We start from the raw sequence: 115343 nt of genomic DNA on the forward strand, positions 1-115343 counted from the left end.
ACCTCTTTTGCTGTTTTAGCTGTTTCGGCATATGCCTTCGCTGATACACCGCAGCCGGTCAGCGTGGTTCCTGTTCCATATGAAAGTCTGCTGTAAATGGTGCTCATTCTGGTCATAGCCTCACCTCCGATTTTTCGGATGGCGCTGTGTGTGTATGAAAAGGGTCAGGCTTCACGGGCTGGATTTATCAACAAAGCACGTAGCGGATGATTCCCGTGAGGCCTGAAATTAAAAAGGCCGCCAATGGGCAGCCCTGTTTTAATGAAAAAAAACCGCTGACATCACGGGAAGCAGCGGCTAATAGGCACGGTCAAAGTTTTACTTATAGCTATTCGTCAAATATTGCATGAATGAAAAAACACATCAAACGCAAAAATTGAACACTTTTGGACAATGAGCTGAACACTCACGCTCCAGAAACGCAAAAGCCCCACGGTGTTATCCGCAGGGCTTGAAACGAAGGCATTAACCCATCGTTGGGACAAAATTAACACAGATTCGGGAAAAGTAAATAGCCCGCGATTGAAACATACGGTGTTTTCGTGAGCATTATCGCGTTATCTGCTTAAGCTGTTTTTCGGCCCAGGCTTCTTCGATATCGAATTTCGTGATCAGCTGGTCGTAGAATGGCTTAACCGATTTTTTCCACGTGTCCAGGCTGAGAGCATCTGTAATCTGACAAATGGCAGCAAAGGCTTCAGTCGATGGAAGTCGTTCATACCCGCGACCGCCGCAGCGCTTACAGTCAGCCAGGACAGGAACGCCCTGCATCTCAGTTAGAGCCTGATTAACTGCCTTTCCGCGTCCATGGCAGTCACTGCACGAAGCACTAACCACGCCAGAACCATTACACTTCTTGCATAGCACTTTGACGGACTCTTTGACCCTCACCATCCCAGACACGGTCATTTTCCCTTCTGGCTTACGGAATTTATTGGTAAACACATCAGCCTCAATGAAGCCCTGACCGTCACAACAATCGCACTGCTTCACGCTGGCAGCGCTGCGGGAATAGTCCTCAAAGGCGAACGTGGCCAACTGGCGCATAACTAGTGGCTTAACTCCGGCTTCCAACTTGCGCAGCGCGGCAACCTTGTCACATTTGGTCATCGCGTACTCAGCCAGTAGTCCGATAGCCCGATCCCGGTCGTTATTGCTGATCCCCATCTTTCCGAGGAAAGCGCTATACCCCATGGCGGCGCGTTCCTGAGTCATGCCCATGGCAGCCATTATGTCGGTACCTGTCAGTGAATCGGAGGCGGTAGCGCGCGGAGAATCGCTAATCAGTGTGGATTTAGCGAAGTGGTATTTCACTGTGTTTTCAAGGTTCATAGCGCTTCTCCAGCATAAGTTTTCACGTAATTCTTCAGTATTCGGTAGTCCGTCAGCACAGAGCCGGGAAGTGATATAAGCGCAATCGTTGCCAACGAACGCGGAGGTGATCGGCAAAATAGGATTCAAATGTCATGCAGCCTCCCTGCTCTTAATTAATCCACGGCGAAGCGCGCTGTAGTGCTTCCTAATGGTTTCGAGTTCTTCGATGGTGTATCGGTGTGGGACGTTGTTGTTTTCGATAGCCTCAACGCGTTCAGGCCCAATTTTTTCGATAAGGCCAAGGCGGTACTGCTGCTGATTACCCGACAACTGCACGTTACAGTGATGACATTGTTTATTGATATTGTCTTCTGTGTAGCGCAGGTGTGATGCCTTACCTCGCGATCGGTAATGACCAGCCTCCCACTGGACGGTGTCGAAAGTCCCGCAGCTGATGCATGGCAGAACGGCGTCACGCTCGCGGATGTAGTCATTGACGACACGCTGCGTTAAATCCTCCCAGTGCTTCAGCGGCTTAACTGCAGCTTTACGCTGGCGCCAGGCTGCACGTTCTTTCTTCTCAGTGGCGCGCTGCTTGGCAGACTCTTTGCGTTGTGCAGCCTCCCGGGCTTTTCTGGTCTGCTCTTTGCCGACGGCGCTGGCGCACTCGTAACCGCAGACGGTCTGCGTATCGCGTGTCGGGTGGAACCACTGGCGGCATTCTTTGTTAGCGCACTTACGGCGCGGTAGCTTAGCCATGCTCACCCCCACGCCTTGTTTTGCCAGACACGGCTTGGGCGCGGGGCTTTCTCGGTTTCCGGTAACTGCACACTGACAGTCCAGGTGATGTTGTCACGATTAAGACTGCGTTCTACCGTGGCGCCGCGGCGTCGGTAACAGGCAATAAGTTCGTCGGCCTGCTCGGTTGTGCATTCGTGATGGTGGAACCAACTTAGTTTCATCGCCATCACCCCGCAAAGCTCATGAGCTGCGCAGCGGCGTTTTCCGCTTCACGCTGGTCCTTGAATGCCCGGGACAATACCCAGCGCCACAGAACATCGAGCGCGGCTTTGTATAGTTGCTGGAACTCGGTTTCGTCCATGTTGGCGAAAGCTATGCTGCGGGGGTGTTTACGAAGAGTTCCGTCAGGTAGTTGAATTGCGTCGTAGTGGCCGGCCTCGACAATTACCCAGGCACGGTACGCGTCAAAGGATTTACACAGGCTGATCCCATTGGTAATTCGGCGACTGGCTACCTGCTCCAGATACTGCTCGGCAGCATCCAGCAGTGCGCCTTCGTTTCCACCAAATGCCGCAAGGAATTTTGCATAGCCATTTACGAGCTTGCGCTCATTGCTGGAGATAGCCCCGCCAGTAGGTTCCCAGTATTCAAACCCGAGATTCAGGAGCGCAAAGAAACGGCGATGGAAAGCGGGATTCCTCACCTGACGAAATTCGGCTACCAGTACGGCGCCGAGTTTGATTTTTGATTGCAGAATATCGCTGGTCTCCGGCGTCGCGGGGATCAGGATTCCTGATGACTGCTTGATGAGTTGTAATTCGTGCGCCATGGTTTCTCTCCGTGGCGCATCAAGTTGTCAGTTGTTCAGGCTGACACTGACATTATGTACAGTTGATAATGGAAAATCAATGCAAGAAAAAAACGCAGTATCAGGCTGGTTCAGCCCCTGTCGAATTGGTTTTATGATGCAATGGACGCTCCAGCCAGACAATCCATGCTACAGCCGCCTCCCATGATATATATCCATTACCGCCATTTTTCGCTCTGCGGAGATCAACTGCATCACCAAACCTTTCAATGATGAATTTTTCAAATTCTATACGTTTTTCTTCGTCGTTCGTTGAATCCATGCATTCCCCAGTTGCGTCCGACTAATCGCTCTTATTGCATAAAAAATAGCATATACAATAGAGAGTGAAAAACCCGCCGTAGCGGGTTGAATTAGCAATGTTTTATTAAGCTGCTATTTGTTTCTGCTGACAGACATGATTACAGTAATCCGCGCATGAAAAACTCATGTAAAATCAAACTGTTTTTGCTGCGGAAATGACCGCGCTCATCAGGCCTTGATATGGGCCAAGATATCCATCAATATAGAAATGACCAGATAACCTATAGGCTCCCCTAAACCAGTAAATCTGACCAAATCCATCTTCATGTGGTGTGATCGTCAGTTGATAACCTGAAGAGTTACTTGTGCTGGGTTTTTCCTCAGGTTGTACATCTTCGAATTTATCAGTCCAAATCACCAACCACTTGGAATCGTCCGACTCTCCCAACTCAAAGTCATCACCATCCAGTTCAATATTCAGATAGATCTTTCTATGTGTATTTTCGCTCAAAAAACGCTCTAATGCTTTCGCTTCTCTTGAATAATGCTTTAAAGTGCAAATGTTTTCTCTTGGCTTTTTATCAGGAAATGAAATTTCCTTTGATGATGTAAAAGCTTTATAGGCGTAGTAGCAACTTGCTATAGAAACCAGAACACCCACAAAACTCAGAAAATTACCCAAGCTAAAATCCCCCATCATGAGCATTAAGATTTATAATCTATTTATATAGCGAATCATTGATATGTTGAGGTTGCACGTCCATCGCCAGATTAAAGAATCTAATCGCACAAGAGTTCCGGCACTCTTTGAAAGTGACGTCTGACGCACTCAGATCGACGTTAACCTTGTCCTGCTCTTCTTTGGATTTTGCTGCGATATTCCAGTCAGACATTAGTCAGCAGTTCTCCCTCTTTTTTTCCTCGTTTCGTAAGGAGATCTGTAACCATCTACAGGGGCCACATCATCAGCCTCAAATCGCTTAGCGTTTGCTATATCGGATTGAAGCCTGTGTTTTTTATATCGCTTCCTCGCCGCTTTGTATTTCTCGGCAGGAGTCATTTCTTCGTGTGACATAAAAAAATTCCTCGAGTTATGGATGGGATTATACGTTAGGCTGCAATTTGTTTCGACTGGCATAGCTCCGGCAGATTAGCCCTCACCAGTGCCTCGGCGAACGGCGGTGGTACGGCGTTACCGCAGCGCGCAACCTGTTTGTCCTTCGCGTATTTTTGTCCCCGATAGTCCTGGTCGATGATGTACCACTCAGGGAATCCCTGAGCGCGGTATAGCTCGTGCGGTTGCAGCATACGCATGCCAATATCAACTATGCGATAAGTTATGCCGTCAACTGTCACCAGCCCGTCGCAATCCTCGCCGCAGTATTTCCGCAGAAACTCAAGCGTCTGCTGCGCGCGATGTTCGTCGTATTCATCGACAGCAAGAGTGGTTTTTACCTCCCCTACGTGCAGCCCGCCCGCCGTCACCGTTGGCATTGGCTCGCTGGTTGGCTGCCCATCGCGGCATGTTCCACGCAGTTTCACCAGATGAGAGGCAACTACTGCATGATGGTCGACGGTGGTCACTGAGTGCGCGGGTTCATCCATACTGACACCCGGCCCCGTATAGTTACCGCCGTAGTGTTTAGCCAGGAACGCGCTCACCGTCGCGAATTTATTCCCACCGGCTGTAACGGTACCCAGCGGGTTATCCAGTCGAAGCACACACGGTTCTTGTCCGGGACGCTCGCCATAACCCATCTGGATCAACGTGGGTGTTACAAGTTGAGATTTACCACCACCACCAGCTGTGATGGTTGCGCTCGGTTCGTCTACCCGGTGTCCGACACTGGCCCCAAACTGGCGGGCTATCACTGGCGCAACCAGACAGGCGCGGGATTGCTTCAGAATGGTGTGAGCAGGTTTATCCAGCGGGCGCGGTTTAGCCTGGTATTCACTACCACCATTACCGGCTAGGAACGGCGTCAGTGCAGCCTCAACAATCCCGAGTGCATGCCCATTCCCGCCCGGGCGTTTTGATGTACCAGCGGTTACCGTCGGGACAGGTTGGGTAACAGGCTGCCCGGTTGCGCCGGTACGGAACTTTGTCAGGTGTGGAACGGCTAACGCGTAACCGTGGGTTTTAGTAATGGTCTGCAAAGGATCGTCCAACGCCTGACCACGGAAACAGTCATAACTCGTTTTGGTGCTGGTGTGATTGCATTTCACGATGAACGGCGATGCACTGTCGATAACAAAGCGCTGTATACCGCGCGCGATGCGCTTCAGGGTATTTTCTGCCAGCGGTTTTTTGCGGTCGAAAATCGACGGTGCCGGAATTGTCCAGTCGATACACTCCGCAGCTGTACGCCATGGTGCCAGCCTTCCAGCCTGAACCGCAGGTGATTTCGGATCCCCATGCGTTGGTTCCGGCCACACTATCGGCTTCCCATCACGGCGCATGACCATGAAGAAACGTTTTCTGATTGTCGGTGCGCCATAGTCGCAGGCGCGCAGTTCGCGATACTCCACGACATAGCCCAGACCTTTAACCAGCCGTGCGGCATCCTCGCTATCAAGCGAAATATTCAGAAACTCACAACATTCAGCCAGCGCCGGATGTGATGCAGAAATACCTGTCGTCAGCATTGCGACAAAGGCGTTAAAGGTCTCACCGATACGCGCCGGGTCAGGACGCTGTTCGACTGGTTCAGGTGGTCCGATAAATTCATCAAGGAAGCGATCCGCGTGACTGATGAATGGCATTTCGCGTAATAATGGCCCCCACGTTTTAAACTCTTCGACGTTCTCCAGTTTCATTACCCGCGGCTCAACATCCAGCCCCCAGCGTAATACTACCCAGGCCAGTCCGCGGATCGCTTTCTCAACAGGTTTAGCGCCTTTAGCTTTAGAAAAGTGGCGACAATCTGGAGAAAACCATGCCAGCGCCACCGGACGTCCTGCGGTAGCTACCTTTGGTCGAACCTCATACACAGACTCGCAGTAGTGCAATGTATCAGGGTGGTTCGTTGTGTGCATCGCCACGGCGTTCTCGTCGTGGTTAATAGCAATATCAACGCTGCGACCGATTGCCAGCTCAATTCCCGTACTCGCCCCGCCGCCGCCGGCAAAGTTATCAACGATGATTTCTCTCACGCGTATTTCTCCATAGCGATGGCCAGTGACCGGGCCGCAGCGATTATTGACGGTACCGGCATTTGTTCCAGCCACATGCGGTTGATGTGATGCTTCAGGCGGCGCTGGTGATGTGCCGGAAGATCCCCGGCACTTTCAATCTGGCTATATACCATTCCTACTTCGGCAGGCCAGACAGTTTCCTCAACATTCACCAGCAGCAGGTTTTCCAGCTCAATTATCCGGTTCGTGGCATATTGCAGTAGCTGATCCATCACTTCGTCTCCCGCCATGCCCGCTTATTACATCTCGGGAAGCGTTCTAGCCTCCATATCCAAATCATCCACAACATCTTATTAAATTCAGGTAGTGCCCGATAATCATCAGCACTCATTTCGAGGGCCTTGAATCGCCACTTTGCCACCTTGACCACCCGCCACAGCATCACCATACAAAACAGAGTGCAAACAACAAGGAAACCGAAAAAAAGATAAGTACTCACCTCACTCCTCCTGCTGCGGTGCTGCTGGCAGTGGCATCCAATGGGTTACCAATATGTGCTCTATACAGCATGCGGCGGCCACATCTACTCTGTCGAAAAACAGCCCTGAATGCTCATCAAAGAACGATACAAAGCAATGCCCCATCCTGTTCCTGGTTAGAACCTCCTGCTCGTCTTCCGGCATCCGCTCGCTGCACTTAATCCAGCCATCCTGAATCACCGGAGAGTTGCCATCGGATAATGGCATATCCGGCCCCTTGCGTATCGCCTTTGACAATTCGATAGGGTCATCGTAAAGCCAGTCGCCAGTTTCCGGATGATTTGCTTTTGCCAGTTGTGCTGCCCATTCCAGCCCGTCTTTGTGCCCTTGCAGGTAGTCCAGCGGTAATTCATCGCAATTACTTGCAGGTTCGGCACCCTGAAGCATGGCGGCGCGGCAAGCGTTCCAGCCCTCCCACATCCTAACGAAATCATGGGCTAACCATGCGGAATATGCCGTTACTGCATATCCGGTACCGCAGCGGGTGACATGCTTCGGCATTTTGAATGTTCGCTCGAATGCATCTCGCGGATCTTCATCCGGCACTACCGGCGCTCTCGGCTTGCCCTGGCTATCTGACGGCGCTAACGGAGCGTTTCTCAGTACAGTGGCCAGCATTTCAATATCTACTGGTGCAGGCTCAGCACCAAATGCCGCAATAGCCCCATCAATCACCTTCACAGCATCAGCCATTGCGTAGCCGATATTACCGCCGTCGCTTTGTGCTGCTGCTTTGCTGAGTATTTCGCGTATCTGGTGCAGGCGATCGAGTGATACAGGACCGTGCGCCGGGTGGTTGTTAGTTGTCATGGGTTAGTCCTCTTCCACTTTTACGCCATCTTTCAGCGTTATTCCGTGCCAATCGTCCGCGAAGCTGGTGAATCCAGTGCAATCAATGCTCGCCATGTATACTGACGCGGTGTGATAGTCTCCGTTCTCATCAATATCTGCTACGTGCTCGCCGTTATAACCATTGAGAGTATCGAGGACGCTGTAGAACTTACCGCCAGCAGCTTTGAAATCTTTCACAGCACGCTCAAGGCGTTTCCAGGCTTTTTCCTGTGCCGGGGTCAGGTCAATCAGTTCCTGCAAAGTAGCCATCTCACTCCCCCTCCCTATCCCAGCGAACGAACGCGACACAGTCAGCGCTGCTATCAACCTCGCCACCTAGACCGCACTTTGCGCACTCAGCCTCATCACCCGGATTTACTGAACCAGCAGTGTTATCCGTCCAAACGCGAACGTGTCCGCAGCCGCAGCCAGGGCATGAATTGCCGAGCCACCCAATCGTTTTTATCTGCATCTCACTCCCCCTTCACGCCAATGCCAGCGGCGTCTATTCCGCAACCTGCACAGCGTTTAACGCCAGACGCATCCCAATAAACACTGCCCTGGTGGTTGCAACGGCGCTCAAGCCTATCTAAGCGCGCACGATAATCAGCATTTAGCCTGTCTGCGGCTTCCACTTCATCCAGCAGCGCCAGCACAGTGGCAGGGTTAGCGGTCTGCGAAAACTCACGGTTAGCTTTCGCATCTGGACCTTCAAAGTGCGCGATGATGAAGTTGCCGTTGGCCTGGTCGTCGGAACTGCAAATAGCCTCCCAACCATCACCTGACTCTTTAATCCATTCGCCTGCGCTGGCTGACCGCGCCTTACTGCGCAGCGCCTGTTTGTTGAGTGCTGTCATTGGGCTGCCCCTTTGCACAGGTCGTGCATTTCCTGAAGTGTCTGCATATCAACAAGGTCACGGTCTGGCATCTGCGTTTCGTTGTACTTGCTGTAAACCAGGCTGGCTTCGCATACCAGCTCCATTGCTTTTGATGACAGCTCCCTGCACTTGCTCTCGGCGTTAGCGAGCTGTACTGCAAGGTCTGTGACTTCAGCTTCAAGGTTTTCAGTGTATTCAATCAGGAGATCGATTCTTTCCGGCGTTACGGTTTTAACGTATTTGCAAATCGATGACGCATAATTATCATCCTGGAGTGTGCCAGCCAGGCCATTACAAAATTTGCGGTTCCCTTTTGTCGCCTTGATATCGGCGATGATTTTTTTAACGTCTGGTTTCATGCTGAGGCTCTCCCGTAAAACGCCAGTACACGCTTCATCGCCGGACTCGTGCGGCAAACTGAAGTAACCATGTTTCTTCTCACTTTCGATTTGATCTGCTTAATGTTCAACTCCCCGCCGGGCTGAAACATGTAGACAGGGCGATGCGGTTCGCCAGTACGGATAACTACCGCTTTGCGTGTCAGGTGAAGCAGCAGGTTATGTGCCTTCTTGCAGTCGCATCCCAGCAGGTTCTGAACCTGACGCGGCGTTACGGTCTGGTTAACCCGAAGGAAATCAACGATTGCCCACAGTGATTTGCTTGCCATAGTGATTTGCCCTCGAAGTTATTTAACGATCCGGAGATGGCTAACGTTCTTGCGATAGCTGCCCCAGTCAAAGTTCACCCACATTCCGCCATCCATCTGGAGACGGTCGATAACCCGCGCGCCCAACGCTCCGAGAAGTTCTTCGTGGTTCAGGTTCGTCAGGATCCCCACCGGACGCATCGACGACAGGCGACGGTCGATAACCTGATTCAGAATGACTTTCTCGCCGTTGCTTCCGCGCTGAATACCGACTTCATCCAGTACCAGCAGATCGACTTTGCAGAGGTCATCCAGAAGTGAAGCCTCTGACTGGCCACCGTCGTAGCACTCGCGAACACGCAGCATCAGGTCAGGGATAGTCACTACCAGTACGCTATGCCCGCCAGAAAGCAGATGATTTCCGATTGCCGCAGCGAGATGGTTTTTCCCGGTACCCGGACCACCGCTAAACACGAAACTTGCGAACCCAGCGCCGAAATTTTGTGCGTAGCTCTTTGCCATCGTGAAGGCTTTGCGCTGACCTTCCCCGGAAACCTGATAATTCGCGAACGTGCAGCTGCGGTGCAGGCTTTGAATTCCTGAGCGGCCGAAGATTTTCTCTGTGCGCGCTTTCTGATTCAGCTTGTCCAACTCTTCGCAATGTTTCAGGCCTTCTTCCCGCTGCCACGCCAGCAGCTCTGCTGCGCTGGTGAACTTCGGCTGAACGCCTGGCGGAATGAGTTTTTTCAGGCGCTCAAGAGCGCTGCCAGAATTAACAATGTTTTTCACCGTTACCCCCTGAACCCGGTCGGGATGGTTTTATCTGGCTCAGAAATTCGGTTGGGATCTCGCTGTCCAGCATGGACGGTCCTTTGGCCGTGACCACGCGATTGCAACAGACTGTTGGCAAAGGTCTGCTCCCAAGCCAACTGGTGTTTAACCTTGCCGTCAGGTATCCAGTAATCACGGAATTGCTGAAGTTCTTCAGCGGTGTAACCCGGCTCAGTGCCGACGTTCTTACCCCAGAGCGCAGCCTGACGCACGAAGTCTGGAGACGGGGTCCATGAGTCAGTGATCGGAAATTTACCCAATGGGCCAAAATCCAGACCGGGCCCAAAATCCTCGTTCTGAGGTTTGGGAGGGATAGCTGGCAGAGGTGGGTGATTTCCAGAAATATCATCCCCAGAATGACTTCCGCCCGCGCGTTCTCTCTCTGGGTTTAGATCTTCTCTTCTCTTCTCTTCTCTGTGGTTACGCGTTACGTTATTAGTAACGTTACTCGTTACGTTACTTTCCTGGAGTTTTTTCCGTTCACGAAACTCCTTCTGGCGCTGCGCATTTGTCTTGGCCGTAGCTGAGCGCATATCACCTGACGTATTGTATTCATTGAAGTTTGGAAGAATGACGCAGTTATTCTCCGCATCATAAATGGCCCAGCCTACGGTTGATAATGCAGCCCCAAAACCGGGTACTCCGACAATATCATCGATATCAGACAGGTCTGCATTTTCAAATACACCGTTACGCGAGTGTTCATTTGCCGCAGACCAAAACGTTACTAGTAACGACACCGTAACGTTACGGGTTACGTTACGCGTTACAACGTCTGATAACGTGGTGTTATGCGAAAGTGTGAACATTTTTCCCACCTCCGGTGAACGCTCCAGTATTCGCGCAATTCCGTTCACCTTCGGGCTGGTGACCAGTGATGTACGCATCTTTATCCAGTCCCCGGCCATTAAGTCCTCCTGAAGAATAATTAAGGGAAGATTTATCCAGTCGCGGTCCGACACGCTGGCAAAACAATTTGTGGTTAGGCATACTTACCCCGCAATGATTTCGCAATGAATTGCACCAGAAAGCCGTTGGTGTTCGCGCACCGCGGCTTTCGCCATTTTTGAACCGGTCATATAGCCCCCAGCATCATCTGCACCATCTCCATCAGTGGACCGGTTAACCCAGGGTCAACGCGATACATCTCCACGATCCCCTCGCTCAACTCTTTCAGCTTTTGATGGCGTGGCGCATCCATTGCGACGGCAATCTTCGCTTCGCTGGTTTCTTTCTCCAGCCGAGCCAGGCGGGCCATAACGTTGTCTTCTGGTAGCAGACGGTTGCGGTATTCAATCGGCAGGACCGCCAGGATTGCCGGAGTCAGCTGGCGAACGTTCTCACGGTACCGTTCGCTGTTGAAATGGTTATCCAGGAAGCGGAAAAGCTTCTGCCGCTTTCGGCAGAGATCGTCAGGGAAAGTGATGTCGTAACCACCCTGCGCCCGGTACTCTTCGACGATCAGAGCAGAAACGACATCCTGACCATCTACACCCGCCCATGAACGAACGGCATTTCGAATATCTTCGTGACACGGCCCCTTATAGGTTTGAGCGCGATTTATCACCGCTTGTTGCGGTACTCCTGTATCCTGGTAAAACGTAAGTGATTGCATAGTGCTTTCCCTTTCGTGGTTAAAGCGCCGGTCAGGCTACTTTTGGTTTGCTGATTTCAAGAATTTGGGTGGTGGTAAAGCGACCACCTGAGGCCTCAGCAATTTTCGATGCATAAGCTGTCTCACCGGTGTAATCAGTACGTGGCAAGCACCCACTATTGATCCACTTGTAAATTGCTCGCGGAGTCCGCTCGCATGCTTTGGCCACCACGGGTACGCGAATCAATTTGATGATTTCGCCAAGGCTTGTTGGTTGCATTTTTTAACCCTCAATATGAACTGTAAGTACATATTATGTCGGAACTGATAGTTCACGCAAGAGATATTATGATTGAACCTATGGTTCAGGAAGAAAAAGCGCGAAAAGACTTTTCCCATAGGCTAGCGCTGGCCTGCGATAAAGCTGGTTTGCCGGTTCATGGTCGTCAGGCTGAGATAGCCAAAAAGATGAAGTTGACACCAAAGGCCGTAAGCAAATGGTTTAACGGGGAATCAATTCCAAGACGCGGGAAGCTGCAAGAGCTTGCTGCGAGTATTGGTACAACTTCAACTTACCTGTTAGGTGACAGCGAGGCTGATGGAATATCTGAGGGACGCTTGCAGAAATCGACAGAAATATTTCGCATAGATGTGCTCAATGTATCTGTCAGTGCAGGCCCGGGCGTGATCAATAGCGAGTTCGTGGAGGTGCTTCGCTCTGTGGAATACTCAGTTGAAGATGCGCGCCAAATGTTCAACGGACGAAAGCAGGAACAAATCCGCATCATCAACGTCCGCGGAGACAGCATGTCTGGCACGATAGAGCCGGGTGATCTGCTTTTTGTCGATATCAGCATCCAACACTTTGATGGTGATGGAATTTACGCTTTCCTGTACGACGAAACAGCTCATGTTAAGCGACTTCAGAAGATGAAAGACAAACTACTGGTAATCTCAGACAACCAGACCTATCGCCCGTGGGAGCCAATTGAGAAGGAAGAGATGAACAAGATTTTCGTCTTCGGAAAGGTGATCGGCAGCATGCCGCAGACCTACAGGAAGCATGGTTAGCAAACTAACAGTGGCCAGATGATACGTTTGGGTGATTATTTTTATTTTTCACAGCAATAGGATGATTTATGACACAGTTTCAACTTGCGTTAATCGCCAGAGAAGTTGATGGAGAAGTCATCCATCTTCGCACCAAAGACGGATACATCAATGCCACATCAATGTGCAAGTCTGCAGGGAAGCTACTTGCCGACTATACACGACTAAAAACAACACAAGATTTTTTTGATGAATTATCACGCGATATGGGGATTCCCATATCGGAGTTAATTCAATCATTTAAAGGCGGAAGAGCAGAGAATCAAGGGACTTGGGTTCATCCAGACATCGCAATTAATTTAGCTCAGTGGCTATCTCCAAAATTTGCAGTGCAAGTATCGAGATGGGTGCGTGAGTGGATGTCAGGCGAAAGAGCGCCTGCCGAACTTCCTATCCACCTTAAGCGATATATGACAAACCGAGGCAGGGTTCCTCATACGCATTTTTCTATGCTTAATGAACTGACGTTTAACTTGGTTGCGCCACTTGAACAAGCCGGATATACGCTGCCTGAAAAAATGGTTCCTGATATTTCAGAAGGTAGGGTTTTCTCGCAATGGCTCCGTGACAACCGGGGTATTGAGCCGAAGACATTCCCAACATATAACCATGAGTACCCAGATGGCCGGACATTCCCGGTACGTCTATACCCAAACGAATATCTTGCAGATTTCAAACAGCACTTCAACGAAGTGTGGCTGCCTCAGTACGCTCCTAAATATTTTGCTGAACGAGACCAAAGGGCATTGACGTTGATTGAGAAAATCATGCTGCCTGACCTTGATTCCTAAATGCCACAGCCCGGCCACCGCGCCGGGTTTTTACTGCCCTTTCCTCACGAACTCCGCCGCATCCCGCAATACACCTTTGTGAATCATATTGCCCACGGTTTTTCGCTTCGCTTCCAGTCGATCGACAATAGCCTCACAGTCAATCACCACACCGTCGATTATCAACTCAACAACCGCCCCACCAATCTCACCAGCTATGAAAGCTGCGCGATCTTCCAGCAATTCATCACGTGACATATCCATACCTAAGCCCATAGCAATACCCTGTTTGGTGTTTTTTTGAGCATAGCAAGACTAGAGAAAAAAATAAATAATCTTAAAGTTCATATTGTTATGCGTTTATGAACTTACCACACCACTTAAATGTACTATTGGTACTTTACTTCAATGAACTTATAGTACATTATCATCCCATCGCGAAACACTAAGCGCATCAAGTTCAAACGTTCCGCCAGCCTGGCGACAAGGGCAAACACAGAAGTGAGCTTCGCGGTGGTGAATTGCCGAGTTAAAACGCTCAACCGTGAAGATCTGCGTCACGGCACCACCAGCGAAGTTCACTCAGAAAAACTGGAGAACATCATGGTTCATCAGCACTACGGTACACAGACGGTAAACCGCGGCGCAGTTCAGCCTGGAATGCTCGTCAAACACAAGGATTCAACCTGGACGGCATCAGCTAATGCTCGTGGTCGTTTGTATCTGCATCGCGGCGTTGAGATGACTTACACCAGGGATTTGCTGGTTGAAGTTTATCTGAACGGTCTGGGGAATGGCCTCAGCCATTAACGGAGAGTGTCATGCAAGACAAGAAATGTGGTTACTGCAGCAAGCCGGTTAAACAGGAAGAAGTAATCAAAAGCACCCTTCTCTATCGCAACGGCTCACAGCTGGCGCGCAAAGAGAAAGAGTACTGTTCCAGACGTTGCGCTTCGCACGACCAGATGGCTCACGAAGGCTAACGTACACCCCGCGCAAGGCGGGATCTACGTCCGGTGGTACCGACCAAAGTTACACCGGAAACAACATCAAAACCAAAGTTAACCCAATGGGCGCTATCAATGGCCCGGGGATTCTAACACCCAAAAATGAGGATCTCACATGGAATTCTTTAATGTGGTTAAAGCCACTCAGAAATCCGGAAAGCAAGATGCAGTGGTCTGGTTCACTGCCAAAACCGAGGCTCGCGCCAATCTGCAGTTGGATGTTGCACTGGAAGATGCTGGTATCGAAACCGGGCGCGGTAAGGATTACGCCAAGCCAATTCGCACTGACTTCCCGGTTGTTGATGACCTGCCAGAAGAAGGTGAAGTTGATTTCACCTGGTGTGATCGTTACGAGCTGGCCGAAGACCAGCGTACCTGGAATGTGAAATTGAAAGCTGATAACGCGGCGCAGGAAGAAAATAGTCAGGCTGATGATAATGTCGTTAATAGTGAAGTCGGTACTGTAGAGCAATCTCAGCTGACAGAGCAACCGAATCTGACCGTTGTTGCCACCCTGCCTTTCCGCCAGCGTGTACTGGCTCAGTTCATCGGTGATGGTGAATATCTCTATCACGTCGACGCCGCGCAGAAAAAAGAAATCGTTGGCCTCGAAATGGACACTGATGACACGTACATCCAGAACCTGCTGCTGGCTGCTGAGAATGTGGAGGCATTCAAAAAAGCCATTGAGCACGATATTCATAAAGTCGTGAATGCGGTTAAGAAAGTCTTCCCTGTCGACGGTAAGAAACCGGAGCTGGCAACAGTTATCCAGTTCCTGATGGTGTGGTTCAAAACTGAATACATCGATCGCGGCCTGCTGGTCAAGGAATGGCAGAAAGGCAATCGTGTAACAACCATTAATCGCACACCTTCAGGTGCGAACGCCGGCGGCGGCATTGTCTCTGACCGAAAATTCCCGCAAACCATTCTCGGTCTGGAGCATGAGATTGCTCTGGCGTTACGTGCCCGTGACCGCGAATTTGATATTTACAACGTCCCTCTGGATATAGAACTACAGGCAAACTCCATCATGAATAAGATGGACGATCCCGAATGGCTGGCGACTCGAGAGAGATTCGTTTCAATTCCTGGTGGCCTGGACTACTCACGTGCCTGCATCATCGCAACAGTAAAAACCACACCAGAGGGGCTTTATGCTGATCCTGTAAAACACCAAGAATATTTGAATAGAGTACTTACGGAAACCGACCACGCCAACCCAGATCCATTGCTCGTTGATATAGCCTGCGGTCGTTCGTCTATGCCTGTACCTATGAAACAGGAAAAAGTAACGGCCGAAGAGGTAAACAAAATTCTTGCAGCTTCCCGCGGAGAATATGTCGAGGGGATTAGTGACCCTACAGACCCGAAATGGATCACAGAAGACCTCGCATTAACCGCCCAACAAATAGATGACCGTTCACCACTTAATGAGGACACCACCAGCGATGTGCAGATGGAAGAAACTGTCAGTGATGAAGAGCAGGCTGGTAATGAAGTGCAGTCAGGCGAAAGCAGTCTGGAAACTGGTGAAGAGTCACATACCGGTCAGCAAGCCGATGTGAAACAAAAACCAGAAAACGCGCATCAGAATGATGAATCTGCGCATCAAAACGCCCAAAAAGTGAATCAAACCGAGCCAGAAGCGCAATCTGACGAACCGGCTGTTGTGTACCCAGCTTACTTCGAGCCAGGCCGCTATGAAGGATTGCCGAACGAGGTTTATCACGCAGCGAACGGTATCAGCTCAACCCAGGTGAAAGATGCGCGTGTGTCGCTGATGTACTTCAATGCACGTCACGTAGAGAAAACCATTATCAAAGAACGCTCTCCTGTTCTGGACATGGGTAACCTAGTGCATGCACTGGCGTTGCAGCCCGAGCTGCTTGATGAAGAATTTAGCGTTGAACCGGTTATTCCAGAAGGCGCATTTACCACCACGGCAACGATCCGCGCGTTTATCGATGAGTACAACGCCAGCCTGCCAGCGCTGCTGAGTGCAGATGATATCAAAGCCTTGCTCGAAGAATACAACGCCACACTGCCTGCACAGATGCCGCTGGGTGGTTCAGCCGAGGAAACTGGCCAGAGCTATATGTCGCTGCCAGAAGAGTACCAGCGTCTCGAAGCGGACAAGAAGCAGACCGCCTCAGCGATGAAAGCCTGCATCAAGGAATACAACGCCACTCTGCCTGCTCAGGTGAAAACCAGCGGTAGTCGTGATGCGTTACTCGAGCAGCTGGCAATCATCAATCCCGACCTGGTGGCCCAGGAAGCGCAGAAGCCGCAACCGCTGAAAGTGTCCGGTACCAAATCAGACCTGATACAGGCCGTGAAGTCTGTTAATCCGGACGCCGTCTTCGCCGACGAATTGCTGGATGCCTGGCGTGAGAATCCGCAAGGAAAAGTGCTGGTCACCCGCCAGCAACTGTGCACCGCACTGGCCATTCAGAAAGCCCTGCTCCAGCACCCAACCGCCGGGATGCTACTCCAGCACCCGAGCCGCGCCGTGGAGGTCAGCTACTTTGGTTTTGACGACGAAACTGGGCTTGAAGTCCGCGTTCGTCCAGACCTTGAGATCGATCTGGACGGAGTGCGCATCGGTGCCGACCTGAAAACCATCAGCATGTGGAACATTAAGCAGGAAGGCCTGCGCGCCAAACTGCACCGCGAAATCATCGACCGTGACTACCACCTGAGCGCGGCTATGTATTGCGAGACCGCAGCACTGGATCAGTTCTTCTGGATTTTCGTCAACAAAGACGAGGGCTACCACTGGGTGGCGGTAATTGAGGCATCGGAAGATTTGCTCGACCTCGGGCTGCTGGAGTATCAGCGCACCATGCGTGCACTCGCAAATGCGTATGACACCGATTGCTGGTCTGCACCGATAACCGAAGACTACACCGACGAACTGAACGACTTCGACCTGCGCCGCCTTGAAGCGCTGCGTACTCAGGCATAAGGGGAAAAGAACATGTCTACTGCAATTACTACCAACGAAAACAAGACGCAAATGATCGATAACATCTCAATTTTGACTAATGGGGAACTTTTCGACCGCCTACGCACCTTGTCGACAGTGATGGCAAATAGTGGCGCTTTTGTACCTGACCACTTCCGCGGAAAACCAGATGCCTGCATGGCTGTGGTCATGCAGGCCGCACGATGGGGTATGGACCCCTTTGCCGTAGCTCAGAAGACCCACATCGTCGGTAATAGCGGAGTATTGGGTTACGAAGCTCAACTGGTTAATGCGGTTGTTACCAACATGTCGCCTACAAAAGATCGCCTTCATTACGATTGGTTTGGTCCATGGGAAAACATCATTGGTCGATTTGTAGAGAGAACCAGTTCTAAAGGCAATAAGTACATTGCGCCCGGTTGGGATTTAAAGGATGAGGCCGGTGTAGGAGTTCGTGTGTGGGCAACTATGAAAGGCGAGGATGAGCCACGCGAACTGGTACTCATGCTTTCTCAGGCTCAGGTTCGTAATTCGACACTATGGGCAAGTGATCCGCGTCAGCAGCTCGCTTATCTCGCGGTAAAGCGCTGGGCTCGCTTGTACTGCCCTGATGTGATTCTCGGTGTTTACAGTGCCGATGAAGTCGAAGAACGAGAAGAAAAAGTTATTAACCCTGGCTCAGCCCAACGAATGAGCGTTGCTGAAATCGCAGGTGACACCGTCACAACTACGCAAAGCGCACACGAATCGTCGGTAAATATCGACGCTCTTGCCGATGATTTCCGCGAGCGCATCGAGGCAGCACAGGATGTTGATAGCGCCAAAGCACTGCGCGCTGATATCGAAAGCGCGAAGGCCTCGCTCGGTTCAGCACTTTTCACTGAGCTGAAGAACAAAGCGGTGAAACGTTATTACCTGGTTGATTCACGCAACAAGGTTGAGGCCGCAATCAACTCCCTGCCGTCTCCGCACGAACCGGATGCAACTGAACGGTTTGGGGAAGTTGAGCGAGTTCTTGCAACGGCGAAACGTCATCTGGGCGACGAGCTGCACGATCAGTTCAGCATCACCCTGGCGGATATGAAACCGGAATATGTTGGCTAACTGGGTTGGGAGGGTTCGCCCTCCCACTGAGGAGATGTAATGCGACTAATTAACCGTGCAAATCAGCAATCCCCGTTAGCGCGTCAGGCATGCGAGATAGCACTGGCCACTCATGCAGAACGTTACGGCGACTATGGCCGCAGCAAGATGAAGGAGACGTACACGGTGAGAGTTGAAGGAGTGAAGGTCTGGGTGGAAGTGGTGAACCGTAAGGCTAGCTACGTGGCCACAGCGATGACAGGTATGCGTCGTTTGCGCGCGCTGCCGGGACAGGTTTCTTGATATTACTTTTGGAAATGGCCCAGTTCGGGCCATTGGAGAAAAATGATGGATGATATTTTGCTGACGTCAGACCTGACCAGTCGATACAAAATCTCACGTAAAACCCTTTGGTCATGGCAAAGCACAGACACAATGCCGCGGGGTTTTGCGAAGCCGTTCCCCGCCCCGGACTTCCCCGGTAACCCTAACCGCTGGAAGTCGGAGTCAGTCAAAGAGTGGGAAGGAGTGAAACAGCCGATTAACTGAACGGCTCACCGATGATGTTTTCGAGATGGCTCTGCCAAACGTGGAGCCAATGTTTTTGATCATCGATGTAGTCATGCAGGTTGTAGTGCGCCATCACGCCAACCATTTGGTGACCAAGTAATTTTTCAATCACATGCGGCGGACAGCCAAGTTCTGAAAGATTTGTTGCGATTGTTCTTCTCATATCATGGAGAGACCAGGGCTCCATGCCGGATTCTGACCAAATATACCTGGCATAGTTCGAAGCAACTGGCGGATGAACCGGGACGTCTTTAATTTCCCCATCCAGTAAGCGCTGTGAAGTGACTAAATGCTTTGTGTTGATCTTCTCAAGATGATTTTTTACCAGTCCCACCGCAGCATCAGAAAGAGCCCTTCTCATGTGCACTCGCGTTTTGTAACTTCCAGCAGGAACTATCCACTCATTTTCATCCAGCTTGAACCATGACCTTTCGCTCAACCGAATCTCTGCCGTCCTACAGCCGGTCAACATAATAAATTTCACAAGAAACACGGACTCTATGGACATGCGGTTTTGCAGCCACCGATAAATAGCCACCAGCTCACGATCATCCAAGCGCCGCGTTCTCTTTTTCGGTTTTTGGCCAACGTCAGTGGGAAGCAATCCCTCGAGCGGATTGGTCGATATTACGCCTCGGTTAATACAGAATCTGAATGAGCGTTTACACAGCGAAAGCATATAATGAGCCATCACCCTGCTTTCAATCTGATCAAAAACATCTATCCAGTGCCTTTTTGTCGAATTGTCGACTTTGACGTTTCGCATCGGCTCGGCGATATGCTTGGCAAATACCAATTGATAATAATCTGTCTTTGTCAGTTGATTAGCGATGCAGTGTTTCTCGATCCAATAATTGAATGCTTCCGATACGACCATGGAACCTTCGCGGGTCAATTTCTCCAGCTTTACTTGCTCCCGGGGATCTAGTCCCTCAGTAAGCCAGGTTCTGAATTGCTGACGCCTTTCCCTTGCCTGAGCAATACTCATTGCTGGATAATCGCCGACATTGAGTTTTACAGCTTTGCCTGCCCATCTGTACCGGTAGAAGAAAGAGACCTTTCCGGCAGGACTGATCCTTGCGTTGAGTCCGTGAGAATCTGAAATAGTTTCGATATCATCGCGTTTCTTGCCAAGGGCCTTCCTGAGCTTTGTGTCAGTGATCATTGAATAGGTACACATTTGGCTTTTGAGTACGCAAAAGTGTACACAAAACTCATTGCTCAAAGATACCCACAATGTAACACTTGTACTCGGAGTGTGATAATTGGAAGGCTGAAAGGCAGGCGGCAGAAGGGTTCAGCGTAACAGAACGTTTTTACGCGGAATTCTTCGAAATAGGCCGAATGACAATACAAAAAAGTATTTTAAAAACAGATCGCAAAGCAGACATTGGGCACCGCCAGCGGTGCCCTTTTGGGATCAGATGCTGTGGATCGCAAACAACAACGAGTTACGCTGGTGGTTGAGAATGCACTTTCTGATAGTGTGGATACGCATATTACGACGCGATTGTCCTTCAAGCCAACGTGCTTTACGGCGGCTAGCCTGACGCAGCATCCGCCAGCGTCCCACTTCCGTTCTACTACGCTTCATGTTTACTACTCTTTCAGTCACTGAGCGACCATTATAACGCCAGACCGAATGCAGACCAGTGGTTTTCCCTTGTTTTTATTTGCCAGATTAATCCTGATGCGTAAACTCTTAACAATACGCTTTCAAAAGGATTTTTAAATTTATGACAACCTTCTACACCGTGGTGAGTTGGCTGGTCATTCTGGGTTACTGGGTACTCATTGCTGGCGTAACATTACGCATTCTAATGAAACGACGCGCAGTGCCCTCCGCAATGGCCTGGCTGTTGATCATCTATATTCTGCCATTGGTAGGGATCATTGCTTATCTGTCCTTTGGTGAACTCCACCTGGGTAAGCGACGTGCCGAACGCGCCCGGGCAATGTGGCCGTCAACGGCCAAATGGCTGAACGACCTCAAGGCCTGCAAGCATATTTTTGCCCAGGAAAACAGCAGCGTCGCCTCTTCGTTATTTAAACTGTGCGAGCGCCGTCAGGGAATAGCCGGGGTTAAGGGAAACCAACTGCAGTTGCTCACCAGTTCAGATGACGTGATGCAGGCGCTGATCCGTGATATTCAACTGGCGCGCCACAACATCGAAATGGTGTTCTACATATGGCAGCCTGGCGGTATGGCCGATCAGGTAGCCGAGTCGTTAATGGCTGCCGCGAGGCGTGGCATTCACTGTCGCCTGATGCTGGACTCCGCTGGCAGCGTGGCGTTCTTTCGCAGCCCTTGGGCGGCGATGATGCGTAACGCAGGTATCGAGGTTGTAGAAGCGCTGAAGGTGAACCTGATGCGTGTATTTTTACGCCGTATGGACCTGCGTCAGCACCGCAAAATGATCATGATAGATAACTACATTGCTTATACCGGCAGCATGAACATGGTCGACCCGCGTTTCTTCAAACAGGATGCGGGTGTCGGGCAATGGGTTGATTTAATGGCGAGAATGGAAGGTCCTGTCGCCACTGCTATGGGCATTGTCTATTCCTGCGACTGGGAAATTGAGACCGGAAAGCGCATTTTGCCTCCGCCACCAGACGTCAATATCATGCCGTTTGAGCAGGCCAGCGGCCACACCATTCACACTATCGCCTCAGGTCCTGGTTTCCCTGAAGATTTGATTCATCAGGCGCTGCTTACCGCTGCTTATTCAGCGCGTGAATATTTAATTATGACCACCCCCTACTTCGTCCCCAGCGACGATCTGTTGCACGCGATCTGCACGGCAGCGCAGCGTGGGGTTGACGTCAGTATCATTCTTCCACGTAAAAATGACTCCCTGCTGGTTGGCTGGGCAAGCCGGGCCTTTTTCACCGAGCTGCTGGCAGCTGGCGTTAAAATTTATCAGTTCGAAGGTGGCTTGCTGCACACCAAGAGCGTACTGGTCGATGGCGAGCTGAGCCTGGTCGGGACGGTTAACCTGGATATGCGCAGCCTGTGGCTCAATTTTGAAATCACGCTGGTCATTGATGATACCGGATTCGGTGGCGATCTCGCGGCAGTGCAGGATGATTATATTTCGCGTTCACGCCTGCTTGATGCCCGTTTGTGGGTAAAACGACCTCTCTGGCAGAGGATAGCAGAGCGACTGTTTTACTTCTTTAGTCCGTTGCTGTAAAACGTGCCCATCAGACAGTAAACAGGTAGTCATTATGGATATGGATTTGAACAATCGCCTGACCGAAGACGAAACGCTTGAGCAGGCTTACGACATTTTTCTCGAACTGGCTGCGGACAATCTGGATCCAGCCGACATCATTCTGTTCAATTTGCAGTTTGAAGAGCGTGGCGGTGCCGAGTTGTTCGATCCGGCAGAAGATTGGCAGGAGCATGTTGATTTTGACCTGAACCCTGACTTCTTTGCCGAGGTGGTGATTGGTCTGGCAGATACAGAAGACGGCGAGATTAACGATATTTTTGCGCGCGTTTTATTATGTCGCGAAAAAGATCATAAGCTCTGCCATATTCTCTGGCGCGAATAATCAAACAAAAAAGCTGCTCTCGCAGCTTTTTTCATTTTTAGCCCGGTAGTTTACTTCCGCAGCGGTTACAAAATTGCGCACTATGTTCGTGCTGCGCCTGCTGGCACTGCGGACATTTTCGTTGGTGCCCGCGCTGCTGGAACGCACTGCTCATGTGCGTGGTAATCAATCCCGTCGGTATTGCAATCACCGAGTAACCAATCAGGATAAGCACAGACGCCACCATGCGCCCCAACGGTGTGTGTGGCGTGATATCGCCATAGCCGACGGTGGTTACAGTAACAATCGCCCAATACACCGACGCATTCAGCGTAGTAAACCCATATTTTGGCCCTTCAATCAGATACATCATCGCGCCAAAAACCACCATCAGGATGGCGATAAAGGAATAGAACAGCATCAGCTGATGTCGGGCGCTTTTTAACGCATTCCAGAACACCCGCAGAGAAGGCATGAAGCGCAGCAGCTTGAGAATACGCAGAACGCGCAGGACACGCATCGCTCGCCAGGCGAAAACATAGCTCAGACTGATTTCCGGCCATAGCCACATCACATACAGCGGCAGAATGGTGGCCAGATCAATTATCCCCCAGAAGCTGAACACATATTTAGCGGGGTTGGCCCAGCAACATAAGCGCAGAAGATATTCGAGGGTGAAGACCAGAGTAATAAAGATCTCCAGCCAAACAAAAACGCGCCATTCCTCAAAGGTTAAATGGTATTGCGTCCCTACTCCGGACTCAATGAAGATAACGATAACGCTGAGCAAGGCAAATAGTGCGCACATACCTTCAAAGCGACGCCCTGAACGGGTATTTAAATCAAACAATTTGCGATAGAGCGCGCGGCGGACAGAAGAGACTAAACCTGGCACAGATACCTCACCAAAAAAAGGGCTGACCTTTGTCAGCCCTCAGGATTATAGCGGGTCTACTTTCAGGCAGGAAACTGCATGTCGGAAACTTCCTTCCAGAACCGGGCGAGTTTTTGCGCATTCCGGTCCAGCAATCGGGCAGCGCGTACGGAACACGCAACCGGAAGGAGGATTAATCGGGGACGGTAACTCGCCTTCCAGCAACTGAATAACCTTATTCCTTTCCTGATCCGGATCGGGGATTGGCACCGCAGACATCAGCGCTTTGGTATAAGGATGCAGCGGATTATGGTACACCTCATCATAGGTCCCTAATTCCACCGCGTGTCCGAGATACATAACCAGCACACGGTCGGAGATATGTTTAACCACAGCGAGGTCGTGAGCAATGAAGATTAACGATAATCCCATTTCGCGCTGAAGCTGTTGCAGCAGATTAACCACCTGGGCCTGGATTGATACATCCAGCGCTGAAACCGGTTCATCGCAGATAATCAACTTCGGTTCGAGGATCAGCGCGCGGGCAATACCAATACGCTGACACTGACCACCGGAAAACTCATGTGGGTAGCGGTTAATTAGGTTGGGCAGTAACCCTACCTTCATCATCATCGCCTTCACACGGTCGCGGACTTCCTGACCAGGAAGATTCGGATGATAAGTTCGCAGCGGTTCGGCAATGATTTCACCAATGGTCATGCGCGGGTTTAACGATGCCAGAGGATCCTGGAAAATCATCTGGATATCGCTGCGTACTTCCCGCCACTCATCGGGTTTCATGCCCAGTAAATCTTTACCCAGCCAGGCGACCTTTCCATCGGTGGCCTTCACCAGGCCGATAATCGCACGGGCAAAGGTCGATTTCCCGCAGCCTGATTCACCGACCACGCCCAGGGTTTCGCCCTCATACAGTCGCAAGGTTACGCCATCAACCGCCTTCAGGGTTTTAGTCGGTTGCCAGAACCACTGTTTGCCATCTTTAATATCGAAATGAACTTTAAGGTCGGCAATCTCAAGGAGCACTTTACGTTGTTCGGTCACCGCATTCATACCAGTTCCTCCACCGGCTTAAAGCAGGCACGCAGGCGGCCTGGACTAAACTCCTCCAGTGGCGGAGCACTGCTACAGATTTCCATCGCATGCGGGCAACGCGGCTGGAATGGACAGCCTTTTGGTAGACGCAGCAGGTTCGGTGGGTTACCCGGTATAGTGAGCATCTCTTCCCCTTCTGCATCCAGACGAGGTACGGCATTTAGCAAACCAATCGAATACGGATGAACGGGCTTATAAAAGACATCCCGCGCACTGCCGTATTCCATAGTACGTCCGGCGTACATCACCAGGACTTTATCGCAAATACCGGCAACAACCCCCAGATCGTGGGTGATCATGATAATCGCGGTGTTGAATTCGCTTTTCAGTTCATTCAGAAGCGTCATAATTTGCGCCTGTACCGTTACATCAAGCGCAGTGGTCGGTTCATCGGCTATCAGTAATTTGGGCCTGCACAACAGTGCCATGGCGATCATTACGCGCTGACGCATACCACCGGAGAATTCATGCGGATACATTTTCATACGCTTACGCGCTTCCGGCATCTTCACCGCATCCAGCATTCTGACTGACTCTTCAAAAGCTTCCGCTTTGCTCATGCCTTTATGCAGCATCAGAACTTCCATCAACTGCTCCCCGACCCGCATGTATGGATTGAGGGACGTCATCGGGTCCTGGAAAATCATCGAGATTTGCTCGGCGCGCAGTTTGTTCAGTTCACGTTCCGGTAAATTCAGAATTTCACGCCCGTTGAACGTTGCGGAGCCCCCGATACGACCATTTGCCGCCAACAGGCCCATCAGGGCAAAGGCCGTTTGCGATTTACCCGAACCGGATTCACCGACAATACCCAGCGTTTCTCCAGCTCGCAGAGAAAAGTTTAAATCGTTGACCGCAGTTACATCGCCGTCGGGGGTCGCAAACGTCACACGCAAATCTTTTACGTTTAGCAGTGCGTTAGCCTGTTGTTGCGCGAGCGGCGCGGTTGAGGTTTCAATTACGCTCATGGCTGCACTCCTTAACGGTCTTTCGGGTCGAGGGCATCACGCAGGCCATCGCCAATAAAGTTAAAACAGAACAAAGTGACCACCAGGAAACCAGCCGGGAACAGCAGCAGCCATGGTGAGACTTCCATAGAGTTGGCACCATCACTGAGCAACGCGCCCCAGCTACTTAACGGCTCCTGCGTACCTAATCCCAAAAAACTCAGGAAGGATTCAAATAGGATCATGCTCGGCACCAGCAATGAAGCGTAAACCACCACCACACCCAGCACGTTCGGCACAATATGGCGGATAACGATACGCACGGTAGACACCCCACCCACTTGTGCCGCTTCAATAAACTCTTTGCGCTTGAGACTTAGCGTTTGCCCACGCACGATACGCGCCATATCCAGCCAGGAGACCATCCCGATAGCGACAAAAATCAGCAGAATATTTTGCCCAAAGAAGGTGACCAGCAGGATCACGAAGAACATGAACGGGAAGGAGTTGAGGATTTCCAGCAGACGCATCATCACCGAGTCGATTTTTCCGCCGAGGTAGCCCGACAGAGAACCGTACAGCGTACCAACAACCACCGCGACTAACGCCGCCGCAATGCCGACCATCAGCGAAATGCGTCCGCCAATTGCCACGCGCACCAACAGGTCGCGTCCCGACGAGTCAGTACCGAAATAGTGGCCTGATTCCGTATCCGGCGCACTGGACATCATGCCCCAGTCGGTATCGAAGTAGGTAAACTGCGACAACATCGGTGCCAGCGTTACGAACAGCGCAATAATTACCAGCACCACCAGGCTTGCTACCGCCGCGCGGTTATGCATAAAGCGTCGACGCGCGTCCTGCCACAGGCTACGGCCTTCGACCTCCAGCTTTTCACTGAAATTCTCCAGCGCCTCGCTGTTTTTCTTACTTAACATCATAGCGAGCTCCAGTATCAGTAACGAATTTTCGGGTCGATAACGGCATACAGCACATCGACAATCGCGTTAAACACGATGGTCAGCGTACCCACCAGTATGGTCAGACTAAGAACCAGCGAATAGTCGCGGTTTAACGCCCCATTGACGAACAACTGGCCAATACCCGGCAAACCATAAATGGTTTCAATAACCATCGAACCGGTGATAATGCCGACAAATGCCGGTCCCATATAGGACAGCACTGGCAACAGCGCTGGTTTTAACGCATGACGGAAAATAATCCGCCGCATCGGCAGCCCTTTAGCGCGCGCGGTACGAATAAAGTTAGAGTGCAGTACTTCAATCATCGAACCGCGAGTAATACGGGCGATACTGGCGATGTAGGCCAGTGACAAGGCCACCATCGGCAGGATCATAAATTTCAGCGCCCCGCCGTTCCAGCCCCCGCCGGGTAGCCATTTCAAGGTTATGGCAAATATCATGACCAATAAGGGAGCGACCACGAAACTGGGGATAACCACCCCGGTCATAGCCACCCCCATCACCGTATAGTCCCAACGTGTATTTTGCTTCAGCGCGGCTATCACTCCGGCGCTAACACCGACGAGCACCGCCAGAATAAAGGCTGCCGCACCCAGCTTCGCAGAAACCGGAAAGCTCGAGGCAACGAGGTCGTTAACCGTGTAGTCTTTATATTTAAAGGATGGTCCAAAATCACCGTGCGCCAGCTGTTTCAGATAGCTGAAGTACTGCGTCGAGATGGGATCGTTAAGATGATATTTCGCTTCGATATTCGCCAGCACCTCTGGCGGTAACGCGCGTTCTCCGGTGAATGGGCTTCCGGGCGCAAGGCGCATCATAAAGAATGAAATCGTAATAAGAATAAACAGCGTCGGAATCGCTTCCAGACAGCGACGTAATATGAATTTTAACATTGCCCGTACCTTCTGGCGTGTGCCTTTATACCCGTCATACTTCAAGCTGCAGGTGCGTTGGCTTTACTCGCTCACGCCAGTCACTTACTTAAGTAAGCTCCTGGCGATTCGCTGCGTTGCCGCCTTCCTGCAACGTGAATTATTTAGGGTATACCTCTCTTTGTCTAAAGAGGTATTTATAGTTCGAAGAAAAAGACACTGTGGGGCAACTTTGATCGCCCCACGTCTTGCCATTAATGCTTGATAATATACAAGTCTTTAACGTGGATATTATCCATCGGGTCTTTACCGGAGTATCCGCCAACCCATGGTTTCACCAGGCGGGCATTAACATAGTAATAAACCGGTACAATCGCAGAATCTTTATCCAACTGCTGTTCCGCTTTCGAATACAGTTCGCTGCGCTGCGCTTCATCCGTCACTTTCAGCGTATCCGCAATCAGCTTATCAAATGCCGGGCTCTTATAGTGGACGGTATTATTGGAGCTGTCGGACAGCACCATATTCAGGAAGGACGTCGGTTCGTTATAGTCCGCACACCAGCCCGCACGTGAAACATCATAGTTGCCCTGATGGCGCGTATCGAGGAACGTTTTCCATTCCTGGTTTTCCAGCTTCACATTAGCACCCAGATTTTTCTTCCAGATAGATGCCGCGGCAATAGCCAGCTTCTTATGCAGGTCTGAGGTGTTATACAGCAGATCAAAGGTCAGCGGTTTCTCAGCGGTATATCCGGCCTCAGCCAGCAGTTTCTTCGCTTCTTCATTACGTTTTTCCTGAGACCACTTGAACCACTCTGGCTCAACCAGTTTCGCACCATCGGTGTATGGAGGAGTAAAGCTATATGCTGGCAGGTCACCCTGGTTTTTCACTTTATTGACGATAATGTCACGATCCAACGCCAGCTTCAGGGCGGTACGAACACGAACATCGTTGAACGGTGCTTTCTGGTTGTTGATTTCGTAATAATAGGTGCACAGATAGGGGTCAACGTGGACTTCGTTCGGGATCTCTTTTTTCAGTTTCTGGAATAACTCAATCGGCATGTTGTTATAGGTCATGTCGATTTCACCGCTGCGATAGCGGTTAACGTCAGTCACTTCAGAAGAAATAGGCAGGTAGGTTACCTGGTTAATAACCGTTTTGGCGTTGTCCCAATAGTTGGTATTACGCTCAAGCACAATGCGCTCGTTGACAACCCAGTCTTTCAGTTTATACGCACCGTTAGTAACGATGTTAGCGGGCTGGGTCCACTTCTCGCCGAATTTTTCAACAGCAGCTCTAGGAACCGGTGAAACGGAGGAGTGCACAAGCAGTTTGTAGAAATAAGGAACTGGTTCGCTGAGGGTAACTTCAAAAGTATGATCGTCGAGAGCTTTCACACCGAGATCGGTGATCGGCTTTTTACCGGCGATAATATCATCAATATTGACAATATGACCGTACTGCAAATAACTGGCATACGGTGATGCAGTATTTGGATTAGCCAAACGTTGCCAGCTATACACGAAATCTTGCGCGGTAACAGGCGTGCCGTCAGACCACTTTGCATCTTTACGCAGATGGAATGTCCAGACTTTAAAATCTTTATTTTCCCATTTTTCAGCCACGCCAGGCGATGGTTTGCCATCGACATCACTGATTAATAAACCTTCAAACAGGTCACGGTTAATGTTGGATTCAGGTACACCTTCGATTTTGTGGGGATCGAGTGACTGCACTTCCGAACCGTTATTGCGCACCAGAGTCTGCTTTTCAGCAAGCTGCACACCCGCTGGCACGACTGCCGCCGTGGCAACATTTCCAGCGACTAGCGCAGTTAAGATCCCCGCAGCTACTAAACTTTTTTTAGTGATGTTAGTCATTGTGTTGTACTCCCTCATTATTATGGCTGGTTTTTTAACCAGACTGTTAATCCTGTCAGGATCCCTGTACGGCACCGGAGATTTTCTGCCGTCAGGTGGTTTATTGTTTTACTGCTTGCTATCACCGACTTTATTTATTCTGGCGATTCGTATGACCGCCTTGCGTCGATTCTCTACGTGCCTCCCCTGCCGGAAACACGCTATTACCCTGTTGAGAGAAACTAACTGCAAATGATTCTCATCAACGTGAATTCTTCTGCATAATATCTGGCCGGAAAGTATCAAATGCGTTTCTTAACCGCCAATACATTTTACAAATTTGTTAACCAATTCTCTTTTATTGGAAATAAATCTCACTTAAAAAGTCTTACGAATGAAGATTCGTTATGGGAAATTCAAAAAAATCAATACATTATGTCGACTATGGTGTTAACCATCCTGTACGAAGTCAACGCCATGTCAAAATGCACATAAATTTAACAATTGGTTATTAATTAGCACATTCATCTGAAATAAAGGCTGAAATAACTAATAACATTTCGATAATCCTTCAGCAAGCCCCAGAGTATGATGTTAATAAAATAACAGCAGTATCGGTCTTCACCGGGCGCACTGAGACGTGTTATATCTTTAGAATCAATGACTAACAGAAGAGTTAATCATCAGCATTTTTTATTATTGCTCTGCTGATTTTCAACTTTAGTGAGAAGTTTTACTGATAATGAAATGAAACGGAGCCGGACACGACTCCGTTTGCACAGAAGAGAGGTTTCAGGCCAGCAAACCAGGGAAAATGGATTTGATGCCTGTAACGATAAATTCGATACCCAAAGCCATTAACAGCAGCCCCATAATACGCGTAATGACGTTGATACCGGTTTGGCCCAACAGGCGCACTAACCATGGTGCCATGCGGAACAGCCCCCAGCAGCACAGGGCAAACAACGCAATCGCTACAAAAAAGCCAAACAGGTTAATCGCGCTATGATATCGCGTACCCCAAACAATAGTTGAGCTTATCGCCCCCGGCCCCGCCATCAACGGCAATGCCAACGGCACAACGCCGATACTTTCACGAATTGCGGTTTCTGATTTTTCCTGTTTGTTTTGTTTATCTTCCCCTAGTTTTCCGCTAATCATTGACATCGCGATAGTCACAACCAGAATGCCGCCAGCGATCCTGAACGAGTCAATTGAGATGCCAAAGAGTTGCAGAATACCATCACCAAGAAACAGCGAAGTCCACAGGATGATTGCGACAGAAAGGTTTGCCGTGAGGTTGGTTTTGTTTCGTGCTGCGGCAGTTTGATAGCTGGTCATACTGATAAAGACGGGGATGATCCCTACCGGGTTGACCAACGCAAATAACCCAATGAAAAATTTAAAATAGACAGGAAAATCAAATAGCGTTTGGATCACGGTTAGCTCCGAAGCGTTAGCCGGATAAAATGAGTCATAAAAATTGATAAAATCCGCGCTGAAGATACGCCTTTTGTCAGCATACTTCACCTTCTATCTGCGTATATCAATGTAAATACGCTACCAATACTCAGTGTTATTAATATGTATTAAATATGCTAATGTTATTAGCATTCATCACGCCAATTTATTAACACTTAACGAGAAACGCTAAAAGGGCCTGCTGAAAGGTGTCAGCTTTGCGAATTTTTGATCCAGATCACGCAATTACTACTCAGAAGTGAGTAATCTTGCTTACGCCACCTGGAGGTAACGCGTTAGAGTTAACAGGCGCTAGCGTATAAGCTCTTTTAGTAAATCAAAGTAAAGTGGACGTTAATTAACCGTTTGATTTTCAAACCATTACACAAATTTTCGTCGGTCTGTCTATACTCTCGTATCGAGCAGATGATTTACTAAAAAAGTTTAACATTATCAGGAGAGCATCATGGCTGTTACTAATGTCGCTGAACTTAACGCACTTGTAGAGCGCGTAAAAAAAGCCCAGCGTGAATATGCCAGTTTCACTCAAGAACAGGTTGACAAAATCTTCCGTGCCGCCGCTCTGGCTGCCGCAGACGCTCGAATTCCTCTCGCGAAAATGGCCGTTGCCGAATCCGGCATGGGTATTGTCGAAGATAAAGTGATTAAAAACCACTTCGCTTCTGAATACATTTACAACGCTTACAAAGATGAAAAAACCTGTGGTGTGCTGTCTGAAGACGACACTTTTGGTACCATTACTATTGCTGAACCGATTGGTATCATCTGCGGTATCGTTCCAACCACTAACCCTACCTCTACTGCGATCTTCAAATCACTGATCAGCCTGAAGACCCGTAACGCCATCATCTTCTCTCCGCATCCGCGCGCAAAAGATGCAACTAACAAAGCAGCTGACATCGTTCTGCAAGCCGCTATCGCTGCTGGCGCACCGAAAGATCTGATCGGCTGGATCGATCAACCTTCCGTTGAACTGTCTAACGCGCTGATGCACCACCCGGACATCAACCTGATCCTTGCGACCGGTGGTCCAGGCATGGTTAAAGCGGCATACAGCTCCGGTAAACCGGCTATCGGCGTAGGCGCAGGTAACACCCCTGTTGTTATCGACGAAACCGCTGATATCAAACGTGCTGTTGCATCTGTTCTGATGTCTAAAACCTTCGATAACGGCGTAATCTGTGCTTCTGAGCAGTCTGTCGTCGTGGTTGACTCCGTATATGATGCAGTACGTGAGCGTTTTGCGACTCACGGCGGCTACATGCTGCAGGGCAAAGAGCTGAAAGCAGTCCAGGACGTTATCCTTAAAAATGGCGCGCTGAACGCAGCTATCGTTGGTCAGCCGGCATACAAGATTGCTGAACTGGCAGGCTTCTCCGTACCAGAAACCACTAAGATTCTGATCGGTGAAGTGAAGGTTGTTGACGAAAGCGAACCGTTTGCTCACGAGAAACTGTCTCCGACGCTGGCAATGTACCGTGCGAAGGACTTCGAAGACGCAGTCATCAAAGCTGAAAAACTGGTTGCGATGGGTGGTATCGGTCATACCTCTTGCCTGTACACTGACCAGGACAACCAGCCAGAGCGTGTTGCTTACTTCGGTCAGATGATGAAAACCGCACGTATTCTGATCAACACCCCGGCTTCTCAGGGTGGTATCGGTGACCTGTACAACTTCAAACTCGCACCTTCCCTGACTCTGGGTTGTGGTTCCTGGGGTGGTAACTCCATCTCTGAAAACGTTGGTCCTAAGCACCTGATCAACAAGAAAACCGTTGCTAAGCGAGCTGAAAACATGTTGTGGCACAAACTTCCGAAATCTATCTACTTCCGTCGTGGCTCTCTGCCAATCGCACTGGATGAAGTGATTACCGATGGTCACAAACGTGCGCTGATCGTGACCGACCGCTTCCTGTTCAACAACGGTTATGCAGACCAGATCACCTCCGTTCTGAAAGCTGCTGGCGTTGAAACCGAAGTGTTCTTTGAAGTTGAAGCTGACCCGACTCTGACCGTTGTTCGCAAAGGTGCTGAGCTGGCTAACTCCTTCAAACCAGACGTAATCATCGCACTGGGTGGTGGTTCCCCGATGGACGCCGCGAAAATCATGTGGGTTATGTACGAGCACCCGGAAACTCACTTCGAAGAACTGGCACTGCGCTTTATGGACATCCGTAAACGTATCTACAAGTTCCCGAAAATGGGCGTAAAAGCGAAGATGATTGCAGTTACCACCACTTCCGGTACCGGTTCTGAAGTGACTCCGTTTGCGGTCGTTACCGACGATGCAACTGGGCAGAAATACCCGCTGGCAGACTACGCGCTGACTCCGGATATGGCGATTGTTGACGCCAACCTGGTTATGGATATGCCGAAGTCACTGTGTGCGTTCGGTGGTCTGGATGCCGTCACTCACGCTCTGGAAGCTTACGTTTCAGTACTGGCTTCTGAGTTCTCTGATGGTCAGGCTCTGCAAGCGCTGAAATTGCTGAAAGAAAACCTGCCAGCGTCTTACCATGAAGGTTCTAAGAACCCGGTAGCGCGTGAGCGTGTACACAGTGCAGCAACTATCGCCGGTATCGCGTTTGCTAACGCCTTCCTGGGTGTATGTCACTCAATGGCGCACAAACTGGGTTCTCAGTTCCACATTCCTCACGGTCTGGCGAACGCCCTGCTGATCAGCAACGTTATTCGTTATAACGCGAACGACAACCCGACTAAGCAGACTGCATTCAGCCAGTACGACCGTCCGCAGGCACGCCGTCGCTACGCTGAAATCGCAGACCATCTGGGTCTGAGCGCACCGGGCGACCGTACTGCCGCGAAAATCCAGAAACTGCTGGGCTGGCTGGAAGAAATCAAAGCTGAATTGGGTATTCCTAAGTCTATCCGTGAAGCTGGCGTTCAGGAAGCTGACTTCCTGGCACACGTGGACAAACTGTCTGAAGATGCGTTTGACGACCAGTGTACTGGTGCTAACCCACGTTACCCGCTGATTTCTGAACTGAAACAGATCCTGCTGGATACCTACTACGGTCGTGAGTATAGCGAAGGTCAGACCGCCGCTAAGACTGAAGCAGTAGCTGCACCGAAAGCAGAAAAGAAAGCGAAGAAATCCGCTTAATTTGCTCAGATAAGTTTTAGTTTCATCATAAACGGTCCCAATTGAATTGGGGCCGTTTTTTTTCGTCTTGTGTTATGAAAATCGGGGAATACACAATTTAACCATGTGAATAGAATGGCAGTGTAAGAGATGTATTCAGGAAGATGTGAGACTAGCCGTCAGAAGAGAGTCTGACAGGGTAGAGAACATTGACGAAGGTTCCGGCCTACCCTGTGTTTATAAGCGCTCAGAAGCGTACAGGGTTAATCGTGGCTGTGTCGTTCTTGTATCGCCGTCAGAGAGCCCTCAGACTGCGCTTGTTTGTAGTGTTTACGACATACCGACACATAGCGTTCATTCCCGCCGATAACCACCTGCTCGCCCTCGTTATAAGGTCTTCCAGCCTGATCAAGGCGTAATACCATGCTGGCCTTACGGCCACAGAAACAAATGGTCTTTAATTCAACCAGTTTATCTGACCACGCAAGCAGGTATTCGCTGCCACCAAATAACTCACCACGAAAATCAGTGCGTAAGCCGTAACACAAAACAGGAATATCCAGTTGATCGACAACTTCAGATAATTCATAAACCTGTTGTCGGGTCAGAAACTGAGACTCATCGACCAGTACACAGTGAATTCTTTGCTGCGCATTCTCGGCGCGAATCTCTTCGAACAATGATGAATTTTGGTTAAACAATTTTGCAGGTGACGACAGACCTATACGTGAACTTACTTTTCCAGCACCAAAACGGTCATCAATTTCCGCTGTATATACAACGGCACGCATCCCACGTTCCTGATAATTGTACGAAGATTGCAACAATGCAGTCGACTTACCTGCGTTCATTGCAGAATAGTAAAAATATAGTTGTGCCATTGACCGAAGGCCCTCACCCGGGGAAATAAATATGGGCTGGATTGTAACATATTTCACGAACATGTCGGTGTAGCGTTGGCCGCCAAGGCGTATAAATGAGCGGGCAAGCTCGCACAGTGCCACCTGAATTTAAGTAACGGGTAGTGAGAGAGCATACAACCATCGACCAAACAGCCTGAGCTCGGACGCGTATATACACACTCTTTCACAAATAGTGCTCATGAAATTTATCAATGTCACTTATCATCATACGGCAATAAAGAACCCCTTCCCATATTGTTATTGAATCTACCTACTGTCGCCATGTATTAGCGAATTCACGTAAGCAAAACTAATACAAAAGGTTGAAATCACTGCAAAGAGATACTATTTGTACACCATAAAATGTGACCTGAATCTTGAATTTTTACTCTCAGCCGCTGAGAAGCCCCCTCGCCAATAAGCCTTTTTTATGCCCAACATCATGGGGAATTTAAGACAGGAGAATTAATTCTGATACTAAATAAAGCGCAATTTTGAATTCCTTACATTCCTGGCTATTGCACAACTGAATTTATCGCTCTATTATTAGCTCAACAAACCACCCCAATATAAGTTTGAGATTACTACAATGAGCGAAGCACTTAAAATTCTGAACAACATCCGTACTCTTCGTGCGCAGGCAAGAGAATGCACTCTGGAAACGCTTGAAGAAATGCTGGAAAAATTAGAAGTTGTAGTTAGCGAGCGTCGCGAAGAAGAAAGCGCTGCTGCTGCTGAAGTTGAAGAACGTACTCGTAAACTGCAACAATATCGTGAAATGCTGATCGCTGACGGCATTGATCCGAACGAATTGCTGAATAGCATGGCTGCTGTTAAATCTGGCACCAAAGCTAAGCGCGCTGCACGTCCGGCTAAATATAGCTATGTTGACGAAAACGGTGAAACTAAAACCTGGACTGGCCAGGGTCGTACACCGGCAGTGATCAAAAAAGCTATGGAAGAACAAGGTAAACAACTGGACGATTTCCTGATCAAGGAATAATTCAGAAATAGTTTGTTTAAAATCCCGCCACTGGCGGGATTTTTTTTACCGGTACTTCGCTCAAACCTACCCGGATTAGGTATAAAAAAACGGCGCTGTTAATACAGCGCCGTTCTGACCAGATAATACCAGAAGGTTACTTCTTAATACCCATCTCGTCTTCCAGCCAGGCTTTAAATTCGGCGCCGAGTGTATTATGGCGAATACCATATTCAACGAACGCCTGCATATAGCCCAGTTTATTACCACAGTCGTGGCTTTTGCCCTTCATGTGATAAGCTTCAACCGTCTCTTTTTCAATCAGCATATCGATAGCATCTGTCAGCTGAATTTCATCACCCGCTCCCGGAGGGGTTTTAGCCAGCAGAGGCCAGATATCGGCACTAAGAACGTAACGACCCACAACGGCCAGATTAGAAGGCGCAACATCAGCTTTTGGTTTTTCAACCACGCCAACCATCGGGACGCTTTCGCCCGGGGATAATTCAACGCCTTTACAATCCACAACGCCATAAGCCGTAACATCTTCTACCGGTTCAACCATAATCTGGCTGCTACCTGTTTCATCAAAACGATGAATCATTTCGGCAAGGTTGTCGCGGGATAAATCAGATTCGTATTCGTCAAGAATTACGTCCGGCAGGATTACAGCTACCGGTTCATCGCCAACCACAGGGTGCGCGCACAATACCGCGTGACCCAGACCTTTAGCCAGCCCCTGACGCACCTGCATAATAGTCACATGTGGCGGACAAATAGATTGCACTTCTTCCAGCAGCTGACGTTTTACACGTTTTTCCAGCATCGCTTCAAGTTCAAAACTGGTGTCGAAGTGGTTTTCAATGGAATTTTTAGACGAGTGAGTTACAAGTACAATTTCAGTGATGCCCGCAGCAATACATTCGTTTACGACGTACTGAATTAATGGCTTATCAACCAACGGTAGCATCTCTTTCGGGATTGCTTTCGTAGCCGGTAACATCCTGGTTCCTAATCCCGCAACCGGGATAACGGCTTTTTTGACTTTTGAATTAAGGGCAGCCATTTAAAACTCTCCTGGACTGTTCATGTATTGAACGTGTTCATCATTCTGTATCGCATCCGAGTATATCAGTACAGCGACAAGCTTCTGGTCTGAAAAGGACGCGCGTCGGTATAATTAAGATAAATACGAATAAATCTGGCGCTGATAGTAGCACTCACAACATGGGGAGGGTGAACCAATTTCATTTGCACGCCTCTCAATTGTTCATTCCGCAGACAACATCAAGCGCAGGCGACCTCCCGCCCCCCAAATCTGGCATTGCCATGACTCACAATGTTGGCTCAGCTGATTAAGATACGTATTACCTAAGGTACCCAGCGGAACGCCATTGCTGATTTGCACTTGGTGGGAACCGGTATTTAATGTCGCATTCAGCCCTGCTGATACCAGAATTAGATTTTTTAATCCGCTGTGGTAATACCCTACCAGCAAGGGAAACTGCCCTGGTAAATTGGCTTGCCGCAACAAATGATTTACCTGTTTCAATAACGTACCTAGCTCTGGCAACCGTTGATTTTGTTGTGTCAGTTGCTCCTGCAGTAAACCATTAAATAGCGCTCGCAGTAATAATGCAGCCAGCACGCCATTATCCCCTGCCCGCGTCACATCAAGGCAATAGAATGCAAGGTCATGATCCGACAGCGGCGCAATATCCAACACCAGCCCCGGTTGGTCGGCTGCCACCAATTGTCGATAGTTAATGCGACAGTGCGAGAGCACTTGCGACACTGGAGGCTGTAATTCTTTTAGCAACTTCGCAGCAGCAGTAGGATCGTCCACCATCGCATCCCAGTCGCGAAACAGCCGTTCTTCTTCTTCCACGCGTGAATTAAACATGTTGGGATAAAGACAGGCAAAGACGGTTTCTCGCAAGCGATTAAGGTCTTTCACCGGCTTCAACAGGACATCATCCACACCGAGTCGTAGCGCTTTGGCTATGTCGGACATGTTTTCCGTCGCAGAAATCACCAGTATCGGGGTCTGATCGCCACGATTGCGTAAATACTCAACCAGTTTGAGACCGTTCATTCTTGGCATAGCCAGGTCGCAGATCATCAGGTCGGGTTTAAAATGCCCAAGCAAGTCCAATGCTTCAAGTCCGTCACCAGCTACCGCCGTTGTCGCTCCCAAAGAGGAAAACCATGAGTCCATGAGTGAGCGAAATACCGGCTCATCCTCAACGATAAGAATCTGTTTTCCGACCAATGGCTGCGTCATATTCTCCCCCCTGACTGGCTTTAATAAATAGTGGCATGCTATTGCCACTCACGCCTGTCAGAATTAGCTTAAGTGTTGATAAAAAATGCGTTAGACGTTGGTTTTCACCAGGGGTAGAAGCTCATCCATTTTCTTCTCGACCGCTAACTGCCCGGCAGCAATTGCCGCACTGGCGCGGTGAAAATCCAGCGTGGATATTTGTGGACAAAACGGCTGAATCAGAATGTCTGGAGGGTCACCGGCCATGCGGTTACGTTTCAGTCGGTTTTCCAGAACCTGAATAGACGTCGTCATAATCTCCATCGCCGTGGGCGCAGTTACTGCACGCCTGGCCGTAATGTTGCTCAAGCGTTCTTTCAGACGGGCATGCCATGAGAGTTCGTCACCATCATCACCCGATTCGGCATCGCTATTGACGTTGAAGGAGAGTAAATCTTGTTGCATGAGATGCGCATCGTGTTGCAGGTCGACCGCAATAACAATATCGGCCCCCAACGCGCGAGTCAGGGAGACAGGGACAGGATTCACCACCGCACCATCGACCAGCCAGTAACCATTGTGCGCCACAGGTGACATCAGGCCAGGAATACTGCAGGAGGCCCGGACAGCCAGATGTAAATCACCTTCGGTGAACCAAAGTTCCCGACCCGTACTCAGATTGGTGGCCACTGTTGCGAAACGGCGAGTACATTGCTCAATTGCTTCTACCGGCATCACATTACGGTACTGATTGAATACCCGTTCACCGCGCAGTAAACCTCCCCTGCGCCACGAGAGATCCATCAACCGCAAAACATCCCAATAGCTGAAAGAACAGACCCACTTTTCGAGAGCAGGCAGCTTATTGCAGGCGTAGGCAGCGCCAACCAACGAACCGATGGAGCACCCTGCCACGATATCAACATCAATACCCATATGCTTAAGGGCTTTAATAACGCCAATATGCGACCAACCTCGCGCCGCGCCGGAACCTAGCGCCAGCCCAATTTTTATTTTTCTCATTATACGTACAAACTTCCCCTGGCTTGCAGACGTAGCAACATCGCTACCGCTCAGTTAACATAGTGCCACTCTGGCGTTTTTACGCCGTTTTTATATTCCAGGGAGTACTTTGTGTCTCAGCTTTGTCCCTGTGGTAGCGCTGTCGAGTATAGCCTATGTTGCTACCGTTATGTGTCCGGCGCGCAAGTAGCACCTACGCCGTCACACCTCATGCGTTCTCGTTACTGTGCTTTTGTGATGAAAGACGCAGATTACCTTATCAGGACCTGGCATCCGAATTGTCATGCGGCCGAGTTTCGCGACGACATTATCGCAGGATTTACTCATACCGAATGGCTTGGACTGACCGTTTTTGAACAAGAGACGGCAGACACAGAAAATATCGGCTATGTCAGTTTTGTCGCACGGTTTTCTGAACAAGGTAAAACAGGTGCAATTATCGAGCGCTCTCGTTTTTTAAAAGAAAACGGTCAGTGGTACTATATAGATGGTACACGCCCTCAAATTGGACGAAACGATACCTGCCCTTGTGGCTCAGGTAAAAAATTTAAAAAGTGCTGCGGCTAATCAACGCCCGACAGTATCAATTTTGCAAACATTCTCAACAGGATCACCGCTGCAAATGCATTCATTACAACGAAAAGTGCTGCGTACTATTTGCCCGGACCAAAAAGGTCTGATCGCGCGCATTACGAATATCTGTTACAAGCATGAACTGAACATCGTGCAGAACAATGAGTTTGTGGACCACCGTACCGGACGCTTTTTTATGCGCACCGAACTGGAGGGAATTTTTAACGACGTCACGCTGCTTGCCGATCTGGACAGCGCCTTACCTGAAGGCTCGATTCGTGAATTAACCCCAGCAGGCCGCCGCCGCATCGTCATTTTGGTCACCAAGGAAGCGCATTGCCTGGGCGATTTATTAATGAAGGCCAATTATGGCGGGCTGGATGTTGAAATCGCCGCGGTGATCGGCAATCACGAGACCTTGCGTCCTCTGGTTGAACGGTTTGATATTCCGTTTGAGCTGGTGAGCCATGAAGGTTTAACACGTGACGAACATGATCAGAAAATGGCTGATGCTATCGACGCCCACCAGCCGGACTATGTCGTGCTGGCCAAATACATGCGCGTTCTGACCCCGACATTTGTTTCACGCTTTCCGAATAAAATTATCAATATTCACCATTCATTCCTGCCAGCATTCATTGGTGCTCGTCCGTACCATCAAGCTTATGAGCGTGGCGTGAAGATCATCGGCGCGACGGCCCACTACGTGAATGATAACCTCGATGAAGGCCCAATCATTATGCAGGACGTGATCCATGTTGATCACACCTACACTGCCGAAGATATGATGCGCGCGGGTCGCGACGTTGAAAAAAATGTATTAAGCCGTGCGCTGTATCAGGTTCTGGCTCAACGCGTCTTTGTTTACGGTAACCGAACGATTATTCTGTAATCGATTGATAAGTTAATTGGTTACCTTTACATCTTTACGTGTAAAAATCAGGCAACCAGTTCTTTTTTATCAACGGAATGCTTTACAGGGGCGCATCATTTGATATGATGCGCCCCGCTTCCAACGGAAGCAGGCCAGTAATTAGCATTACCCCGTGGTGGGGTTCCCGAGCGGCCAAAGGGAGCAGACTGTAAATCTGCCGTCATCGACTTCGAAGGTTCGAATCCTTCCCCCACCACCATCTTCTAGCACTGCCTACAATTTGAATTACCCCTGGTGGGGTTCCCGAGCGGCCAAAGGGAGCAGACTGTAAATCTGCCGTCATCGACTTCGAAGGTTCGAATCCTTCCCCCACCACCATCACTTCATAAAGTACCAACAGCAAATCAATCTCTAATGCCCCATATTCTGCCCATGCGGGAAGGATGAGAAGCTTCGACTAAGGTTCGATTCGAGCGAAGCGAGAAAGCGTTGCCGCAGGCAACGACCCGAAGGGCGAAGCGCACTGCGCTGAGTAATCCTTCCCCCACCACCATCACTTCATAAAGCAACACACTCAATTCCTCTGCAATGCCCTTTATTTGCCTGATGCGCTATGCTTATCAGGCCTACAAACTCGATACGTGCCCCCAATTTGTCTGCTGCGCTGCGCTTATCAGGCCTACAAACTCGATACGTGCCCGCTATTTGTCTGCTGCGCTACGCTTATCAGGCCTACAGCACTCGCTGATACCTTCGTAGGTCGGATAAGGCGCTTGCGCCGCCATCCGGCAAACAGGCATAAAAAAACCCCGCCGAAGCAGGGTTTTGTCATTCTCAAATATACGATTAGTGACGCGCGCGAACAATCTGGTATTTGCGTGTCAGATATTCGACCGGGACGCTCCAGATGTGTACCAGACGCGAGAATGGGAACAACAGGAACAGCGTCATACCCAGCACCAGGTGCATACGGAAAATGAACGCAACACCATCCAGATATTGAGACGCTCCGCCCTGGAAGGTCACCACTGTCTGCGCCCAGTTCACCAGCTTCATCATCTCACTACCGTCCATATGCTGGGCGGAGAACGGAATGGTCAGCAGGCCCAGCGCACACTGGATCACCAGCAGTGAGAGGATCAGAATATCCGCTCCGGTAGTGGTGGCCCGCACGCGTGGGCTGAACAGACGACGTTTCAGCAGCAGTACGCCACCAATCAGACACATCAGGCCACTGGCACCGCCCGCAAACATTGCCATCTTTTGTTTCACTTCAAGCGGTAGCCAGGCTTCATACATCCAGTGCGGCGTCAACATGCCAAGGAAGTGCCCTGCAAAGATACCCAGGATCCCGATGTGAAACAGGTTTGACGCCAGATTCATCCCTTTGCGATCCAGCATCTGACTGGAAGCCGCACGCCATGTATATTGCCCATAGTCATAACGCAGCCAGCTGCCGATCAGAAAGACAGAACCCGCGATGTACGGATAGATGTCAAAGAAGAACGTATTCAGGAAGTGCATTATTGCTGTCCTCCGGTGGTGATATTCAGATACTGCGGCGCAACGGCCCCGGCAAAACGACGCTGGTGAGCGGAGATTTCCGACTCGCCACACCCCTGATCGGCGAAGAATTTCACCTGCTCTTCTTCCCAGACCGCATCCAGCGCTTGTGGAGTATCGTCACGGGCTTCATCCGCAATTTTTTCAGCCACTTTATCGCTGTCGATAACGGTATTCGCCAGTTTTAACAGCAGATCGAACAGCACCGCATAACGGCTTTCACGCTGTTGCAAACGAGCGCTGAGCAGCGCCAGAATCGGCGCAATATCCTGTAAGCCACCTAGCGCTTCGCTTTTCGGCAGTTGCGCAAGGTATTCCAGATACAGCGGCAGATGATCGGGAAGTTCGCGGCTGTCGAGCTGCAAACCGTGCTGCTCATACTGTGCCATCAGGTCAACCATAGCCTGACCGCGATCGCGGGATTCACCGTGAACATGTTCAAACAGCAGCAGCGATGTCGCGCGGCCACGGTCAAACAGTTCGCTGTAGGCGGCCTGCACATCCAGCATGTCCTGCGCGGTTAGATCGCGCAGGAAAACGCCCAGAGCCTGGGCATCCTCTTTATCCAGGTTCTCAGATGACGCGAGTGCATCGAAAAGTTCCTGCTGATGCTGCCACAAGGCAGCATCCGGGTACTCGAGCAGACGCGAAACAATGACGAGTTCAATCATTGGTGCGGCTCCGTTTTGCTGGTCACATCGACAGCGTCGATGCGGCGGCTGTTGAACAGATTGAATTTAGTATCAGAACCGTGGCAACCGTCGCCGAAGGTAAAGCCACAACCGCTTTTCTCCGGGAACGCGTCACGCGCCAGTTCACGATGGCTGCTCGGTACCACGAAACGATCTTCGTAGTTCGCGATTGCCAGGTAACGATACATTTCCTGTGCCTGTGCTTCGCTTAAGCCCACCTCTTCCAGTGCACGGGTATCAACTTTGCCGTCAACAGTTTCCGCACGTTTGTAGTGACGCATTGCCAGCATACGTTTCAGCGCCAACAGTACTGGTTGGGTGTCACCTGCGGTCAGCAGGTTCGCCAGGTACTGAACTGGAATACGCAGGCTGTCAACATCCGGCAGAATACCGTTGCTGCCCAGCTCGCCCGCATCAGCAGCTGACTGAATCGGTGACAATGGCGGCACGTACCAGACCATCGGCAGTGTGCGGTATTCCGGATGCAGCGGCAGCGCCAGCTTCCAGTCCATCGCCATTTTGTAAACCGGAGACTGCTGTGCGGCATCAATGACGCTCAGCGGAATACCATCTTTCAGCGCCTGTTCAATAACAGCCGGATCGTTCGGATCGAGGAACACGTCCAGTTGACGCTGGTACAGATCTTTCTCGTGCTCGGTGCTTGCTGCACTTTCGATCGCATCTGCGTCATACAGCAGTACGCCGAGGTAACGGATACGACCTACACAGGTTTCGGAGCAAACGGTCGGCTGACCGGCTTCGATACGCGGGTAGCAGAAGATGCACTTCTCAGATTTCCCGCTCTTCCAGTTGAAGTAGATCTTCTTGTACGGGCAGCCGGTGATACACATACGCCAGCCGCGGCACTTGTCCTGGTCGATCAGCACGATGCCATCTTCTTCACGCTTGTAGATAGCGCCGCTCGGACAGGTCGCCACACACGCCGGATTAAGGCAGTGCTCACACAGACGCGGCAGGTACATCATGAAGGTGTTTTCGAACTGACCGTACATCGCCTTCTGCATGTTTTCGAAGTTCTGGTCTTTGGCGCGTTTTTCAAACTCACCGCCCAGAATTTCTTCCCAGTTCGGACCGCTGGTGATTTTATCCATTCGCTGACCGGTGATCAGCGAGCGTGGACGAGCAATTGGCTGTGCTTTGCTGTCTGCCGGGGCGTTATGCAACGTCTGGTAGTCAAAATCAAACGGCTCGTAGTAATCATCCATGCCCGGCAGATGCGGGTTAGCAAAGATTTTACCCAACAACAGCGCTTTGTTACCCATGCGCGGCTGCAGTTTGCCGTTGATTTTACGGATCCAACCGCCCTTCCATTTTTCCTGGTTTTCCCAGTCGTTCGGGAAGCCAACGCCAGGCTTACTTTCGACGTTGTTGAACCAGGCGTACTCCATACCTTCACGGCTGGTCCAGACGTTTTTACAGGTCACTGAACAGGTGTGGCAGCCGATGCACTTATCGAGATTCAGCACCATGCCGACTTGTGAACGAATTTTCATTTTACGCTCTCCTGTACCTGGTCATTGCCTTCGCCATCCAACCAGTTAATGTTCTTCATCTTACGTACAACTACGAACTCATCACGGTTTGAACCGACGGTACCGTAGTAGTTAAAGCCGTAGGCCAGCTGCGCATAGCCGCCGATCATATGGGTCGGTTTCGGCGTAATACGGGTCACCGAGTTGTGGATCCCACCACGCTGCTGGGTGATTTCTGAACCCGGCAGGTTAACGATACGTTCCTGCGCGTGGTACATCATGGTCATCCCGGCCGGTACACGCTGGCTGACAACTGCACGTGCCGTCAGCGCACCGTTGCTGTTGAAGACTTCGATCCAGTCGTTATCTTCGATTCCCAGATCCTTCGCATCGACTTCGCTCATCCACACAATCGGGCCACCGCGTGACAGCGTCAGCATCAGCAAGTTGTCGCTGTAAGTGGAGTGGATACCCCATTTCTGGTGCGGCGTCAGGAAGTTGAGCGCTTTTTCCGGGTTACCGTTAGATTTCTCGCCGATCACCGCTTTCACCGAACGGGTGTCGATTGGCGGACGGTAAACCAGCAGGCTTTCACCAAAGTCACGCATCCACTGATGATCCTGATACAACTGCTGGCGACCAGACAGCGTACGCCATGGGATCAGCTCGTGAACGTTGGTATAGCCGGCGTTATAAGACACGTGTTCATCTTCCAGTCCTGACCAGGTCGGGCTGGAGATAATTTTGCGCGGCTGCGCCTGAATATCGCGGAAGCGAATTTTTTCGTCTTCTTTATTCAGCGCCAGATGCGTATGGTCACGACCGGTAAATTCACTCAGCGCAGCCCAGGCTTTAACGGCTACCTGACCGTTAGTTTCCGGCGCCAGCGTCAGGATCATCTCGGCTGCATCAATTGCGGTATCCAGCATCGGCTGGCCTTTTGCCGGACCTTCAGCCTTGGTGTAATTGAGCTTACGCAGCAGATCCATTTCGCTCTGGGTATTCCAGGCAATCCCTTTACCGCCGTTACCGATTTTTTCCATCAGCGGGCCGATGGAGGTGAAACGCTCGTAGGTTGCTGGATAATCACGCTCAACGGTCATGATGTGCGGTGCGGTAACACCAGGAATCAGGTCACATTCACCTTTTTTCCAGTCCTTCACGTCCAGCGGTTGTGCCAGTTCTGCGGCAGAGTCGTGCTGAATTGGCAGCGTAACGACGTCGGTTTCTTTACCGAGATGACCCACGCAAACTTCAGAGAATTTCTTGGCGATGGCTTTGTAGATTTCCCAGTCGCTCTTTGATTCCCAGGCCGGGTCAACGGCCGCAGACAGAGGATGAATAAACGGATGCATGTCCGAGGTATTCATATCGTCTTTTTCATACCAGGTTGCGGTCGGCAGCACGATGTCGGAATACAGACAGGTGCTCGACAGACGGAAGTCCAGCGTGACAACCAGATCCAGTTTGCCGTCCAGGCCGTTATCCTGCCATTCCACTTCTTCAGGCTTCACGCCGCTCTGCTGGCCGAGATCTTTGCCCTGAATACCATGTTCAGTACCCAGCAGATACTTGAGCATGTACTCGTGGCCTTTACCGGAAGAACCGAGCAGGTTAGAACGCCAGATAAACAGGTTGCGCGGATGGTTTTTACCGTTTTCCGGCTGCTCTGCCGCAAAGCGAATTGAACCTTCTTTCAGGGATTTAACGGTGTAATCCACCGGCGTCATGCCTGCTTTCTGCGCTTCTTCGGCGATACGCAGCGGGTTAGTCCCTAACTGCGGCGCAGATGGCAACCAGCCCATACGTTCAGCGCGAACGTTAAAGTCAATCAAATGACCGCTGTAGCGGGATTTGTCTGCCATCGGGGACAGCAGTTCCTGCGCAGTAACCGTCTCATAGCGCCATTGGCTGGAGTGGTTATAGAAGTAGGAGGTGCTGTTCATATGACGAGGCGGACGCTGCCAGTCAAGAGCAAACGCCAGCGGCTGCCAGCCGGTTTGCGGACGCAGTTTTTCCTGGCCGACATAGTGGGCCCAACCGCCGCCGCTCTGACCGATACAACCGCAGAACACCAGCATATTGATCAGGCCACGATAGTTCATATCGAGGTGGTACCAGTGGTTCAGGCCCGCACCGACGATGATCATCGAACGACCGTGTGTTTTATCGGCGTTATCCGCAAATTCACGGGCAATGCGCACGATCTGAGAGCGAGATACGCCAGTGATTTTTTCTGCCCATGCCGGCGTGTACGCTTTCACGTCATCGTAGCTGGTCGCGCAGTTTTCGTCGTTCAGACCACGTTCCAGGCCATAGTTAGCCATGGTCAGGTCGTAAACGGTGGTCACCAGCGCGGTAGAGCCATCGGCCAACTGCAGGCGTTTAACCGGCAGTTTGTGCAACAGAATATTTTCCAGCTCTACTTTACTGAAGTGCTCGGTGCCTTCGCCGCCAAAGTACGGGAAGCCCACTTCAGCGATATCGTCCTGGCTACCCAGCAGGCTGAGCTGCAGTTCGGTTTCATCACCGGACGTACCATCGCGTTGCTCAAGGTTCCATTTGCCCTTTTCGCCCCAACGGAAACCAATTGAACCGTTTGGCGCAACCATTTCGCCGTTGCTGTTGATAGCGACGGTTTTCCATTCTGGGTTATTTTCCTGGCCCAGAGAGTCAACCAGATCCGCCGCACGCAGCATACGACCAGCAGCATAGTAGCCGTCACGCTCTTCGAGCATCACCAGCATTGGCATGTCGGTATAACGACGAACATAGTCGGTGAAGTACTGGCTCGGGTTATCGAGGTGGAACTCGCGCAGCATGACATGGCCCATCGCCATTGCCATCGCCGCATCGGTTCCCTGCTTCGGTGCTAGCCACAGGTCGCAAAGTTTGGCAATTTCTGCGTAGTCCGGAGTAATCGCTACCGTTTTGGTGCCTTTATAGCGAACTTCAGTAAAGAAGTGTGCATCCGGAGTACGGGTCTGCGGTACGTTAGAGCCCCATGCAAGAATGTAGCTGGAGTTATACCAGTCGGCAGATTCCGGTACGTCGGTTTGCTCGCCCCAGGTTTGCGGGGAAGCCGGCGGCAGGTCACAGTACCAGTCGTAGAAGCTCAGGCAGGTACCGCCAATCAGCGACATATAGCGTGCGCCGGAAGCATAAGAAACCATCGACATCGCTGGGATCGGAGAGAAGCCTGCAACTCGGTCAGGGCCATAGGTTTTGATGGTGTAAACGTTAGATGCAGCAATCAGTTCATTCACTTCCTGCCAGGAAGAACGAACAAACCCACCACGACCGCGCGCTTGTTTGAAGCTTTTTGCTTTGTCGGCGTCTTCGATGATGGATGCCCATGCGTCTACCGGATCGCTGTGCAGTCTTTTTGCTTCACGCCACATCTTCATCAGACGTTTGCGCATCAGCGGGTATTTCAAACGGTTAGCGCTGTAGAGATACCAGGAATAGCTTGCACCACGTGGGCAGCCGCGAGGCTCGTGGTTAGGCATATCTGGACGCGTGCGTGGGTAGTCAGTTTGCTGGGTCTCCCAGGTCACCAGACCATTTTTCACATAGATTTTCCAGCTGCATGAGCCCGTGCAGTTTACCCCGTGGGTTGAACGCACGATTTTGTCATGCTGCCAACGCTGGCGGTATCCGTCCTCCCAGTCCCTGTTGGTATTGAGAAGCTGGCCATGCCCATCGGCAAAGGTTTCGCCCTTCTGTTTGAAGTAGCGAAACCGGTCCAGGAATTTACTCATCGGTTTTCTCCTGTAGGAGCCTGACGGCTCTCTGATAAATCGACATTGCTTGATTGAGAGCGAAGGTAACGCTCTGAAAGGGCGTGAGAATTGATAACGATCAAGGCATGCAGGGATGAAAAATGAAGGTTGGTTTTTACATACCCCCAAAGTGGGATATTGTTTTTTAACGTAATATTTTGAATTTAAAGGATTTTAAATAATTCACTTATCATACAAATGTTAAATTCTTTATAAGTGGGTATTAAGGGGTATCCCCCCTGCTTAGCATATTGCGAGTACCGTTCTCACAGGCTGTTGCCATTTCACAATACACAAGTATGTTGTAACTAATTACAGATAAAAAAAAGCGCGGTCTAACACCGCGCAATGGATAATCAACCTACACGTCATCATTCAAACGGCTTCTGCGTTGGCTGAGCTTGTTCTCCCCAGTCACATACTTCAGTAAGCTCCTGGGGAATCCTCACTTGCCGCCTTGATGCAGTTCGAATGATTTTGTGTATACAGCTTTTTTACTTTTTAGAATGACGTCCGTACACCGCCCAAGTGATGACCACACAAGCGACATAGAAGATCAGAAATACTTTCATCGCATCGACCGGCGAACCGGTTAACGCCAGAGACGTACCAAATGCTTTCGGGATAAAGAAGCCGCCAATCGCACCAATGGCTGAGATAAAGCCCAACGCTGCCGCAGTGTCTGTTGCTGCTTCGCGCATTGCTTTCTCTTCTGAACCGCCTTCAGCTTTCACTCTGTCCATCGTCAGCTTGCGGAAGATAACGGAGATCATCTGGAAGGTTGAACCACTCCCCAGACCAGCCGTCAGGAACAATGCCAGGAACACCGCAAAGAAGGCGATAAAGTTGCCGCCAACGCCGTTTGATGGCAGCGTCAGGAACAGTAAGGCACTGAAAATTGCCATCAGCACGAAGTTCACCAGCGTTACACGGGTTCCGCCCAGACGGTCAGAGATTGCGCCGCCCGCTGAACGAGCCAGCGCGCCAATCAACGGTCCAAAGAAGGCGTAATGCAGGATCTGTACCTCAGGAAACTGCGTTTTTGACAACATGGCAAAACCGGCAGAGAAACCGATGAATGAACCGAAGGTTGCCAGATACAGCAGGCTCATAATCCACAGATGCCCACGTTTCAGCACCGGCAATTGCTCTTTCAGCGACGCTTTTGAGGTTGCCAGTTCATTCATACCAAACCATGCAGCCAGCGTTAACACCGCAAGGAACGGTACCCAAATCCATGCGGCGTTTGCCAGATACAGCTGCGTACCATCCGGTTGTTCAACCCCGTGGCTACCAAATGCGGCAAAGATTGACAGTGAAACCACCAGCGGCGCAACCAACTGCATCACGCTGACGCCCATGTTGCCCAAGCCACCGTTCAGACCCAGCGCACCACCCTGTTTCTGTTTTGGAAAGAAGAAACTGATGTTTGCCATGCTGGACGCAAAGTTCGCACCGGCGAAACCGCACAACAGAGAGATAATAATAAAGGTACTAAACGGCGTGGAAGTATCCTGCACCGCAAAACCTAACCATACGCAAGGAATGATCAGGATACCGGTGCTAAACGCTGTCCAGCGACGTCCACCAAACAGGGGAACCATAAAGGAGTACGGAACACGCAGCAGCGCGCCGGACACAGAAGGTAATGCCGTCAGCATGAACAGCTGTTCAGTGGTGAAATCAAATCCGACTTTCGGTAAGTTCACCGCCACGGCGCTAAATAACATCCACACGCAAAACGCCAGCAGCAAGCAAGGGACGGAGATCCACAGGTTACGGCTGGCGATTCGTTGACCACGCTGCTGCCAGAAGGCGGGATCTTCCGGCCGCCATTCGGTAATTACAGCTCCAGATGCCCTTTCCGGGGCAGATGAGTGACTCATAGACACCTCTGATACTTGTTTCGATGCCTGCAACATTAGGGTTTACAGCTGGAGGTAAGTTGATATAAATCAAAGGAAAAGGTGTCATTATTCATGCCTAAAATTTATCATTACCCTAAATGAGTACATAACTTCGGTAAAAAAGATGTGGTTTTTCACGCTTCTGTCGCCCCCTACTCCCCCTCGCCCAGGATCTCTCCCTCCACTGGCAATTAAGAGGTAGCCCGTTTGAGGTATGGGTATACTCCAGTGTATCGCCGAGAATAACGCCACTGCCTGCAGCAGAATCGTCATTCAATAAGGTTTTCTGTTCGACGAAAACCCGAAGGAACAAGTCACCATGTTTAAACGTTGTCTCTCCCCGCTTACGCTGGTCAACCAGGTGGCGCTGATTGTTTTATTGTCCACAGCCATCGGCGTGGCGGGTATGGCTATCTCCGGCTGGCTGGTTCAGGGCGTTCAGGGTAGCGCCCATGCAATCAACAAAGCGGGATCGCTGCGCATGCAGAGTTATCGCCTGCTGGCAGCCGTACCGCTGGACGCTAGCGATCAACCGCTTCTGGATGAAATGGAGAAAACGGCGTTTAGCCCGGAGTTGACGCGTGCCGCAAAGCGAGACGGACAACAGGCGCAGTTAAAAGCACTACAGGATTACTGGCACACTGAACTGGCGCCGGGGCTTGCGCATGCGCAAACGCCTGATGCGGTAGCGCAGGATGTGACGCGCTTTGTAGGCGGTCTGGATAAGCTGGTTACCGCCTTTGACCATACCACTGAATTACGCATTGAACGCGTCGTCCTGCTGCATCGCCTGATGGCCATATTTATGGCATTGCTGTTGGTTTTCACCATTATCTGGCTGCGCGTGCGCCTGTTAGAGCCGTGGAAACAGCTGCTGGCGATGGCGCGAGCCGTCAGCCAACGTGATTTTACCCAACGCGCGCGTATCAGCGGGCGTAATGAGATGGCCGCTCTGGGCTCGGCACTGAATAATATGTCGGAAGAACTGGCCGAAAGTTACGCCGTGCTGGAACAGCGGGTACAGGAGAAAACGGCGGGTCTGGAGCACAAAAATCAGATCCTTTCTTTTCTGTGGCAAGCCAACCGCCGCCTGCACTCTCAGGTGCCGTTGTGCGAACGCCTCTCTCCGGTACTGAATGGTCTGCAAAATTTGACCTTGCTGCATGATATTGAACTCCGGGTTTACGACCTGGAAGATGAAGACAATCATCAGGAATTTACCTGTCAGTCCAATGCCAGCTGTGATGAGAAAGGTTGCCATCTTTGTCCTCGCGGAACGCTGCCCGCGATTGACGGCGGAATCACATTGAAATGGCGGCTGACCGACGCGCATACCCAGTATGGTATTCTGCTCGCCACCTTGCCGAACGGACGCCATCTCAGCCACGATCAGCAGCAACTGGTTGATACCCTGATTGAGCAACTGACCGCAACGCTCGCGCTCGACAGACATCAGGAGCGTCAGCAGCAGTTGATCGTGATGGAAGAGCGTGCCACCATTGCACGCGAACTTCATGATTCTATTGCACAATCGCTCTCTTGTATGAAGATGCAGGTTAGCTGTTTGCAGATGCAGGGCGATGCGCTTTCAGATAACTGTCGCGAGTTGCTCAGCCAGATTCGTAACGAGCTGAATGCTTCGTGGGCACAACTGCGTGAGCTGTTAACCACCTTCCGTTTACAGCTCACAGAACCTGGATTACGGCCGGCGCTGGAAGCCAGCTGTCAGGAGTACAGCGCCCGTTTTGGATTTACGGTTAAGCTGGATTATCAGCTACCGCCACGCCTGGTCCCTTCGCATCAGGCGATTCACCTGCTACAAATTGCGCGCGAAGCCCTGAGTAATGCACTTAAACACTCTCAGGCCAATGAAGTGGTCGTGACGGTGGTGCAAAATGGCAAGCAGGTCAAACTAACAGTGCAAGATAACGGCTGCGGCGTACCGGAAAACGCCGAACGCAGTAACCACTACGGCATGATTATAATGCGCGACCGTGCGCAGAGCTTGCGCGGCGATTGCCGCGTACGCCGTCGCGAGACGGGCGGTACTGAAGTTGCTGTCACTTTTATTCCCGAAACAAACTTCACAGAAGTCCAAGGAGATACCCATGAGTAATCTGGAACCGGCAACCATCCTGTTGATCGACGATCATCCGATGCTGCGAACCGGTGTAAAACAGCTTGTCAGCATGGCGCCCGATATTACCGTTGTCGGCGAAGCCAGCAATGGTGAGCAGGGTATCGAGCTGGCTGAATCCCTTGATCCCGATCTGATCCTGCTTGATCTCAACATGCCCGGCATGAACGGCCTGGAAACTCTCGATAAGCTGCGTGAAAAGTCACTGTCGGGCCGTATCGTTGTGTTTAGCGTATCCAATCATGAAGAAGACGTAGTTACTGCACTGAAACGCGGCGCTGACGGTTATCTGCTGAAAGATATGGAGCCTGAAGATTTACTCAAAGCCTTACAGCAGTCAGCGGCCGGTGAAATGGTGCTGAGTGAAGCCTTAACACCGGTTCTGGCCGCCAGCCTGCGTGCTAATCGTGCAACGTCGGACCGTGATGTCACCCAACTGACACCGCGTGAGCGCGACATTCTCAAGCTCATTGCCCAGGGGCTGCCGAACAAGATGATCGCCCGTCGTCTGGACATCACTGAAAGTACGGTAAAAGTCCATGTGAAGCATATGTTGAAGAAAATGAAGCTCAAATCACGCGTCGAAGCCGCGGTATGGGTACATCAGGAACGCATTTTCTGATAACGCGTTGATGCTTCATTGCTAACGAGGATCATTTTCCGAAACGGTAATAAACGGTTCGGTCAGTGATAGCGTGATCTCATTGGAAGAGACACGCTGACCCTGCTCATCTTCTACCACCACAGACAACCGCCAGCGGTTTGTCGCGCCTTCGCTGCTGTCCCACTTCGGCATAATAATCGTCCAACCTTGCACGCTTCGGTTATCGCTACCCGCCGTTAAACTCAACGCCTGGGTATCACCCTGCCAGGTTAAATGGCGGATCCCATGCAAACTACGCACCTGCAGCTTCAGCGCCACCGACTCACCAGACTTGAGATCCCAGGGCGGCGTGGCCAAAAATACCGACAATGTTTTACGCTGACGATATTCCAGCGTCGGCAGATTGTTACGCTGCGGATCGTCATAACGACTGCCGCGCAGCGATCGGCTGTTTGCCACCTCGCTGACCATCAGTTGTTTTTTTAGCGGTACGCCAAATCGGTAATTCAGCGTTAAGCCGAGGTTATTCTGGCTGATTCCGCTTTCGCCCTGCTTATGTTGTGCCGTCACGGTAATCAACGGCACCGGCGTATAGCTCAATCCCAGATTCACCGCCACAGGATTGTGGTACCCGGTTCCGGAATGAAACAGATCCACCCGGTCGCCAAAATACTGTTCCACGCTGACGCTGGTATTGAGGTGTTGATAGAACGGCATGCGCATTTGCGCAGTCAGGTCGTAGCCGCGGGCCATCCGTTGTTCCTGGGTTGCGGAACGCTCCTGCCAGGAGGACAACGGTTGGTAATAGTTAGCGGATAAGCGCAAGTATTCGCCCCACGCCTCAGCGCCAAGGCCTCCCCGGGGCAGATTTTCATCCAACAGGTTGTCATAAAAGGTGTTGTAACCCAGAAACCAGCCGTCGCGTACCCAGCGCTGCCCAATCCCCGCATTGCTGACTAAACCTTCGTCCTGTTGCGTCAGCCCCAACTGGCTCCAGGTAAGATAACGTGGATTGTCCTGCCATGGGATAAACCAGCTTCCCCGACTTCCGGTAAAGCTGCCTTCGTTATCCACCTGCAATCCAACGCTGGCGTTTCCCCAGGGAGAGAGCCAGGATTCCAGTTGCTGATTAACCTGTTCGCTGACCGTGTCACGCACCTGACCAAATGCGAACTGCTTCGCCTGTTCACCCGTATCAAGCCCGTTATCGGTCATGCTGGCTTCACCAAACGCTTTGACCATTTCAGCAAAGTGCTTTTCGCCTGCCCGCGACTCCGGCGCCAGACCGAGATCGGGTAAACCATCACTATTGTTATCGAAAGGGTTTTCGGCCTGGTAAATAAAAGATGTCCGTGCGCTGGCAATACCGCCTGCCAATGGCAAGAGTAGGAGAAGAGAAAATCTGCAGCAAACAAAACGGCTCAAATCGTTACTGGCTTTTATATCATTGAATTTGGGGACCACAGCGTAAATCCTACCTGTCCGACGTCCCCTTTGCAGCTTTTTCTCAAATTTTCAGGAATATCCTTAATCATTGAGTGTAATTTTTTGTGCCAGTAATGTCTTCAGTTCCGGAATACACGAGCCGCAATTACTCCCGCAACGTAACGCTTTTCCCAATGCCTGAACCGTATCACAACCGTTAGCGATAGCCTGGGTAATGGCCTTTTCTCCTACGCTGTAACAACTACAAATAGTCGCGCCCTTATCAGCCGTAATACCACCGGGTTTCCCGCCCAACAGGGCATGACGAGTCTGAGCGTTTTCCGGCGTTTGCATGAATGCGCAGAGGATCGCCGCATCATCAATCTGCGGCAGCGTTGCCGCTGACCAGAGCCCAAGCATCAGCTTTCCTTCATGCCAGGCCAACAGATTCAGTCCCTGCTCCCATTTCGCCTGCTGAAGTTGCCAGCCTTGCGTCACACAATATTGTTGCAGCCACGCAGAAATATCGCTGTCGCCCGCCAGCGTATAACGCACGGCATTGTCAGCACTTTTGCGCCACCAGTGAACGAACCCCGGTAACGTCAGCGCGGAGCGACAAAACAGCTCTCCCTGCCACCGGGGCTGCCATGCCATAATGCGCACCGCTGTCTGTTTGCTTTCCGGCTGTCCAGAGTCAGGGTCACAAATCGGCGCCACCAATGCATTTACCCGTCCTTGACGGGCAAAATGATTATTCCAATGCATTGAAGTGAAGACGTTCCCTGGCCGCTGCCCACGGTGAATGGTCACCCTACCAACCATTACGCCGCGCGGGGAGTTAACCCGGCATAGCGCACCTTCATTCAGCTTTAAGCGATAGGCATCCTCTGGTGCAATTTCTACCAGCGGTTCATTGATGTGCTGCATCAGGCGTGAAATCGTCCCCGTCCGCGTCATAGTGTGCCACTGATCGCGAATGCGACCACTATTTAGCACCAATGGATAGAGGGCATCACAGGCAGTTTTCATCCCCTGTGGCGTAACAGATACCAGGCGTAAACGTTGGTTACCACGCCACCCCTGCCAAAAATTTAGCGTTGATGAGCCGGTACTCACTGGCCAGCGAACCGGCGTCATCTCATCCCACTGTTGATGCGTCAGCTCCGCTAACGCGCCGATATCAAATGCACGTTCCCCCCTGTTTTCATAACCGGAAAGCGCCGCATGTTCACAAAATACCTCCCATGCGCTTTGCCAGCCAAACGCATGGGCAAAACCCAACTGTTTCGCTATTTGCGCGACGATCCACCAATCCGCCCTCGTCTCACCCGGCGCTGGTAAAAATGCGCGCTGGCGCGAGATCCGTCGTTCTGAGTTCGTCACCGTACCGTTTTTTTCGCCCCAGGCCTGAGCCGGAAACCGAATATGCGCGTAGCGGCTGGTGTCTGTGTCTGCCACGACTTCAGAGACAATCACCAGTGGACAGGCTGCCAACGCCTGGCACACGGCATGGCTGTCCGGTAATGACACCGCCGGGTTTGTCCCCATGATCCATACCGCTTTAACGTCGCCTTTACCGATCGCTTCAAACAAATCTACGGCCATCAAACCAGGCGTCTGCGCCAACCTTTCAGTGCCCCAGAAGCGGGACAGGCGGGCAAGATCCTGGGGTTCAAAATTCATATGCGCCGCCAGCTGCGTCGCCAACCCGCCAACTTCCCGGCCGCCCATCGCATTGGGTTGCCCGGTCAGCGAAAATGGGCCGCACCCCTGTCGACCAAACTTACCGCTGGCCAAATGCACGTTAATAATCGCATTACACTTATCGCTACCGCTGGCAGACTGGTTAATGCCCATGGTGTATAGCGTGATGGCTGTTGGCGCGCGCATAAACCAGTCATAGAAGGTGACAATATCGGCAACATCCAGCCCGCAAAACTGCGCCACACGCGCGAGGCTCCAGTCGCGCGCAATAGCAAACGTTTCTGCAGCGTCATCAAATTCACTTTGCGCATTACCCTCAGCCACAATCCTGTTCAGTAAGCCAACAAACAGCCCAGCATCGCTACCGGGCAGCAGGGAAAGATGCAGATCGGCGATATCACAGGTTGCGGTGCAGCGAGGATCGATAACCACGACTTTCATCGACGGATTAGCATTACGCGCCTGCACCAGACGCTGATACAGCACCGGATGCGTCCATGCTGCATTCGATCCCACCAATACCACCAAATCACTGCATTCGATGTCCTCATAACTGCAGGGCACGACATCCGCTCCTAGCGCCCGCTTGTATCCGGTCACCGCAGACGACATACAAAGCCGCGAATTGGTATCAATATTGGCCGCGCCAATGAAGCCTTTCATCAGCTTATTCGCCGCATAGTAATCCTCCGTCAGCAGTTGCCCGGAGGCATAAAAGGCTACGGCATGCGGGCCATGCTGAGCGATGATAGCGCGCAGACGTTCACCGGCGGTGTCCAGCACCTGCGACCAACTCGCCGTTTCGCCATCCACCATCGGTTGCAACAACCTGCCGCTAAGTCCTGTGGTTTCAGCCAGCGCCGCGCCTTTGACGCATAAGCGGCCAAAGTTTGCCGGATGTTCGGGGTCACCTCTGACGGTGACGCCATTATTGTCTACCTGCGCAATCACGCCGCAGCCAACGCCACAGTACGGGCACGTTGTACGAGTCTCACTCATGATGCCTCCGCCCGCAGGATCAGCGCCTGAGTTCCCACCCACACTTTGCCCGCCTCCACTTTCACCGGCCAGGCGCGTACCGCCTGTTCTCCGCTGTCATACTGGCGGCCATCGCGCAGACGAATACGTTGTTTATACAGCGGCGAGATAACAATCGGCTCACCCTGCACATCCCCCAGAATACCGCGCGATAACACCTGCGCAGCGCTACCGGGTTCAAGGTTATCAAGGGCATAAATCGTCTGCCCAAAGCGGAATAATGCAATTTGCACATCTCCCAGACGTGCGCCAATACCCGCCTGCTCAGGGATTGCATCAAGGGTGCATATCTCCTGCCAGGGTTTTGTCGGTAATGACTCACGGCCCCTGGATGCAGGTTTAGCCAACTGCGGTTGCCCGCGTAAAGGCGCGCGGGCAACCGTCTCATCCGCCTCATCACTATTGATATATGAACGAAACAGCGCCAGACGCTGCGGGCTACTGAGCGTGGTTTGCCATTCGCACTGGTAGCTTTCCACAACCCGCGCCATCTCTTGTTCCAGTTCACTGGCAATCCCTAAACTGTCGTCGAGGATCACTTCACGCAAATACGCAATGCCCCCTTCCAGGTTATCCATCCAGGTGCTGGTACGTTGCAGACGATCCGCGGTGCGAATGTAGAACATCAGGAAACGGTCGATAGTGCGCATCAGCGCGGTATCATCTAAATCACTGGCAAACAAATCGGCATGGCGTGGTTTCATTCCTCCATTGCCGCACAGATAGAGATTCCAGCCTTTATCCGTCGCAATGACGCCCACATCCTTGCTCTGTGCCTCGGCGCACTCCCGGGTACAACCGGACACCGCCATTTTAATTTTGTGTGGTGCACGCAACCCTTTGTAGCGATTTTCAAGCATCACCGCCATTGCCGTTGAATCCTGTACGCCGTAGCGACACCAGGTCGAGCCAACGCAAGACTTCACCGTTCGCAACGACTTCCCGTACGCATGCCCTGTTTCAAACCCCGCAGCCACCAGTTCGCGCCAGATATCAGGTAACTGTTCCAGACGCGCGCCGAAAAGATCCACCCGTTGCCCGCCGGTGATTTTGCTGTACAGCTGGTAACGTTTCGCAATCTGTCCTATGGCGATCAGGCCGTCCGGTGTAACCTCTCCCGCAGGCATACGCGGGACCACAGAATAGGAACCGTCTTTTTGAATATTGGCAAAATAGCGATCGTTCGTGTCCTGCAGCGGTAAGTGCGCAGGTTTAAGCAGATACTCATTCCAGCAGGACGCCAGCACTGACCCCACCAGAGGTTTACAGATTTCGCAGCCGTGACCATGGCCGTAACGGCTAATCAACTGTTCGAAAGTATGGATATGGTTCACCCGTACAAGGTGATAAATCTCCTGGCGCGACCAGGGAAAATGTTCACAGATATCCTTTTTGACCTCAACGCCCTGGGCCGCAAGTTGGTGCTCCATCACTTGTTGCACCAGCGCGCTGCATCCGCCACAACCGGTCGCTGCTTTAGTGCACTGTTTGATGGCGCCAATGTCCGTCGCACCAGCACTTACCGCCCTGCATATATCGGCCTTACTGACGTTATGACAAGAGCAGATTTGCGCTGTATCGGGCAATGCCGCAACCCCAAGCGCTTTTGGCGCACCGCCCGCCAGCGCGGGCAGGATCAGCGATTCCGGCTGACCAGGAAGCGGCATCCCATTCAACATCATTTGCAATAGCGTGGCGTAATCGCCAGCATCGCCAACCAGCACTCCGCCCAACAGCGTTTTGCCCTCTGCGCTGACGACGATCTTTTTGTAGATCTGCTCAGGACCATGCGTCCATTGATAGCTTTTCGCGCCCGGCGTACGGGCATGCGCATCGCCAAAAGAAGCAACATCAACGCCCAGCAGCTTGAGCTTGGTGCTCATATCCGCCCCGCTAAAGCTGACATCTTCTCCGGCCAGCTGTGCGGCGACTACCCGCGCCATTTGATATCCCGGCGCGACAAGGCCAAAGACTCGCCCTTCCCACAGCGCACATTCGCCGATTGCAAAAATGGCGTCATCTGACGTGCGACAGTGGCTATCGATACAAATCCCACCGCGTTCGCCAATATCTAAACCGCTGCGACGCGCCAGCGCATCCTGCGGACGAATACCCGCAGAAAAAACCACCATTTCGGTTTCCAGCTTTTCGCCGTCGGCAAAGTGCAGTACCAGTCCGTCAGTGGTACTTTCAATTTCCGTGGTTGATTTTGCGGTGTGGACGCCAACGCCAAGCGCCTCTATCTTTTCTCGTAACATCGCGGCACCGGCGTTATCCAGCTGCACCGCCATCAGATTAGCGGCAAACTCAACAACATGCGTTTCCAGACCAAGCTGACGCAGCGCGTTCGCAGCCTCCAGACCAAGCAGGCCACCGCCGATCACCACCCCGCGGCGCGCACTTTTCGCTTTCGCTGCAATGGCATCTAAATCGTCCAACGTACGATAAACAAAGCAGGCGGGTGAGTCCCCACCTTTCACAGGGGGGACAAATGGATACGATCCGGTGGCAAGTACCAGCGAATCCCAGTGGGTTTCATGTCCGTCGGCGTTGCGGATGACGTGCATCTCACGATCGATCTCGGTCACGCATTGCCCCAAACGTAGCTCTATGCCATTACGGGCAAAGAAATCATCAGCGACAAGCGAAAGTGATTGCGCGCTGCGCCCGGCGAAATACTCTGACAGATGCACCCGGTCATAGGCGGCATAACGTTCTTCGCCAAACACCACAATGTGATAATGCAAATGCAGATTACGGCTAACGCATTGCTCAAGAAAATGGTGGCCAACCATACCGTGTCCCACAACAGCCAGTGTCGGTTTTGTCATCGTCATCTGTCCTGCAGCCGATGGCTGCGTATCAAAGCGGTCGAAGAGCCAGTCGGAGTGTGCTGTCGCCCCCTGGGCCAGCAAATCGGTTAATGGCGCTGCGCTATGGCAATCGCCCATCAGCAGCACACCATGGAGTTTTCCATCACGCGTCAGCAAGCGGCGATAGTGCCCGCTGAGCGGATCGTATGTGCTCAGGGTGGCATCCGTCGCCGTCGTGTCCGTTACGCCTGCACTAAACAGATCAATTCCCGTCACCTTGAGGCGCGTTCCACTCGCCTGCCAACCAAATCCGGCACCGATAAAACCCGCTAGTCGCGCAGCCAACACCTCAGCCTGTTTCAGGCACGGCGCAACCAGTCCCCACGTCTGGCCGTTAATCTCGCAGCATTCCCCGACGGCGCTAATGCCGGGCATTGAGGTGCGAAGCTGTTCATCCACCACAATCCCCTGCTGACAAACAGCACCGCACTCCTGCGCCAGGGAGATATTGGGTTTAACCCCCGTGGCAATCACCACGCCATCCGCCGCAATACGCTGGCCATCCAGCAACGTTACGCAGTCGGCTTCGATACTGACGAGCCCAGAACTAAGCTCGCAGCGAATACCACGTCCTGTTAGTTGCGCCTGCAGCAGATCGCTGGCCTGTTGATCAAGCTGTTGTTCCATCAACCTTCCCGCGCGATGAATCAACGTGACATCGTCACCGTGAAGACGTAAGGCTGCCGCGGCCTCCACGCCGAGAACGCCACCACCCAGCACCACCTTTGGCCCAGACTGCTGGAGAATCGCCTCGACATCCTGCATCGTGCGAAAAGCATGAACATGCGGTTGTTGGACGCCTGGAATGGGCGGAATAAACGGATACGATCCGGTGGAAAATACCAGCTCATCCCAGAACAAAAGCCGTTTTGTGGTGGTCAGGCTGCGGCTGGTGGCATCAACGGCCAACACAGCTTCATCGCTCAGAACCGTCACGCCGTGATCGAGATACCACTGCGCCGGATGAAGCAAAGTTTGCGCAAAGGGCTTTTCTCCCCCCAGCACCGGTGAAAGTTGGATCCGGTTGTAGGCAAGCTGCGGCTCTTCACCAATAACGGTGACGGAAATGCCGCCGTTTTTGTACATAACAAGCGCCTCAATCAGACGAGTTGCCGCCATGCCATGACCCACAATGACCAGTCGCGTCATCTTCCCCTCCTTACGCCGCCTTCGGCTGTTTCTCATATAGAAAATGGAGAATGCGTTGTCGCAGGTGGTGGTATCGGCTGTCATCGGCAAGCTGGACCCGATTGCGTGGGCGCGGTAAATCAACCGTCAAGATCTCGCCCACCGTCGCCGCTGGCCCGTTGGTCATCATCAGAACCCGGTCGGAAAGTAGCACCGCTTCATCAACGTCGTGAGTGATCAGCACAATGGTGGTATTCAGCGACTGCTGGATGTGCATCACCGTATCCTGCAAATGTGCCCTGGTAAGCGCATCCAGTGCGCCAAACGGTTCATCCATAAGCAGGACTTTGGGTTTCATCGCCAGTGCCCGGGCAATACCCACGCGTTGCTTCATCCCACCAGAGACTTCACCGGGGTGTTTGTGCATCGCGTGCCCCATCTGGACGCGGTGCAGGTTGTGTTCGATCCACTCACGTCGCTCGGCTTTACTCATGGTGTGGCGAAATACCTGATCGACGGCCAGGGCTACGTTGTCGAAACAGGTCAGCCACGGCAGCAGCGAATGATTTTGGAAAACGACCGCCCGCTCAGGCCCCGGCCCGGCGATTTCGCGGTTATCGCAAATCAGGCCACCTTCAGTTGGTAACGTAATGCCGGCAATCAGATTCAAAAGCGTCGACTTTCCGCAACCGGAGTGACCAATCAAACTCACTGTCTCCCCTTCATGGATATCAAAAGAGACATTGTGTAGCGCGAGGAACTCACCGCTGGCGGTCGAAAAACGTTGGCTGACCGCCTGGACCTGAATAATGGGTTTCATGTTGTCTCCTTATTTTTCCTGCCAGCTATAACGACGTGCCACCAGCATTAGCCCCTGCTCAAGCAGCAGACCGACAACGCCGATGATGACGATAGCGATGAGAATGTTTTCGACGTTAAGGTTGTTCCACTCATTCCAGATCCAAAAACCAATCCCTAACCCGCCGGTGAGCATTTCTGCTGCCACAATCACCAACCAGGCGATGCCAATCGACAGGCGTACGCCAGTGAGGATCGCCGGAAGCACGGCGGGGAAAAGTATCCGCCGCATCACCGTCCACTCAGAGAGTTGCAATACGCGAGCTACGTTGAGGTAATCGTCAGGGATTCTCCGCACCCCTTCGGCGGTGTTGATCACCATCGGCCATATAGAGCAGATAAAGATGGTCCAGCTCGATGCGGGTTCCGCTTTTTGAAACAACAGCAGTCCAATCGGCAGCCAGGCCAGCGGACTGACCGGGCGCAACAGCGCAATCAGCGGCGAAAACATGTGCGAAAAGAAGGTGAAACGCCCAATCAGAAAGCCCAGCGGAATCCCCACCAGCGCCGCTAATCCGAAACCGATCGCGACCCGTTGCAACGACGCCAGCACGTTCCAGCCGATACCCATATCATTCGGCCCGCCGTTATAGAACGGATCGGCAAACAACGTCAGGGCTGAATCCAGGGTGCTCAGCGGCGTCGGAAATCCTTTGCTGTTGATGGCGGCAAGTTGCCAGCACACCACCAGCAAGGCAATCCCCAGCAGAGCGGGTACGGCTCGCCTGAGCCATGCGTTTAACCATAATGACCACGGCATTTTGCGCTTTCTGACCTTCATCGTTGATAGCGTTATGACTTCACCAACTGCCGGCTCAGGGGATTTAAGCTGCGTATTTTGTTTCATCTCAGGCTCCTGTACGGTGGAGGGTAAAACTGTTGGCATAGGCTTCTGGATTGCGGCCATCCCATACGGAACCGTCCATCAGCGTACTGGTTCGTAGCAATTTCGCAGGAGGTGTTATCCCACCAACCGCCGCTGCCGCATCGCGCCAGATGTCGGTCCGGTTGATGCGCGCGGCAATGGCTGCATAATCCGGTTGCTGCTTCAACAATCCCCAACGGCAGAACTGGGTCAGAAACCACATGCCATCGGAATGCCAGGGGAAACTCACCTCGCCGTCGCGAAAAAAGCGGATGGCATGCGGATCCTGCCAGCGACGACCGGCACCGTTGTCGTACTCGCCCAGCATTCTCGCCGTCAGATAGCTTTCTTTGGTATTGAGCCAGGCCCGGCGCGCCAGAATTTGTGCTGTTTCGCGTTTATTGGCTTCACTGGCGTCTATCCAGCGCGATGCCTCAAGCAGCGCGCTAACCAGTGCCCGGGCAGTATGTGGATATTTTTCTACCCACTCCCGGCGCGTACCGAGTACTTTTTCCGGATGGTCGGGCCAGATATCCTGGGACGTCGCCGCGGTAAAACCAATGCGGTCGTTGATCGCCCGCGCATTCCACGGCTCGCCGACGCAGAAGCCACTCATATTGCCAATGCGCATGTTCATCACCATTTGCGGAGGCGGTACCACAACGGTGCGAACATCGGTGAAAGGATTGATGTCAGCGCTGGCCAGCCAGTAATAGAGCCACATGGCATGTGTGCCTGTGGGAAAGGTGTGCGCGAAGGTATAGGTTCCGGGCGCCTGCGAGACGATCCGTTTCTTCAGCGCAGACGCATCGGTAATGCCCTGCTCCAGCAGCGTTGCGGAGAGCGTGATCGCTTGACCGTTCTGATTGAGCGTCATCAGATTGGCCATGGGCTGCGCTTTACTGGCAATACCCAGTTCCAGGCCATACAACAGGCCGTACAGAACATGAGCCGCATCCAGCTCTCCAGAGACCAGTTTGTCACGCACTGCAGCCCAACTGGCCTCTTTGGTCGGCACCAGCGTAATGCCGTATTTTTTATCAAAACCTTTCAACGTGGCGATAACCAGCGGCGCGCTGTCGGTTAGCGGAATAAAACCGACCCGAACGGTAGTCATCTCCGGCGCATCAGACCCTGCCGCCCAGACCGAAGACATCAGTCCTGGAATCAGCGAGCTGGCCCCCATCACGGCACTTGCCTGTAAAAACCGCCGCCGCGTTAACGAAACTGTTCTGTCACCCATACATGCTCCCCATAAAAAAAGGCGTCCAACAATGCCTAAGCATTGCGGGACGCCTTTATCCTCAAAACAGTCAGACCGCCGTTGGCCTGCTGCTAAATTGTCTGTATGAGTGAATGCAATTCAGATGCCAGAATTACACTGGCGGTATTAGCGGGTTCGACGCGTACCAGACGCCGCGGTGCACCCAAATATGGCAGACACTGCCCGCCTGTTGTGCAGTCGCTATCCCTGCATCAGGGATTTAACGGTAAGCAATGCCCGGGCGATATCGACCATCCGTTGGTTTTTATCCATCGCCATTTTTCGCAATAGCTGCCACGCCTGTTCTTCGCTGACCTGCTGGTGATTCATCAGGATGCTTTTTGCTTTATCAATCACCTTGCGCTCCTCTAAGGCGTCCTGCAATGAGGCAAGTTGGGCGCTCATTTGCTCCAGCTGGCGAGCCTGCTGGCGAACAACCCGCAATAATTGTTTATCCCGGCGCAGCGAGAGGGGTTCGTCAGCACGGTCGTCAAGCCAGTTGTCGAGCGGCAAAGCGTAGGTTTCTTCCGCCAGCCGACGCGCCACGACATTCAGCAATTCGGTAATCAACATCTCTTCGAGATGGCGTAATTGTTCAAGCCGCTGCGTTTGCAGGGTAAACCAGCGTAGCGCGCGTTCACCGTTATCGAGTTGGGGTTGTCGCGTACAGGCCTGGCGTCGCAGTTGTTCGATGGCGCCCGATGCCTCGCATTGCTGACGAAAATGCTGCACCAGTACAGGCGAAGCCAGGGAGATAAAGGTATCAAAGCACGGCTGCTGCCCGTCTATTCTGTCCACCAGTTCCTGGCGCATTTGAGGGTTAAATTCGCCCTGGGTAAAGCCAATGGCCCCTAACGCCCGCTCTTGTCCTACCAGCTCTTTACCCTGCATAAAACTGTACAGCGCCACCAGCCCACCTGCGACATGGGGATAATCAATGCTGTCGTTAAGCTGCGGCACAATACCCAGCAGATGGCGTAACGTCCGGCTGTACTGCTCCATCGCCTGCTGTGCATCGATAGTCTGCCCGCTGACAGACTCACGCAGCGTCGTTAGCTGATCGAGGCACCAGACGGTGCCAGCAATACGGTGGCACAACGCGCTGCCCGCCACCGGCATAATGTGCTGGAAAAGGATATGCAGTTGCCGACACTCTTCATCCACCAGCGCCCGACTGGCACGGACCTCCCGATCATAAAGCGTACCTTGAGAACACAACCAGATATTGGATGCACCGCGTTCGCACTGTAGCATATGCACCAGATGGCTAATGCGCATCACCAACTTACCGGACTGTGCCAGTTGGCGAAGCTGGGTGTTCTCAAGCTGGCGGGCATGGCGAAACCATTGCGTCGCGCCGAAATTTTGTGCATTTGTCATCATCTCTGCCCTCACCGATAACGGGTTATCCCTGAGGACAAGCAATATCCATGCCCCCCTGACAACAGGAGTAAAAATGCAAAAGATAGTGATCGTCGCGAACGGTGCGGCCTATGGAAGCGAATCGTTATTTAACAGCCTGCGTCTGGCCATCGCCCTGCGCGAACAGGAAGCGGATCTCGACCTGCGTCTGTTTTTAATGTCGGACGCGGTAACCGCGGGATTACGAGGTCAGAAACCTGCAGAAGGATACAATATTCAGCAAATGCTGGAGATCCTGACGGCGCAAAATGTGCCGGTCAAACTGTGCAAAACCTGCACCGATGGCCGTGGGATCACGACGCTGCCGTTAATTGACGGAGTAGCCGTCGGCACGCTGGTAGAACTGGCTCAATGGACGCTGGCTGCAGATAAAGTGCTGACCTTCTGATACACCGCTTCAGGCAAGCTCACTGAAAGTGTCGATAATTTCCGGATTTAATCGTAGATGGGCGCGGTTTCGTTGAACGTTAGCACGCCCTTTCAACCCTTTTGAGGGATTTTGTCACTTTTGTTTAATCGTTATGCCATTTTTTGATCAAAATCAGCATCCTGTTGCTCCCCCTTTGGTGTTATGCAATGAGTGAAATGTGAACAACATCACGCAGCACTTTCGACAGAAAGTACGTTGTTTTCAAGAACGGGGTGAAAAATGGCATTAGTGAAGGCGAGTTTAAAGTTATTTGGTGGCGATACGGTGGTTGTGCGCTGTTCCGAGCGCTGTCACATCCATCTGATGAGCGAGAAAAATCACGTCAAAGACACGCAGTCCGACATTTTAAGCGTGCAGGATCGTGATAACGCATGGTTAACCGTACCGTATACCGGCGTATGGAATGTGCTGATCGACAGCCATAGCCAGTCGCTCGAGCATTCAATAAGTTATATTGCAGCCTAAGCGTTAATTGCCCGAAAAGCGCCTGGCTTTCGGGCATTCAGTTCCTGGCTGGATTCAGGCAAACCCTGGACGCATAACACCTTCCGGCAGATTCTCTCCCAACAATCGTTTGACCGTGATCACCAGATCGTTAAGACAATCATCCTGCATCCCCAACTTGACCAGCTCTTGTTCCAGTGAGAACAGATACTGGGCGTTGGTGCCTAAAGGTCCGCTCGCCGTGGCGATAAGCGGCGCAATCACCTGCGCGCGCGTGTCTGACTCAAACAGCGGATGACGCGGATCCATAATAAAGACCAGTGCGTTCACCGTCCTACCGTCATCAAGCGCCAACTGACACCAGGTCGGCAGATAACAGCCGGTGATCATTTCTCGCTTCCACAGCAGTGAAAGCTCTTGTTCCAGGGACGCGTCCGGCAAACGGTAGGCCACACCGGTGGTGCGTCCGCCTTCTTTCAGGGCCAGCATACGTCCTGGCTGACACGCCGTTCCTCGCCCCGCCGTCAGACGCAGGCAAAAGGCACGGTGCCAGCCGACTAACGTCCCGGTACAAGACTCTTCAAATTCTAAGGCCGGGTTCCACATCAATGATCCATAACCGAAGATCCACACCGGTCCATCATCTGGTCGGCAAGCGAGCGTGGCAGCCAGTGAGGCTGCACGTTGTTCCGCTGACCAGAGTAGTGATTCTTCAATAGCACCAAATGCCGTCTTACAGTCGGCATTCAATAAAAAATCACGCGTTAACACCTTACACCTCCGCCACTGCTGCTTCCCTGCGACAACTTTTTTGACGCCTTCCGGGCTTTTTTACTGCTCATTTTGAAACCAATAGCTGGACAATAGGCAATTCACCGCTCGCTTGCAAGGGAACAAAGTGTCAACGGCACTTTATATCCTCTCGTGGTGGTACGTCCTGCACTATCATTTGTATCAGTACGATCATCAATTTTTGTGGATGCTAAAATCTAATGTATTGTTATTTAAATATTCTCTAAACAAGATATGCAATTTCATTCGCTCGGATGCAAAAAATGGTCCATGCCGTAAAATTACGTAAAATCAGATCGGAAATACCGAAAGTTCTGTTATTTTTTACATTCTTTAATACTTTTATAATTATAAATACCTGCAGAGATGGAGAATTAGTTCAATGACACACGTACATGAGGCGGTAAAAACCCGCCACAAGGAGACCTCTCTCGTCTTCCCGATTTTGGCGCTGGTAGTACTGTTCTTCTGGGGGAGCAGTCAGTCACTACCAGTGGTCATCGGTATTAATGCGCTGGCCCTTATTGGTATATTAAGCAGCGCATTCAGCGTTGTCCGTCATGCGGATGTATTAGCACATCGACTTGGCGAACCCTACGGGTCGCTGATCCTCAGCCTGTCCGTTGTTATTCTTGAAGTCAGCTTAATCTCCGCATTAATGGCGACCGGCGATGCAGCGCCTACGCTCATGCGCGATACGCTATATTCAATCATTATGATCGTAACCGGCGGCCTGGTCGGTTTTTCATTACTGTTAGGTGGCCGTAAATTTGCCACTCAGTATATGAATCTGTTTGGTATTAAGCAGTATTTAATCGCCCTGTTTCCGCTGGCCATTATTGTACTGGTGTTCCCGATGGCTTTACCGGGTGCAAATTTCACTACCGCGCAGGCGCTATTAGTGGCATTAATTTCTGCGGCGATGTACGGCGTATTTTTGCTGATACAAACTAAAACGCATCAGAGCCTGTTCATTTATGAGCATGAAGACGAGGGTGACGACGACGATCCGCATCACGGTAAACCGTCAGCCCACAGCAATATGTGGCATGCCGCCTGGCTTATCATTCATCTGATCGCTGTTATTGCCGTGACCAAAATGAACGCCAGCCCGCTGGAGACATTGCTGACTGAACTGAATGCCCCAGTGGCATTTACCGGTTTCCTGGTCGCATTGCTGATCCTCTCCCCTGAAGGTCTGGGTGCGCTGAAAGCGGTTCTGAGCAACCAGGTACAGCGGGCGATGAATTTGTTCTTCGGTTCAGTATTAGCCACCATTTCACTGACCGTTCCGGTAGTGACCCTGATCGCATGGGCAACCGGGAATGATTTGGTCTTTGCGCTGGGCGCGCCAGAGATGATTGTGATGGTTTCATCACTGGTACTGTGCCACATCTCTTTCTCCACCGGACGCACCAACGTGCTTAACGGTGCGGCGCATCTGGCGCTGTTTATCGCCTATCTGATGACGATATTTGCCTGATTAGTTTTTCTGGTAGAACCCACGGCCCTTCGCAGGGCCGTTTTCTTTTACCGCTCACTGCTCCGGATAAACCTGTTGGCCATCGACAAACATTAATAACGACTCCGTTTGGTGCAATTTATCTGCCGGAATAGCCATAATATCCTGATTAAGCACCGCAAAATCGGCGAGCTTACCTACCCGCAAACTACCCTCTGCTGTTCTGCAAAAGCTATCCAGGCGGCATTTAGAGTATACATTTTTAACGCATCTTCTCGGCTTAACTGGCGCGCATTATGGCGTACCGTGCCGTCGAGCGCTTTAGCTGTTACATGATATTCAATGGCATGCCATACTCCTGCAACGCCAATCCGCGTCGCATCAGTACCACCTACAACGATAACCTCCTGCTCTGATGCGGGTTGAAATGAGGCCCCGCCTGATTAAGTTCCCATTTTCCCCATCATATTTATCTACCTTATCATGTGATGATCATCTGGAAAGCTGATGCCGCACCGCTACGCTGGCGATTCGCGCGCTGGCTAGCAGACGTTCGAACGAATGCCCGCAACGCGCTTTTCCCGACAGGCCAAGCATTGTGGTACTGACGTAATCAGTCAGGCTGTCAGCCTCTTTAGGATGCCGCTGTGCGATAAAGTCGTGAATTTTATATTCGGCAGCCGAGTAGAAATTCCACGCGACCTTCCTCGCCTGCGGATCGTTACTGTGCGTGCCCTCCAGGACCAAACATCCCGGCGCATGCGGATCTGCGGCATAACGTCGCGCCGCCTCTTCAAGCAGATCGGTAAGACATTCAGAAACCGGTTTGTCGGGACGCAGAATGTCATCAAAAGGGATTGCCTCAGTTTGTACGTAGCGGTCAAGAACACGTTTATAAAGACCGATTTTGTTCCCAAAAGCAGCATAGAAACTGGGGGGCTTGATCGACAACGCCGCGGTGACATCCGCCACGCTAACTGCGTCATAGCCATGTGCGTGAAACAAGGGTTGTACTTTGGCAACGGCCATTTCTGGATCAAAATTACGTGGGCGTCCAGGTGCACGAGTGCATTTTGTAGTGCTCATTACAAATCCATTGACAGAAAACTGTGCACCTATTATATATCGATCACTACATAATTGTTCAAGGAGTACCTCATGTCTTCTTTTAACGGCAAGTCAGTTCTGGTTCTTGGCGGCAGTCGTGGGATTGGCGCGGCTATCGTGCGCCGTTTTGCCGCGGATGGCGCATCGGTTACCTTTACCTATTCAGGCTCCCCTGACGCTGCCAAAGCGCTTGCTGATGAGACGGGTACCCAGACAGCGCAAACCGATAGCGCCGATCGTAACGCCGTCATCAACCGGGTACGCGAAAGCGGCCCGCTGGACGTGCTGGTAGTTAATGCAGGCATTATTCTGTTTGGTGATGCGCTGGAGCAGGATCCGGATGACGTTGAGCGCCTGTTCCGAATTAACATTCACTCCCCATACTATGCGGCCGTGGAAGCGGCACGACAGATGCCTGACGGCGGACGCATTATCATTATTGGTTCTGTGAATGGCGACCGTATGCCTCTTGCTGGCCTGGCCTCTTATGCAGTGAGCAAATCAGCGCTGCAAGGGCTGGCCCGGGGGCTGGCACGTGATTTTGGCCCGCGCAGTATTACGGTAAACGTGGTTCAACCGGGTCCTATTGATACCGATGCCAACCCGGAAGATGGCCCACTGAAAGAGGTGATGCACAGTTTTATGGCGCTAAAACGACATGGCCGTCCAGAGGAAGTTGCGGGAATGGTTGCCTGGCTTGCAGGCCCTGAGGCTGGGTTTGTGACGGGGGCAATGCATACAATTGACGGTGCGTTTGGCGCCTGACGGCCACCCTTAACACTTTTCTTAAACAGCAGTCCGAAGAGATATCTCTCCGGACTGCAATACTTTCTTAGTTCTCGGTATCCAGCTCGTCGAAGCTTTTTACCAGGTCATCAATCGCTTTAATCTGGGTCAGGAACTGTTCCAGTTTCGCCAGCGGCAGCGCGGATGGACCATCGCATTTCGCATTGGCTGGATCCGGATGCGCTTCAATAAACAGACCGGCCAGACCTACCGCCATACCTGCGCGCGCCAGTTCGGTAACCTGCGCACGACGACCGCCGCTTGCTGCGCCAAACGGGTCACGGCATTGCAGCGCATGGGTAACATCAAAAATCACCGGCGAGTTGCCAGAAACTTTCTTCATCACGCTGAAGCCCAGCATATCCACAACCAGGTTGTCATAACCAAAGTTCGCGCCACGGTCGCACAGAATTACTTTGTCGTTGCCGCCTTCATGGAATTTATCCACGATATTGCCCATCTGGCCCGGGCTTACGAACTGCGGTTTTTTCACGTTGATAACGGCACCGGTTTTCGCCATCGCTTCCACCAGATCGGTCTGACGAGCGAGGAAGGCCGGCAGCTGAATCACATCCACCACGTCAGCAACAGGCTGAGCCTGGCAGGCTTCGTGAACGTCGGTGATCACTTTTACGCCAAAAGTCTGCTTCAGTTCCTGGAAGATTTTCATCCCTTCTTCAAGGCCCGGTCCACGGTAAGAGTGGATGGAAGAACGGTTGGCTTTATCAAAGGAGGCTTTGAACACGTAAGGGATACCCAGCTTTTGAGTAACGGTTACGTAGTGCTCACAAATGCGCATCGCCAGATCGCGGGATTCCAGCACGTTCATTCCGCCAAACAGCACGAACGGCAGGTCATTTGCCACGTTGATGTCGCCAATGCTAACCACTTTTTGTTTCATAGGATCGCCTTAAACGGTAGGTAAAGTGTCATTAATCAATGCAATACAATTTGCTTGTGCGAAATAGTATTAATCTGCGCACGAATCATTTCGCTGATCGGGTCTTCCGGACACTGTTCAACGAAATAACTTAAATCGGTCAGCGCAACATGTTCACACTCCAGTTGCGCGTAAATTAATCCACGATCGCGTATTTCATACGGATCTTCAGGATTAAACTGTAATAGTGCTTCGCTGGCACGCAGCGCCAGCTCCATTTGTCGCTCTTCCATCAGCGATGATTTCAGCGTATCGAGCAGCTTTCGAATTACTTCTGCATTATCCGCCTCATCCAGGTCTTCGTTAAACAGCTCCGCGACCGGGCTGATATTCCCCTTCAGCCACACTTCCAGCGTGTGCTCATTTAACGTTTCGCCATTGAACGGATTGATTAGCCACATTTCGCCATCGAGCGATTCAATACGCAGGATGAGTTGTGTCGGGAAAATCACCGGCACCAGCGGCAGTTCCAGTCGGTTGGCAATCCACAATAAGATCGCGCCCAGGGATACGGCACTGCCCTGACGATTTTTCAGTACCTGATCAAGCCATAGTGCATCAGAAAGACGATAGACGCCGTGGGTATCCGTAAACCCCCATTCGCCGTAAAAAAGTGCCAGCAGTTTTTCCAGTTGCTCATCCTGAGACAGGAGCTGGCTAATTTCTTCTTGCGCCAGACTGACCAGACGTTCCAGTTCGTCATAGACAGTTTGTGTTGGAAAATCCAGACGGATAGACTCCGACGCCAGGATCATCCCATCACACAATGGCGCTTTATTAAATTCGAAATCAGCTAACGACCTCATGCTTACCCCAGTAACGGTATTTTTGTGGTGGCGAGTTTAATGATGATGTACAGCACCACCAGCGCCAGCGGAAAAGCGATTAATCGCGCCTGCTGACTGCGCGCCCGACGATAATCGAGCGCAATAAAACCCAAAACGATGTAAATGATAACCCCAAACAGCTTTTCAGTCAGCCATGTCCCGTGCTCAGTGAATGGCAGGACGTGCGCTTTAACCATTAACGCTACGCCGCTGAGTAATAAAACGGTATCGACAACCGGCGGCACGATGCGCGTCCAGCGCGCGCAGGCAAGGCGCGAGTCGGTGTAACGCCACCAAAATCGCAGCGTCAGCAAACCAACCGAAAGCGCAATGCTGATGAGATGGACGTTGAGTAACACACCGAAGGTACTCATGATGGGATGCGTCCAAGCGTAATTCGCTCGTTGCCGCCATAGTCACGACAGGTTTCAACCGCCAGGTAACCTGCACGAGTAAAAGCGTCACGGACGGCCTCGCCCTGTTGCCAACCATGTTCCAACAACAGATAGCCGCCGGGCGTTAATACGCGCTGAGACTGGTCAATGATATGCACGATATCCGCCAGCCCCTGATCGCTCGCCACCAGTGCCGACAGCGGTTCAAAGCGAACGTCGCCTTGTGCCAGGTGCGGATCCTGCTCGTCGATATACGGCGGATTGCTGACAATCATGTCAAACTGCTGTCCCTGCAATGCGCTGAACCAGTTGCTTTGCAGCACGCAAACATTGTCGATGCCCAGTTGCTGCTTGTTGCGAATAGCCAGTGCCACGGCATCAGGCATGCGGTCTACAGCAGTCACTGCACAATCCGGACGCTCGGTTGCCAGCGCCAGCGCAATGGCACCCGTGCCGGTTCCTAAATCAAGAATACGACACGCTGAGGCCGGCAGGCGAGCCAGCGCCTGCTCCACCAGACACTCGGTATCCGGACGCGGAATAAGCGTGGCTGGAGACACAAATAGCGGCAGCGACCAGAACTCACGCACGCCGGTTAAGTGCGCCACCGGCTCTCCCCGCTGACGCCGCTCCAGTAACGTATCAAGCTGTTGACGCTGCGCCTCGGTTAACTCCGTTTCGCCGAAAGCCAGAATAAAGGTGCGCCCTTTGCCAGTAACAAACTCGAGTAAAATCTCGGCGTCACGGCGCGGGCTTTCGCTTGCCTGTAATTGGCTAATTGCTTCACGCAGCCAGTGCTGATAATCCATTAATCCTGCTCGGACAACGCCGCCAGTTGGTCGGCCTGGTATTCCTGGACAATCGGCTCAATGAGCATATCCAGTTTGCCTTCCATCGCTTCATCCAGACGGTAGAGCGTCAGGTTAATGCGGTGATCGGTCACACGACCCTGCGGGAAGTTATAGGTACGGTTACGATCGCTGCGATCGCCACTGCCCAACAGGTTACGACGTTCAGAGGCTTCCGCCTGTTGACGTCTTGCCACTTCGGCGGCACGAATTCGCGCCCCCAGCACCGACATCGCTTTGGCTTTGTTTTTATGCTGTGAACGTTCGTCCTGGCATTCCACTACGATACCGGTCGGTAAGTGGGTAATACGGATTGCGGAGTCGGTGGTGTTAACGTGCTGACCGCCCGCGCCTGATGAACGGAAGGTGTCAATACGCAGATCGGCCGGGTTGATGTCCGGCAGTTCGGCATCCGGCAGTTCCGGCATAACCGCGACCGTACAGGCAGAGGTATGAATACGCCCCTGCGATTCCGTCGCAGGTACGCGCTGCACGCGATGGCCGCCAGACTCAAACTTCAGTCGCCCGTAAACGCCTTCGCCGCTAATCTTGGCAATGACTTCTTTAAACCCGCCATGCTCGCCTTCGCTGGCGCTCATGATCTCAACCCGCCAGCGACGCGATTCAGCGTAGCGGCTGTACATGCGGAACAGATCGCCGGCAAACAGCGCCGCTTCATCACCACCGGTTCCCGCGCGCACTTCGAGGAAGGCGTTACGTTCGTCATCGGGATCTTTAGGTAATAGCAGGACCTGCAGATGCTGTTCCAGCTGCTCACATTTCTCTTTTGCTTCGCGCAGTTCATCCTGCGCCATTTCACGCATTTCAGGATCGTCGAGCATCATCTGAGCCGTCTCGATATCTTCCTGAACCTGTTGCCAGTCCGTAAAACAGCGAGATACATCGCTTAATTGCGCATATTCGCGCGACAGCGCACGAAAGCGATCCTGGTCTGCGATAGTACCCGCATCACCGAGCAGCGCCTGAACTTCTTCATGGCGTTCATGCAGGGCTTCCAGTTTGGCAACGATAGAAGGCTTCATAGGCGTAAATGCACCCTGTAAAAAATAAGATTGGTGTGCTGCTACTCCAGCCCGAGGCTGTCGCGCAGAATATTCAGGCGTTCACTATCCCCGTCACGGGCGGCCTGTTGAAGTGATTTGGTTGGTGCATGAATCAGGCGATTGGTCAGTTTCCAGGCCAGATCCTGCATAATGGCTTGCGCATCACCGCCCTGTTGAAGAGCAGCCAACGCTTTGGCGGTCAGTTCATCACGGATCTGTTCTGACTGACTGCGATACTCGCGGATAGTGTCGCTTGCGCCCTGGGCGCGTAGCCAGGCCATAAACTCGCTGGCTTCCTGCTCCACTATCGTTTCGGCTTCCACCGCCGCCGCTTTGCGCTGGGCCAGGTTATGCGAAATAATGCTTTGCAGGTCATCAACGCTGTACAGATAGGCGTTAGACAATTTACCCACTTCCGGCTCGACATCGCGCGGTACGGCGATATCCACCAGCAACATAGGCTGATTGCGGCGGTTTTTAAGCGCACGTTCCACCATTCCTTTGCCGATAATCGGCAGCGGACTGGCGGTAGAACTGATAATGATATCGGCATCCTGTAAACGCGCGTCTATATCACTCAGTGAAATCACCTCGGCGCCGACTTCATCCGCCAACACCTGCGCACGCTCGCGAGTGCGGTTGGCGATGATCATCTTCTTGACTTTGTGCTCGCGCAGATGTCGCGCTACCAGCTCAATGGTTTCGCCCGCACCGACTAACAGCACGGTTACCGTGGAGAGCGATTCAAATATCTGCCGCGCCAGGGTACAGGCGGCAAACGCCACCGACACGGCGCTGGCGCCGATGTCAGTTTCTGTACGTACACGTTTTGCGACAGAGAATGATTTCTGGAACATGCGTTCCAGCGCACTGGCGTTCAGGTGACCTTTTTGCGAATCCGCAAACGCTTTTTTCACCTGCCCCAGAATTTGCGGTTCACCGAGCACCAGTGAATCCAGACCGCTGGCAACACGCATCAAATGACTGACTGCGTCGTTGTCCTGGTGCCAGTACAAGCTGTTGCGCAGATCTTCTTCATTGAGGTTATGGTATTCACACAGCCAGCGAACCAGCGCTTCTTGCAGGTTATCCTGCTCTTCAACGCTGAGATACAGCTCCGTGCGGTTACACGTCGACAGCACTACCCCGCCCTGCACCATTGGCTGCGCGAGCAGGCTGTCCAGCGCCTGATCGAGCGTATCCGGCGAAAACGTTACGCGTTCTCGCAGCGATACAGGTGCCGTTTTATGGTTAATACCAAGCGCTAAAAGGGTCATGTGTGCGGGAATAGTACCAGCGTTGATAAGGTTAGACTGGGTGCATCATACAGGATGCGTGCGGTCAATAAAAGAGACTGACCCCTTTTGGAGTAATAGCTTAGTGCACAAATTTAAGCGATTTAAGATAACTTGAACGTAGACGATGTCTGATGGCGGCGCTAGCATTAAGAGTTATAACTGCAACGTATCTCAAGGATTTGTCATCATTATGACCCTGCCTGATTTTCGCCTGATTCGCCTGCTGCCGCTGGCGGCCCTGGTTCTTACTGCCTGTACGCTCAACGCGCCTAAAGGTCCCGGTAAAAGCCCCGATTCTCCGCAGTGGCGCCAGCACCAACAGGAAGTTCGCGCCCTGAACCAGTATCAGACGCGTGGTGCGTTTGCCTATATTTCCGATCAACAGAAAGTGTATGCCCGCTTTTTCTGGCAGCAAACCGGTCAGGATCGCTATCGTCTCCTGCTGACCAACCCACTGGGCAGCACGGAACTGGAACTTAATGCGCAGCCTGGCAACGTCGAACTGGTCGATAACAAAGGCAAGCATTACACCGCCGACGACGCTGAAGAGATGATTGGCAAACTGACCGGCATGCCTATCCCATTAAACAGCTTGCGCCAATGGATCCTTGGTCTGCCAGGTGACGCCACCGATTATAAGCTCGACGACCAATATCGTCTGAGTGAAGTGAACTACAGCAAAGACGGTAAAAACTGGAAAGTGGTCTATAGCGCCTACGACAGCAAAACCCAGCCTGCGATGCCAGCAAACATGGAGCTGTCCGACGGTTCCCAGCGTATTAAGCTGAAAATGGATAACTGGATTGTGAAATGATGACCCATTGGCCCTCTCCGGCAAAACTGAATTTGTTTTTATACATCACCGGACAGCGTGCGGACGGTTACCACACGCTGCAGACCTTATTTCAGTTTCTTGATTATGGCGACACGATAGATATTACACCGCGTAGCGACGGCGAAATTCACCTGTTAACCCCAGTGGAAGGCGTTGCGCATGAAGACAATCTGATCGTCCGTGCGGCACGTTCGCTGATGAAAGCGGCATCTGAAAGCAATCGCCTTCCCAAAGGGAGTGGTGCGGACATCAGTATCGACAAACGCCTGCCGATGGGCGGCGGTCTTGGCGGAGGTTCGTCTAATGCGGCAACCGTTCTGGTGGCGCTGAATCATCTCTGGCAGTGCGGACTTTCGGTTGATGAACTGGCGGCACTCGGCTTAACGCTGGGGGCGGATGTTCCCGTATTCGTGCGCGGCCATGCGGCCTTTGCCGAAGGTGTTGGCGAAATTCTGACGCCGGTCGAGCCTGAGGAAAAGTGGTATCTGGTTGCACATCCGGGAGTCAGTATTCCGACACCGGTGATTTTTAACGATCCCGACCTCCCCCGCAACACGCCAAAAAGGTCAATAAAAACGTTACTAAAATGTGAATTCGGCAATGATTGCGAGGTTATCGCAAGAAAACGTTTTCGCGAGGTTGATGCGGCGCTTTCCTGGCTGTTAGAATACGCGCCGTCGCGCCTGACTGGTACAGGGGCTTGTGTCTTTGCTGAATTTGACACTGAGTCTCGTGCTCGCCAGGTGCTTGAGCAAGCCCCGGAATGGCTCAAAGGCTTTGTGGCGAAAGGCGTCAACCTCTCCCCATTGCACAGAGCGTTACTCTAAATCCTTCGGGTTTCAGGAAAATGGCGAAACGACGAATCGCCAGGTGCATACAACTTCAGTATGTAACTGGTGTGAGGAATTGATGCCAGCGCAAATGAAACGCGAAAGATAAAGAGTAAGCCGGGCAAGCTGAGTTGCGGTGACAACGTCACCCTGTTCCAGACGTTGCATCGCGCTCTTTAATACACCGCATGGAGAGGATACTGCCTGGCCCGCACAGTTTTCGGCAGATTCTTTCCACCAATGGACGCATGCCTGAGGTTCTTCTCGTGCCTGATATGAAGCTTTTTGCTGGTAACGCCACCCCGGAACTAGCACAACGTATTGCCAACCGCCTGTACACTTCACTCGGCGACGCCGCTGTAGGTCGCTTTAGCGACGGCGAAGTCAGCGTACAAATTAATGAAAATGTACGCGGTGGTGATATTTTCATCATCCAGTCCACTTGTGCCCCTACTAACGACAACCTGATGGAATTGGTCGTTATGGTTGATGCGCTGCGCCGTGCTTCCGCAGGCCGTATCACCGCCGTTATTCCTTACTTCGGCTATGCACGTCAGGATCGTCGCGTACGTTCCGCTCGTGTACCGATTACCGCTAAAGTCGTCGCTGATTTCCTGTCCAGCGTTGGCGTTGACCGCGTCCTCACCGTTGACCTGCATGCTGAACAGATCCAGGGCTTCTTTGACGTACCGGTTGATAACGTATTCGGTAGCCCGATCCTGTTAGAAGACATGCTGCAGCTGAACCTGGATAACCCGATTGTGGTTTCTCCGGATATCGGTGGCGTCGTGCGTGCCCGCGCTATCGCTAAACTGCTGAACGATACCGACATGGCTATCATCGACAAACGTCGCCCGCGTGCGAACGTTTCTCAGGTGATGCACATTATTGGTGACGTTGCAGGTCGTGACTGTGTTCTGGTTGATGACATGATCGATACCGGCGGTACGCTGTGCAAAGCAGCAGAAGCACTGAAAGAACGTGGTGCTAAACGCGTATTTGCTTACGCTACTCACCCGATCTTCTCAGGTAATGCGGCAAACAACCTGCGCAACTCAGTGATTGATGAAGTCGTTGTCTGTGACACTATTCCACTGACTGACGAAATCAAAGCACTGCCAAACGTGCGTACATTGACCCTGTCGGGTATGCTGGCCGAAGCGATTCGTCGTATCAGCAACGAAGAATCCATCTCTGCTATGTTCGAGCATTAATCGAGCCCGGCTCAAAAACCCGCTGCGGCGGGTTTTTTTATCTGCAATACTTATTTGTATGACTTATGCCTCCTTCACCTGCCATTTAGTTGACAGATGATGCGCTCATGGATGAAACATTATTGTGAACAGATTATTTTCCTCACATGTGATGCCTTTCCGCGCCCTCATCGACGCTTGTTGGAAAGAAAAATATACTGCCTCTCGCTTTACCCGTGACCTGATCGCCGGGATAACCGTTGGGATCATTGCCATTCCACTGGCGATGGCCCTGGCAATAGGCAGTGGCGTTGCGCCACAGTACGGCCTGTATACCTCAGCCGTCGCTGGGATTGTTATCGCCCTTACCGGCGGTTCACGCTTTAGCGTATCTGGCCCGACCGCCGCCTTCGTGGTCATTCTGTATCCGGTGTCGCAACAGTTTGGGCTGGCAGGCCTGCTGGTTGCCACGCTGATGTCCGGGATATTCCTGATCCTTTTCGGCCTCGCTCGTTTTGGCCGCCTGATCGAATATATCCCCGTGTCGGTAACGTTAGGTTTTACATCGGGTATTGGTATCACCATCGGTACCATGCAGATTAAAGATTTTCTTGGCCTGCAGATGGCCCATGTCCCGGAGCACTATCTGCAGAAGGTTGGCGCGCTGTTTATGGCCTTGCCAACCATTAACTTCGGTGATGCCGCCATTGGCGTAGTGACGCTAGGGATCTTGATTTTCTGGCCGCGCCTGGGGATCCGACTGCCGGGCCACCTTCCCGCGCTGCTGGCTGGCTGTGCGGTAATGGGTATCGTGAACCTGACCGGCGGCCATGTCGCCACCATTGGTTCGCAGTTCCACTACATTCTGGCTGACGGCTCACAGGGTAACGGTATCCCACAACTGCTGCCGCAGTTGGTCCTGCCGTGGAATATGCCGGAATCAAACTTTACCCTGAGCTGGAGCTCGTTACAGGCGCTGTTACCGGCAGCCTTCTCGATGGCGATGCTGGGGGCAATTGAATCTCTGCTGTGCGCCGTCGTACTCGATGGGATGACCGGCACCAAGCATAAAGCTAACAGCGAGTTGATTGGCCAGGGGCTGGGTAACATCGTGGCACCGTTCTTTGGCGGCATCACCGCCACAGCAGCAATTGCCCGCTCTGCGGCAAACGTCCGCGCTGGGGCGACCTCGCCAATCTCTGCGGTTATCCACGCGATTCTGGTGATCCTCGCCCTGCTGGTACTTGCACCGCTGCTTTCCTGGTTACCGCTTTCCGCCATGGCCGCCCTACTGCTGATGGTGGCATGGAACATGAGTGAAGCGCATAAAGTCGTGGATTTGCTGCGCCATGCACCGAAAGACGACATCATTGTCATGCTGATGTGTATGTCGCTGACGGTACTGTTCGACATGGTTATTGCCATCAGCGTCGGTATCGTTCTCGCCTCTCTGCTGTTTATGCGTCGTATTGCGCGCATGACGCGTCTGGCGCCGGTCAACGTAGACGTACCGGACGATGTGCTGGTGCTGCGCGTTATTGGTCCGCTGTTCTTTGCCGCGGCGGAAGGATTATTTACCGATCTCGAGTCGCGTATTGAAGGTAAACGCATCGTAGTCTTGAAGTGGGACGCGGTCCCGGTACTGGATGCCGGTGGTCTGGACGCTTTCCAGCGCTTTGTAAAACGTCTGCCGGAAGGTTGTGAATTACGCATCAGTAATCTGGAATTCCAGCCGCTACGTACCATGGCGCGCGCGGGTATTCAGCCGATTGCCGGGCGTCTGACGTTCTTCCCGAATAAAGATGCTGCGCTAGCAGATATCCGCTAACGTGTAGCCCGGCCAGGCGAAACGCCGCCGGATTACAAATGACAGACAAAAAAATGGCTCCCGTACGTGGGAGCCATTTTTTATAATAAGCTTATTGCTTACGCGTTCAGCAGTTGCTCAGCCGTTGCCTTCACGCTCGCCAGCAGAACTTTAACGTCCTCCAGGCACACGGTAGGGTTCAGCAGCGTCAGCTTCAGGCATGTGACACCATCGGCTTCGGTCACGCCGACGTTGGCGCTACCAGAAGCCAGCAGAACGTCGCCAATACGCTGGTTCAGCAGCGCGACAAATGCCACGTCGTCACTTTGCGGGCGGAAGCGGAACAGCACGCTTGCCAGCTGTGGTTCCATCACCAGTTCAAGATGCGGCTGGGTTTTGACAAACTCAGCAACATCACGCGCCAGCGTCACACCGTTATCAATGATCTCGGCATACTGCTTTTTGCCCAGCGCTTCGAGGCCCATCCACAGCTTCAGCGCATCGAAACGACGCGTGGTCTGCAGCGACTTCGATACCAGGTTTGGTACGCCAGCCTCTTCATCGAAATCAGAGTTCAGATACGCCGCCTGGTAACGCATCAGCTCGTAGTGGCGCGCATCTTTTAACAGGAACGCACCGCAGCTGATGGTCTGGAAGAACTGCTTGTGGAAATCCAGCGTCACGGAATCGGCCAGCTCAAGGCCGTTCAGGAAGTCACGGTACTTCTCAGAAAGCAGTAACGCCCCGCCCCATGCTGCATCCACGTGCATCCAGATCTGATGTTCTGCCGCCAGCGCTGCAATATCCGCTAACGGATCGATTGCGCCCGCATCGGTAGTACCGGCAGTGGCGACAATTGCCATCACCTGCTCGCCGTTGGCTTTCGCCTGGGCCAGCTTGTCTTTCAGGTCAGCCAGATCCATGCGTGAAAACGCATCGGTCTTCACCTGGGTGACGGAACGGTAGCCCAGCCCCATCAGCGCCATGTTCTTCTGCACAGAGAAGTGCGCGCTTTCAGAGCAGAACACTTTGATTTTACTCAGATCACCGGTCAGACCATCCTGCTGAATGGAGTGCCCCTGGCGAGCGAAGAAAGCATCACGCGCCAGCATCAGGCCCATCAGGTTACTCTGTGTACCGCCGCTGGTGAATACGCCCGCATCGCCTGCCGGGTATCCAACCTGCTCACGCAACCACTCGATTAGCTTGATCTCTATGATGGTGGCCGACGGGCTCTGGTCCCAGGAGTCCATACTCTGGTTGGTGGCGTTGATCAGCACTTCCGCCGCCTGGCTTATTACCAGGCTCGGGCAGTGCAGATGCGCCACGCACTGCGCATGGTGAACCAACAAGCTGTCTTTGAGAAAGTATTCAACCGCACGCTCAATAGCGGCCTGGTTGCCCAGGCCCTGAGACGTAAAATTCAGGTTGATACGTTCACGCAGTTGCTCAACGGTTTTACCCTTATACATCTCAGGCTGCTTCAACCATTCAACGACCGCTTGCGTACTCTGCTCGATAGCGTCCTGATAAGCTGCAATGCTTTGCGCCGAGCCGGACAGAATCGGGTTTACGTCTGACATTCGATCCAACTCCGTTTAAACCGGCTTCACGCCAGCGCCCAGCAGGGCGTTTTCGAATTTATCGAGGAAGATTTCCAGCTCAGCGTTGGTGATCAGCAGTGACGGCAACAGGCGCAGCACGCAACCATTGCGGCCACCACGCTCCAGAATCAGCCCATTTTCGAAGCATTTTTTCTGCAGCAACGCGGACAGCTCGCCATCGGCCGGGTAGCAGCCCATGTGATCCTGCGCTTCGTTCGGCTTCACGATTTCCAGGCCGATCATCAGACCCAGACCGCGCACCTGGCCGATAACCGGGTAGCGTTTCTGCAGGTCAGCCAGTTTGCCTTTCAGCCACTCGCCCTGGGCAGCAACTTTATCGGCAATCTTGTCGTCTTTGAGGATCTTCAGCGTTGTCAGACCGGTCGCCATCGCCAACTGGTTGCCGCGGAAAGTACCAGTGTGGTGGCCCGGAGCCCACGCATCGAACTGCTTTTTAATGCCCAGCACCGCCAGTGGCAGACCGCCGCCAACCGCTTTGGACATCACGATGATATCTGGCTCAATACCGGCGTGTTCGAAGGCGAACAGTTTACCGGTACGTGCAAAGCCCGCCTGAACTTCATCGATGATCAGCAGAATGCCGTGCTCCTGCGTCACTTTACGAATGCGCTGCAGCCACTCGACCGGAGCCGGGTTCACGCCACCTTCACCCTGCACCGCTTCGAGGATCACGGCAGCCGGTTTACGCACGCCGCTTTCAACGTCGTTGATCAGGTTTTCGAAGTAGTAGGTTAATGCTTTGACGCCAGCGTCGCCGCCGATACCCAGCGGGCAACGGTACTGATGCGGATACGGCATAAACTGCACTTCCGCCATCATGTTGCTGACCGCTTCTTTCGGCGACAGGTTGCCGGTCACGGACAGCGCGCCGTGGGTCATCCCGTGGTAGCCGCCGGAGAAACTGATGATGCTGGAACGGCCGGTGACTTTCTTCGCCAGCTTCAGCGCCGCTTCAACAGCATCTGCGCCGGAGGGACCGGTAAACTGCAGGCAATATTCTTTGCCCTGACCCGGTAATAAAGAAAGTAAATATGATGAGAATTCATCTTTTAACGGCGTGGTAAGGTCAAGCGTATGTAACGGTAAGCCGCTTGTGATGACACTTTGAATGCTCTGCAGCACTTCAGGATGGTTATGACCAAGCGCCAGGGTTCCGGCACCTGCCAGGCAATCAAGATATTGATTATTTTCTACATCAGTAATCCAGACGCCCTGCGCTTTAGCGATCGCTAATGGCAGTTTACGTGGATAGCTGCGGACATTAGATTCAAACTCAGCCTGTCTTGCTAAAAAGGTATCATTGCTCTGTGGTAATGAATTAGCACTTAAAGTATCAATACGGACTTTATCCGTCATCATATCACTCCTACAACCAGGTGTAGATTAACACCTGATTGAATAAATGGTTATAAGGATTACCTGTAAAAAAGCGCGGCTAATATATGTTGTTTTAGCTTAGGACTCAATCATTTATTTTTCGGCATTAAAAATAACAACTTTCCCCTTAAAATTCAAAGCGTAACAACCATTTGCCATTACTAAATCCTAAAGAAATATATCTATTTAATTAACAATGTTGTAGCTAATTGCAACGCAGACAATCTAATAAAAACCATGAGATTTTCGTGTTTTTATTATTTTTTTACACGTTTTTACCATTAATGATGCTCGCGATATCTTGTGATGACATGATTTTTCACTTATTTGTCGATAAATCGAATAAAAAAGTCGATCCCTAAATATAAATCACTTAGTATGGCGCGCTTATTTACAGGCTATGTAGATAAAATTAATGCGCAGCACCCGATAACGCGTACAGGCGACACGCGTTATCGACAACAGGTATTCCCTGGGTTGTCAGCAGAAATGTTCGCGGGCGGACATTTCGTAAGGCGAACTTCGTTCCCTTATGCCGAGAATGAAAATTTTCTAGCCATACTTTTATGGCGCCCTGATATGAGATTGTTATGACTCGCATTTATCCACCATCCGTCGTTGCCAAATTTGGCGGCACCAGCGTCGCTGATTTTGATGCGATGAATCGAAGCGCCAGCATTGTCCTTGCTGATCAAGATGTCCATTTAGTCGTTTTGTCTGCTTCAGCAGGCGTGACAAACTTACTGGTTGAGCTTTCTGAAGGTCTGGAAACACATCAACAATTAGATAAGATTGAGACTTTACGCGCCATTCAATACAACATTATTTCCCGCCTGAAGCAGCCGTCCGTTATCAGCACGGAAATCGATAATCTTCTCAACAACATACGTCGTCTTGCACAAACGGCGATGGTTTCGCCGTCTGATGCGTTAAGCGATGAATTAGTCAGCCATGGCGAGCTGATGTCCTCGCTACTTTTTACTGAAGTCTTACGTGAACGGCATGCCGAGGCTGGGTGGTTTGACGCCCGTAGTGTGATGCGTACTAACTCGAACTTCGGCTGTGCCGAACCCGAGCTTGGCACACTGCACCACCAGGTGGAGACTCACCTGCGTCCTCGTCTTGAGCAAGCGATTATGGTGACTCAGGGATTTATCGGGCGTGATGCCGCAGGACACACCACAACGCTTGGACGCGGCGGTAGTGATTACACGGCAACACTTCTCGGTGAGGCACTTCACGCCGCACGCGTTGACATCTGGACCGACGTCGCAGGGATCTACACCACCGACCCACGCATTGCGCCGCGGGCCAAACGAATCGACCATATCTCATTTTCCGAGGCCAGCGATATGGCCGCCTACGGTGCGAAGGTCCTCCACCCGGCGACACTGCTCCCGGCAATGCGTAAAAGCATTCCGGTCTTTGTTGGCTCAAGTAAGGATACTGCAGCCGGAGGTACGCTGGTGCACAACACCACCGATAATCCACCTCGCTATCGTGCGCTCGCAGTTCGTCGGAAACAGACGCTGTTGCGGTTACACAGTCTGGAGAAGCAACCTTCCTGTTCTTTCCTGGCGCAGTCCTTCGCCATTTTAGCTCGCCATGCGGTCGCGGTGGATTTGGTTACAACCTCAGAGAATAGTATTGCGCTGGCGCTGGACGCCACTCATGCAACCTCAGGTGAAGACCATGTGCTGACCACCGCATTGTTTACCGCCTTGTCCTCCCACTGTCGTGTGGAAGTGGAAACCGGACTGGCGTTGGTCACTTTGGTGGGGAATCAACTCACACAGGCTGCGGGAGTTTGCAAAGACGTTTTTGCCTGGCTTGAAGAGCATACGGTACGAATGATTTGCCATGGGGCGTCAAACGACAACCTGAGCATCCTGTTACCGGCTGACAATGCAGACAGCGCGATCAAAGCGTTACATTATCGGTTATTCGAATAACGTTTCTTTGTAGTATGCCACCAAAGGTAGAAGTCGTTTAATCCAGTACTGACGAAAAAGCAGAGCCCTGGTTTTTAAACCAGGACTTTGTGTTCAAACAACCGCACTCCGAGTTGGGAGAGCTATTTAGTTATGCCGATGATTGGTATCACCGCGACGGCAGCGTTTGTCATAGTGGCGCACCCACCAGTAACGATCGCTGATTTGTTCGTGCCCCCCCACTCTGGCACCCGCCAACCAAAGGACACCACCAACAAAAATACTGAGCACGGCACCATGTGCGAAAAACTGTGGCAGATTAAATTGCGGCAGTTGGTTTAAAATAGAGTAACCAACACCACCCACCATCACCACCAACCCTAAAGCCATGAGCACGTTACCGAGTAACGAAGCGTTTTTGCGTTTCATGTGTCACCTCCGGAACTTTGGGTTGTTACAGGGAATACCCCTAATCCTTATGTGTAAAGTATAGACAACACTGCCGTTCGCAAGTGCGGGAGCGATCACAATTACAAACACTCATGCAACAAAACTTTACAAATAAGCTACTGAACATACTCATTTTCTAATAGTCCATTTGTGCAATTATTCAGCTTTTGGCGATAAGCACGCAGTTTTTTGTCAACAGCAGCGTCAGACAGTAAACTACACGTCGTTTATCGAAACACTCAGGACAAAACACGTGGCGATTAAATTGATTGTCGGCCTGGCAAACCCCGGCGCAGAGTATGCGGCAACGCGACACAATGCAGGCGCATGGTATGTCGATCTGCTGGCAGAAAGATTACGCGCTCCCCTGCGCGATGAGCCGAAATTCTTCGGCTACACCTCCAGAGTTACGCTTGAAGGTGAAGACGTCCGTCTGCTGGTGCCAACCACATTTATGAATCTGAGCGGCAAGGCTGTCGGTGCGATGGCCAGTTTTTATCGTATTAACCCCGATGAAATTTTGGTCGCACACGATGAGTTAGACCTGCCCCCTGGCGTGGCCAAATTTAAGCTTGGCGGCGGTCATGGCGGACATAATGGCCTGAAAGACATCATTAGTAAGTTAGGTAATAACCCCAACTTTCATCGTTTACGCGTTGGAATTGGCCATCCGGGCGATAAAAACAAAGTTGTCGGATTTGTTTTAGGCAAACCGCCTGTTTCAGAACAGAAGTTAATTGATGAAGCAATTGACGAAGCGGCACGTTGTACCGAGATTTTGTTCAAAGACGGCCTGACCAAAGCGACGAGCCGGTTACACACCTTTAAAGCGCAATAAGCAGCGATGTGCGGCATTTTTCTCGCGTGCTGTGTATAATAGGCAAAGTTATTTACATTTCTACAATCTGTTTTCCATAACAGGTTGAATATCAAAAGATTAAGGTGATTTAAACATGGGATTCAAATGCGGTATCGTCGGTTTGCCAAACGTAGGCAAATCCACCCTGTTCAACGCGCTCACAAAAGCGGGTATTGAAGCGGCAAACTTCCCGTTCTGTACTATCGAGCCGAACACCGGTGTTGTCCCGATGCCCGATCCGCGTCTGGATCAGCTGGCCGAAATCGTCAAACCGCAGCGTATCCTGCCAACAACGATGGAATTCGTCGACATCGCCGGTCTGGTAAAAGGCGCGTCCAAAGGTGAAGGTCTGGGTAACCAATTCCTGACCAACATCCGTGAAACCGAAGCTATCGGCCACGTGGTGCGTTGCTTTGAAAACGACAACATCATCCACGTTAATAACAAAGTGGATCCGGCTGACGACATTGAAGTTATCAATACCGAGCTGGCGTTGTCCGACCTCGATACCTGTGAGCGCGCTATCCATCGCGTGCAGAAGAAGGCCAAAGGCGGCGACAAAGACGCTAAAGCAGAGCTGGCTGCGCTGGAAAAATGCCTGCCACAGCTGGAAAACGCTGGCATGCTGCGCGCGCTGAAAACGCTGACTGACGAAGACAAAGCGGCCATCAAATACCTGAGCTTCCTGACGCTGAAGCCAACAATGTACATCGCCAACGTCAACGAAGACGGTTTTGAAAACAACCCATACCTAGATAAAGTGCGCGAAATCGCGGCTGCCGAAGGTTCTGTTGTGGTTGCCGTTTGCGCTGCCGTTGAAGCTGACATCGCTGAACTCGATGATGCTGACCGTGAAGAATTCATGGCTGAAATGGGTCTGGAAGAGCCGGGCCTGAACCGCGTTATCCGTGCTGGCTACGAATTGCTGAACCTGCAGACCTACTTCACTGCTGGCGTGAAAGAAGTCCGTGCCTGGACCATTCCTGTCGGTGCCACGGCTCCACAGGCGGCCGGTAAAATCCATACCGACTTCGAGAAAGGTTTTATCCGCGCACAAACCATCGCGTTTGAAGATTTCATCACCTATAAAGGTGAGCAAGGTGCGAAAGAAGCTGGGAAAATGCGTGCCGAAGGTAAGGACTATATCGTCAAAGATGGCGATATCATGAACTTCCTGTTCAACGTCTAAATAAGTTTTGTTGTCTCATGAGGTTTGACTGAATCTCATGACAACGGTAAAACTCTATAAAATCCACGCAATTGCGTGGATTTTTCATTTCATAGCATCTCAGAGGCTCCCGCTGCTGCGCATCTGAAAGTTGGCACCAAACACGATGACCAAAAAGGCTGAGCTATTTTGGCAAAACAGCAGTAGCCACGTGAGCGTACTCATATTGAGGCGCGCGGAAGCCAGGGGCTGTCTACCCGCACTGTATCCCGGTGATCGAGCCCCTGGATAAGATGCAGCGCGCTAAGACGACCGATTTCATAGTGCGGCAGCTGTACCGTTGATAGCGGCGGCAAAAATAGCTCGCCGGTGCCCACCATATTGTCATAGCCCAGCACAGCGACGTCCTGCGGAATGCGCAGCCCTCGCCCCAGCAAGAGCTGGTAGATAACAAAAGCCACGCGGTCGTTACCGCACACCACCGCATCGAACATCGGGCACGCGCCTCTCAGGTAATGCCCGGCAATCTCCGCCGCATCAATATGGTGGCGCTCGCCCGGCGGAAGATAGTGGTGGAACATTGCATCAGGGTCGACACCCGCTTCACGACAAGCCCTCTCCATTCCCGCCCGACGGCGATCGGTCGCCACAATTCCTTTCGGCAGGTGGATGCACAGCAGTCGGCGATAGCCTGCGGCCAACAGCGCTTTCACGCCAAGATATTGCCCTTGTTCATCATCGGGAATATAGGTGGGGAAAGGGCCGCTTGTGCTTTCGCAGTTCGCCAGCACGCAGCGATACTTATGCAGCTTTTCCGGTACCGGTACCTGGCGCAGTCCCATCGCGGTGTAGATAATACCGTCCGGGCGATGTGCCAACAGCAGATCAACCATTTTCTCTGGCTTGTCATTGCTGAACATATTCACCACAAAGCTATTCCAACCGTGCGCCCGCGCGGTCTCTTCGATAGAGAGCGTTATCTCCACGGAAAATGGCGTAGTCATGGTGTCCAGCGCCAGCACCCCAATCGTGTTAGCAGTGGTTTTCGCGCCACGAATTTTTTTAGCGGAGAGATCGGAGACATACCCCAGCGCATCTACCGCTTCCATCACCTTTTTATAGGTTTCAGGCCGTAGTCGTTCGGGCTCGTTAATCGCCCGCGATACGGTCATTAACGAGACGTTAGCCCGCTGCGCCACATCCTTTAAAGATGCCATACCCTCTCCTTCGCCGATGTTCATTTTGCCGGGGTCTGAAAATGCGATCTCGATAACACCCGCAAAATGTTAACGTTAACTTTTGTGATTAACATCGATATTACCATCAAATCTGCGAGAAAACCGAGAATGTTAACGTTATCTTTTGATCAATTCACTTACAGGGACAAGCAAATGACGTCACTACTTTCCAAAGCCAACGAAGCCTTAAGCCAGCAGAAAGACCTTGTAAACCCGCGCTGGTATCCACGCTATCACCTGGCGCCACCGGCGGGTTGGATGAATGATCCCAACGGTCTGTCCTGGTTCGATGGTTACTACCATGCGTTCTATCAGCACTATCCGTGGCAGCCGGTCTGGGGACCAATGCACTGGGGCCATGCGCGCAGCCGCGATATGGTGAACTGGGAGCACTTGCCCATCGCACTGGCACCAGAAGGGCCGGAAGATAAAGACGGCTGTTTTTCCGGTTCAGCGGTGGTTGAAGGCAATAAGCTGGCCCTGATCTACACCGGACACAAGTTTGACGGCGAGGCGAATGAGGAAAACCTGTATCAGGTACAGTGCCTGGCCACCAGCACCGACGGGATTCACTTTGAACGCCAGGGCATGATTCTGGATACCCCGCGAGGCGTACACCATTTTCGCGATCCGAAAGTCTGGCAAGAGGGAGACAGCTGGTACATGGTGGTGGGCGCCCGGGTCGATGACGTGGGCGAAGTGCAGCTCTATCGCTCGCAGGATCTACAGCACTGGCAGTTTGCCAGCACGCTCGGCAGGGCCGATGACGGCATGGGCTACATGTGGGAGTGCCCGGACCTCTTCCCACTCAACGATAAGCTCGTCTTCATGTTCTCGCCGCAGGGCATCGCCGCAGACGGATACGATTGCCGTAACCTGTTCCAGAGCGGTTATATGGTCGGCGAATGGCAGGATAATCTCCATTTTCACGTCACCCACGCCTTCCAGGAGATGGATCACGGGCATGATTTTTACGCCCCCCAGTCATTTACCACCCCGGATGGGCGCCGCATCGTGATTGGCTGGCTGTCGATGTGGGAATCGCCAATGCCAGAACAAGCCGACGGCTGGGCGGGCATGCTTACCCTCCCCCGCGAGGTGACGCTCGATACCGATCAGCGGCTGCGTATGAACCCAATTAAAGAACTGGAATCATTGCGCGGTCCGCTCCATGTCTGGCCAGTTAGCGAACTGCACAATCGCACCCTGATGGTAGAGGAGCAGGCGCACGCTATTGAAGTCGAACTGAGCCTCGATATCGCCCGCAGCAGTGCTGAAGAATATGGTATCGCGCTGGGTGACGGGATGCGCATCTACGTCGATAGCCAGGCACAGCGTCTGGTGCTGGATCGTCGCTACCCGCAGCATGGTCTCTCTGGTTATCGCAGCGTGCCGCTGCCAGTTGGTGACCGGCTGGATCTGCGCTTATTTATCGACAGCTCCTCGGTAGAGGTATTTGTCAATCACGGTGAATATACCCTTAGCAGTCGTATTTATCCTGAACCGGACGATCGCCAGCTGACCTTATTCAGCCAGAACGGACACGCCATTTTTAATCAAGGGCAGGCCTGGCCGCTCAGCGCCAAATAAACACCCGTCTTACTGCTTTGGGGAAAAATAATGACTATCTGGACGCTCGGAGACGCCGTGGTGGATTTATTGCCGCGCGACAATATGCAGTTTGAAGCCTGTGCGGGAGGCGCTCCCTTCAATGTGGCAATCGGCGTCGCTCGCCTTGGCCGCGCCAGCGGTTTTATTGGCCGTGTGGGCAATGACACTTTTGGTCGCTTTCTGCATCAGACGCTGGAAACAGCGCAGGTGGATACAGGAAGTCTGGAGTTTGATGCACATCAGCACACCAGTACCGTACTGGTTTCACTGGCTCCCAACGGCGAGCGACAGTTTGAGTTTTTGGTCAATCCGTCTGCCGATCAATTTCTCAGCCCGGCGAGTCTGCCCGACTTTGGTGCCGATATTCTGCACTTCTGCTCGCTGGCGCTGGTTGCCCCTGACTGCCGCGCCACCCTCGCCCAGGCAATGGCCGCATTGCGACAGACCGGCGGTACTCTGAGCTTTGACATCAATCTGCGTCCGCAGATGTGGAGCAACGAGATGCAGATGTTTGACCTTGTCAACGAGTTTGCCCGGCAGAGCGACATTCTGAAGATGTCAGAAGAAGAGCTGCTGTGGCTAACACAGACCAACTGTCTCAGTAGCGCCCGCGAACGTCTGGTTGATTTTCCTGCACGCCTGAAAATCGTCACCCGCGGTGCCGACGGCGCTATCGCTTTCTGGCAAAACAGCAGGCTAACTTTAAGCGGCTATAACGTCGAAAGTATCGATACCACTGGCGCCGGTGATGCCTTTATGGCCGGGTTGCTGGCGGCACTCGCCGAGGAAGGCTGGCCCACATCGACGTCAACGCTACTTCCACTTATCGAGCAGGCCAGCGCTTGTGGTGCTCTGGCGACCACCCGGCGTGGCGCGCTAAGCGCGTTTCCCGACAGCCAACACCTGAGCAGCTTTATTCAGTCACAACCATCGCTACGGAGAACGATTACCCCGTAATAAAGCGAACTCGTTACGTCGTATCAGAAAGACCTTACAATGACCTGATCTGGATTGGAAAAATCATGAAGATAAATATGCCGTTCAGTAATGACAAATATCGGTACTCATCCGGGTACCTGCTTTTTTTCTTTGCCGCCTGGTCGTTGTGGTGGTCTTTTTATGCGATATGGCTAAAAAATAAACTTGGCCTGTCCGGAACGGAGCTGGGAATGCTGTATGCCGTAAACCAGTTCTTTAGCATGCTGTTTATGCTGGTCTACGGTTTTCTGCAGGATAAGCTCGGCACCCGCAAACACCTTATCTGGTTGATGGGGATAGTCATCACGCTCAGCGGCCCGTTCCTGATTTATGTTTACGAACCGCTGCTGACCTCCAACTTCAAGCTTGGTATGGCGCTGGGAGCCATTTTCTTTGGCCTTGGCTACCTCGCGGGTTGTGGTCTGGTAGAAAGCTTCGTCGAAAAAGTGAGCCGCAAATTCAACTTTGAATTCGGTACCGCCCGCTTGTGGGGATCGCTTGGCTACGCCGCAGGGACATTTGTTGGTGGTATCTTCTTCAGCATCAACCCACACATTAACTTCTGGTGCGTATCGGTAATGGGGGTATTATTCCTGTTGATTAACGTGTTGTTCAAAACCAACTCATCCGCCCCATCTTCTGTAAAAACGCGCTCTCCTGAACCCGACGCGCTGACCCGAAATGATTTTCTCACTATCTTTAAAGATACGCAGTTCTGGTTTTTCGTCATCTTTGTCGTCGGTACCTGGTCGTTCTATAGCATCTACGATCAGCAGATGTTCCCGGTGTTTTACGCCAGCTTATTTGACGATCCTGAACTGGCACCACGCGTATACGGCTACCTCAACTCGGTACAGGTCTTTATGGAAGCCGTCGGTATGGCGCTGGTTCCATTCCTGATTAACCGCATCGGGCCTAAATCCGCATTGCTGCTGGGCGGCACAATCATGACCTGTCGAATCCTGGGTTCAGCACTGTTCACCGATATCTATATTATCTCCTTGATTAAAATGCTCCATGCGCTGGAAGTCCCACTGTTTGTTATTTCAGTGTTTAAATTCAGCGTAGCGAATTTTGATAAACGCCTGTCGTCAACGATATACCTTATTGGCTTCAATATCGCCAGTTCCATCGGCATCATCGTGCTGTCACTGCCTGTCGGTAAGTTGTTTGATAAAGTGGGGTATCAGGAAATCTTCCTGATTATGGCCAGCATTGTGGTAATAACGCTAATATTTGGCTACTTCTCGTTGAGCAAAAAGCATCATCAGCAGAAGATGGGAAATGAACTGGTGACAGAGTAGCGAAGTTTAAAATATACCGGACAGGGCCATTGGCCCTGTCGTATCCCCCAACAGTAAGTACGAACTGTCGATTTACTCAGGCATGTTCCAGCCAGTTACGGAATATTTTCGCTCGCAGTATTCCCTGAAAATCAATCAGCCCAGAACAACCAAGCTTCTTGATCAGATTCTGCCTGGCCTGGTAAATCGTTTTTAAATGTAGATTTAACAAGGCGGATATCTCAACAATAGTTCGCCCCTCCCCTAACTGCGTTAAAATATATTTATCTCGCGCAGTTAGAGAAATATTTAGTTCCGACTGATTGTCGTGTATACCGCCAGAACGAGTAATATCAATAATAAATTGTTTGAATGTGGCAACGCTAACATCTATTGGCAGTCTGTAAAGTGATAAATCATTGAGATATCTGTACAGATGACCATCAATCAGCAGTACCAGACGATGCGTACTCAGATCGTAATTTTGTCTTTTTACCGCGTTAAAGTGATTCGCGGTAAAGAACACCAGTCGCGCCTTATCATCTTCAAAAACGATATCTGCAAGAATATTCTTTAACCCTTGCCTGATAAAAATATCATCAATCCATAACTCTGCGTTTCCAGTGTATTCCTGAACGATGTTCATCATTATGGCCTCAATGAAAAATCACAATTGTTCTAGAGAAGGTGCTATGTATAGTCTTAATCAAAAAATGCTCAGCATGAGTGCTTTCAGCATATAACAAAGGTGCTGTACATATTATATTAATATGAAGACTTTTTAGACATCGTCAGCTGTGTAGCGTAACACTATTTCCAGGGTCTTTCTGATAATATCGGCCTGAACAACGTCAACTGTTGACTCCAGAGAACCAATCAGGCTTAAAATGATGTTTTTATTATTAACATTATCACCTGCAAGAATTACATTTGTTACCGCCTGCCCCAATACCGCAGACTCATCTGCTAATAGCTCACCTGCATTATGGAAGTAACTTGATAAAGCTTTATCCGTCATTACACTGTGGACATTAATTTCATGAAGCATGGTAACCTCGCTTGTATAGTCTGGAAGATTATCTTTAATGTAATTTAGGGTTTTTGCTGGCACTGAAAGCACTCTCATCTCTGGTTTTATCCGGTTTTCTACTTATCTTCCCCGGATTAATGTTTGTAAAATCATTGATAACGCTGTCAATTAATTGCTTGCGTGTGCTATCTATTTCACTGGCCTGCATAAGTCGCAATTGCTTAATCACTGCAGCTAACGAAACGTCTGTATGCATTCGCAAAATTTCTAGCACAGCCAAACCTGTAATTTCATGTTTCAGGCGTTCACTATCAGTTTTCTTCATAACTCCTTCACTACTTACCCCTATAAGTAAGGGGTTTGTTTTATTCAAAAAGCAGGCCAATTAACGCATTGTAATGTTTCTGTTCTTTCTCCCCGGATGCTTTTTCAAGACGACACAGAAGCTTGGTGCAAAGTGATTTGCGGTTCAGATTTCGTCCATCCTTGAGTATCTCAGTGACGATTTCTCCCAATGTTTCCTGTTGAGTTGGCAGATGCGCCTTCGCAAAGTAACGAGAAATCGCGCTTGCAGTATCAGTGCGAACGGTATGCTGCTGCATGTCATGCTCCTGTAACATAATGCTGGTGAATATTAAGTTTTATAACAGTAGCAAAGTTGTACCAAAAATGTGTACAAAACGAACCATCAATTTTTATCAAAAAGTGCTAAATCAATACAATCAACAGCTTGCATCAATATACAACCACATAAAATCAAATTCATTTGTACAATTCACTTCTTTTAACAAATGAATTCGATCTGTTTAAGGACCTTTGTTTGTAAAAATAAAGTTAGAATAATGTATTAGAATCAGGACATAAGCTGGTTTGTTTGATACTGTACATACCTCTTCCCTTCCCTTGATCCCGGACTGCCCATGCTCACGACCATTATTTACCGTAGCCATCTACGTGATGACGCCCCCCTCAGAGCGCTTGAGGATATGGTGACAGCCGCAAATCTAAAAAACCGGCGATCCGATGTTACGGGGATTTTACTCTTTAATGGCCGCCACTTTTTCCAACTGCTTGAAGGTCCTGAGGAGCAGGTAAAAGAGATTTATCGTTGTATATGTAACGATCCACGGCACCACAATATCGTTGAGCTGATGTGTGATTACGCGCCTGCGAGAAGATTCGGAAAGGTGGGGATGGAGTTATTTGATTTACAAAAACATGAACGCAATGACGTCCTGCAAGCGGTACTTAACAAGGGAACATCAAAATTTCAGCTCACCTATGATGACCGGGCATTACAGTTTTTCCGCACATTTGTCCTTGCGACGGAAAAATCGAGTTATTTTGAAATACCTGCTCCTGATTACTGGAGTTTTATTGCCGACAACTCTTGTACTCTCCTGGATGAAAGCACACTCCCGTCCAATATCGATTTCAGCTTTGCTTTTCAACCCATTATCGATCCTATGTCGCAGCGCGTCATTGCTCTGGAAGCACTTATTCGTGGTAGAGACGGTGAAACGCCCGCAACTTATTTTGGCAACTTAAATCCTGAAGAACTGTATACCGCGGATCTGCAAAGCAAAAAGACTGCTTTTGCAATGGCAAGCGCGCTGGGACTTAACGACAAAATGCTGTCAGTCAATCTGCTCCCCATGACCCTGGTAAACAAACCCGATGCAGTCAGCTTTCTGATAAACGAAATCGCGGCGCACGGACTGGTGCCTGAACAAATCATTGTAGAGTTTACCGAAAGCGAAGTTATATCGCGCTTTGATACGTTCGCGCAGGCCGTAAAGTCACTCAAGGCTGCGGGGATCTGTGTGGCGATAGATCATTTTGGGGCAGGTTTTGCCGGGCTTCAGCTTCTGTCTCGTTTTCAACCCGACCGAATTAAGATAAGCCGCGAGCTGATCACGGATGTGCATAAAAGTGGACCAAGACAGGCCATCATTCAGGCAATTATCAAATGCTGCACTTCACTGGAAATCATGATTTCCGCTGTCGGCGTTGAAAAACCTGAAGAGTGGATGTGGCTTGAGTCCGCAGGTATTGAAATCTTCCAGGGTAACCTTTTTGCACAAGCCTGCCTGAATGGTATTCCGTCTGTTGCATGGCCAGAGAAAAATGATTTCTCAGCGTCAAAATAACTAACGCATTGTTATAAATAAAAAATCACCACAACCGCCCTCATGCTGAACATAAAAATTCAGCATTTGCTCCCTGCGTGATAGTAAAGTAAATCTTATTTTTGCTAGAATCCTCTGTATGTTTTGTACAATTTGATGCATGTTGTACAAAATAACAGGAACCGCATATCGGTGACGGAGAATCAGGAGTGTCCGGGGGAACTATGGCTTATTACAGCATTGGGGATGTCGCAGAACGTTGCGGGATAAATCCTGTCACCCTTCGGGCATGGCAACGACGTTACGGTTTACTCAAACCTCAACGCAGTGAAGGTGGCCACCGACTCTTTGATGAAGAAGATATTCAGCGTATTGAAGAAATAAAACGTTGGATTAGCAATGGCATACCTGTTGGGAAAGTTAAGGCATTGCTGGAAACCAGTACCCGTCAAGCTGACGACGACTGGAATCAATTACAAGAAGAGATGATGAGCATTCTTCGCATGGCGCATCCACCGAAGCTGCGAGCCAAAATTACCGCACTCGGTCGTGTTCACCCTGTAGATGCGCTGATCGATCACGTTTATCTCCCCGTACGTCAACGGCTGATACTTGACCATAATACATCCCGCATAATGAACAGCATGCTTGATGGCGCATTGATTGAATATGTTGCCACACTGCTGTCTGAAACGCGGCGCAAGTCAGGAAAGGATGCCCTCCTGATGGCCTGGGATGTTGAAGACAGAACCCGCCTGTGGCTCGAAGCCTGGCGCTTATCGCAATCTGGTTGGCACATTGCCGTTCTGGCTGAACCCATTGAATCGCCAAGACCCGAACTTTTCCCTGGGCAAACCCTTTTTGTCTGGACCGGTATTACGCCAACCCGCAGACAAAATGAACTGCTCCAACACTGGAATGAGCAAGGTTATAAGGTCATTTTCCACAGCCCATAACCTACACGTAATACGTGTAAGATAAATAATACAACTCTCATTTTGTGGGTGGTTATTTTGAGTACCATCCAAGGAATATGTTGCCCTCTATCCTCCTGACTTAACCTCGGCCATAGCATAAAAACAAAACAATATACTAACCCATTGGTATTATTTTTTTGCAGACGACATCACCTTTTTCCTAAGTAAAATTCATTAGATCAACTGGCGTACGTCTAATACTTATTCTAGGGTTAAATTATGTCTTCTTGTGCCACATTATTGTTTTTCTAAAGTAATAAATGTGGTTATTTGAAAAAGGTAAAGGATATGGCTCTAGTCTTAGACAAACGCTTAATTCTTTGTTGCTGCGCCTTTTCCATTATTTCTGTGGCAAATGCAGCAACCGTTAACGGAACATTTCAGGTGCTGATGACGATTCAAAAGGCCTGTACCGTAACTGCCGGTTCGGCTTCAAATATTACACTTGGTCCGGTGAATACCACGGCGACAAATACCAGTGCAAGCAACACTATTTCAATTAATTGCTCAAAAACCACACCCTATTTTATCGGTCTGGCACCGTCGGCTGCCAATGGAGGGACGACAACGGGTTCGGGCGCCATGTCCTCCGTAGCTAACGCTGCCACCAATACCGATAAAGTGCCCTATCAGCTAAATCGTACGTCAGCAACAGGTCCGGTGTGGGGGAATACCGCCACCGACACCGCACCAGGAAATGGGGTAGCGGCGACGGGTACAGGTCTGGCGCAAACGTATACTGTTTATGCCACCGCACCGAGCGCCAACTTCACTCCTGACGACTATGCCGATACGGTAACAGTTAACGTTAACTACTAACTTCTGGAAGCCATATGAGAGTAAAACTGCCTGTAAAGCAGTGTGCCTGCGCATGCCTGCTAGGGATGGTTGCGAGCGTCAATCTAGCCACCGCCAGCGGACTGCAAATAGCCCCGGTCACGTTAACGTTGCAAGCGACGCAAAATGCCGATGGTATCTGGCTGAGTAACGCGGGTGAAAATGTGCTCAATGCCCAGGTTCGGGTTTTTCGCTGGAGTCAAAGCGCTTATGACGACAAACTTTCCCCCTCTCAGGGGCTGGTGATTAGCCCGCCGATGTTGGCATTAGCCCCAGGAGAACGTCAGTTGATTCGAGTTATTCGCACAAGCCCTCCCTCGGCACATGCCGAAGACGCTTATCGTTTATCGATAGATGAGTTACCGCCTGCAAAAGTCGAAAAAAACAAGCTTCAGTTTGTGCTGCATTATTCTGTTCCTGTTTTCATTCAACCAACATCAGCGGCACAAACGCAGGCAAAACTACAATGGAAATTACAACAACTGGATGGCAAAAAATTTATTGAAGTCAGTAATCAGGGAAATGGGCATGCACAGTTATCTGCTGCAACATTTATAAGCCCTGATGGTACTAAAAAAGTCATTACACCCGGACTATTAGGCTACGTTTTACCCGGGGCAACAATGCGCTGGATAGTCTCCCCGTCAGCCAGGAATAATCATTATGGCGGGAAAGTTGAAGTCACAATCAATGGCCAAAAAACAGTACAAGATCTGTAACAGATCCTGGCTTCTGGTGAAATATTGCTTTCTCAATGGAGTATTAATATCGGGAATGGTTTGCGCACAAACGCTGAATAATAACCAGAATGAAAGTGGTGTTATTAATAGCGCCTCGCAGATTACGGGTGTCGATTTGTATCTCGACGTCACCTTAAATGGAAATCCCGTTGGGCTGGTACATTTTGGCTACGAAAATGGAAAGCTTTATGCAGGAGCAGATACTCTGCGTAAAATGGGCTTTCGCTTTGCTCCAGACGCCACTAACGCCGTCGGCCTGAACGATATCCCCCAGCTAACCATTGACTACAACGTTCAGTTGCAAACGCTCTCGCTTACTGCGCCACTCAGTTCACTCGATCTTGCGACCACGCAGCTTAACTCGCCCACCGAAACCGTGCCAACGGCAACAACATCACGCGGGGCGCTGCTCAATTATGATATCTATACGCAACAGGGGGATGAAAGCGCAATCAATACCTTCAGCGAAATTCGCGCCTTCAATGCGGCCGGCGTGCTCAGCACCACCCAGTTGACGCAGTTCTCTACCGAGGAATATGCCGATAACAGCGTTGAGCGCCTTGATACCAGCTGGCGTACGTCATTTCCTGATTCGATGTTGGCGTTAACCGTTGGCGATACCCTGACAAATTCACTCATCTGGTCCCGACCGACGCGAATCGGCGGCATTCAGATAGGCACCGATTTTGGGTTGCAGCCCTATATGCCAACCACCCCGCTTCCAGCATATCTGGGATCCGCGACGTTACCGTCAAACGTTGAGCTGTACGTCGACGGCGTCAGGTACTACAACGGAGAAGTCCCCGCAGGTAGCTTTCAGATCAACACAATGCCTAACATCAGCGGCGCGGGAACGGGTCAGGTGATGATGACAGATGCGTTGGGCAGAACGAGCGTACAAAATTTCTCGTTCTACAACGATCAGCAACTCCTGCGGGAAGGATTAACCGCCTGGTCGGCAGAATTAGGCACGGTACGCGAAAATTATGGTTACTCCTCTTTTGATTATGCCAGCGCACCAGTATTGAGCGCTACGTGGCGTCGCGGGTTTAGCAATACGTTCACTGCCGGGACTCATGCGGAAACCAGCGATGGACTGATTAACGCGGGCTTCAGTAACGACTGGATCCCGGGAACCCGCAGCGGCACGTTTTCGACCTCACTTGCCGCAAGTACCGACTCAGGAAAGAACGGTTATTTGTACAGTTTTGGTTACCGTTGGTCCGGTGAACGGTTTAATTTCAGTACCAGTACCACGGCAACTTCCGGCGATTATCGCGATGTCGCCACCCATTACGGCGAGCCGCCCCCCACGCTTAACAGCAACACTGTTATTGGCTATTCGCTGGAAGCAGCCGGTAATGTCAGCCTGAGCTATTTGCAGTTTCGTTATCCACACGAAAATGCGGTGCGCTACGCCAACGCCAGCTGGTTTAAGTCTGTTACAGACAACATCTCACTGAATGCCGGATTCAATCAGAACATTGACGATAACCGCGATCGCAGTCTCTATTTGATGGTGACGATCACGACCGACAACAATCTGAGCGCCAGCAGCACCCTACAACGTACCAACGACGAAACCGGCTACCAGCTCAATGCCAGCCTGACGCCCCCTGCCGACGGCGGCTGGGGCTGGAATCTGGCCGCCAGTCAGCAGGCTTCCCGGCAAAGTGGCCAGGGAGAAGTGGGATATCTGGGACGTTATGGTAAAGCGTACGCGGGATTCAGCCGTTTACCGGATAACCATTACGGTTATGCCGGCGCAACCGGATCGCTGGTGACCATGGGAGGCGGCCTGTTTGCAGCAAGAGAAATCAATAATGGTTTTGCCGTGGTTTCAACTGACGGCGTGCCTGATGTTCCGGTCAAATTGCAAAATAACCTGATTGGTCGCAGCGATGACCAGGGACTACTGTTGGTCACGCCGCTCAACAGTTATCAAAAAAACCTGATCAGTATTGACCCGATGGATCTCCCCACCAATGTGCGGATCGCACGCGTTGAGACGAATGCCACGCCAGCCGATCGTTCCGGTACTTTGGTTAGCTTTGGCATCACCCCCGTCCGCGCTGCGCAGATTATCCTCGTCGATAATCAGGGTAAGCCAATTCCTGAAGGCAGCATGGCTTACGCCATCAACGGAAAAGGACAATCGTCTGTCGTTGGCTTTGATGGAATGACATGGTTCGACACCCTGGAGCAGCACAACACGCTGCGCGTTGAGACGGACACCGGTAGTTGTCGCGTGCAATTTGACTATCCCGCGTCAGCAAAGGGGATTACGCAAATAGGCCCACTGGTTTGTCGCCCACACTAACAGGAGTGCGCTCATGAGGTTAAGACATTTGCTACTCATCGCTGCCGTACTTTTTTGTCCGGCAATTAGCCATGCGGTAACCTGTTCGGTGAGCAATGTGCAACCCATAAATTTAGGTTCGGTCAATCCACTGTCTGCGACAGGCGCAACGTCATCAATGACGTTCAGTTACACTTGCACCAAAGAGCTTGGTGACGTGCTGGCAGGGATCAATCTCTGTTTTAATATTGGCGCCTCGGCCGTCAGTGGCCAGGTGACACCGCGAAATATGTCGTTAATCGGCACGCCTGCCAGAACGCTGGCATACCAGCTTTACCAGGATAGCGGGCGCACCAAAGTCTGGGGCAGCCAGTATCAGTCGGGAACCACTTTTCCCATGGTACAGCTTAACCTGCTGAATCTGACGCCAGTGACAGGTTCACTCACGGTATCGGCGCAGATCGTCACGCCACAAATCGCCGCCGTCCCCGGAAACTATCAGGATAGCTATACGGCGGCGACAGCCCTTGTCACCCTTAATCCTGGATTGCTTTTCCCGCCGACCACCTGTGGTGATACCGTTGCCGCCAGGTTTCCTTTCACCGTCACAGCTGCTGTCAGCAAACAGTGTAATATCACCTCCGCGACTAACATCAGCTTTGCTCCCACCAGCGGAACGGGTCGTAATCTCACGGCGTCAAATAACGTAGGCGTAGCCTGCTCTAATAACACGCCTTACACCATCGGACTTCAACCCTCCAACGGCAATACGGCAGGCAGCGGCGTGATGGCAGGCACGGGGTCAAATACGGATAAAGTTCCCTACCAGCTTAGTTCGACGCCAGGTCCTTCCGGTACGATCTGGGGCAATACTGCGCTTAATACCGTTGCGGGCAGCGGCACGGGGACAACGACTACCTACCCGGTTTACGCCACCGTTCCCAGCGCGAACTACACGCCAGACAACTATGCCGATACTGTCACCATCGCCGTGACCTACTGACGCCCAGCTTAACAGCAATAAAGCAAACACATTTTATTATCATATTATTTACTTTTAGAGGTGCGTCATAAATCTGACAAATTGCGATTTTTACAAGTTATGCATATTAAACTACATAAACCGCAAAAAAAACCGCAATGACAGCCAAAATAAAGAATAACTATTCACCACCAAGCCAAAACCCACACTAATCATACCGATAATCCGTGTTAGCCAGGCAGGCCGTTCTATGAAAAAAATGTTAAATTTAGGTTTATATGGTGAGATTCACTGTATACCACGGCCAAATTAAGAACATATTACTTTTATAACTAAGGTTTATCATGGATAAGTTATCTTACGCTTCAGATAGCAGCACATCTGCCTGGAATACCTACCTGCAACAAATCGAGCGTGTGGCCCCTTACCTGGGCGAACTTTCCCATTGGGTGGACACCCTGCGCCACCCAAAACGCGCGCTGATTGTCGATATCCCGGTGCAGATGGATGACGGCACTATCCGTCATTTTGAAGGGTATCGCGTGCAACATAACCTTTCCCGCGGTCCGGGCAAAGGCGGTGTGCGTTATCATCCTGATGTTGATCTTAATGAAGTGATGGCCCTGTCTGCATGGATGACCATCAAATGCGCAGCGTTGAATCTGCCGTACGGCGGAGCCAAAGGCGGTGTGCGCGTCGATCCGTTCTCACTTTCTGAAGGTGAACTGGAGCGTTTAACCCGCCGTTATACCAGCGAAATCGGCATTATCATTGGGCCGCAGAAAGACATTCCTGCGCCGGATGTAGGTACGAACGGAAAAGTCATGGCCTGGATGATGGATACCTACTCCATGAACCACGGCACCACCGTGACCAGTGTGGTCACCGGTAAACCTATTCACCTCGGCGGCTCGTTAGGCCGTGATAAAGCCACCGGTCGCGGCGTTTTCGTCAGCGGTCTGGAAGTCGCGCGTCGTGCGAACATTGAAGTTGAAGGCGCTCGCGTAGCGGTACAAGGTTTCGGTAACGTCGGCAGCGAAGCCGCCCGCCTGTTCGCCGCAGCGGGTGCGCGTGTCGTCGCTATTCAGGATCACACCGCAACGCTGTTTAACTCCACGGGTATCGACATGACCGCGCTGTCTGCCTGGCAGTTAGAGCACAAACAGATTGCCGGTTTCCCAGGCGCTGAAACCATCGCCAGCGAAGCCTTCTGGAGCGTGGAGATGGATATCCTGATCCCTGCCGCGCTGGAAGGACAGATTACCCGTCAGCGTGCAGAAATACTGACCTGCAAACTGGTACTTGAGGGCGCTAACGGCCCGACTTTCCCGGATGCCGATGATATGCTGGCAAGCCGCGGTATCATCGTGGTACCTGACGTCGTATGTAACGCAGGCGGCGTAACCGTCAGCTACTTCGAATGGGTCCAGGACATGGCAAGCTTCTTCTGGAGTGAAGAAGAGATCAACAATCGCATGGACAAAATCATGACTGATGCGATGGTGCACGTATGGGAAAAAGCAGCTGAGAAATCCTGCTCCCTGCGTACCGCAGCCTACATTGTTGCCTGCGAACGCATTCTGCTGGCACGTAAAGATCGCGGAATTTATCCGGGCTAATACGACGTCAGATACGCCAACGTTTTTGACCGACGATAAACGCCAGTCGTGAGTTACGCCAATAATGCTGCATTATTTGTGGCATTATTGGCGTGTAGTAGCCTGATTCATCTGCCCCGCTTTCTGCATTTTACTTACCCAATATCTGCGCATTTTGTTAGCCAATAAACATTAAATTCCATCGCTGCAACCATAATTTGCGTTAAGAACCCATAGCAACGCATTATTGGTTGCAATGTCTACTACCAATATTACGCCCCCATATATATTGACGAACTGATTAAAAATCCCGAATAATTGTCGAATTATGGCATTCTGGCTGCAGGGAAAGTTGCCTGACACAGTGCGATTAGATCGGGCCGGGAAAACTCAGCGAATAACCACGTGAGAATATAATGGTCGATCATTCATCTGCTTCTGAGCACAACGATTTTACTCGTTGCCTGTCTCTTTTCGACAGCGCATTTCCACAAATCTTATCCCTGCTGGGTATGCCAGCCCCCACGCAACTTTCGCCTGATACGTTTTATTATTCACTTGATAAAGCCCGAGAGAGATTGGGCAACTGGAGCAGTGTAGCGGCCCGGTTTAACTATAATGAGCAGGAAATGGCGAGCTTTCTTGCGGCATTACGCACCTTGAACAAATGGCTCGGCAGAAATACAGATGGCCAGCCTGCCGACAGAAATCTGACCATTGCCGCGTTGCGTTTTTTGTGGCAGCTCGAATATTTGCGAGAAAAACAGCCTCAATTAACTTATTCAACGACGCTGCATAACGAAGGCGAAGAAAAGCAGTTACGTAGTTTGCAGCAGGTACGAGCATTAGAGCTGACCATTCGTAGTTTAATTAATGAAGCGTACAATAACCAACAAGCCCTACTTGAGCACCTAAACAAACTATTTGGTCAGGAACGTGTAAAAAAATGGCTCAACGTTGCCGATCGTGATGACGTATTGAGCGGTACCCTTTTCAGTGAACTCGCCTCACTATTTATTGATAAAGACGAATATCCCATCCACTACTCTCCACTTTATCAATATACCCCTTTGCTCAGCTTTGTTAACGATAAACGTAGAACACTGAATACCTTTCTTGACGATATTCGCGTAATTCGCAACCGTCTGGCGCATCATAAGCGGGTAACCTCCGTCCAAACAACATTGGTGAATTACTATTACCAAGAAATTACTGAGCCGGTACAGGAGGCCTTCGACGAAGGCCGGGTAAAAGTTAACCCTGATCGCTTTTTTGATGACAGCAATGCTGAGGTTGCTCACTATTTCGAACAGACAGCCAAAAAAATTGAAGATCTCGGCGGTGACGTTCAGGAAATAAAGGATGATCTGGTGGCTCAGGCTCAGGATATTGGAAAAATCAAAATTGATACGCGCATCATTCGCAATCGAGTAGCCTGGGTGCTGGGCGGTATCGTCGTCATTATTGTTGGCTCAGTACTGACTTTCGGAACCTCAACCAAGACGCTGGTGAATACGGAGTCCATCCGTAGCGATCTCGGGGAAGTGGGTAAAACGGTTGCTGGGGCGAAAAAAGAAACCAGTAACGATCCGCGTAAAGAACTGGCGAATATCGGCATTGCCTGGGATGAAAAAAATCTTCGCGCCGCTATCGATCGCGGTGATACCCAGGTTGTCAATCTGTTTCTTGCCGGAGGCATGCGCTGGAAACTGTATTATGCCGAAGCCGCATTACTGGAAGATCGCCAGGAAACGTTGAATGCCCTATTACAATCAGCATCGTTGATGGATGAAAAAAACGGCTGCCTCAGAATGGCCGGTAAATTACGTCAGCAAGCGGACCACAATGGCACGCTGACCCCCATACAGATTCGTTATTTACAAACATTCTGTTCTTCTGCCAAGGATGTTCAGGGTATTAAAGCGGAACTCGACAGAGCGCTTAATTTTGAGAAAGCCCAGAAGAAAGCTTACGATGAAGAAATGGCCAAAAATGAACCTGCAGGTCGCTGTGAGCGCCGTCTGATGGCCGATAATGCGCGTGAGTTACTGGCTGACGCGGCGCAATTTTCACTGCAAAGACCGACCACTTATTCACTCCATGATGTGTTATTGAAAGAACTGAATACGCGTCTGATGTTCGGCACACTCAACGAGGCAGAGTTAAAAAGCCTGGTTAAGAACTACTGCGTAAAACAAGAAAACCATGAACCCAATATTGCGATTGGCGATAACTGGAGTCGCTCACAACGGGTCATTTATAACGTAGTCAAATAATGAGCGATCCAACAACACATTCATCGAAAGAGAATTATATGTTCGCATTCAATAATGCATGGCCGCTGTTTACTTTCGAGTTCAATCCGTCGCAGCGTGATGCACCGGCAGGCAGCCTACTGATCGGATTGGGCGACGGCAATGATACGGAAAGCCATAAGGGTGTCGCGCTCAATAACAAAGGATACCGTGCAGGTCACTACAATTCGGTGAGTGAACTGGTGGCAAATGCCGACGATCGTCAATGGTCTATATGGCGCAGTAAACTCTCAAGTGTCCAGGGAATACAACGAATCGTTATCGAAGATTTCTCTCTGGATACCTGTTTTACGCTGTTGCTGTTTTTGAACCATCTCGATGCCGCTGGTTCGCTGTCGCTATCAACACATCCGTGGCTGGAATACGTCACCGCATGGGAAAGCGGTATTTATCTGGACGGTGATGATACAACTCGTTCTGCCGCTTGCTTGTTATCCGCACTCGCGCATAGCAGCCTGTGCGAGCAATCCATGGATGATACTGTCGTTGTTCGCCACAACATGCTGGCCTGCCTTCGCCTGTTGAGCGATATGATGATAGCCAACCCAGACCCCACCGCAGGCATTATGCCCATGCACACGCAATGTTATGCAAGTGCGGTCGCAAGTCTGGCGTATGAGCAACAGATTTACCAACACGTGATCAAGCGTTCGGTTACCTGCCAACTCCTGCTGGATCTCGGCACAGGCCGGCGGCAAACGGTGGTTGATGCATTGTTTATTACCGAAACGCTCCCTTCTGGGATGTTGAAAATTCTCGCGCGCTGCGATAAAGAACGCAGTTGGACGCACAATGGATTTGGGTTGCTGGCCATTTATCGACCGCGAGAAGTGGGTACGGGAAATGATATCGTTATTTCGCTCAACCCGATTCAGGGGACACGCCTTGATGCCCTGTGGTCCGCTCTGGAACAACGTGAAGATGTGGCCTGGCAAGGACTACGCCCGCACGATACTCCGCGTTTTCTCGAAAGCTATCGCCTGGCCGGAAGCGATAAATTGATCCCAGGCGCACCGAACCAACCCTGGTACGACGATCAAGGCAGAATGACGCTAATTGCGGCACCGAAGCAGCTTGCGCCCGGAGAGCCCGGCTCGAAACTGACCTGGCAAAAAGACGTTTTGCCCGCAATCTGGGAAAATTATTTTACCCGTTATCTTGATAACGCCATTGTGCCAATAGCTTTACCCGAACTTGATTGCCGCACAAAAGGTAAATGCATTCGTGTCTATCAGCATCGCATCCCGGAGGGTGGTGATATTACGATCGTCCCGCTGATGCGAATGATCGATACCCCCACCTTTCATGCCTGGCTGGCAGCACAGAGCGATAGCACGCGCGTCGTTAGGAGTCCTGCGGATCTCCCCCCCACCAGCGAGTACCACTGCCAATGGTACAGCAATATTCTGGTTGTCGCTCACCGTCATGGCGTCACAATCTTCTGCCGCGAAGAAGAGGATAAACATCTGGCGATACTGATTAAAGCGGCCATTTCTGTAGCGGATGTAAGCCATGAGTATGAAAATTTTCTGGCGAACTCTGCCCAACAGATTGAACAGTGGTTCAAGGATCTGCTCGAGTCGCAGCAAAAACACAACCGAAAGGGAAAAATTCGTCGTCTATCTGACTGGTCCGAAATGATGCTGGAAACCAAAGCCCAGGCGCTAAAAGCCATGAATAAAGGTGCTTTAGTCGGCAACGATGCCCTACATAACCAGTTGAGTGAAGATCTCTCTCGGCAGTGGGGATTGTCTGAGCAACGTCAGGAGCTCATGACGCAGATAGAGCAATTGGATCAGCTCATGCGCCAGGCTATTAGTCAGCGTCAGGAAAAACGCCAACGTATTTACGGCGCACTGTTTTCTGCTTTAGCACTCGGCGCGGCGGCTAACCATATTTGGGAACCGATTAAAGAGATAAAAACAACAAACCTTTATGAATGGCAACTCATGCTATTCAAAGAGCAGCCAGCCCCAGCAATGGACAAGTTACAGGCGATTGCTGCAGATGCCGCGCGATATGAAGTCTATACCCTGGCTATTCTGCTAATTTTTGGTTTTATTGGTTTTATCTTGTTCTGGTTTTTCGATTTTAATGGCAAAGAAGAGTAAGGAATAACGTTTTACTCATGATGCCGTCAGCATAAACTTTGCCGCATCTCTCACTTCCGCTGTTTTATGCACCACCACGTTTCAATATGGAACATTAAAAGATGCTAATGTTCCGTATTGAAACGCCCTTCACAGCAATTTTCTTTTGCGTACCCGTGTGCAAAATTACCTTATCGGCAGCGAGCGGTCGCCGTGACGTTGAACCAACCGATACCCTACATCAGATGCCTGCCCGAATTTGGCAGCCATCCAGGACTGTCTGCGGAGCATAAATAATGAAAAAATTGATCAACCGTGTTGAAGACGTACTGAATGAACAACTCGCCGGACTGGCGAAAGCGTATCCTTCCCTGGCATTGCATCAGGATCCGGTATATGTCACCCGCGCAGATGCGCCGGTGATGGGCAAAGTGGCACTGCTTTCCGGTGGCGGCAGCGGACACGAACCTATGCACTGCGGCTACATTGGTCAGGGCATGCTCTCTGGCGCCTGCCCGGGTGAGATTTTTACCTCACCCACGCCGGATAAAATGTTCGAATGCGCCATGCAAATTGACGGTGGCGAAGGCGTGCTGCTGATAATCAAAAATTACACCGGCGACATTCTTAATTTCGAAACCGCTACCGAGCTGCTGCACGAAAGCGGTGTCAAAGTCACCACCATGGTGGTGGATGACGACGTGGCGGTGAAAGACAGTTTGTATACCGCCGGTCGACGTGGCGTGGCGAATACCGTATTGATCGAAAAACTGGTCGGCGCGGCCGCCGAACGTGGTGATTCGCTGGAAGCCTGTGCGGCGTTGGGCCGTAAGCTGAATAACCAGGGCCACTCCATTGGCATAGCCATTGGTGCCTGTACCGTTCCAGCCGCCGGACAACCGTCTTTCACGCTGCAGGATAACGAAATGGAATTTGGCGTAGGTATCCACGGGGAACCGGGCATAGACCGTCGCCCCTTCACCTCTCTCGATCAGACCGTTGATGAAATGTTCGATACCCTGCTGGAAAACGGTAACTACAGCCGTACACTCCGCCACTGGGACAACGTCCAGGGCGCGTGGCAGGAAGGTAAAGAAAGCAAGCGGGCGTTACAGAGTGGCGATCGCGTTATTGCGCTGGTCAATAATCTCGGCGCGACGCCGTTGTCTGAACTCTTCGGCGTATATAACCGCCTCGAAAGCCGTTGTCAGGATGCAGGCATTGTCATTGAGCGCAACCTGATCGGCTCTTACTGTACCTCTCTGGATATGACCGGTTTCTCGATCACCCTGTTACAGGTAGATGACGAAACGCTGAGCTTATGGGATGCACCGGTTCACACCCCTGCTCTCAACTGGGGTAAATAAGGAGATTTATGATGTCCCTCAACAGAACGCAAATTGTTAACTGGCTCTATCGTTGCGGCGAGATCTTCACCACAGAAAGTGATTTTCTCACCGGACTTGACCGGGAGATCGGCGATGCCGACCACGGTCTGAACATGCATCGTGGTTTCAGCAAAGTCGTTGAAAAGCTGCCGTCCATCGCAGACAAAGACATCGGCTTTATTTTGAAAAACACCGGTATGGTGCTGCTCTCAAGCGTCGGCGGGGCCAGTGGACCGCTGTTTGGCACCTTTTTTATTCGCGCCGCTCAGGTGACTCAGGCTCATCAAAGCCTGACGCTTGAAGAGCTGTATCAAATGATGCGTGATGGCGCAGAAGGTGTGATTAGCCGCGGTAAGGCTGAACCTGGCGACAAAACCATGTGCGACGTCTGGCTGCCAGTAGTCGAGTCCTTACGCCAGTCCTGCGAGCAGAAACTGAGTGTACAGGCAGCGCTGGAAGCGGCAAGCCAGCAAGCGGAAGCCGCAGCACAAAGCACCATCACCATGCAGGCTCGCAAAGGCCGTGCCAGCTATCTTGGTGAGCGCAGTATTGGGCATCAGGATCCCGGCGCAACGTCGGTGATGTTTATGATGCAAATGCTGGCTCAGGCGTCCAGAGAGTAAGGATAAAGCGATGGTAAACCTGGTTATTGTTTCTCACAGCGCCCAACTGGGCGAAGGCGTCGGTACGCTGGCCCGGCAGATGTTAATGGGCGGTGATTGCAAAATCGCCATTGCCGCAGGCATTGATGATCCTGAGAATCCGATTGGCACCGATCCGATCAAGGTGATGGAAGCCATCGAGTCCGTGGCCGATACGGACCACGTGCTGGTGATGATGGATATCGGTAGTGCATTACTGAGTGCGGAAACCGCGCTGGAACTGCTCGACCCTGGCATTGCCGCCAAAGTGCGTTTGTGCGCAGCGCCACTGGTTGAAGGCACACTGGCCGCGACGGTTAGCGCCGCCGCGGGTGCTGATATCGATCGGGTCATCCGTGATGCCATGAACGCCCTCGACGCCAAATGTGAGCAACTGGGTTTACCTTCGCCATCCGCAGCGAAACCCGCATCTGCTGTACAGTCTCCCGATGCAGATGCCCGTTCTGTTGCCATTGTGGTGAAAAACCCTAACGGCATCCACGTTCGCCCGGCTTCGCGGCTGGTTTCCGCGTTGTCTGGTTTTAACGCCGACATGTGGCTGGAGAAAAACGGCAAGTGTGTGGTTCCTGATAGCCTGAATCAGATAGCTCTGCTGCAGGTTCGCTGTAATGACACGCTGCGCCTGATTGCCAAAGGCGAACAGGCAGGGGATGCGCTAGCCGCATTTAAACAGCTGGCAGCAGAGAATTTTGGTGAATCGCTCGAGTCCGCTAATGCTGATAACAAGGCAGCTCAGGCTCCCTCAAAAGTCACGGGGACGGCATTCTGTTACACGCCGTTCTCACCCGAGGTAAACCCGCAGTTAGCCGCATCACTCCAGGCTGAGCAGCAGCGATTACAGACCGCCATCCAAAGTACGCTGAACGATCTGAGCGAACTCACCGCACTTGCTGAAGAACGATATTCCGCAGATATCGCTGCCATCTTCTCCGGTCACCACACGCTGTTGGACGATCCTGAACTTTTTGAAATGGCCTGCGATGTAATGCGCGAAAAGCAGTGCAGCGCCGCCTGGGCCTGGCATCAGGTGCTGAGCGATCTCAGCCAGCAGTATTTACAGCTCGATGATCCTTATCTGCAGGCGCGATACATTGATATTGAAGATTTGCTGTCTCGTTCACTGCAGCATTTGACGGGAGAGAGCGCACAAATTCCCGCATTTTTGCGCCCCACTATCCTGGTCGCTGATGTCATTTATCCGTCTACGGTACTGCAACTCGATCCGAAGACCATCAAAGGTATCTGCCTGCGGGACGGCAGCGAAGCCTCGCATCCGGCGATTATCGCTCGTGAAATGGGTCTGTGCTGGATGTGTCAGCAAGGCGCGGCTCTCGATAGCATCAAGATGGGCGATACTCTGACCATTGACTGTGTCACACAGCGGATAACCCGCGCAAACTGATTCCGAAGCACACCCTTTCCAACAAAGGGTGTGCTTCTTCTCTATTCACGTCGGGAAATGTCTGTTTATTCGCAAAATGGGGAGCCGATCACGCGCAACGGTCATTCCTGAACTAAGGTTTTCTCATGGTAAGTGCCGCTACTTCGGCACGCCGCTAAGGAGATTAACCGATGATAACGCCAGCAACTCGCCATCCTGGCCTGCTCTCTGTTGCAATAAAACTGACGCTCGCAAGCACCTTTTTTGCCCTTTCCTCTTTTACCGTCAACGCCGAGGACGCACCAGCCGCTACGCCTGCGCCGCCTGATATTCTGCTTGGTCCCCTGTTTAACGATGTACAAACAGCAAAACTGTTTCCTGACCAGAAAACCTTTGCCGACGCGGTGCCAAACAGCGATCCATTAATGATCCTTGCCGATTACCGGATGCAGAAAAACCAGTCCGGATTCGACTTACGCCATTTTGTGCAAGTGAATTTCACCTTGCCGAAAGACGGCGAGAAATACGTGCCCCCGGCCGGGCAATCACTGCGCGAACATATTGACGGACTGTGGCCAGTACTCACTCGTTCGACCACCACCGCAGAAAAATGGGATTCGCTGCTGCCGCTCCCGGAGCCGTATGTGGTACCTGGCGGGCGTTTTCGCGAAATATATTATTGGGACAGCTATTTCACCATGCTGGGGCTTGCCGAGAGCAATCACTGGGATAAGGTCTCGGACATGGTGGCAAACTTCGCCTACGAGATTGATTCCTGGGGACACATTCCTAACGGCAACCGCACCTACTACCTGAGCCGTTCGCAACCGCCGTTCTTTGCCTTTATGGTTGAACTGCTGGCGCAACACGACGGAAATGACGCGCTGAAAAAATACCTCCCGCAGATGCAAAAAGAGTACAGCTACTGGATGGAGGGCATCGAAACACTCCAGCCCGGTCAGCAAAATAAGCGCGTGGTTAAACTGGATGACGGCACCATTTTGAACCGCTACTGGGATGAGCGCGATTCGCCTCGGCCAGAGTCGTGGGTAGAGGATATTGCCACCGCTAAAAGCAACCCAAACCGCCCGGCCACAGAAATCTACCGCGACCTGCGTTCAGCTGCCGCGTCCGGTTGGGATTTTAGTTCCCGCTGGATGGACAATCCTAATCAGCTGGGCACTCTGCGCACCACCAGCATCGTTCCGGTCGATCTCAATGCGTTGATGTACAAAATGGAAAAAATGATCGCCCTCGCCAGTAAAGCCGCCGGTGATGATGCCAAAGCGGCGCAGTACGATGGCTTCGCTAATGCCCGACAAAAAGGGATCGAAAAATATCTGTGGAACGACAAAGAAGGCTGGTATGCCGACTACGATCTGAAAAGCCACAAAGTACGCAACCAGCTCACGGCCGCCGCTCTGTTCCCGCTGTATGTCAATGCGGCGGCAAAAGATCGCGCCAGTAAAGTCGCCACGGCCACCCAGGCACATCTGCTGCAACCGGGCGGCCTTGCTACCACATCAGTGAAAAGCGGCCAGCAGTGGGATGCCCCCAACGGCTGGGCTCCGCTCCAGTGGGTCGCCGCATCCGGGTTACAGAATTACGGTCAGGATAACGTCGCCATGGACGTAACCTGGCGATTCCTCACCAATGTTCAACACACCTACGATCGCGAGAAAAAGCTGGTTGAGAAGTATGACGTGAGCACCACTGGAACCGGCGGTGGCGGCGGTGAGTATCCGTTGCAGGATGGTTTCGGCTGGACCAACGGCGTAACGCTGAAAATGCTCGACCTGATTTGTGCCAAAGAAAAACCCTGTGACAACGTCCCCGCATCACGACCGACCCCGGCAAGTACAACGCCAGTCGAGCCTAAAAAACAGACTCAACCGACGCCTTAACGTCATTACATGAGTCGTTTTACACCCTGAATCCGCGCTTCGTCGCGGATTTTTCTGTCATATTTTTCGCCATTTAAGCTGTCTCTATCCCCTCTAGCCCTTATGGGGTATCCGGTGTTTTCATCCGTGAGAATTTGATTCTGAACATGTTTTTATTCGCTGTATATGTAAATATATAGCGATTTTGTAACCTTCAGGATACCGATAATGCCACTGACAAGACGGATGTTTGCCCAACTCGTGGCATCTGCACTGCTGCTACGCCATCTTCCCGCGTTTGCTCAAACGCCGCTGACCGTGGCCATTGGAGACTCTCCGAAGCCAGAGAAAACCCAACGCGTGGTCAGTGCTGGCGCGCCCGCTGACATGCTGCTGCTGGCCGTCGCACCGGAAAAAGTGGTGGGTTTTTCCTCCTTTGATTTCTCTCGCCAGACCGCCATTCCGTTTCACGACGATATTCGGACCTTGCCGAAACTCGGCAGGCTGGCGGGCCGCTCCAGCACGCTCTCGCTTGAAGCACTCCTGACGCTTAAACCCGACCTGGTTATTGACTGTGGTAATGCCGATGAAACCTGGCTTTCTCAGGCCAGACAAGTGAGCGCACAAACACACATTCCCTGGCTGCTGATTAACGGCGAACTGCGCCATACCCCAGAACAGTTGCGCGCAGCCGGTGAAGCATTGGGCGTCGTCTCGCGTACCGCAATGCAGGCCGCACTGGCCCGTCGATTTATCGATGATGCAATAGCTTTCTCGCATACCCCCGCGGCGAATCTGCGTTTTTATGCCGCGCGCGGTGCCAGAGGACTGGAGACAGGTTTACAAGGTTCTCTGCATACCGAAGCGGCAGAACTGCTGGGGTTGCACAATGTGGCGCACATCCCCGGACGACAGGGGCTCACACAGGTCTCAATGGAAAATCTGCTCAGCTGGCAGCCGGATATTATCCTGGTACAGGATGCGGTGACAGCGCAGTTCCTACGAGAAGATCCGGTCTGGCAAGGAGTCAAAGCGGTTGCTGACCGGCGCATTCTGTTTCTCAGCGGTCTGCCGTTTGGCTGGCTGGATGCACCTCCCGGCATCAACCGTTTACTGGGGTTACGCCGCCTGCACGCCTGGCTTGATCCTCAGGTTAACGCGAGCTTTAAAGCTGATATGCAGCGCTACAGTGAGTTGTTCTGGCACACCACGCTAAGCGACGCACAGTATCAAAGGTTGGTGGCAGTCTGATGAAAACATCAACCCTCGGTTTTCTGATGATTGCTGCGGTGGTGCTTTGCGCGAGCGTCGCCGCGGTATCAGGCGCGTATCACCTGGATGCACAGCAGGTTCTGAATCTCGTGGCCGGTACAGATGGCGTTCCAATGCAGGACAAAATCGTCTTCTGGCAAATCCGCCTGCCGCGCATACTGGCTGCATTGCTGCTCGGCGCGGCGCTGGCGGGCGCAGGAACCACCTATCAGGGTATGTTCCGCAACCCGCTGGTCTCACCGGATATTCTCGGCGTGGCGGCGGGTGCGGGTTTAGGTGCCTGTTTAGCAATCCTGTTAGGTTTACCGATCCTGTTCATTCAGCTGTATGCGTTCATGGGCGGTTTATTCGTGGTCGCCGGTGTCTGGTTAATTACCCGGCGAGTCAAGCGACACGACCCGGTGTTAACACTGGTGCTGGTCGGGATTGCGCTGGGTACGGTATGCGGTGCGGGAATTTCACTCATCAAAACGCTGGCCGACCCGTATACCCAACTCCCCTCTATCACTTTCTGGCTGCTTGGCGGTTTATCGACGATCACGCTGCACGACCTGTGGTTCTCGGCACCGCTGATCTTCGCAGGACTCGTCCCGCTATTGCTGCTGCGCTGGCGCATGAACCTGCTCACCCTGTCGGATGATGAAGCACGATCGCTTGGGATCAACGTCTCGCGATTGCGGCTGGGACTGATCGTCTGCGCTACGTTAATCACCGCCTGTACCGTTGCCATCGCGGGCATTATCGGCTGGATTGGGCTGGTTGTACCGCACATCGGCAGACTCCTCAGTGGCAATAACCACCAGCAGTTGCTGCCGGTTTCCATGGGGGTCGGTGCCATTTTGCTACTGCTCACCGATACTCTTGCCCGCACGCTGAGCAGCACAGAAATCCCGCTGGGGATCC

106 protein-coding genes, 2 tRNA genes, 1 other RNA gene and 2 pseudogenes (2 of these 111 running past the window's edge) are annotated in these 115343 nt (G+C 51.5%); 48 read left to right on the top strand and 63 right to left on the bottom strand.

Features of this window, described 5'->3' with window-relative positions; translation table 11 throughout:
- The 20 genes and pseudogenes from OGY06_RS12265 to OGY06_RS12360 form a co-directional block, all read right to left on the bottom strand.
- A protein-coding gene (locus OGY06_RS12265) for a phage holin (RefSeq protein ID WP_016150024.1) crosses the window boundary here: on the bottom strand, window positions 1–116 show its 5' end (the start). 163 nt of this gene lie to the left of the window's left edge; only the first 116 of its 279 coding nucleotides appear in the window; its start codon is at window positions 114–116; the stop codon falls past the left edge of the window.
- A gap of 433 nt (window positions 117–549) precedes the next feature.
- Window positions 550–1332 carry an antitermination protein gene (locus OGY06_RS12270; protein WP_164562708.1) on the bottom strand — a complete coding sequence of 261 codons (783 nt, stop codon included), beginning with the start codon at window positions 1330–1332 and terminating at the stop codon, window positions 550–552.
- Window positions 1329–1468: pseudogene (locus OGY06_RS12275) on the bottom strand (YlcG family protein). The gene OGY06_RS12270 and the pseudogene OGY06_RS12275 overlap by 4 nt, the downstream one beginning before the upstream one ends.
- On the bottom strand, window positions 1465–2073 hold the full coding sequence (locus OGY06_RS12280) for a recombination protein NinG (RefSeq protein ID WP_164562707.1): 609 nt from the start codon (window positions 2071–2073) through the stop codon (window positions 1465–1467). The pseudogene OGY06_RS12275 and the gene OGY06_RS12280 overlap by 4 nt, the downstream one beginning before the upstream one ends.
- A 2-nt stretch (window positions 2074–2075) precedes the next feature.
- On the bottom strand, window positions 2076–2282 hold the full coding sequence (locus tag OGY06_RS12285; protein WP_164562706.1) for a hypothetical protein: 207 nt from the start codon (window positions 2280–2282) through the stop codon (window positions 2076–2078).
- Window positions 2282–2884 (bottom strand): DUF1367 family protein, encoded by a 603-nt coding sequence (locus OGY06_RS12290; protein ID WP_164562705.1) that lies wholly within the window; start codon window positions 2882–2884, stop codon window positions 2282–2284. Before OGY06_RS12290 ends, OGY06_RS12285 begins: the two co-directional genes overlap by 1 nt.
- A gap of 100 nt (window positions 2885–2984) precedes the next feature.
- The gene (locus OGY06_RS12295) at window positions 2985–3185 is read right to left on the bottom strand and encodes a hypothetical protein (protein WP_057064565.1); all 201 of its coding nucleotides are present in this window, start codon (window positions 3183–3185) and stop codon (window positions 2985–2987) included.
- A gap of 174 nt (window positions 3186–3359) precedes the next feature.
- Entirely contained in the window at window positions 3360–3848 is a 489-nt protein-coding gene (locus OGY06_RS12300; RefSeq protein WP_164562704.1) for a hypothetical protein, read from the bottom strand.
- A 37-nt stretch (window positions 3849–3885) separates the two neighbouring features.
- Window positions 3886–4059: a DNA polymerase III subunit theta gene (locus OGY06_RS23300; RefSeq protein ID WP_164562703.1), complete on the bottom strand. Its 174-nt coding sequence runs from the start codon at window positions 4057–4059 to the stop codon at window positions 3886–3888.
- Window positions 4060–4276: 217 nt separating this feature from the next.
- Window positions 4277–6319 carry a DNA cytosine methyltransferase gene (locus OGY06_RS12310; RefSeq protein WP_286605401.1) on the bottom strand — a complete coding sequence of 681 codons (2043 nt, stop codon included), beginning with the start codon at window positions 6317–6319 and terminating at the stop codon, window positions 4277–4279.
- Window positions 6316–6573 (bottom strand): hypothetical protein, encoded by a 258-nt coding sequence (locus OGY06_RS12315; RefSeq protein ID WP_016156704.1) that lies wholly within the window; start codon window positions 6571–6573, stop codon window positions 6316–6318. The genes OGY06_RS12310 and OGY06_RS12315 overlap by 4 nt, the downstream gene beginning before the upstream one ends.
- Before the next feature lie 228 nt (window positions 6574–6801).
- Complete coding sequence (locus OGY06_RS12320; RefSeq protein WP_191228637.1) at window positions 6802–7650, bottom strand: DUF551 domain-containing protein; 849 nt, start codon at window positions 7648–7650, stop codon at window positions 6802–6804.
- Between the two features lie 3 nt (window positions 7651–7653).
- A complete protein-coding gene (locus OGY06_RS12325) occupies window positions 7654–7941 on the bottom strand; it encodes a hypothetical protein (protein WP_164562702.1) in 288 nt (95 codons plus the stop codon).
- 203 nt (window positions 7942–8144) lie between these two features.
- The gene (locus OGY06_RS12330) at window positions 8145–8528 is read right to left on the bottom strand and encodes an ead/Ea22-like family protein (protein ID WP_164562701.1); all 384 of its coding nucleotides are present in this window, start codon (window positions 8526–8528) and stop codon (window positions 8145–8147) included.
- Window positions 8525–8908 (bottom strand): hypothetical protein, encoded by a 384-nt coding sequence (locus OGY06_RS12335; protein WP_232079145.1) that lies wholly within the window; start codon window positions 8906–8908, stop codon window positions 8525–8527. The genes OGY06_RS12330 and OGY06_RS12335 overlap by 4 nt, the downstream gene beginning before the upstream one ends.
- Window positions 8905–9216, bottom strand: coding sequence for a hypothetical protein (locus OGY06_RS12340; protein ID WP_164562700.1), 312 nt, complete (start codon window positions 9214–9216; stop codon window positions 8905–8907). The genes OGY06_RS12335 and OGY06_RS12340 overlap by 4 nt, the downstream gene beginning before the upstream one ends.
- Window positions 9217–9234: 18 nt before the next feature.
- Entirely contained in the window at window positions 9235–9984 is a 750-nt protein-coding gene (locus OGY06_RS12345; protein WP_054528491.1) for an ATP-binding protein, read from the bottom strand.
- Window positions 9985–9986: 2 nt separating this feature from the next.
- Window positions 9987–10934, bottom strand: coding sequence for a DnaT-like ssDNA-binding domain-containing protein (locus OGY06_RS12350; RefSeq protein WP_008322485.1), 948 nt, complete (start codon window positions 10932–10934; stop codon window positions 9987–9989).
- 167 nt (window positions 10935–11101) lie between these two features.
- A complete protein-coding gene (locus OGY06_RS12355; RefSeq protein WP_060643426.1) occupies window positions 11102–11641 on the bottom strand; it encodes a toxin YdaT domain-containing protein in 540 nt (179 codons plus the stop codon).
- A gap of 31 nt (window positions 11642–11672) precedes the next feature.
- Entirely contained in the window at window positions 11673–11900 is a 228-nt protein-coding gene (locus OGY06_RS12360) for a hypothetical protein (RefSeq protein WP_019076923.1), read from the bottom strand.
- A gap of 68 nt (window positions 11901–11968) precedes the next feature.
- On the opposite strand from OGY06_RS12360, the gene OGY06_RS12365 reads away from it, so the two are divergent.
- Together OGY06_RS12365 and OGY06_RS12370 are read left to right on the top strand one after the other, a co-directional pair.
- A complete protein-coding gene (locus tag OGY06_RS12365) occupies window positions 11969–12691 on the top strand; it encodes an XRE family transcriptional regulator (RefSeq protein ID WP_019076924.1) in 723 nt (240 codons plus the stop codon).
- Between the two features lie 68 nt (window positions 12692–12759).
- A complete protein-coding gene (locus OGY06_RS12370) occupies window positions 12760–13521 on the top strand; it encodes a KilA-N domain-containing protein (protein ID WP_065554613.1) in 762 nt (253 codons plus the stop codon).
- Window positions 13522–13551: 30 nt separating this feature from the next.
- Here the strand turns inward: OGY06_RS12370 and OGY06_RS12375 are convergent, their stop codons facing one another.
- The gene (locus tag OGY06_RS12375) at window positions 13552–13758 is read right to left on the bottom strand and encodes a hypothetical protein (RefSeq protein WP_029139561.1); all 207 of its coding nucleotides are present in this window, start codon (window positions 13756–13758) and stop codon (window positions 13552–13554) included.
- 345 nt (window positions 13759–14103) lie between these two features.
- On the opposite strand from OGY06_RS12375, the gene OGY06_RS12380 reads away from it, so the two are divergent.
- The 6 genes from OGY06_RS12380 (at window position 14104) to OGY06_RS12405 (ending at window position 19107) form a co-directional block, all read left to right on the top strand.
- Window positions 14104–14310, top strand: a complete 207-nt coding sequence (locus OGY06_RS12380; RefSeq protein WP_016156718.1) for a hypothetical protein — start codon at window positions 14104–14106, stop codon at window positions 14308–14310.
- A gap of 11 nt (window positions 14311–14321) precedes the next feature.
- Window positions 14322–14483, top strand: coding sequence for a YdaE family protein (locus OGY06_RS12385; protein ID WP_164562699.1), 162 nt, complete (start codon window positions 14322–14324; stop codon window positions 14481–14483).
- Window positions 14484–14622: 139 nt separating this feature from the next.
- Window positions 14623–17475 carry a RecE family exodeoxyribonuclease gene (locus OGY06_RS12390; protein WP_286605414.1) on the top strand — a complete coding sequence of 951 codons (2853 nt, stop codon included), beginning with the start codon at window positions 14623–14625 and terminating at the stop codon, window positions 17473–17475.
- Between the two features lie 12 nt (window positions 17476–17487).
- The gene (locus OGY06_RS12395; RefSeq protein ID WP_164562697.1) at window positions 17488–18579 is read left to right on the top strand and encodes a RecT family recombinase; all 1092 of its coding nucleotides are present in this window, start codon (window positions 17488–17490) and stop codon (window positions 18577–18579) included.
- Window positions 18580–18618: 39 nt separating this feature from the next.
- Entirely contained in the window at window positions 18619–18861 is a 243-nt protein-coding gene (locus OGY06_RS12400; protein ID WP_164562696.1) for a DUF4060 family protein, read from the top strand.
- A 42-nt stretch (window positions 18862–18903) separates the two neighbouring features.
- On the top strand, window positions 18904–19107 hold the full coding sequence (locus OGY06_RS12405) for a hypothetical protein (RefSeq protein ID WP_032160588.1): 204 nt from the start codon (window positions 18904–18906) through the stop codon (window positions 19105–19107).
- Here the strand turns inward: OGY06_RS12405 and OGY06_RS12410 are convergent.
- Both OGY06_RS12410 and OGY06_RS12415 read right to left on the bottom strand, forming a co-directional pair.
- Window positions 19100–20293, bottom strand: a complete 1194-nt coding sequence (locus tag OGY06_RS12410; RefSeq protein WP_164562695.1) for a tyrosine-type recombinase/integrase — start codon at window positions 20291–20293, stop codon at window positions 19100–19102. The two genes, OGY06_RS12405 and OGY06_RS12410, sit on opposite strands and share 8 nt — an antisense overlap.
- A 255-nt stretch (window positions 20294–20548) precedes the next feature.
- Complete coding sequence (locus OGY06_RS12415; RefSeq protein ID WP_003020684.1) at window positions 20549–20722, bottom strand: YciY family protein; 174 nt, start codon at window positions 20720–20722, stop codon at window positions 20549–20551.
- Between the two features lie 142 nt (window positions 20723–20864).
- Between OGY06_RS12415 and cls the strand changes: the two genes are divergently transcribed.
- Together cls and OGY06_RS12425 are read left to right on the top strand one after the other, a co-directional pair.
- Window positions 20865–22325 carry a cardiolipin synthase gene (cls, locus tag OGY06_RS12420; RefSeq protein WP_003833359.1) on the top strand — a complete coding sequence of 487 codons (1461 nt, stop codon included), beginning with the start codon at window positions 20865–20867 and terminating at the stop codon, window positions 22323–22325.
- Between the two features lie 34 nt (window positions 22326–22359).
- Window positions 22360–22689, top strand: coding sequence for an HI1450 family dsDNA-mimic protein (locus tag OGY06_RS12425; RefSeq protein ID WP_003020691.1), 330 nt, complete (start codon window positions 22360–22362; stop codon window positions 22687–22689).
- 37 nt (window positions 22690–22726) lie between these two features.
- Here OGY06_RS12425 and OGY06_RS12430 read toward each other — a convergent pair whose 3' ends face one another.
- The 7 genes from OGY06_RS12430 to ychE all read right to left on the bottom strand — a co-directional run bounded on the left by OGY06_RS12430 (window position 22727) and on the right by ychE (window position 30762).
- Window positions 22727–23563: an ion transporter gene (locus tag OGY06_RS12430; RefSeq protein WP_003833361.1), complete on the bottom strand. Its 837-nt coding sequence runs from the start codon at window positions 23561–23563 to the stop codon at window positions 22727–22729.
- Window positions 23564–23608: 45 nt separating this feature from the next.
- Window positions 23609–24613, bottom strand: coding sequence for a murein tripeptide/oligopeptide ABC transporter ATP-binding protein OppF (gene oppF, locus OGY06_RS12435; RefSeq protein WP_003833363.1), 1005 nt, complete (start codon window positions 24611–24613; stop codon window positions 23609–23611).
- A complete protein-coding gene (oppD, locus tag OGY06_RS12440; protein ID WP_003833364.1) occupies window positions 24610–25623 on the bottom strand; it encodes a murein tripeptide/oligopeptide ABC transporter ATP-binding protein OppD in 1014 nt (337 codons plus the stop codon). The genes oppF and oppD overlap by 4 nt, the downstream gene beginning before the upstream one ends.
- A gap of 11 nt (window positions 25624–25634) precedes the next feature.
- The gene (gene oppC / locus OGY06_RS12445) at window positions 25635–26543 is read right to left on the bottom strand and encodes an oligopeptide ABC transporter permease OppC (protein WP_003020701.1); all 909 of its coding nucleotides are present in this window, start codon (window positions 26541–26543) and stop codon (window positions 25635–25637) included.
- 14 nt (window positions 26544–26557) lie between these two features.
- Window positions 26558–27478 (bottom strand): oligopeptide ABC transporter permease OppB, encoded by a 921-nt coding sequence (gene oppB, locus OGY06_RS12450; RefSeq protein ID WP_003020708.1) that lies wholly within the window; start codon window positions 27476–27478, stop codon window positions 26558–26560.
- Window positions 27479–27711: 233 nt separating this feature from the next.
- On the bottom strand, window positions 27712–29343 hold the full coding sequence (gene oppA / locus OGY06_RS12455; protein WP_003020712.1) for an oligopeptide ABC transporter substrate-binding protein OppA: 1632 nt from the start codon (window positions 29341–29343) through the stop codon (window positions 27712–27714).
- A 771-nt stretch (window positions 29344–30114) separates the two neighbouring features.
- Window positions 30115–30762, bottom strand: coding sequence for an NAAT family transporter YchE (gene ychE / locus OGY06_RS12460; RefSeq protein ID WP_003020714.1), 648 nt, complete (start codon window positions 30760–30762; stop codon window positions 30115–30117).
- Window positions 30763–31249: 487 nt separating this feature from the next.
- On the opposite strand from ychE, the gene adhE reads away from it, so the two are divergent.
- Window positions 31250–33928 carry a bifunctional acetaldehyde-CoA/alcohol dehydrogenase gene (adhE, locus tag OGY06_RS12465; RefSeq protein WP_003833375.1) on the top strand — a complete coding sequence of 893 codons (2679 nt, stop codon included), beginning with the start codon at window positions 31250–31252 and terminating at the stop codon, window positions 33926–33928.
- 242 nt (window positions 33929–34170) lie between these two features.
- Here the strand turns inward: adhE and tdk are convergent, their stop codons facing one another.
- Window positions 34171–34788, bottom strand: a complete 618-nt coding sequence (tdk, locus tag OGY06_RS12470) for a thymidine kinase (RefSeq protein WP_008784954.1) — start codon at window positions 34786–34788, stop codon at window positions 34171–34173.
- A 610-nt stretch (window positions 34789–35398) separates the two neighbouring features.
- Here tdk and hns point away from each other — a divergent pair.
- Window positions 35399–35812, top strand: coding sequence for a histone-like nucleoid-structuring protein H-NS (gene hns / locus OGY06_RS12475; RefSeq protein WP_003020723.1), 414 nt, complete (start codon window positions 35399–35401; stop codon window positions 35810–35812).
- A 136-nt stretch (window positions 35813–35948) separates the two neighbouring features.
- Here the strand turns inward: hns and galU are convergent, their stop codons facing one another.
- From galU to rssA, 3 genes are all read right to left on the bottom strand, one after another.
- The gene (galU, locus tag OGY06_RS12480; protein WP_003020727.1) at window positions 35949–36857 is read right to left on the bottom strand and encodes a UTP--glucose-1-phosphate uridylyltransferase GalU; all 909 of its coding nucleotides are present in this window, start codon (window positions 36855–36857) and stop codon (window positions 35949–35951) included.
- 204 nt (window positions 36858–37061) lie between these two features.
- A complete protein-coding gene (gene rssB, locus OGY06_RS12485) occupies window positions 37062–38075 on the bottom strand; it encodes a two-component system response regulator RssB (RefSeq protein WP_164562694.1) in 1014 nt (337 codons plus the stop codon).
- Window positions 38076–38165: 90 nt separating this feature from the next.
- Window positions 38166–39077 carry a patatin-like phospholipase RssA gene (gene rssA, locus OGY06_RS12490; protein ID WP_003833384.1) on the bottom strand — a complete coding sequence of 304 codons (912 nt, stop codon included), beginning with the start codon at window positions 39075–39077 and terminating at the stop codon, window positions 38166–38168.
- Window positions 39078–39188: 111 nt separating this feature from the next.
- On the opposite strand from rssA, the gene OGY06_RS12495 reads away from it, so the two are divergent.
- From OGY06_RS12495 to OGY06_RS12515, 5 genes are all read left to right on the top strand, one after another.
- The gene (locus OGY06_RS12495; protein ID WP_003833385.1) at window positions 39189–39644 is read left to right on the top strand and encodes a YchJ family protein; all 456 of its coding nucleotides are present in this window, start codon (window positions 39189–39191) and stop codon (window positions 39642–39644) included.
- A gap of 55 nt (window positions 39645–39699) precedes the next feature.
- Entirely contained in the window at window positions 39700–40542 is an 843-nt protein-coding gene (gene purU, locus OGY06_RS12500) for a formyltetrahydrofolate deformylase (protein ID WP_003020737.1), read from the top strand.
- Window positions 40543–40698: 156 nt separating this feature from the next.
- Window positions 40699–40783 (top strand) — tRNA-Tyr (locus OGY06_RS12505).
- Between the two features lie 34 nt (window positions 40784–40817).
- Window positions 40818–40902, top strand: a tRNA-Tyr gene (locus OGY06_RS12510).
- A gap of 44 nt (window positions 40903–40946) precedes the next feature.
- A non-coding RNA gene (locus OGY06_RS12515) (RtT sRNA) lies at window positions 40947–41077 on the top strand.
- Window positions 41078–41370: 293 nt separating this feature from the next.
- Here the strand turns inward: OGY06_RS12515 and narI are convergent.
- From narI to OGY06_RS12540, 5 genes are all read right to left on the bottom strand, one after another.
- Complete coding sequence (gene narI, locus OGY06_RS12520) at window positions 41371–42048, bottom strand: respiratory nitrate reductase subunit gamma (RefSeq protein ID WP_003833386.1); 678 nt, start codon at window positions 42046–42048, stop codon at window positions 41371–41373.
- Window positions 42048–42758, bottom strand: coding sequence for a nitrate reductase molybdenum cofactor assembly chaperone (gene narJ / locus OGY06_RS12525; RefSeq protein WP_063940832.1), 711 nt, complete (start codon window positions 42756–42758; stop codon window positions 42048–42050). Before narJ ends, narI begins: the two co-directional genes overlap by 1 nt.
- On the bottom strand, window positions 42755–44293 hold the full coding sequence (narH, locus tag OGY06_RS12530; RefSeq protein ID WP_003833388.1) for a nitrate reductase subunit beta: 1539 nt from the start codon (window positions 44291–44293) through the stop codon (window positions 42755–42757). Before narH ends, narJ begins: the two co-directional genes overlap by 4 nt.
- Window positions 44290–48033, bottom strand: a complete 3744-nt coding sequence (locus OGY06_RS12535) for a nitrate reductase subunit alpha (protein WP_063940833.1) — start codon at window positions 48031–48033, stop codon at window positions 44290–44292. The genes narH and OGY06_RS12535 overlap by 4 nt, the downstream gene beginning before the upstream one ends.
- Window positions 48034–48548: 515 nt before the next feature.
- Window positions 48549–49940, bottom strand: coding sequence for a NarK family nitrate/nitrite MFS transporter (locus tag OGY06_RS12540; RefSeq protein WP_003833390.1), 1392 nt, complete (start codon window positions 49938–49940; stop codon window positions 48549–48551).
- 340 nt (window positions 49941–50280) lie between these two features.
- On the opposite strand from OGY06_RS12540, the gene narX reads away from it, so the two are divergent.
- Both narX and narL read left to right on the top strand, forming a co-directional pair.
- On the top strand, window positions 50281–52077 hold the full coding sequence (gene narX, locus OGY06_RS12545) for a nitrate/nitrite two-component system sensor histidine kinase NarX (RefSeq protein ID WP_286605421.1): 1797 nt from the start codon (window positions 50281–50283) through the stop codon (window positions 52075–52077).
- Window positions 52070–52720 carry a two-component system response regulator NarL gene (narL, locus tag OGY06_RS12550; protein WP_003833392.1) on the top strand — a complete coding sequence of 217 codons (651 nt, stop codon included), beginning with the start codon at window positions 52070–52072 and terminating at the stop codon, window positions 52718–52720. The genes narX and narL overlap by 8 nt, the downstream gene beginning before the upstream one ends.
- 21 nt (window positions 52721–52741) lie before the next feature.
- Here narL and OGY06_RS12555 read toward each other — a convergent pair whose 3' ends face one another.
- From OGY06_RS12555 to nasR, 7 genes are all read right to left on the bottom strand, one after another.
- Window positions 52742–54127, bottom strand: coding sequence for a YchO/YchP family invasin (locus OGY06_RS12555; RefSeq protein WP_050542097.1), 1386 nt, complete (start codon window positions 54125–54127; stop codon window positions 52742–52744).
- 102 nt (window positions 54128–54229) lie between these two features.
- Window positions 54230–56830, bottom strand: a complete 2601-nt coding sequence (locus OGY06_RS12560) for a nitrate reductase (RefSeq protein WP_126957241.1) — start codon at window positions 56828–56830, stop codon at window positions 54230–54232.
- Window positions 56827–60891, bottom strand: a complete 4065-nt coding sequence (gene nirB / locus OGY06_RS12565; protein WP_286605422.1) for a nitrite reductase large subunit NirB — start codon at window positions 60889–60891, stop codon at window positions 56827–56829. Before nirB ends, OGY06_RS12560 begins: the two co-directional genes overlap by 4 nt.
- Before the next feature lie 10 nt (window positions 60892–60901).
- Window positions 60902–61690 (bottom strand): ABC transporter ATP-binding protein, encoded by a 789-nt coding sequence (locus OGY06_RS12570; RefSeq protein ID WP_003833396.1) that lies wholly within the window; start codon window positions 61688–61690, stop codon window positions 60902–60904.
- A gap of 9 nt (window positions 61691–61699) precedes the next feature.
- Window positions 61700–62575 carry a nitrate ABC transporter permease gene (ntrB, locus tag OGY06_RS12575; protein WP_003833397.1) on the bottom strand — a complete coding sequence of 292 codons (876 nt, stop codon included), beginning with the start codon at window positions 62573–62575 and terminating at the stop codon, window positions 61700–61702.
- A 1-nt stretch (window position 62576) separates the two neighbouring features.
- Window positions 62577–63836: a CmpA/NrtA family ABC transporter substrate-binding protein gene (locus OGY06_RS12580; protein WP_126957245.1), complete on the bottom strand. Its 1260-nt coding sequence runs from the start codon at window positions 63834–63836 to the stop codon at window positions 62577–62579.
- 222 nt (window positions 63837–64058) lie between these two features.
- Complete coding sequence (gene nasR / locus OGY06_RS12585; RefSeq protein ID WP_063940838.1) at window positions 64059–65240, bottom strand: nitrate regulatory protein NasR; 1182 nt, start codon at window positions 65238–65240, stop codon at window positions 64059–64061.
- 73 nt (window positions 65241–65313) lie between these two features.
- Here nasR and OGY06_RS12590 point away from each other — a divergent pair, with 73 nt between their 5' ends.
- Together OGY06_RS12590 and OGY06_RS12595 are read left to right on the top strand one after the other, a co-directional pair.
- Complete coding sequence (locus OGY06_RS12590; protein ID WP_003833402.1) at window positions 65314–65667, top strand: DsrE/DsrF/TusD sulfur relay family protein; 354 nt, start codon at window positions 65314–65316, stop codon at window positions 65665–65667.
- A gap of 261 nt (window positions 65668–65928) precedes the next feature.
- Window positions 65929–66174, top strand: coding sequence for a DUF1883 domain-containing protein (locus OGY06_RS12595; RefSeq protein ID WP_003833405.1), 246 nt, complete (start codon window positions 65929–65931; stop codon window positions 66172–66174).
- Between the two features lie 54 nt (window positions 66175–66228).
- Here the strand turns inward: OGY06_RS12595 and OGY06_RS12600 are convergent, their stop codons facing one another.
- Window positions 66229–66924, bottom strand: coding sequence for a gamma-glutamylcyclotransferase (locus OGY06_RS12600; protein WP_003833406.1), 696 nt, complete (start codon window positions 66922–66924; stop codon window positions 66229–66231).
- A 403-nt stretch (window positions 66925–67327) separates the two neighbouring features.
- Between OGY06_RS12600 and chaA the strand changes: the two genes are divergently transcribed.
- Window positions 67328–68428 (top strand): sodium-potassium/proton antiporter ChaA, encoded by a 1101-nt coding sequence (gene chaA, locus OGY06_RS12605; RefSeq protein WP_003833407.1) that lies wholly within the window; start codon window positions 67328–67330, stop codon window positions 68426–68428.
- A 54-nt stretch (window positions 68429–68482) separates the two neighbouring features.
- Here the strand turns inward: chaA and OGY06_RS12610 are convergent.
- Window positions 68483–68808 (bottom strand): annotated as a pseudogene (locus OGY06_RS12610) (amidohydrolase family protein).
- A 91-nt stretch (window positions 68809–68899) separates the two neighbouring features.
- Entirely contained in the window at window positions 68900–69493 is a 594-nt protein-coding gene (locus tag OGY06_RS12615; protein WP_126957251.1) for a TetR/AcrR family transcriptional regulator, read from the bottom strand.
- Window positions 69494–69565: 72 nt separating this feature from the next.
- Between OGY06_RS12615 and bdcA the strand changes: the two genes are divergently transcribed.
- Window positions 69566–70279, top strand: coding sequence for an SDR family oxidoreductase (bdcA, locus tag OGY06_RS12620; protein ID WP_003833410.1), 714 nt, complete (start codon window positions 69566–69568; stop codon window positions 70277–70279).
- 67 nt (window positions 70280–70346) lie between these two features.
- Here bdcA and kdsA read toward each other — a convergent pair whose 3' ends face one another.
- From kdsA to hemA, 6 genes are read right to left on the bottom strand one after another with little or no spacing between them, the layout of a single operon-like run.
- The gene (gene kdsA, locus OGY06_RS12625; protein WP_284962338.1) at window positions 70347–71201 is read right to left on the bottom strand and encodes a 3-deoxy-8-phosphooctulonate synthase; all 855 of its coding nucleotides are present in this window, start codon (window positions 71199–71201) and stop codon (window positions 70347–70349) included.
- Window positions 71202–71236: 35 nt separating this feature from the next.
- Entirely contained in the window at window positions 71237–72046 is an 810-nt protein-coding gene (sirB1, locus tag OGY06_RS12630; RefSeq protein WP_003020775.1) for an invasion regulator SirB1, read from the bottom strand.
- Between the two features lie 2 nt (window positions 72047–72048).
- The gene (gene sirB2, locus OGY06_RS12635; RefSeq protein WP_003833414.1) at window positions 72049–72441 is read right to left on the bottom strand and encodes an invasion regulator SirB2; all 393 of its coding nucleotides are present in this window, start codon (window positions 72439–72441) and stop codon (window positions 72049–72051) included.
- The gene (prmC, locus tag OGY06_RS12640) at window positions 72438–73271 is read right to left on the bottom strand and encodes a peptide chain release factor N(5)-glutamine methyltransferase (RefSeq protein ID WP_003833416.1); all 834 of its coding nucleotides are present in this window, start codon (window positions 73269–73271) and stop codon (window positions 72438–72440) included. Before prmC ends, sirB2 begins: the two co-directional genes overlap by 4 nt.
- Window positions 73271–74353, bottom strand: coding sequence for a peptide chain release factor 1 (prfA, locus tag OGY06_RS12645; protein WP_003020786.1), 1083 nt, complete (start codon window positions 74351–74353; stop codon window positions 73271–73273). The genes prmC and prfA overlap by 1 nt, the downstream gene beginning before the upstream one ends.
- A gap of 41 nt (window positions 74354–74394) precedes the next feature.
- A complete protein-coding gene (gene hemA, locus OGY06_RS12650; RefSeq protein ID WP_003833420.1) occupies window positions 74395–75651 on the bottom strand; it encodes a glutamyl-tRNA reductase in 1257 nt (418 codons plus the stop codon).
- Window positions 75652–75862: 211 nt separating this feature from the next.
- Here hemA and lolB point away from each other — a divergent pair, with 211 nt between their 5' ends.
- From lolB to dauA, 4 genes are all read left to right on the top strand, one after another.
- A complete protein-coding gene (lolB, locus tag OGY06_RS12655; protein WP_003833422.1) occupies window positions 75863–76486 on the top strand; it encodes a lipoprotein insertase outer membrane protein LolB in 624 nt (207 codons plus the stop codon).
- Window positions 76483–77334, top strand: coding sequence for a 4-(cytidine 5'-diphospho)-2-C-methyl-D-erythritol kinase (gene ispE, locus OGY06_RS12660; protein WP_003833423.1), 852 nt, complete (start codon window positions 76483–76485; stop codon window positions 77332–77334). The genes lolB and ispE overlap by 4 nt, the downstream gene beginning before the upstream one ends.
- Window positions 77335–77603: 269 nt before the next feature.
- Complete coding sequence (prs, locus tag OGY06_RS12665; protein WP_001518537.1) at window positions 77604–78551, top strand: ribose-phosphate diphosphokinase; 948 nt, start codon at window positions 77604–77606, stop codon at window positions 78549–78551.
- A 124-nt stretch (window positions 78552–78675) separates the two neighbouring features.
- A complete protein-coding gene (gene dauA, locus OGY06_RS12670) occupies window positions 78676–80358 on the top strand; it encodes a C4-dicarboxylic acid transporter DauA (RefSeq protein WP_071692414.1) in 1683 nt (560 codons plus the stop codon).
- A 98-nt stretch (window positions 80359–80456) separates the two neighbouring features.
- On the opposite strand, the gene OGY06_RS12675 is transcribed toward dauA, so the two are convergent.
- Window positions 80457–81920 (bottom strand): pyridoxal phosphate-dependent decarboxylase family protein, encoded by a 1464-nt coding sequence (locus tag OGY06_RS12675; protein WP_063940840.1) that lies wholly within the window; start codon window positions 81918–81920, stop codon window positions 80457–80459.
- A gap of 15 nt (window positions 81921–81935) precedes the next feature.
- A complete protein-coding gene (locus OGY06_RS12680) occupies window positions 81936–83321 on the bottom strand; it encodes a diaminobutyrate--2-oxoglutarate transaminase (RefSeq protein WP_008784983.1) in 1386 nt (461 codons plus the stop codon).
- A 608-nt stretch (window positions 83322–83929) separates the two neighbouring features.
- Between OGY06_RS12680 and lysC the strand changes: the two genes are divergently transcribed.
- Entirely contained in the window at window positions 83930–85291 is a 1362-nt protein-coding gene (gene lysC, locus OGY06_RS12685; RefSeq protein ID WP_267391805.1) for a lysine-sensitive aspartokinase 3, read from the top strand.
- A gap of 126 nt (window positions 85292–85417) precedes the next feature.
- Here the strand turns inward: lysC and ychH are convergent, their stop codons facing one another.
- Window positions 85418–85699: a stress-induced protein YchH gene (gene ychH, locus OGY06_RS12690; RefSeq protein ID WP_003833480.1), complete on the bottom strand. Its 282-nt coding sequence runs from the start codon at window positions 85697–85699 to the stop codon at window positions 85418–85420.
- Window positions 85700–85973: 274 nt separating this feature from the next.
- Between ychH and pth the strand changes: the two genes are divergently transcribed.
- Together pth and ychF are read left to right on the top strand one after the other, a co-directional pair.
- Window positions 85974–86558, top strand: coding sequence for an aminoacyl-tRNA hydrolase (gene pth, locus OGY06_RS12695; RefSeq protein ID WP_003020814.1), 585 nt, complete (start codon window positions 85974–85976; stop codon window positions 86556–86558).
- 115 nt (window positions 86559–86673) lie between these two features.
- A complete protein-coding gene (gene ychF, locus OGY06_RS12700; RefSeq protein WP_003020818.1) occupies window positions 86674–87768 on the top strand; it encodes a redox-regulated ATPase YchF in 1095 nt (364 codons plus the stop codon).
- Between the two features lie 200 nt (window positions 87769–87968).
- On the opposite strand, the gene OGY06_RS12705 is transcribed toward ychF, so the two are convergent.
- Window positions 87969–88964: a LacI family DNA-binding transcriptional regulator gene (locus tag OGY06_RS12705; protein WP_003833484.1), complete on the bottom strand. Its 996-nt coding sequence runs from the start codon at window positions 88962–88964 to the stop codon at window positions 87969–87971.
- Window positions 88965–89138: 174 nt separating this feature from the next.
- Between OGY06_RS12705 and OGY06_RS12710 the strand changes: the two genes are divergently transcribed.
- From OGY06_RS12710 to OGY06_RS12720, 3 genes are all read left to right on the top strand, one after another.
- Window positions 89139–90575, top strand: coding sequence for a glycoside hydrolase family 32 protein (locus OGY06_RS12710; RefSeq protein ID WP_003833486.1), 1437 nt, complete (start codon window positions 89139–89141; stop codon window positions 90573–90575).
- Window positions 90576–90605: 30 nt separating this feature from the next.
- Window positions 90606–91553 carry a PfkB family carbohydrate kinase gene (locus OGY06_RS12715; RefSeq protein ID WP_197385819.1) on the top strand — a complete coding sequence of 316 codons (948 nt, stop codon included), beginning with the start codon at window positions 90606–90608 and terminating at the stop codon, window positions 91551–91553.
- A 65-nt stretch (window positions 91554–91618) separates the two neighbouring features.
- A complete protein-coding gene (locus OGY06_RS12720) occupies window positions 91619–92878 on the top strand; it encodes an MFS transporter (protein WP_193134056.1) in 1260 nt (419 codons plus the stop codon).
- Between the two features lie 76 nt (window positions 92879–92954).
- Here OGY06_RS12720 and OGY06_RS12725 read toward each other — a convergent pair whose 3' ends face one another.
- The 4 genes from OGY06_RS12725 to ycgZ all read right to left on the bottom strand — a co-directional run bounded on the left by OGY06_RS12725 (window position 92955) and on the right by ycgZ (window position 94489).
- Window positions 92955–93506 carry a LuxR C-terminal-related transcriptional regulator gene (locus OGY06_RS12725; RefSeq protein WP_003833493.1) on the bottom strand — a complete coding sequence of 184 codons (552 nt, stop codon included), beginning with the start codon at window positions 93504–93506 and terminating at the stop codon, window positions 92955–92957.
- A 132-nt stretch (window positions 93507–93638) separates the two neighbouring features.
- Complete coding sequence (locus tag OGY06_RS12730; RefSeq protein WP_148361892.1) at window positions 93639–93905, bottom strand: biofilm/acid-resistance regulator YmgB/AriR; 267 nt, start codon at window positions 93903–93905, stop codon at window positions 93639–93641.
- A 34-nt stretch (window positions 93906–93939) separates the two neighbouring features.
- Complete coding sequence (locus OGY06_RS12735) at window positions 93940–94212, bottom strand: hypothetical protein (RefSeq protein ID WP_003833498.1); 273 nt, start codon at window positions 94210–94212, stop codon at window positions 93940–93942.
- Window positions 94213–94252: 40 nt separating this feature from the next.
- Complete coding sequence (gene ycgZ, locus OGY06_RS12740; protein ID WP_003833500.1) at window positions 94253–94489, bottom strand: regulatory protein YcgZ; 237 nt, start codon at window positions 94487–94489, stop codon at window positions 94253–94255.
- A gap of 318 nt (window positions 94490–94807) precedes the next feature.
- Here ycgZ and OGY06_RS12745 point away from each other — a divergent pair, with 318 nt between their 5' ends.
- The 15 genes from OGY06_RS12745 to OGY06_RS12815 form a co-directional block, all read left to right on the top strand.
- Window positions 94808–96037, top strand: coding sequence for a diguanylate phosphodiesterase (locus OGY06_RS12745; protein ID WP_048224091.1), 1230 nt, complete (start codon window positions 94808–94810; stop codon window positions 96035–96037).
- Window positions 96038–96240: 203 nt separating this feature from the next.
- Entirely contained in the window at window positions 96241–96972 is a 732-nt protein-coding gene (locus tag OGY06_RS12750; RefSeq protein ID WP_008784993.1) for a MerR family transcriptional regulator, read from the top strand.
- A gap of 309 nt (window positions 96973–97281) precedes the next feature.
- Window positions 97282–97812: a Csu type fimbrial protein gene (locus tag OGY06_RS12755; protein WP_003833507.1), complete on the top strand. Its 531-nt coding sequence runs from the start codon at window positions 97282–97284 to the stop codon at window positions 97810–97812.
- Window positions 97813–97826: 14 nt separating this feature from the next.
- Window positions 97827–98549: a fimbrial biogenesis chaperone gene (locus OGY06_RS12760; protein WP_286605431.1), complete on the top strand. Its 723-nt coding sequence runs from the start codon at window positions 97827–97829 to the stop codon at window positions 98547–98549.
- Window positions 98550–98604: 55 nt separating this feature from the next.
- The gene (locus OGY06_RS12765) at window positions 98605–100890 is read left to right on the top strand and encodes a fimbria/pilus outer membrane usher protein (RefSeq protein WP_286605433.1); all 2286 of its coding nucleotides are present in this window, start codon (window positions 98605–98607) and stop codon (window positions 100888–100890) included.
- 13 nt (window positions 100891–100903) lie between these two features.
- Complete coding sequence (locus tag OGY06_RS12770; RefSeq protein ID WP_286605435.1) at window positions 100904–101872, top strand: Csu type fimbrial protein; 969 nt, start codon at window positions 100904–100906, stop codon at window positions 101870–101872.
- A gap of 323 nt (window positions 101873–102195) precedes the next feature.
- Window positions 102196–103470 carry a Glu/Leu/Phe/Val family dehydrogenase gene (locus OGY06_RS12775; RefSeq protein WP_003833513.1) on the top strand — a complete coding sequence of 425 codons (1275 nt, stop codon included), beginning with the start codon at window positions 102196–102198 and terminating at the stop codon, window positions 103468–103470.
- A 395-nt stretch (window positions 103471–103865) separates the two neighbouring features.
- Entirely contained in the window at window positions 103866–105725 is a 1860-nt protein-coding gene (locus tag OGY06_RS12780; RefSeq protein ID WP_286605437.1) for an STY4199 family HEPN domain-containing protein, read from the top strand.
- Between the two features lie 38 nt (window positions 105726–105763).
- Complete coding sequence (locus OGY06_RS12785; protein WP_286605439.1) at window positions 105764–107875, top strand: hypothetical protein; 2112 nt, start codon at window positions 105764–105766, stop codon at window positions 107873–107875.
- 275 nt (window positions 107876–108150) lie between these two features.
- Window positions 108151–109221, top strand: coding sequence for a dihydroxyacetone kinase subunit DhaK (gene dhaK, locus OGY06_RS12790; RefSeq protein WP_003833521.1), 1071 nt, complete (start codon window positions 108151–108153; stop codon window positions 109219–109221).
- Between the two features lie 11 nt (window positions 109222–109232).
- Complete coding sequence (gene dhaL / locus OGY06_RS12795; RefSeq protein ID WP_020996617.1) at window positions 109233–109865, top strand: dihydroxyacetone kinase subunit DhaL; 633 nt, start codon at window positions 109233–109235, stop codon at window positions 109863–109865.
- 10 nt (window positions 109866–109875) lie between these two features.
- The gene (dhaM, locus tag OGY06_RS12800; protein WP_286605441.1) at window positions 109876–111306 is read left to right on the top strand and encodes a dihydroxyacetone kinase phosphoryl donor subunit DhaM; all 1431 of its coding nucleotides are present in this window, start codon (window positions 109876–109878) and stop codon (window positions 111304–111306) included.
- Window positions 111307–111476: 170 nt separating this feature from the next.
- A complete protein-coding gene (locus OGY06_RS12805) occupies window positions 111477–113189 on the top strand; it encodes an alpha,alpha-trehalase (RefSeq protein WP_200921515.1) in 1713 nt (570 codons plus the stop codon).
- Window positions 113190–113396: 207 nt separating this feature from the next.
- Window positions 113397–114419, top strand: coding sequence for an ABC transporter substrate-binding protein (locus tag OGY06_RS12810; protein WP_200921514.1), 1023 nt, complete (start codon window positions 113397–113399; stop codon window positions 114417–114419).
- 26 nt (window positions 114420–114445) lie between these two features.
- Window positions 114446–115343, top strand: the 5' portion of a protein-coding gene (locus OGY06_RS12815; protein ID WP_373370766.1) for a FecCD family ABC transporter permease. The gene runs 62 nt beyond the window's last position; 898 of the gene's 960 nt are visible here — the first part of the coding sequence; its start codon is at window positions 114446–114448; its stop codon lies off the right edge, out of view.

Origin of the sequence: Citrobacter sp. Cpo147 (genome assembly GCF_030332405.1) — a bacterium.
GTDB classification, from domain to species: Bacteria; Pseudomonadota; Gammaproteobacteria; order Enterobacterales; family Enterobacteriaceae; genus Citrobacter; species Citrobacter portucalensis.

Excerpts from the sequence above, each read along its gene's own strand:
- OGY06_RS12270 (WP_164562708.1), bottom strand. The coding sequence starts at position 1,332 with ATGAACCTTGAAAACACAGTGAAATACCACTTCGCTAAATCCACACTG.
- OGY06_RS12280 (WP_164562707.1), bottom strand. The coding sequence starts at position 2,073 with ATGGCTAAGCTACCGCGCCGTAAGTGCGCTAACAAAGAATGCCGCCAG.
- OGY06_RS12285 (WP_164562706.1), bottom strand. The coding sequence starts at position 2,282 with ATGGCGATGAAACTAAGTTGGTTCCACCATCACGAATGCACAACCGAG.
- OGY06_RS12290 (WP_164562705.1), bottom strand. The coding sequence starts at position 2,884 with ATGGCGCACGAATTACAACTCATCAAGCAGTCATCAGGAATCCTGATC.
- OGY06_RS12295 (WP_057064565.1), bottom strand. The coding sequence starts at position 3,185 with ATGGATTCAACGAACGACGAAGAAAAACGTATAGAATTTGAAAAATTC.
- OGY06_RS23300 (WP_164562703.1), bottom strand. The coding sequence starts at position 4,059 with ATGTCTGACTGGAATATCGCAGCAAAATCCAAAGAAGAGCAGGACAAG.
- OGY06_RS12315 (WP_016156704.1), bottom strand. The coding sequence starts at position 6,573 with ATGGATCAGCTACTGCAATATGCCACGAACCGGATAATTGAGCTGGAA.
- OGY06_RS12320 (WP_191228637.1), bottom strand. The coding sequence starts at position 7,650 with ATGACAACTAACAACCACCCGGCGCACGGTCCTGTATCACTCGATCGC.
- OGY06_RS12325 (WP_164562702.1), bottom strand. The coding sequence starts at position 7,941 with ATGGCTACTTTGCAGGAACTGATTGACCTGACCCCGGCACAGGAAAAA.
- OGY06_RS12330 (WP_164562701.1), bottom strand. The coding sequence starts at position 8,528 with ATGACAGCACTCAACAAACAGGCGCTGCGCAGTAAGGCGCGGTCAGCC.
- OGY06_RS12335 (WP_232079145.1), bottom strand. The coding sequence starts at position 8,908 with ATGAAACCAGACGTTAAAAAAATCATCGCCGATATCAAGGCGACAAAA.
- OGY06_RS12340 (WP_164562700.1), bottom strand. The coding sequence starts at position 9,216 with ATGGCAAGCAAATCACTGTGGGCAATCGTTGATTTCCTTCGGGTTAAC.
- OGY06_RS12350 (WP_008322485.1), bottom strand. The coding sequence starts at position 10,934 with ATGGCCGGGGACTGGATAAAGATGCGTACATCACTGGTCACCAGCCCG.
- OGY06_RS12355 (WP_060643426.1), bottom strand. The coding sequence starts at position 11,641 with ATGCAATCACTTACGTTTTACCAGGATACAGGAGTACCGCAACAAGCG.
- OGY06_RS12360 (WP_019076923.1), bottom strand. The coding sequence starts at position 11,900 with ATGCAACCAACAAGCCTTGGCGAAATCATCAAATTGATTCGCGTACCC.
- OGY06_RS12365 (WP_019076924.1), top strand. The coding sequence starts at position 11,969 with ATGATTGAACCTATGGTTCAGGAAGAAAAAGCGCGAAAAGACTTTTCC.
- OGY06_RS12370 (WP_065554613.1), top strand. The coding sequence starts at position 12,760 with ATGACACAGTTTCAACTTGCGTTAATCGCCAGAGAAGTTGATGGAGAA.
- OGY06_RS12375 (WP_029139561.1), bottom strand. The coding sequence starts at position 13,758 with ATGTCACGTGATGAATTGCTGGAAGATCGCGCAGCTTTCATAGCTGGT.
- OGY06_RS12380 (WP_016156718.1), top strand. The coding sequence starts at position 14,104 with ATGGTTCATCAGCACTACGGTACACAGACGGTAAACCGCGGCGCAGTT.
- OGY06_RS12385 (WP_164562699.1), top strand. The coding sequence starts at position 14,322 with ATGCAAGACAAGAAATGTGGTTACTGCAGCAAGCCGGTTAAACAGGAA.
- OGY06_RS12390 (WP_286605414.1), top strand. The coding sequence starts at position 14,623 with ATGGAATTCTTTAATGTGGTTAAAGCCACTCAGAAATCCGGAAAGCAA.
- OGY06_RS12395 (WP_164562697.1), top strand. The coding sequence starts at position 17,488 with ATGTCTACTGCAATTACTACCAACGAAAACAAGACGCAAATGATCGAT.
- OGY06_RS12400 (WP_164562696.1), top strand. The coding sequence starts at position 18,619 with ATGCGACTAATTAACCGTGCAAATCAGCAATCCCCGTTAGCGCGTCAG.
- OGY06_RS12405 (WP_032160588.1), top strand. The coding sequence starts at position 18,904 with ATGATGGATGATATTTTGCTGACGTCAGACCTGACCAGTCGATACAAA.
- OGY06_RS12410 (WP_164562695.1), bottom strand. The coding sequence starts at position 20,293 with ATGATCACTGACACAAAGCTCAGGAAGGCCCTTGGCAAGAAACGCGAT.
- OGY06_RS12415 (WP_003020684.1), bottom strand. The coding sequence starts at position 20,722 with ATGAAGCGTAGTAGAACGGAAGTGGGACGCTGGCGGATGCTGCGTCAG.
- cls (WP_003833359.1), top strand. The coding sequence starts at position 20,865 with ATGACAACCTTCTACACCGTGGTGAGTTGGCTGGTCATTCTGGGTTAC.
- OGY06_RS12425 (WP_003020691.1), top strand. The coding sequence starts at position 22,360 with ATGGATATGGATTTGAACAATCGCCTGACCGAAGACGAAACGCTTGAG.
- oppF (WP_003833363.1), bottom strand. The coding sequence starts at position 24,613 with ATGAATGCGGTGACCGAACAACGTAAAGTGCTCCTTGAGATTGCCGAC.
- oppD (WP_003833364.1), bottom strand. The coding sequence starts at position 25,623 with ATGAGCGTAATTGAAACCTCAACCGCGCCGCTCGCGCAACAACAGGCT.
- oppC (WP_003020701.1), bottom strand. The coding sequence starts at position 26,543 with ATGATGTTAAGTAAGAAAAACAGCGAGGCGCTGGAGAATTTCAGTGAA.
- oppB (WP_003020708.1), bottom strand. The coding sequence starts at position 27,478 with ATGTTAAAATTCATATTACGTCGCTGTCTGGAAGCGATTCCGACGCTG.
- oppA (WP_003020712.1), bottom strand. The coding sequence starts at position 29,343 with ATGACTAACATCACTAAAAAAAGTTTAGTAGCTGCGGGGATCTTAACT.
- adhE (WP_003833375.1), top strand. The coding sequence starts at position 31,250 with ATGGCTGTTACTAATGTCGCTGAACTTAACGCACTTGTAGAGCGCGTA.
- tdk (WP_008784954.1), bottom strand. The coding sequence starts at position 34,788 with ATGGCACAACTATATTTTTACTATTCTGCAATGAACGCAGGTAAGTCG.
- hns (WP_003020723.1), top strand. The coding sequence starts at position 35,399 with ATGAGCGAAGCACTTAAAATTCTGAACAACATCCGTACTCTTCGTGCG.
- galU (WP_003020727.1), bottom strand. The coding sequence starts at position 36,857 with ATGGCTGCCCTTAATTCAAAAGTCAAAAAAGCCGTTATCCCGGTTGCG.
- rssB (WP_164562694.1), bottom strand. The coding sequence starts at position 38,075 with ATGACGCAGCCATTGGTCGGAAAACAGATTCTTATCGTTGAGGATGAG.
- rssA (WP_003833384.1), bottom strand. The coding sequence starts at position 39,077 with ATGAGAAAAATAAAAATTGGGCTGGCGCTAGGTTCCGGCGCGGCGCGA.
- purU (WP_003020737.1), top strand. The coding sequence starts at position 39,700 with ATGCATTCATTACAACGAAAAGTGCTGCGTACTATTTGCCCGGACCAA.
- narI (WP_003833386.1), bottom strand. The coding sequence starts at position 42,048 with ATGCACTTCCTGAATACGTTCTTCTTTGACATCTATCCGTACATCGCG.
- narJ (WP_063940832.1), bottom strand. The coding sequence starts at position 42,758 with ATGATTGAACTCGTCATTGTTTCGCGTCTGCTCGAGTACCCGGATGCT.
- narH (WP_003833388.1), bottom strand. The coding sequence starts at position 44,293 with ATGAAAATTCGTTCACAAGTCGGCATGGTGCTGAATCTCGATAAGTGC.
- OGY06_RS12535 (WP_063940833.1), bottom strand. The coding sequence starts at position 48,033 with ATGAGTAAATTCCTGGACCGGTTTCGCTACTTCAAACAGAAGGGCGAA.
- OGY06_RS12540 (WP_003833390.1), bottom strand. The coding sequence starts at position 49,940 with ATGAGTCACTCATCTGCCCCGGAAAGGGCATCTGGAGCTGTAATTACC.
- narX (WP_286605421.1), top strand. The coding sequence starts at position 50,281 with ATGTTTAAACGTTGTCTCTCCCCGCTTACGCTGGTCAACCAGGTGGCG.
- narL (WP_003833392.1), top strand. The coding sequence starts at position 52,070 with ATGAGTAATCTGGAACCGGCAACCATCCTGTTGATCGACGATCATCCG.
- OGY06_RS12560 (WP_126957241.1), bottom strand. The coding sequence starts at position 56,830 with ATGAGTGAGACTCGTACAACGTGCCCGTACTGTGGCGTTGGCTGCGGC.
- nirB (WP_286605422.1), bottom strand. The coding sequence starts at position 60,891 with ATGACGCGACTGGTCATTGTGGGTCATGGCATGGCGGCAACTCGTCTG.
- OGY06_RS12570 (WP_003833396.1), bottom strand. The coding sequence starts at position 61,690 with ATGAAACCCATTATTCAGGTCCAGGCGGTCAGCCAACGTTTTTCGACC.
- ntrB (WP_003833397.1), bottom strand. The coding sequence starts at position 62,575 with ATGAAACAAAATACGCAGCTTAAATCCCCTGAGCCGGCAGTTGGTGAA.
- OGY06_RS12580 (WP_126957245.1), bottom strand. The coding sequence starts at position 63,836 with ATGGGTGACAGAACAGTTTCGTTAACGCGGCGGCGGTTTTTACAGGCA.
- nasR (WP_063940838.1), bottom strand. The coding sequence starts at position 65,240 with ATGATGACAAATGCACAAAATTTCGGCGCGACGCAATGGTTTCGCCAT.
- OGY06_RS12590 (WP_003833402.1), top strand. The coding sequence starts at position 65,314 with ATGCAAAAGATAGTGATCGTCGCGAACGGTGCGGCCTATGGAAGCGAA.
- OGY06_RS12595 (WP_003833405.1), top strand. The coding sequence starts at position 65,929 with ATGGCATTAGTGAAGGCGAGTTTAAAGTTATTTGGTGGCGATACGGTG.
- chaA (WP_003833407.1), top strand. The coding sequence starts at position 67,328 with ATGACACACGTACATGAGGCGGTAAAAACCCGCCACAAGGAGACCTCT.
- OGY06_RS12615 (WP_126957251.1), bottom strand. The coding sequence starts at position 69,493 with ATGAGCACTACAAAATGCACTCGTGCACCTGGACGCCCACGTAATTTT.
- bdcA (WP_003833410.1), top strand. The coding sequence starts at position 69,566 with ATGTCTTCTTTTAACGGCAAGTCAGTTCTGGTTCTTGGCGGCAGTCGT.
- kdsA (WP_284962338.1), bottom strand. The coding sequence starts at position 71,201 with ATGAAACAAAAAGTGGTTAGCATTGGCGACATCAACGTGGCAAATGAC.
- sirB1 (WP_003020775.1), bottom strand. The coding sequence starts at position 72,046 with ATGAGGTCGTTAGCTGATTTCGAATTTAATAAAGCGCCATTGTGTGAT.
- sirB2 (WP_003833414.1), bottom strand. The coding sequence starts at position 72,441 with ATGAGTACCTTCGGTGTGTTACTCAACGTCCATCTCATCAGCATTGCG.
- prmC (WP_003833416.1), bottom strand. The coding sequence starts at position 73,271 with ATGGATTATCAGCACTGGCTGCGTGAAGCAATTAGCCAATTACAGGCA.
- prfA (WP_003020786.1), bottom strand. The coding sequence starts at position 74,353 with ATGAAGCCTTCTATCGTTGCCAAACTGGAAGCCCTGCATGAACGCCAT.
- hemA (WP_003833420.1), bottom strand. The coding sequence starts at position 75,651 with ATGACCCTTTTAGCGCTTGGTATTAACCATAAAACGGCACCTGTATCG.
- lolB (WP_003833422.1), top strand. The coding sequence starts at position 75,863 with ATGACCCTGCCTGATTTTCGCCTGATTCGCCTGCTGCCGCTGGCGGCC.
- ispE (WP_003833423.1), top strand. The coding sequence starts at position 76,483 with ATGATGACCCATTGGCCCTCTCCGGCAAAACTGAATTTGTTTTTATAC.
- OGY06_RS12675 (WP_063940840.1), bottom strand. The coding sequence starts at position 81,920 with ATGTCAGACGTAAACCCGATTCTGTCCGGCTCGGCGCAAAGCATTGCA.
- OGY06_RS12680 (WP_008784983.1), bottom strand. The coding sequence starts at position 83,321 with ATGATGACGGATAAAGTCCGTATTGATACTTTAAGTGCTAATTCATTA.
- lysC (WP_267391805.1), top strand. The coding sequence starts at position 83,930 with ATGACTCGCATTTATCCACCATCCGTCGTTGCCAAATTTGGCGGCACC.
- ychH (WP_003833480.1), bottom strand. The coding sequence starts at position 85,699 with ATGAAACGCAAAAACGCTTCGTTACTCGGTAACGTGCTCATGGCTTTA.
- ychF (WP_003020818.1), top strand. The coding sequence starts at position 86,674 with ATGGGATTCAAATGCGGTATCGTCGGTTTGCCAAACGTAGGCAAATCC.
- OGY06_RS12705 (WP_003833484.1), bottom strand. The coding sequence starts at position 88,964 with ATGGCATCTTTAAAGGATGTGGCGCAGCGGGCTAACGTCTCGTTAATG.
- OGY06_RS12710 (WP_003833486.1), top strand. The coding sequence starts at position 89,139 with ATGACGTCACTACTTTCCAAAGCCAACGAAGCCTTAAGCCAGCAGAAA.
- OGY06_RS12715 (WP_197385819.1), top strand. The coding sequence starts at position 90,606 with ATGACTATCTGGACGCTCGGAGACGCCGTGGTGGATTTATTGCCGCGC.
- OGY06_RS12720 (WP_193134056.1), top strand. The coding sequence starts at position 91,619 with ATGAAGATAAATATGCCGTTCAGTAATGACAAATATCGGTACTCATCC.
- OGY06_RS12725 (WP_003833493.1), bottom strand. The coding sequence starts at position 93,506 with ATGATGAACATCGTTCAGGAATACACTGGAAACGCAGAGTTATGGATT.
- OGY06_RS12730 (WP_148361892.1), bottom strand. The coding sequence starts at position 93,905 with ATGCTTCATGAAATTAATGTCCACAGTGTAATGACGGATAAAGCTTTA.
- OGY06_RS12735 (WP_003833498.1), bottom strand. The coding sequence starts at position 94,212 with ATGAAGAAAACTGATAGTGAACGCCTGAAACATGAAATTACAGGTTTG.
- ycgZ (WP_003833500.1), bottom strand. The coding sequence starts at position 94,489 with ATGCAGCAGCATACCGTTCGCACTGATACTGCAAGCGCGATTTCTCGT.
- OGY06_RS12745 (WP_048224091.1), top strand. The coding sequence starts at position 94,808 with ATGCTCACGACCATTATTTACCGTAGCCATCTACGTGATGACGCCCCC.
- OGY06_RS12750 (WP_008784993.1), top strand. The coding sequence starts at position 96,241 with ATGGCTTATTACAGCATTGGGGATGTCGCAGAACGTTGCGGGATAAAT.
- OGY06_RS12755 (WP_003833507.1), top strand. The coding sequence starts at position 97,282 with ATGGCTCTAGTCTTAGACAAACGCTTAATTCTTTGTTGCTGCGCCTTT.
- OGY06_RS12760 (WP_286605431.1), top strand. The coding sequence starts at position 97,827 with ATGAGAGTAAAACTGCCTGTAAAGCAGTGTGCCTGCGCATGCCTGCTA.
- OGY06_RS12765 (WP_286605433.1), top strand. The coding sequence starts at position 98,605 with ATGGTTTGCGCACAAACGCTGAATAATAACCAGAATGAAAGTGGTGTT.
- OGY06_RS12770 (WP_286605435.1), top strand. The coding sequence starts at position 100,904 with ATGAGGTTAAGACATTTGCTACTCATCGCTGCCGTACTTTTTTGTCCG.
- OGY06_RS12775 (WP_003833513.1), top strand. The coding sequence starts at position 102,196 with ATGGATAAGTTATCTTACGCTTCAGATAGCAGCACATCTGCCTGGAAT.
- OGY06_RS12780 (WP_286605437.1), top strand. The coding sequence starts at position 103,866 with ATGGTCGATCATTCATCTGCTTCTGAGCACAACGATTTTACTCGTTGC.
- OGY06_RS12785 (WP_286605439.1), top strand. The coding sequence starts at position 105,764 with ATGTTCGCATTCAATAATGCATGGCCGCTGTTTACTTTCGAGTTCAAT.
- dhaK (WP_003833521.1), top strand. The coding sequence starts at position 108,151 with ATGAAAAAATTGATCAACCGTGTTGAAGACGTACTGAATGAACAACTC.
- dhaL (WP_020996617.1), top strand. The coding sequence starts at position 109,233 with ATGTCCCTCAACAGAACGCAAATTGTTAACTGGCTCTATCGTTGCGGC.
- dhaM (WP_286605441.1), top strand. The coding sequence starts at position 109,876 with ATGGTAAACCTGGTTATTGTTTCTCACAGCGCCCAACTGGGCGAAGGC.
- OGY06_RS12805 (WP_200921515.1), top strand. The coding sequence starts at position 111,477 with ATGATAACGCCAGCAACTCGCCATCCTGGCCTGCTCTCTGTTGCAATA.
- OGY06_RS12810 (WP_200921514.1), top strand. The coding sequence starts at position 113,397 with ATGCCACTGACAAGACGGATGTTTGCCCAACTCGTGGCATCTGCACTG.